At 64.8% G+C, this 111698-nt stretch carries 109 protein-coding genes, 1 tRNA gene, 2 pseudogenes and 1 riboswitch (2 of these 113 cut by a window edge); of the genes and pseudogenes, 64 read left to right on the top strand and 48 right to left on the bottom strand.

All coding sequences use genetic code 11. The features are described 5' to 3' along the window. Positions 1 to 457: the end of a sulfite oxidase gene (locus FG93_RS08260; RefSeq protein ID WP_052513497.1), read on the top strand. It extends 650 nt beyond the left edge of the window; only the last 457 of its 1107 coding nucleotides appear in the window; its start codon lies off the left edge, out of view; it ends in the stop codon at positions 455 to 457. A 24-nt stretch (positions 458 to 481) separates the two neighbouring features. Here FG93_RS08260 and mtaB read toward each other — a convergent pair whose 3' ends face one another. Next, a complete protein-coding gene (gene mtaB, locus FG93_RS08255) occupies positions 482 to 1756 on the bottom strand; it encodes a tRNA (N(6)-L-threonylcarbamoyladenosine(37)-C(2))-methylthiotransferase MtaB (RefSeq protein ID WP_043233554.1) in 1275 nt (424 codons plus the stop codon). After that, complete coding sequence (gene dapF / locus FG93_RS08250) at positions 1756 to 2640, bottom strand: diaminopimelate epimerase (RefSeq protein ID WP_043233553.1); 885 nt, start codon at positions 2638 to 2640, stop codon at positions 1756 to 1758. Before dapF ends, mtaB begins: the two co-directional genes overlap by 1 nt. Positions 2641 to 2971: 331 nt before the next feature. Here dapF and FG93_RS08245 point away from each other — a divergent pair, with 331 nt between their 5' ends. Then, complete coding sequence (locus FG93_RS08245; RefSeq protein ID WP_152579355.1) at positions 2972 to 3733, top strand: GyrI-like domain-containing protein; 762 nt, start codon at positions 2972 to 2974, stop codon at positions 3731 to 3733. A 166-nt stretch (positions 3734 to 3899) separates the two neighbouring features. Here FG93_RS08245 and FG93_RS08240 read toward each other — a convergent pair whose 3' ends face one another. The 5 genes from FG93_RS08240 to FG93_RS08220 all read right to left on the bottom strand — a co-directional run bounded on the left by FG93_RS08240 (position 3900) and on the right by FG93_RS08220 (position 7464). Further along, positions 3900 to 4958, bottom strand: a complete 1059-nt coding sequence (locus FG93_RS08240) for an MBL fold metallo-hydrolase (RefSeq protein ID WP_043233552.1) — start codon at positions 4956 to 4958, stop codon at positions 3900 to 3902. 87 nt (positions 4959 to 5045) lie between these two features. Then, on the bottom strand, positions 5046 to 5648 hold the full coding sequence (locus FG93_RS08235; RefSeq protein ID WP_043233551.1) for a bifunctional 2-polyprenyl-6-hydroxyphenol methylase/3-demethylubiquinol 3-O-methyltransferase UbiG: 603 nt from the start codon (positions 5646 to 5648) through the stop codon (positions 5046 to 5048). Between the two features lie 20 nt (positions 5649 to 5668). Continuing rightward, positions 5669 to 6295, bottom strand: a complete 627-nt coding sequence (locus tag FG93_RS08230) for a LysE family translocator (RefSeq protein ID WP_043233550.1) — start codon at positions 6293 to 6295, stop codon at positions 5669 to 5671. Between the two features lie 106 nt (positions 6296 to 6401). After that, positions 6402 to 6830: a hypothetical protein gene (locus FG93_RS08225; protein WP_244448530.1), complete on the bottom strand. Its 429-nt coding sequence runs from the start codon at positions 6828 to 6830 to the stop codon at positions 6402 to 6404. A 34-nt stretch (positions 6831 to 6864) separates the two neighbouring features. Beyond that, the gene (locus FG93_RS08220; RefSeq protein WP_052513495.1) at positions 6865 to 7464 is read right to left on the bottom strand and encodes a CAP domain-containing protein; all 600 of its coding nucleotides are present in this window, start codon (positions 7462 to 7464) and stop codon (positions 6865 to 6867) included. Between the two features lie 294 nt (positions 7465 to 7758). Between FG93_RS08220 and ffh the strand changes: the two genes are divergently transcribed. From ffh to trmD, 6 genes are all read left to right on the top strand, one after another. Then, complete coding sequence (gene ffh / locus FG93_RS08215) at positions 7759 to 9333, top strand: signal recognition particle protein (protein WP_043233548.1); 1575 nt, start codon at positions 7759 to 7761, stop codon at positions 9331 to 9333. Then, on the top strand, positions 9330 to 9863 hold the full coding sequence (locus tag FG93_RS08210) for a GNAT family N-acetyltransferase (RefSeq protein ID WP_043233547.1): 534 nt from the start codon (positions 9330 to 9332) through the stop codon (positions 9861 to 9863). Before ffh ends, FG93_RS08210 begins: the two co-directional genes overlap by 4 nt. 12 nt (positions 9864 to 9875) lie before the next feature. Next, positions 9876 to 10235: a 30S ribosomal protein S16 gene (gene rpsP / locus FG93_RS08205; RefSeq protein WP_043233545.1), complete on the top strand. Its 360-nt coding sequence runs from the start codon at positions 9876 to 9878 to the stop codon at positions 10233 to 10235. Between the two features lie 113 nt (positions 10236 to 10348). Further along, the gene (gene rimM / locus FG93_RS08200) at positions 10349 to 10873 is read left to right on the top strand and encodes a ribosome maturation factor RimM (RefSeq protein WP_043233543.1); all 525 of its coding nucleotides are present in this window, start codon (positions 10349 to 10351) and stop codon (positions 10871 to 10873) included. Continuing rightward, positions 10863 to 11540, top strand: a complete 678-nt coding sequence (locus FG93_RS08195) for an HAD family phosphatase (protein WP_043233646.1) — start codon at positions 10863 to 10865, stop codon at positions 11538 to 11540. Before rimM ends, FG93_RS08195 begins: the two co-directional genes overlap by 11 nt. Continuing rightward, positions 11537 to 12235 carry a tRNA (guanosine(37)-N1)-methyltransferase TrmD gene (gene trmD / locus FG93_RS08190; protein WP_043233541.1) on the top strand — a complete coding sequence of 233 codons (699 nt, stop codon included), beginning with the start codon at positions 11537 to 11539 and terminating at the stop codon, positions 12233 to 12235. Before FG93_RS08195 ends, trmD begins: the two co-directional genes overlap by 4 nt. Here trmD and FG93_RS08185 read toward each other — a convergent pair. Then, on the bottom strand, positions 12226 to 12648 hold the full coding sequence (locus tag FG93_RS08185; protein ID WP_043233539.1) for a rhodanese-like domain-containing protein: 423 nt from the start codon (positions 12646 to 12648) through the stop codon (positions 12226 to 12228). The two genes, trmD and FG93_RS08185, sit on opposite strands and share 10 nt — an antisense overlap. Before the next feature lie 51 nt (positions 12649 to 12699). Continuing rightward, on the bottom strand, positions 12700 to 13902 hold the full coding sequence (locus FG93_RS08180; protein WP_043233536.1) for a pyridoxal phosphate-dependent aminotransferase: 1203 nt from the start codon (positions 13900 to 13902) through the stop codon (positions 12700 to 12702). A 248-nt stretch (positions 13903 to 14150) separates the two neighbouring features. Between FG93_RS08180 and FG93_RS08175 the strand changes: the two genes are divergently transcribed. Next, positions 14151 to 14963, top strand: coding sequence for a transglutaminase family protein (locus FG93_RS08175; protein WP_043233534.1), 813 nt, complete (start codon positions 14151 to 14153; stop codon positions 14961 to 14963). Between the two features lie 17 nt (positions 14964 to 14980). Here FG93_RS08175 and FG93_RS08170 read toward each other — a convergent pair whose 3' ends face one another. From FG93_RS08170 to FG93_RS08155, 5 genes are all read right to left on the bottom strand, one after another. Further along, positions 14981 to 15184, bottom strand: a complete 204-nt coding sequence (locus tag FG93_RS08170) for a hypothetical protein (RefSeq protein WP_043233532.1) — start codon at positions 15182 to 15184, stop codon at positions 14981 to 14983. A gap of 72 nt (positions 15185 to 15256) precedes the next feature. Then, complete coding sequence (locus tag FG93_RS33825) at positions 15257 to 15391, bottom strand: hypothetical protein (protein WP_280114129.1); 135 nt, start codon at positions 15389 to 15391, stop codon at positions 15257 to 15259. Positions 15392 to 15586: 195 nt separating this feature from the next. After that, positions 15587 to 16039 carry a hypothetical protein gene (locus FG93_RS08165; RefSeq protein WP_043233531.1) on the bottom strand — a complete coding sequence of 151 codons (453 nt, stop codon included), beginning with the start codon at positions 16037 to 16039 and terminating at the stop codon, positions 15587 to 15589. After that, complete coding sequence (locus FG93_RS08160; RefSeq protein ID WP_043233530.1) at positions 16036 to 16266, bottom strand: hypothetical protein; 231 nt, start codon at positions 16264 to 16266, stop codon at positions 16036 to 16038. Before FG93_RS08160 ends, FG93_RS08165 begins: the two co-directional genes overlap by 4 nt. 10 nt (positions 16267 to 16276) lie before the next feature. Next, positions 16277 to 16462 carry a hypothetical protein gene (locus tag FG93_RS08155; protein WP_152579354.1) on the bottom strand — a complete coding sequence of 62 codons (186 nt, stop codon included), beginning with the start codon at positions 16460 to 16462 and terminating at the stop codon, positions 16277 to 16279. 133 nt (positions 16463 to 16595) lie between these two features. Between FG93_RS08155 and FG93_RS08150 the strand changes: the two genes are divergently transcribed. Then, positions 16596 to 17075 (top strand): YaiI/YqxD family protein, encoded by a 480-nt coding sequence (locus tag FG93_RS08150; RefSeq protein WP_043233526.1) that lies wholly within the window; start codon positions 16596 to 16598, stop codon positions 17073 to 17075. Positions 17076 to 17135: 60 nt separating this feature from the next. Here FG93_RS08150 and FG93_RS08145 read toward each other — a convergent pair whose 3' ends face one another. Then, the gene (locus tag FG93_RS08145; RefSeq protein ID WP_043233524.1) at positions 17136 to 17948 is read right to left on the bottom strand and encodes a crotonase/enoyl-CoA hydratase family protein; all 813 of its coding nucleotides are present in this window, start codon (positions 17946 to 17948) and stop codon (positions 17136 to 17138) included. 141 nt (positions 17949 to 18089) lie between these two features. On the opposite strand from FG93_RS08145, the gene FG93_RS08140 reads away from it, so the two are divergent. The 3 genes from FG93_RS08140 to FG93_RS08130 all read left to right on the top strand — a co-directional run bounded on the left by FG93_RS08140 (position 18090) and on the right by FG93_RS08130 (position 21716). Then, on the top strand, positions 18090 to 19064 hold the full coding sequence (locus tag FG93_RS08140; protein ID WP_043233523.1) for a tripartite tricarboxylate transporter substrate binding protein: 975 nt from the start codon (positions 18090 to 18092) through the stop codon (positions 19062 to 19064). A 164-nt stretch (positions 19065 to 19228) separates the two neighbouring features. Further along, positions 19229 to 20533, top strand: a complete 1305-nt coding sequence (locus tag FG93_RS08135) for an NAD(P)H-dependent oxidoreductase (protein ID WP_043233521.1) — start codon at positions 19229 to 19231, stop codon at positions 20531 to 20533. A 49-nt stretch (positions 20534 to 20582) separates the two neighbouring features. Then, positions 20583 to 21716: a PQQ-dependent sugar dehydrogenase gene (locus tag FG93_RS08130; RefSeq protein ID WP_043233520.1), complete on the top strand. Its 1134-nt coding sequence runs from the start codon at positions 20583 to 20585 to the stop codon at positions 21714 to 21716. 18 nt (positions 21717 to 21734) lie between these two features. On the opposite strand, the gene FG93_RS08125 is transcribed toward FG93_RS08130, so the two are convergent. From FG93_RS08125 to FG93_RS33520, 4 genes and pseudogenes are all read right to left on the bottom strand, one after another. After that, entirely contained in the window at positions 21735 to 22037 is a 303-nt protein-coding gene (locus FG93_RS08125; protein WP_043233518.1) for a hypothetical protein, read from the bottom strand. Between the two features lie 158 nt (positions 22038 to 22195). After that, the gene (locus FG93_RS08120; RefSeq protein ID WP_043233517.1) at positions 22196 to 22966 is read right to left on the bottom strand and encodes a class I SAM-dependent methyltransferase; all 771 of its coding nucleotides are present in this window, start codon (positions 22964 to 22966) and stop codon (positions 22196 to 22198) included. Then, on the bottom strand, positions 22963 to 23319 hold the full coding sequence (locus FG93_RS08115; protein ID WP_043233516.1) for a DMT family protein: 357 nt from the start codon (positions 23317 to 23319) through the stop codon (positions 22963 to 22965). The genes FG93_RS08120 and FG93_RS08115 overlap by 4 nt, the downstream gene beginning before the upstream one ends. 228 nt (positions 23320 to 23547) lie before the next feature. Then, positions 23548 to 23649: pseudogene (locus FG93_RS33520) on the bottom strand (hypothetical protein); the annotation flags it as partial. A gap of 137 nt (positions 23650 to 23786) precedes the next feature. On the opposite strand from FG93_RS33520, the gene FG93_RS08105 reads away from it, so the two are divergent. Then, positions 23787 to 24965 carry a lytic murein transglycosylase gene (locus FG93_RS08105; protein ID WP_043233644.1) on the top strand — a complete coding sequence of 393 codons (1179 nt, stop codon included), beginning with the start codon at positions 23787 to 23789 and terminating at the stop codon, positions 24963 to 24965. Next, positions 24962 to 25372 carry a RidA family protein gene (locus FG93_RS08100; protein WP_043233514.1) on the top strand — a complete coding sequence of 137 codons (411 nt, stop codon included), beginning with the start codon at positions 24962 to 24964 and terminating at the stop codon, positions 25370 to 25372. The genes FG93_RS08105 and FG93_RS08100 overlap by 4 nt, the downstream gene beginning before the upstream one ends. A gap of 83 nt (positions 25373 to 25455) precedes the next feature. Here the strand turns inward: FG93_RS08100 and FG93_RS08095 are convergent, their stop codons facing one another. Genes FG93_RS08095 through thiB form a run of 3 tightly spaced genes read right to left on the bottom strand, consistent with a single transcriptional unit; the run spans position 25456 to position 28712 of the window. Further along, positions 25456 to 26154: an ATP-binding cassette domain-containing protein gene (locus FG93_RS08095; protein WP_043233643.1), complete on the bottom strand. Its 699-nt coding sequence runs from the start codon at positions 26152 to 26154 to the stop codon at positions 25456 to 25458. Then, on the bottom strand, positions 26147 to 27688 hold the full coding sequence (locus FG93_RS08090; RefSeq protein WP_052513493.1) for an ABC transporter permease subunit: 1542 nt from the start codon (positions 27686 to 27688) through the stop codon (positions 26147 to 26149). Before FG93_RS08090 ends, FG93_RS08095 begins: the two co-directional genes overlap by 8 nt. Before the next feature lie 4 nt (positions 27689 to 27692). Further along, positions 27693 to 28712 carry a thiamine ABC transporter substrate binding subunit gene (thiB, locus tag FG93_RS08085; protein WP_043233511.1) on the bottom strand — a complete coding sequence of 340 codons (1020 nt, stop codon included), beginning with the start codon at positions 28710 to 28712 and terminating at the stop codon, positions 27693 to 27695. A 67-nt stretch (positions 28713 to 28779) separates the two neighbouring features. Beyond that, positions 28780 to 28891, bottom strand: a riboswitch (TPP riboswitch). 156 nt (positions 28892 to 29047) lie between these two features. Between thiB and FG93_RS08080 the strand changes: the two genes are divergently transcribed. The 4 genes from FG93_RS08080 (at position 29048) to FG93_RS08065 (ending at position 33753) form a co-directional block, all read left to right on the top strand. Continuing rightward, complete coding sequence (locus FG93_RS08080; RefSeq protein WP_043233510.1) at positions 29048 to 30637, top strand: ABC transporter substrate-binding protein; 1590 nt, start codon at positions 29048 to 29050, stop codon at positions 30635 to 30637. Between the two features lie 289 nt (positions 30638 to 30926). Beyond that, positions 30927 to 32036, top strand: a complete 1110-nt coding sequence (gene leuB / locus FG93_RS08075) for a 3-isopropylmalate dehydrogenase (RefSeq protein WP_043233509.1) — start codon at positions 30927 to 30929, stop codon at positions 32034 to 32036. Between the two features lie 166 nt (positions 32037 to 32202). Next, positions 32203 to 33159, top strand: a complete 957-nt coding sequence (gene msrP / locus FG93_RS08070) for a protein-methionine-sulfoxide reductase catalytic subunit MsrP (RefSeq protein ID WP_043233507.1) — start codon at positions 32203 to 32205, stop codon at positions 33157 to 33159. 27 nt (positions 33160 to 33186) lie between these two features. After that, the gene (locus tag FG93_RS08065) at positions 33187 to 33753 is read left to right on the top strand and encodes a methylated-DNA--[protein]-cysteine S-methyltransferase (protein ID WP_043233505.1); all 567 of its coding nucleotides are present in this window, start codon (positions 33187 to 33189) and stop codon (positions 33751 to 33753) included. A 482-nt stretch (positions 33754 to 34235) separates the two neighbouring features. Here the strand turns inward: FG93_RS08065 and FG93_RS08060 are convergent, their stop codons facing one another. From FG93_RS08060 to FG93_RS08050, 3 genes are all read right to left on the bottom strand, one after another. Beyond that, positions 34236 to 35126, bottom strand: coding sequence for a LysR family transcriptional regulator (locus FG93_RS08060; RefSeq protein ID WP_043233503.1), 891 nt, complete (start codon positions 35124 to 35126; stop codon positions 34236 to 34238). Between the two features lie 143 nt (positions 35127 to 35269). Next, positions 35270 to 36235 (bottom strand): thioredoxin-disulfide reductase, encoded by a 966-nt coding sequence (gene trxB, locus FG93_RS08055; RefSeq protein WP_043233501.1) that lies wholly within the window; start codon positions 36233 to 36235, stop codon positions 35270 to 35272. Between the two features lie 92 nt (positions 36236 to 36327). Next, positions 36328 to 37311: a mitochondrial fission ELM1 family protein gene (locus FG93_RS08050; RefSeq protein ID WP_052513492.1), complete on the bottom strand. Its 984-nt coding sequence runs from the start codon at positions 37309 to 37311 to the stop codon at positions 36328 to 36330. An 86-nt stretch (positions 37312 to 37397) separates the two neighbouring features. On the opposite strand from FG93_RS08050, the gene FG93_RS08045 reads away from it, so the two are divergent. Continuing rightward, on the top strand, positions 37398 to 37862 hold the full coding sequence (locus FG93_RS08045; protein ID WP_043233499.1) for an Lrp/AsnC family transcriptional regulator: 465 nt from the start codon (positions 37398 to 37400) through the stop codon (positions 37860 to 37862). 11 nt (positions 37863 to 37873) lie between these two features. Next, positions 37874 to 38332, top strand: a complete 459-nt coding sequence (locus tag FG93_RS08040) for a GNAT family N-acetyltransferase (protein ID WP_043233497.1) — start codon at positions 37874 to 37876, stop codon at positions 38330 to 38332. Here the strand turns inward: FG93_RS08040 and FG93_RS31110 are convergent. From FG93_RS31110 to FG93_RS08015, 5 genes are all read right to left on the bottom strand, one after another. Then, positions 38317 to 38778, bottom strand: a complete 462-nt coding sequence (locus tag FG93_RS31110) for a hypothetical protein (protein ID WP_152579352.1) — start codon at positions 38776 to 38778, stop codon at positions 38317 to 38319. The genes FG93_RS08040 and FG93_RS31110 overlap by 16 nt on opposite strands. 127 nt (positions 38779 to 38905) lie before the next feature. Continuing rightward, a complete protein-coding gene (locus FG93_RS08030; protein ID WP_052513490.1) occupies positions 38906 to 39421 on the bottom strand; it encodes a hypothetical protein in 516 nt (171 codons plus the stop codon). Between the two features lie 76 nt (positions 39422 to 39497). Next, on the bottom strand, positions 39498 to 39971 hold the full coding sequence (gene greA, locus FG93_RS08025) for a transcription elongation factor GreA (protein WP_043233496.1): 474 nt from the start codon (positions 39969 to 39971) through the stop codon (positions 39498 to 39500). A gap of 102 nt (positions 39972 to 40073) precedes the next feature. Further along, positions 40074 to 43406 (bottom strand): carbamoyl-phosphate synthase large subunit, encoded by a 3333-nt coding sequence (gene carB, locus FG93_RS08020; protein WP_043233495.1) that lies wholly within the window; start codon positions 43404 to 43406, stop codon positions 40074 to 40076. A 147-nt stretch (positions 43407 to 43553) separates the two neighbouring features. Further along, positions 43554 to 44765 carry an MFS transporter gene (locus FG93_RS08015; RefSeq protein WP_043233494.1) on the bottom strand — a complete coding sequence of 404 codons (1212 nt, stop codon included), beginning with the start codon at positions 44763 to 44765 and terminating at the stop codon, positions 43554 to 43556. A gap of 121 nt (positions 44766 to 44886) precedes the next feature. On the opposite strand from FG93_RS08015, the gene FG93_RS08010 reads away from it, so the two are divergent. The 4 genes from FG93_RS08010 to FG93_RS07995 all read left to right on the top strand — a co-directional run bounded on the left by FG93_RS08010 (position 44887) and on the right by FG93_RS07995 (position 48498). After that, positions 44887 to 45243: a helix-turn-helix transcriptional regulator gene (locus tag FG93_RS08010; protein WP_043233493.1), complete on the top strand. Its 357-nt coding sequence runs from the start codon at positions 44887 to 44889 to the stop codon at positions 45241 to 45243. Positions 45244 to 45333: 90 nt separating this feature from the next. After that, a complete protein-coding gene (gene zigA, locus FG93_RS08005) occupies positions 45334 to 46548 on the top strand; it encodes a zinc metallochaperone GTPase ZigA (protein ID WP_043233491.1) in 1215 nt (404 codons plus the stop codon). A gap of 54 nt (positions 46549 to 46602) precedes the next feature. After that, positions 46603 to 47901, top strand: coding sequence for a hypothetical protein (locus tag FG93_RS08000; RefSeq protein WP_043233490.1), 1299 nt, complete (start codon positions 46603 to 46605; stop codon positions 47899 to 47901). A gap of 189 nt (positions 47902 to 48090) precedes the next feature. After that, positions 48091 to 48498 carry a GtrA family protein gene (locus tag FG93_RS07995; RefSeq protein WP_043233489.1) on the top strand — a complete coding sequence of 136 codons (408 nt, stop codon included), beginning with the start codon at positions 48091 to 48093 and terminating at the stop codon, positions 48496 to 48498. A 9-nt stretch (positions 48499 to 48507) separates the two neighbouring features. On the opposite strand, the gene FG93_RS07990 is transcribed toward FG93_RS07995, so the two are convergent. Continuing rightward, on the bottom strand, positions 48508 to 49200 hold the full coding sequence (locus tag FG93_RS07990) for a methyltransferase domain-containing protein (RefSeq protein WP_043233488.1): 693 nt from the start codon (positions 49198 to 49200) through the stop codon (positions 48508 to 48510). Positions 49201 to 49397: 197 nt separating this feature from the next. Between FG93_RS07990 and FG93_RS07985 the strand changes: the two genes are divergently transcribed. Then, complete coding sequence (locus FG93_RS07985) at positions 49398 to 50654, top strand: cyclopropane-fatty-acyl-phospholipid synthase family protein (protein ID WP_043233487.1); 1257 nt, start codon at positions 49398 to 49400, stop codon at positions 50652 to 50654. Between the two features lie 147 nt (positions 50655 to 50801). Here FG93_RS07985 and FG93_RS07980 read toward each other — a convergent pair whose 3' ends face one another. Further along, positions 50802 to 51368 (bottom strand): GNAT family N-acetyltransferase, encoded by a 567-nt coding sequence (locus FG93_RS07980; RefSeq protein WP_161783793.1) that lies wholly within the window; start codon positions 51366 to 51368, stop codon positions 50802 to 50804. 68 nt (positions 51369 to 51436) lie between these two features. Beyond that, positions 51437 to 52330 carry a DMT family transporter gene (locus FG93_RS07975; RefSeq protein WP_043233484.1) on the bottom strand — a complete coding sequence of 298 codons (894 nt, stop codon included), beginning with the start codon at positions 52328 to 52330 and terminating at the stop codon, positions 51437 to 51439. An 88-nt stretch (positions 52331 to 52418) separates the two neighbouring features. Between FG93_RS07975 and FG93_RS07970 the strand changes: the two genes are divergently transcribed. After that, positions 52419 to 53351 (top strand): LysR substrate-binding domain-containing protein, encoded by a 933-nt coding sequence (locus FG93_RS07970; protein ID WP_043233482.1) that lies wholly within the window; start codon positions 52419 to 52421, stop codon positions 53349 to 53351. A gap of 109 nt (positions 53352 to 53460) precedes the next feature. On the opposite strand, the gene FG93_RS07965 is transcribed toward FG93_RS07970, so the two are convergent. From FG93_RS07965 to carA, 5 genes are all read right to left on the bottom strand, one after another. Continuing rightward, positions 53461 to 53778, bottom strand: coding sequence for a hypothetical protein (locus tag FG93_RS07965; protein ID WP_152579351.1), 318 nt, complete (start codon positions 53776 to 53778; stop codon positions 53461 to 53463). Between the two features lie 213 nt (positions 53779 to 53991). Then, the gene (locus FG93_RS07960; protein WP_043233479.1) at positions 53992 to 54417 is read right to left on the bottom strand and encodes a group III truncated hemoglobin; all 426 of its coding nucleotides are present in this window, start codon (positions 54415 to 54417) and stop codon (positions 53992 to 53994) included. A gap of 92 nt (positions 54418 to 54509) precedes the next feature. Beyond that, positions 54510 to 55331, bottom strand: coding sequence for a prephenate dehydrogenase (locus tag FG93_RS07955; protein ID WP_043233478.1), 822 nt, complete (start codon positions 55329 to 55331; stop codon positions 54510 to 54512). A 174-nt stretch (positions 55332 to 55505) separates the two neighbouring features. Further along, positions 55506 to 55832 (bottom strand): NIPSNAP family protein, encoded by a 327-nt coding sequence (locus FG93_RS07950; RefSeq protein WP_043233476.1) that lies wholly within the window; start codon positions 55830 to 55832, stop codon positions 55506 to 55508. A 9-nt stretch (positions 55833 to 55841) separates the two neighbouring features. Continuing rightward, a complete protein-coding gene (gene carA, locus FG93_RS07945; protein WP_043233475.1) occupies positions 55842 to 57050 on the bottom strand; it encodes a glutamine-hydrolyzing carbamoyl-phosphate synthase small subunit in 1209 nt (402 codons plus the stop codon). A 147-nt stretch (positions 57051 to 57197) separates the two neighbouring features. Here carA and FG93_RS07940 point away from each other — a divergent pair, with 147 nt between their 5' ends. From FG93_RS07940 to rpoD, 3 genes are all read left to right on the top strand, one after another. Next, a complete protein-coding gene (locus FG93_RS07940; RefSeq protein ID WP_244448529.1) occupies positions 57198 to 57668 on the top strand; it encodes a GatB/YqeY domain-containing protein in 471 nt (156 codons plus the stop codon). Positions 57669 to 57775: 107 nt separating this feature from the next. Then, positions 57776 to 59668 carry a DNA primase gene (gene dnaG, locus FG93_RS07935; RefSeq protein ID WP_043233472.1) on the top strand — a complete coding sequence of 631 codons (1893 nt, stop codon included), beginning with the start codon at positions 57776 to 57778 and terminating at the stop codon, positions 59666 to 59668. 199 nt (positions 59669 to 59867) lie between these two features. Then, complete coding sequence (gene rpoD, locus FG93_RS07930) at positions 59868 to 61901, top strand: RNA polymerase sigma factor RpoD (RefSeq protein ID WP_043233470.1); 2034 nt, start codon at positions 59868 to 59870, stop codon at positions 61899 to 61901. Positions 61902 to 62064: 163 nt separating this feature from the next. Here the strand turns inward: rpoD and FG93_RS07925 are convergent, their stop codons facing one another. The 4 genes from FG93_RS07925 to FG93_RS31105 form a co-directional block, all read right to left on the bottom strand. Beyond that, a complete protein-coding gene (locus FG93_RS07925) occupies positions 62065 to 62334 on the bottom strand; it encodes a DUF2798 domain-containing protein (protein WP_043233469.1) in 270 nt (89 codons plus the stop codon). A gap of 178 nt (positions 62335 to 62512) precedes the next feature. Next, positions 62513 to 62830, bottom strand: coding sequence for a hypothetical protein (locus tag FG93_RS07920; RefSeq protein ID WP_152579350.1), 318 nt, complete (start codon positions 62828 to 62830; stop codon positions 62513 to 62515). A gap of 178 nt (positions 62831 to 63008) precedes the next feature. Then, positions 63009 to 63554, bottom strand: a complete 546-nt coding sequence (locus FG93_RS07915) for a TetR/AcrR family transcriptional regulator (protein ID WP_161783792.1) — start codon at positions 63552 to 63554, stop codon at positions 63009 to 63011. A 2-nt stretch (positions 63555 to 63556) separates the two neighbouring features. After that, positions 63557 to 63928: a hypothetical protein gene (locus tag FG93_RS31105; protein WP_052513487.1), complete on the bottom strand. Its 372-nt coding sequence runs from the start codon at positions 63926 to 63928 to the stop codon at positions 63557 to 63559. Between the two features lie 204 nt (positions 63929 to 64132). On the opposite strand from FG93_RS31105, the gene FG93_RS07905 reads away from it, so the two are divergent. From FG93_RS07905 to FG93_RS07885, 5 genes are all read left to right on the top strand, one after another. Then, positions 64133 to 64420: an HlyU family transcriptional regulator gene (locus FG93_RS07905; RefSeq protein WP_043233467.1), complete on the top strand. Its 288-nt coding sequence runs from the start codon at positions 64133 to 64135 to the stop codon at positions 64418 to 64420. Between the two features lie 393 nt (positions 64421 to 64813). After that, positions 64814 to 66496 carry a bifunctional diguanylate cyclase/phosphodiesterase gene (locus FG93_RS07900; protein WP_052513486.1) on the top strand — a complete coding sequence of 561 codons (1683 nt, stop codon included), beginning with the start codon at positions 64814 to 64816 and terminating at the stop codon, positions 66494 to 66496. A gap of 186 nt (positions 66497 to 66682) precedes the next feature. Next, complete coding sequence (locus FG93_RS07895) at positions 66683 to 68338, top strand: acetolactate synthase large subunit (protein WP_043233466.1); 1656 nt, start codon at positions 66683 to 66685, stop codon at positions 68336 to 68338. A gap of 14 nt (positions 68339 to 68352) precedes the next feature. Continuing rightward, the gene (locus FG93_RS07890; RefSeq protein ID WP_043233464.1) at positions 68353 to 69735 is read left to right on the top strand and encodes an aldehyde dehydrogenase family protein; all 1383 of its coding nucleotides are present in this window, start codon (positions 68353 to 68355) and stop codon (positions 69733 to 69735) included. A 204-nt stretch (positions 69736 to 69939) separates the two neighbouring features. Beyond that, on the top strand, positions 69940 to 71163 hold the full coding sequence (locus tag FG93_RS07885) for an MFS transporter (RefSeq protein WP_043233462.1): 1224 nt from the start codon (positions 69940 to 69942) through the stop codon (positions 71161 to 71163). Here the strand turns inward: FG93_RS07885 and FG93_RS07880 are convergent, their stop codons facing one another. Next, positions 71164 to 71586, bottom strand: a complete 423-nt coding sequence (locus FG93_RS07880) for a VOC family protein (protein WP_043233461.1) — start codon at positions 71584 to 71586, stop codon at positions 71164 to 71166. A 255-nt stretch (positions 71587 to 71841) separates the two neighbouring features. On the opposite strand from FG93_RS07880, the gene FG93_RS07875 reads away from it, so the two are divergent. The 18 genes and pseudogenes from FG93_RS07875 to FG93_RS07790 all read left to right on the top strand — a co-directional run bounded on the left by FG93_RS07875 (position 71842) and on the right by FG93_RS07790 (position 93037). Next, positions 71842 to 72252 carry an acyl-CoA thioesterase gene (locus tag FG93_RS07875; protein WP_043233628.1) on the top strand — a complete coding sequence of 137 codons (411 nt, stop codon included), beginning with the start codon at positions 71842 to 71844 and terminating at the stop codon, positions 72250 to 72252. Between the two features lie 222 nt (positions 72253 to 72474). After that, positions 72475 to 73614 (top strand): Tad domain-containing protein, encoded by a 1140-nt coding sequence (locus tag FG93_RS31100; RefSeq protein ID WP_161783791.1) that lies wholly within the window; start codon positions 72475 to 72477, stop codon positions 73612 to 73614. Between the two features lie 277 nt (positions 73615 to 73891). Further along, the gene (locus FG93_RS07865; RefSeq protein ID WP_043233459.1) at positions 73892 to 76297 is read left to right on the top strand and encodes a methyl-accepting chemotaxis protein; all 2406 of its coding nucleotides are present in this window, start codon (positions 73892 to 73894) and stop codon (positions 76295 to 76297) included. A 120-nt stretch (positions 76298 to 76417) separates the two neighbouring features. Next, positions 76418 to 76493: transfer RNA gene (locus FG93_RS07860), tRNA-Ile, on the top strand. A gap of 950 nt (positions 76494 to 77443) precedes the next feature. Beyond that, the gene (locus FG93_RS07855; RefSeq protein WP_043233458.1) at positions 77444 to 79012 is read left to right on the top strand and encodes an ABC transporter substrate-binding protein; all 1569 of its coding nucleotides are present in this window, start codon (positions 77444 to 77446) and stop codon (positions 79010 to 79012) included. Between the two features lie 11 nt (positions 79013 to 79023). Continuing rightward, positions 79024 to 79959 (top strand): ABC transporter permease, encoded by a 936-nt coding sequence (locus tag FG93_RS07850; RefSeq protein ID WP_043233457.1) that lies wholly within the window; start codon positions 79024 to 79026, stop codon positions 79957 to 79959. A 28-nt stretch (positions 79960 to 79987) separates the two neighbouring features. Next, a complete protein-coding gene (locus FG93_RS07845; protein ID WP_161783790.1) occupies positions 79988 to 80917 on the top strand; it encodes an ABC transporter permease in 930 nt (309 codons plus the stop codon). Next, positions 80914 to 81864 (top strand): ABC transporter ATP-binding protein, encoded by a 951-nt coding sequence (locus tag FG93_RS07840; protein ID WP_043233454.1) that lies wholly within the window; start codon positions 80914 to 80916, stop codon positions 81862 to 81864. The genes FG93_RS07845 and FG93_RS07840 overlap by 4 nt, the downstream gene beginning before the upstream one ends. A gap of 1 nt (position 81865) precedes the next feature. Further along, on the top strand, positions 81866 to 82861 hold the full coding sequence (locus FG93_RS07835) for an ABC transporter ATP-binding protein (protein WP_043233453.1): 996 nt from the start codon (positions 81866 to 81868) through the stop codon (positions 82859 to 82861). Further along, entirely contained in the window at positions 82858 to 84963 is a 2106-nt protein-coding gene (locus tag FG93_RS07830; RefSeq protein WP_043233452.1) for a hydantoinase/oxoprolinase family protein, read from the top strand. The genes FG93_RS07835 and FG93_RS07830 overlap by 4 nt, the downstream gene beginning before the upstream one ends. A gap of 4 nt (positions 84964 to 84967) precedes the next feature. Continuing rightward, the gene (locus FG93_RS07825) at positions 84968 to 86827 is read left to right on the top strand and encodes a hydantoinase B/oxoprolinase family protein (protein WP_052513483.1); all 1860 of its coding nucleotides are present in this window, start codon (positions 84968 to 84970) and stop codon (positions 86825 to 86827) included. After that, the gene (gene alr, locus FG93_RS07820) at positions 86824 to 88035 is read left to right on the top strand and encodes an alanine racemase (protein ID WP_081881376.1); all 1212 of its coding nucleotides are present in this window, start codon (positions 86824 to 86826) and stop codon (positions 88033 to 88035) included. Before FG93_RS07825 ends, alr begins: the two co-directional genes overlap by 4 nt. Continuing rightward, positions 88028 to 89086: a substrate-binding domain-containing protein gene (locus FG93_RS07815; protein ID WP_161783789.1), complete on the top strand. Its 1059-nt coding sequence runs from the start codon at positions 88028 to 88030 to the stop codon at positions 89084 to 89086. Before alr ends, FG93_RS07815 begins: the two co-directional genes overlap by 8 nt. Before the next feature lie 168 nt (positions 89087 to 89254). After that, positions 89255 to 90190 carry a pyridoxal-phosphate dependent enzyme gene (locus FG93_RS07810; RefSeq protein WP_348270471.1) on the top strand — a complete coding sequence of 312 codons (936 nt, stop codon included), beginning with the start codon at positions 89255 to 89257 and terminating at the stop codon, positions 90188 to 90190. Between the two features lie 66 nt (positions 90191 to 90256). Next, complete coding sequence (locus FG93_RS07805) at positions 90257 to 90808, top strand: cysteine hydrolase family protein (RefSeq protein WP_081881391.1); 552 nt, start codon at positions 90257 to 90259, stop codon at positions 90806 to 90808. Positions 90809 to 90978: 170 nt separating this feature from the next. Beyond that, positions 90979 to 91197, top strand: a pseudogene (gene glnQ / locus FG93_RS33820) (glutamine ABC transporter ATP-binding protein GlnQ); the annotation flags it as partial. A gap of 169 nt (positions 91198 to 91366) precedes the next feature. After that, positions 91367 to 92011 (top strand): DUF47 domain-containing protein, encoded by a 645-nt coding sequence (locus FG93_RS07795; RefSeq protein ID WP_043233450.1) that lies wholly within the window; start codon positions 91367 to 91369, stop codon positions 92009 to 92011. Between the two features lie 12 nt (positions 92012 to 92023). After that, positions 92024 to 93037 (top strand): inorganic phosphate transporter, encoded by a 1014-nt coding sequence (locus tag FG93_RS07790; protein WP_043233449.1) that lies wholly within the window; start codon positions 92024 to 92026, stop codon positions 93035 to 93037. Between the two features lie 61 nt (positions 93038 to 93098). Here the strand turns inward: FG93_RS07790 and FG93_RS07785 are convergent, their stop codons facing one another. Both FG93_RS07785 and FG93_RS07780 read right to left on the bottom strand, forming a co-directional pair. Beyond that, entirely contained in the window at positions 93099 to 93533 is a 435-nt protein-coding gene (locus FG93_RS07785; protein WP_043233448.1) for an NUDIX hydrolase, read from the bottom strand. A 281-nt stretch (positions 93534 to 93814) separates the two neighbouring features. Next, the gene (locus FG93_RS07780; RefSeq protein WP_043233446.1) at positions 93815 to 94618 is read right to left on the bottom strand and encodes an IclR family transcriptional regulator; all 804 of its coding nucleotides are present in this window, start codon (positions 94616 to 94618) and stop codon (positions 93815 to 93817) included. Positions 94619 to 94845: 227 nt separating this feature from the next. Between FG93_RS07780 and FG93_RS07775 the strand changes: the two genes are divergently transcribed. The 6 genes from FG93_RS07775 to FG93_RS07750 all read left to right on the top strand — a co-directional run bounded on the left by FG93_RS07775 (position 94846) and on the right by FG93_RS07750 (position 102420). Beyond that, a complete protein-coding gene (locus FG93_RS07775) occupies positions 94846 to 96402 on the top strand; it encodes an ABC transporter substrate-binding protein (RefSeq protein WP_043233444.1) in 1557 nt (518 codons plus the stop codon). A 163-nt stretch (positions 96403 to 96565) separates the two neighbouring features. Continuing rightward, positions 96566 to 97543, top strand: coding sequence for an ABC transporter permease (locus FG93_RS07770; RefSeq protein ID WP_043233443.1), 978 nt, complete (start codon positions 96566 to 96568; stop codon positions 97541 to 97543). Beyond that, positions 97540 to 98376, top strand: a complete 837-nt coding sequence (locus FG93_RS07765) for an ABC transporter permease (RefSeq protein ID WP_043233441.1) — start codon at positions 97540 to 97542, stop codon at positions 98374 to 98376. The genes FG93_RS07770 and FG93_RS07765 overlap by 4 nt, the downstream gene beginning before the upstream one ends. Further along, entirely contained in the window at positions 98376 to 99983 is a 1608-nt protein-coding gene (locus FG93_RS07760) for an ABC transporter ATP-binding protein (RefSeq protein ID WP_043233440.1), read from the top strand. The genes FG93_RS07765 and FG93_RS07760 overlap by 1 nt, the downstream gene beginning before the upstream one ends. 158 nt (positions 99984 to 100141) lie before the next feature. Further along, a complete protein-coding gene (locus FG93_RS07755; protein WP_043233439.1) occupies positions 100142 to 101431 on the top strand; it encodes an ArgE/DapE family deacylase in 1290 nt (429 codons plus the stop codon). Positions 101432 to 101520: 89 nt separating this feature from the next. After that, a complete protein-coding gene (locus tag FG93_RS07750) occupies positions 101521 to 102420 on the top strand; it encodes a DMT family transporter (RefSeq protein WP_043233438.1) in 900 nt (299 codons plus the stop codon). Here the strand turns inward: FG93_RS07750 and FG93_RS07745 are convergent. The 3 genes from FG93_RS07745 to FG93_RS07735 form a co-directional block, all read right to left on the bottom strand. Beyond that, complete coding sequence (locus FG93_RS07745) at positions 102412 to 104190, bottom strand: SLC13 family permease (protein ID WP_043233435.1); 1779 nt, start codon at positions 104188 to 104190, stop codon at positions 102412 to 102414. The two genes, FG93_RS07750 and FG93_RS07745, sit on opposite strands and share 9 nt — an antisense overlap. 84 nt (positions 104191 to 104274) lie before the next feature. Next, entirely contained in the window at positions 104275 to 104982 is a 708-nt protein-coding gene (locus FG93_RS07740) for a flavin reductase family protein (RefSeq protein ID WP_200878087.1), read from the bottom strand. Beyond that, complete coding sequence (locus FG93_RS07735; protein WP_052513480.1) at positions 104979 to 105689, bottom strand: GntR family transcriptional regulator; 711 nt, start codon at positions 105687 to 105689, stop codon at positions 104979 to 104981. The genes FG93_RS07740 and FG93_RS07735 overlap by 4 nt, the downstream gene beginning before the upstream one ends. 252 nt (positions 105690 to 105941) lie before the next feature. On the opposite strand from FG93_RS07735, the gene FG93_RS07730 reads away from it, so the two are divergent. The 5 genes from FG93_RS07730 to FG93_RS07710 all read left to right on the top strand — a co-directional run. Beyond that, a complete protein-coding gene (locus FG93_RS07730) occupies positions 105942 to 107510 on the top strand; it encodes an ABC transporter substrate-binding protein (protein WP_043233432.1) in 1569 nt (522 codons plus the stop codon). Positions 107511 to 107575: 65 nt separating this feature from the next. After that, on the top strand, positions 107576 to 108568 hold the full coding sequence (locus tag FG93_RS07725; RefSeq protein WP_043233429.1) for an ABC transporter permease: 993 nt from the start codon (positions 107576 to 107578) through the stop codon (positions 108566 to 108568). Next, positions 108558 to 109493 carry an ABC transporter permease gene (locus tag FG93_RS07720; RefSeq protein ID WP_043233428.1) on the top strand — a complete coding sequence of 312 codons (936 nt, stop codon included), beginning with the start codon at positions 108558 to 108560 and terminating at the stop codon, positions 109491 to 109493. The genes FG93_RS07725 and FG93_RS07720 overlap by 11 nt, the downstream gene beginning before the upstream one ends. A gap of 21 nt (positions 109494 to 109514) precedes the next feature. Continuing rightward, complete coding sequence (locus FG93_RS07715) at positions 109515 to 110714, top strand: amidohydrolase family protein (protein ID WP_043233426.1); 1200 nt, start codon at positions 109515 to 109517, stop codon at positions 110712 to 110714. Further along, positions 110714 to 111698: the 5' portion of an amidohydrolase family protein gene (locus tag FG93_RS07710; RefSeq protein WP_052513479.1), read on the top strand. It continues 518 nt past the right edge of the window; the window shows 985 of its 1503 coding nt (coding positions 1-985); the start codon lies at positions 110714 to 110716; its stop codon lies off the right edge, out of view. Before FG93_RS07715 ends, FG93_RS07710 begins: the two co-directional genes overlap by 1 nt.

The raw sequence follows: 111698 nt of genomic DNA, 5'->3' as shown, positions 1-111698 counted from the left end.
TTGCGAACATGATGGCGAGAAGATGCGAGGCACCGATTATCGCATGCCGGTCGTGCCGATGCGCCCGGGTGAACCGATCGACGAAAGCCGGTTCGCCGTGCTCACCGACATGCCGGTGAAGTCGCTGGTGACGGCGCCCCTCGATGGCTTCACGGCCGCGGCCGGAACGCCATTCGAGGTTCGCGGCTTCGCCTGGAGCGGCGCGGTTCCGGTCGCCGCCATGGAACTATCGTCCGATGGCGGCGAAACCTGGCGCGAGGTCGCGCTCGAACCGGCGGAGGGCGCGTTCGGCTGGCGCCGTTTCTGCAAGATGCTGACCATCGCCAGGACGGGACCGGTGACGATCATGGCTCGTGCGCGGGATGTCGAAGGCGGCGTTCAGCCGCTCGAGCCGCCCTGGAATCCGCGCGGTTACTGCAACAATCAGGTGCAGCGCGTGGCTGGAACGGTGCGCTGACGGCGCAATGCCGCGCTTTCGCCTTCAGGCTGCCAGCAGAGCGCTGTCGTTGGCGCCTGTGGCCCACGCTTCGACGATCTCTCCGGCGACCACGTCCCGCGCGAAGCGGAGCAGCGTGAAATCCTCGGCGCGGCCGGTATTGCCGCGTTCCGTCAGCACGCTGAGCGGCCGGCCGATCCGGGCCTGCAGATGGCGCGCATGGGCGGCCTTCGCCGCGGCACGCAAGCGCGCGGCTCGTTCACTGACGATCTCGCCGGGCAGTTGCGGCATGCGGGCGGCTGGAGTGCCGGGCCGGGCCGAATAGGGGAAGGCATGAACATAGCTCAGGCCGCACTCGTCGATCAGCGAGAGCGAGCGGGTAAACATCGCCTCATCCTCGGTCGGAAAACCGGCAATGAGATCGGCGCCGAAGACGATGTCGGGTCGCAGTGCCCGCATCTCCGCGCAAAAGCGGACTGCGTCTTCGCGGCTATGCCGTCGCTTCATCCGCTTCAGGATGAGGTCGTCGCCGGCCTGGAGCGAGAGATGCAGGTGCGGCATCAGCCGTGGCTCGGTCGCGATGGCCTCGCGCAACGCGTCGTCGACCTCGACCGCGTCGATCGAGGAGAGGCGCAGGCGCGGCAGGGCGGGCAGGGCGCGCAGGAGGGTTTGCACGAGTTCGCCGAGCGCTGGGACGTCCGGCAGATCCCGGCCATAGCTCGTCAGGTCGACGCCGGTGAGCACGATTTCGCGGGTGCCATTCTCGACGAGTTTGCGGCACTGGCCGAGAACCGCCGCGACGTCGAGCGAGCGTGAATTGCCCCGGCCATAAGGAATGACACAGAAGGTGCAGCGATGGTCGCAGCCGTTCTGGACCTGAACGAAGCCGCGGGTATGGGCGGCAAAGGCGTTGGGCGATAGCGTCTGCAGCGTGGTCTCGCGCATGATGTCGGAGACGGCCGTCTTGTCATCGAGATTGGCCTGCGCGTTGGAGGCCAGACTGTTCGAACGGGCGAGCGATATCCAGGTCTCGGCCCGCATCTTCTCGGCATTGCCCAGGACGCGCGCAGTCTCCGGCATTGCCGCGAAGACGGCGGCTTCGATCTGCGCGCCGCATCCGGTCACGATGACGGGCCTGTCAGGCTGCTCGCGCTTGAGGCGCCGAATGGCTTGGCGTGCCTGCCGCACGGCCTCCGTCGTCACGGCGCAGCTGTTGACGATCGCGACGTTCCCGAGGCCTGCAGCCTCGGCCTGCGTCTTGATTGCCTCGCTCTCGACGATGTTGAGGCGGCAGCCGAAGGTGACGACCTCGAGCGCCATCAGGCCGCACTTTCAAACAGCGCCGGCTCGAGCACGCCCTCCCACTCGAACGCGACTGGGCCGGTCATCAGGACATGGTCGTCGCTCGCGCGCCATTCGATGACGAGATCGCCGCCCGGCAGGCTGACCACCGCCTTGCGCGCGGACAATTCGCGCCGCACCGCGGCGACGAGCGCTGCGCATGCGCCTGAGCCGCAAGCCTGGGTGATGCCGGCCCCGCGTTCCCAGACGCGCAGCACGATGTGGTCGGGAGCCTTCACCGCGGCGAGCTCGATATTGGCCCGATCAGGAAAGATCGGGTGGTTTTCGAGCAAGGGGCCGATCTGCTCCAGGTTGAAGGCGTAGGGATCGTCCACGAAGAAGACGGCATGGGGGTTGCCCATGTTGACCGCGCAAGGCGTATGCAGGATCGGCTCGTCGATCGGCCCGATCTGGAGCTCGAAGCGGCTGGTGTCGTGGAAAGGGTCCGCCAGCGGGATCTCGTCCCAGGCCAGCTTCGGCCGGCCCATGTCGACGGTGAAAACGAGATCGTCGATGCGCGAGGCAGGGAGGAGTCCCGACTTGGTTTCCAGCAGCAGGCCGTCCCGGCTGCTGTCGCCCATCTGGGGATCGGCCAGCATGGCCCAGGCGACGCAGCGCGTGCCGTTGCCGCAGGCGCCGGCTTCCGAGCCGTCCGTGTTGTAGATGCGTATGAACGCATCCGTGCCGGGCGTGCGGGCATCGTGCAGCACCATCAGCTGGTCGAAGCGCGCGCGCGGCTCCGCGGCGATGGCGCGCGCCTCGGCTTCGCCGACTTTCAACCTGGTGCCGCGCAGGTCGAGCACGGTGATCTGGTTGCCGAGCCCGTTCATTTTCAGGAACCGGCGATGCGCCAATGCGTTCATTTGGTCACAGGTCCAACAAAGAGCGGCTATATGAGGGAGCTGACGCGAAAAAGCCACCCTTGCAGTCGTTCCTGCGCGCTGAAGGACATTCTATGTTGCAGCGCAAGGGCGCGAATCGCTCCTCTCTGTCAGGGCTAAGATGATGCGGCATTTCCGGGTTGGAATTCTGGCTGTCGCAGGCGTGCTCGCCGCCGACTCTCTCGCAATCGCGCAAACCCGGGTGGCTCCGCCCACTCCGGTGGAGGCTGCCCCCCTTGCGCCGCCGCCGGGCGCTGCATCTCCGAGCCCTGTTCCGGCCCCGCTGGCTACACCTCCGGCACAGGCTGTGCCCGTGCAAGTGCCGGGCGGGCAGGCGCCGGCAGACAGCCTGACCCCACCGCCGGTGCCGCTGCCGGCGCCGCCCGTGACGCCGCCGCCAGCGGCGGGGCAACCGGCGCCGAGCGCACCGGGGCCGCAGGGCGCTGTGCCGCCACCTCCCGCGCCGCCTCCGGCTCCGGTGCCTGCCCCGGCAACGCCGGAAGCGCCGCCTGCTCCGCCGCTGCCTGCTCCTCCGGTGACGCCGCAGCAGCGGCAGTCGACCGTAGCGCCTGACCCGAACGCGACGCTTGCGGGCAAGCCGGGCGATCCGAGCGATGTCGACGAGGTGCAACTGGTCCCGAAGCCGGTGCTCGCGATCTCCGGCCAATCGAGCTGGGATCAGGGCTTCCAGCGCTTGTCCGAGAGTTTCCGTATCCTGCGGGAGCAGGCGTCACGATCGGCGCTTGCGGTCGCGGGCCGGCCACTGACCCTCTTCATCGAGACGGACGACAACGGCTTCCGCTTCGAGGCAATGCTGCCTGTGGATCGGGCGCCCGATGGCGCGGTGCCGCTCGCCAATGGTGTGCGGCCGAGCACGAGCCCGGCCGGGCCCTCGCTGCGTTTCGTGCATACAGCGCCCTATGACGACATCGATTCCACCTATGAGACGATCACGGCCTATCTCGAGGCCAAGAACATCAAGGTGAAGGACGCTTTCCTCGAGGAATATGTCACCGACCTCAAGGACCCGAGCGATCCGAACCTCGAGATCAACGTCTATGTGCAACCGCAATAGGCTTGGGCCGTAGAGCATGCTGCGAAAAAGTGGCAACGGTTTTTCGCACTAAGCATGCTCTAAACTATGAGAGTCGATCACGTTTTCTGCGTTTGGACGATTTTGTCCAAACGCAGCGTGATCTAGCGAGACGCTTTGCTTCGGTGCAGAGTCCAGCAGGCCGTCCTCAGGCGTTCCAGCTCAGTCCCGGGCGCATTGGCTGGAAGCGCTCCTCTGGCAGGTTTGCTTGCGCGAGGGCGAGCTTCAGCGCTTCCGGTGGCCGCTCGATGCCTTCGTCGGTCAGCTGGAACGTGCCCCAATGGTGGCCGAGCGCCTGCTCGGCACGGAGCGAGAGCATGACCCTGACGGCTTCTTCCGGATTCATGTGGTTGTCGCCCATGAACCAGCGCGGTTCATAGGCGCCGATCGGCAGCACGGCCAGGCGGAACGGTCCATGCTCGGCGCCGAGCAGCTGGTAGAGCGAGCCGTCGTGGTAGCCGGTGTCGCCGATATGGAAAACCTTGCCCGCTGGCGTTTCGATAACGAAGGAGCACCAGAGCGCCATGCGGCGGTCGAGCGCGCCGCGCGCCGACCAGTGATAAGTCGGAACCAATGTCGCGGAGACGGCGTCGGACAGCGCGACCTTCGCTTTCCAGTCATAGGCCTCGGTGTGAATGGCGGGATTGCGGGCGCGAATGATCGTGTCGTTGCCGAGCGGCATGATCATGCGCGGCTTGTCGCGCCGGTGGAGCGCATCGAGCGCTGCGAGGTCGAGATGGTCGTAGTGATTATGCGTGATCAGCACGACATCGATCTTCGGCAGATCGTCGAAGGCGACGCCTGGAGCGTTCACGCGTCGTGGCCCGGCGAAGGAGAAGGGGCTGGCGCGCTCGGAATAGACCGGGTCGATCAGGATATTGAGCCCGGCGATCTGGTAAAGGAACGAGGCGTGGCCGAGATGGACGACGCGCAGGCCCTCGACGCGTGCAGGTGGCTTGTCCCGCGTTGGGGCCGGGTAATGCGCCGGAAAGGCTTCGCGCTCGCGCTTCGAGGTCTGCCATCTCAGCACATCGAGCAGGCCTTTGTTGACCGGCCGGCCGTCTGTGAAGCGCAGCCCATCGAAATTCTCGCTGATCGGCCCCTGGTAATAGGGGTTGCGCGAGCGTGAGAACGCGGCCCAGGCCATACCGGTCGAGCCGAGCAGGGCGGAGATACCGAGGAGCGAGAGGAGTTTGCGGCGATTCATGGCGGGAGAAGTGGGGCCTGTTGCGGCAGGGTCAAGCCCTGTGATCCTGCTCCGGAAAAATGACCCAGCCCACAGGAAACCGCTTCGTCACGGCATCTTGAACGCCGTCGCATGCAGCCACTCGGTCGGCTTGCGGTCATAACCGCTCCCCGTTTCCTCGTCGATGTCGAGCCTGGACCAGCGTCCGGTGCCGTAGGCGCCGCGCAGCCATTCGGGCGAAGGATAGTTGAAATAGCGGCCGAAACGGTCGCGGCCGTCCTCCTCTCCAGCCTTGAAGCTGGCATAGAAGACGCCGCCAGGTTTCAGCGCGGCGTGCACGCGCGCGATCATGGCAGGTAGTGCCGCGCGGGGCACATGGAGCAGACAGGCATTGGCCCAGACGCCATCAAAGGCCTTATGCTCGGCAAGGTCCTCGAACAGGAGGACAGCGACCGGACGACCGAGGCGGCGCTCCGCCTGTGCCGCGAGTTCTGGCGAGCCATCGGTCGGCATGACGTCGAAGCCCTGGGCCAGCAGCGCCTCGCTGTCCTGTCCGGCACCGCACCCGAGTTCGAGCACACGCCCGCCCGGCGGCAGCACCGACATGAAGCCCTGAAGCCGCGCGCGGCTCGCCTCCTGCCCACGCGACGCATAGGCTTCGGCTTCGCTCGCGTAGAAATCGAGCGTGTTCGAGTCCTTGCCGTCGCGCATGCCGGTTGCTCCGCCCGTTGTCAGTGGCTGCTCGAGCGCATCGCCACCGTCGCGATGCCGGCGCCGATCAGGAGCGTTCCTCCGGCCTTGTTGAACAGGCCGATCGCGCGCGGATTGCTGACCACCGAACGGGCTCGCGAGGCGATCAGCGCGTAGCCGAGCGCATTGGCGAAGGCGAGCGTGATGAAGGTCGCTTCGAAGATCAGCATCTGCGTCCAGAAATCGGCCTTGGCGTCGAGGAACTGCGGCAGGAAGGCGACGAAGAAGGTGATCCCCTTCGGGTTGAGGGCCGTCACCAGCCAGGCATGGCCGAGCATTTTCAACGCCGAGGTGGCATCCTTGCGCGGTTCGGCATTCAGGCTGCCACCGGCCCGGAAAAGCTTCACGCCGAGATAGACGAGATAGGCTGCGCCGGCCCATTTCAGCGCGGTGAACACGGTGGCCGATGTCGCCAGCAGGGCACCGACGCCGAGCATGGAAAGCGTCATCGCCGTGAAATCGCCGAGCGCGACGCCCACCGCCATCGGGAAGGCGGTGCGCCAGCCCTGGCCGAGGGCATAGGATATCACGAGCAGGATCGTGGGGCCCGGGATGACGAGCAGGACGGCGGTTGCGGCTGCGAAGGCGGCCCAGGTTTCGAAGGTCATGGCGAGGTTCCGGAGATGAGAGGCCGAGCAATCCCGAGGCGCGCGGCTTTGTAAAGAGCCGGCCGCAGCCTCAGCCGCCGCGGCCGTTGTCAGGCGCGGTGCGGCCTCAACGACGGGCGCTTGAGATGATCTTGCACATGGCCGAGCGGGTGCCACTTTCCTCCGCGATCTGCCCCGGCTGCACGGTGAAGACGATGTCGACGCGCGTGCCCTTGCCGCTCGGACGCGCCGTAACGCGAAGCGTTTGCGGCCGGCCGGATCCGGTCACCTCCTGGAGGGCGGAGATCTGACCGAGCGACTTGTCGACCTGGATGCCGCCGAAGCCGTCGGCCGCCACGGCCTTGGCAAGCGCAGGCAGCACCGCTGCCGGCGGCCGGTCGGGGATGAGATCCCAGGTCCGATAGGTGAGGGCGGAGATCATCGGAACGCCGGCCGACTTGAAGTTGCTGGCGCAGGGCTGGGCCTGAGCCTGGGACAGGCCGACAAACAGAGTGACTGCCGCAAGGGCGATCGACTTCGGCGCAGCGTAAGGCATATCGCAATCCGTATCCAACAAGGGAATGCGACAACTACCGTCCTGCTACCAGCCTGTCACCTTCAGCGCGAACCCTGCGTAAGCTCTCCACCGGAACGAGCGGTCCGGCATCCATCGTCCTGCGGGGGTGCGGATCCGCTGCGACAACCAGGGCCCAATAGGCGCGGTACTGGGTGCGCGGGTTCTTTGCCAGCGCAATGCCAAAGCGCGTCGCCTCGGGCATCCGCAGATTCGCGTCATGTCCCGACGATTGGCGCCAGCCCGCAAAGGCCTCCTCGGTGGAATAGTAGCCGCCGCCCAGGTTCTCGGCTGCGCGGCCCGTATTGAGGCCGGCCGCATGCACGCGGGCCGTGAAGTTGCCGCCGACATCATGCGAGAGCGCGTTGCCCGCGACCATCGCATCGGCCTGGCGTTGGGCCATCGCCGTCAGCGCAGGGTCGACCCGCATGGGGCCAAGCCCGAGGCTGGCGCGGTAGTTGTTCAGGATTCGCGTTGCCGCAGCGCGGTCGACCTGCACTGCGGCGAGTTTCTCAACGGATTTTGGATTGAGAGGCCCCGTGTGCAGCGGTTGGGTGGCGCATCCGGCGGCCAGGAGGGCGATGGCGAGAAGGGCGGCAGCGGCAGTTCTTGTCATGCGATCAGGGTAATTCCGTTGTTGATCGGGTAAGGTGAGCTAGCGGCCAATCGCGGCGAGATTGCCACCATGCGTCCGCAATCTTGACTTTCGCCACATTCTGACGCTTTAACCCCCATATTCGTTTCGCCGACATCGACGAGACCGCATCCGCCGACCGGGCCGCTCGCATGAGCCATGAGAGCCCGGAGGTCAACGCCCGATAGCGCGTCTGCGCCCTCGGGCGCGAAATCGTTTGGGGATGATGTCCGTTCTGCCGGGTGAAAGAGCCGTATAAAACCGACAAGGGGCCGCATGTTCGGCACATTGAGCGACAGACTCTCCGGCATCCTCTCGGGCCTGACCCGCAGGGGCTCGCTGACCGAGGACGACGTCAACGCAGCCCTGCGCGAGGTTCGCCGCGCGCTGCTGGAGGCGGATGTCGCGCTCGAGGTCGTGCGCAGCTTCACCGACAAGGTGCGTGAACGCGCGGTCGGCGCCGAGGTCCTGAAATCGGTCACGCCCGGTCAGCAGGTCATCAAGATCGTCAATGACGTCCTGATCGACACCCTCGGCGGCGAGGGTGAGGGCATCACGCTCGATTCGGTGCCGCCGGTGCCGATCCTGATGGTTGGCCTGCAGGGCTCGGGCAAGACCACCTCGACCGCCAAGATCGCCAAACGCCTCAGCGACCGTCACAAGAAGCGGGTGCTGATGGCCTCGCTCGACACGCGCCGCCCCGCCGCCATGGAGCAGCTAGCCATTCTCGGCCAGCAGGTCGGCGTCGATACGCTGCCGATCGTCGCCGGTCAGTCGGCCGTGCAGATCGCGCGCCGCGCGATCGAGGCTGGCAAACTCGGCGGCTTCGATGTCGTGATGCTCGACACTGCCGGTCGCGTCACGCTCGACGAGGCGCTGATGGCGGAAGTCGCCGATGTGAAGGCTGCGACGAACCCGCATGAGGTACTGCTCGTCGCCGACGCGCTGACCGGCCAGGACGCGGTCAATACGGCGCGCGCATTCGATGCCCGTGTCGGGCTCACCGGCATCGTGCTGACCCGCATGGATGGCGATTCGCGCGGTGGCGCAGCGCTTTCGATGCGCGCCGTCACCGGCAAGCCGATCAAGCTGGTCGGTACTGGCGAAAAGACCGATGCGCTCGAGGATTTCCATCCCTCCCGTGTCGCCAATCGCATCCTCGGCATGGGCGACATCGTTTCGCTCGTCGAGAAGGCGGCCGAGACGGTCGACGCCGACAAGGCGCAGGCGCTGGCTCAGCGTCTGGCCAAGGGCAATTTCGATCTCGGCGACCTGCGTACGCAGTTGCAGCAGATGGAGAAGATGGGTGGCTTCGGCGGAGTCATGGGCATGCTGCCCGGCATGGGGCAGATGAAGAACCAGCTCGCCAATGCCAAGGTCGACGACAAGATGATCGCTCGCCAGATCGCGATCATCAATTCGATGACGGCGGCCGAGCGCAAGAACCCGGACCTGCTCAAGAACAGCCGCAAGAAACGTATCGCCGCCGGCTCCGGCACCTCGCCGGAAGCGATCAACAAGCTGCTCAAGATGCACCGCGGCATGGCGGACATGATGAAGCAGATGGCCCGCCAGAAGGGCGGCATGCTCGGCAAGCTCGGCCAGATGTTCGGTATCGGCGGCGGCGGATTGCCGCCGGGCATGCCTGACCCGTCCAAGATGGACCCGGCCCAGCTCGCGGATCTGCAGAAACAGCTCGGGGCAGGCGGCGGGCTGCCTTCGCTGCCGCCGGGCGGTTTCCCCGGCCTGCCCAAGGGCGTGACGCCGCCTGCTGGCATGATGCCGAAACTGCCCGGATTGGGCGGCCTGCCCGGCCTCGGCGGCAATCCGTTCGGCGGGAAGAAGAAGTGATCCCCGTCCTGGAAACCGAACGCCTGGTGATGCGCGGCTGGGCCAAGGGCGATTTCGATCGCGTGGCCGCGTTCCTGGGCGACGAGCAACTGACCCGTTTCGTCGGTGGCGCCAGCGGGCGGGACGATGCGTGGCGCCGCTTTTCCAGCATGGCCGGCCATTGGTCCTTGCTGGGTTTCGGTCTCTGGGCCCTGGAGGCCAAGGAGGACAGCCGCCTTGTCGGCTGGTGCGGGCTGCTCTCGCCGGAAGGCTGGCCCGAACCGGAGATCGGCTGGAGCCTTTTCGCAGGTGAGCATGGGCGCGGTTACGCGACCGAAGCAGCCTTGCGCGCCCGTGACTACGCCTATCGTGACTTGGGGTGGACGACGCTGATGAGTTTCATCCACCCCGACAATCGACCCTCGATCCGGGTCGCCGAGCGTCTCGGCGCCAGATTCGAGAAACCCTTCGTGATCCGTGGCTGGGAGGTCGGCATCTACCGGCACCCGGCCGCCGAGCCTGCGAAACAGAAGCCTGCAAACCTGAACTGACTGGAGATTATCATGTCCCTGAAGATCCGCCTCACCCGCGGCGGCGCCAAGAAGCGCCCCTATTACCGCATCGTCGTTGCCGACGCCCGTTCGCCGCGCGATGGCCGCTTCATCGAGAAGATCGGCGCCTATGATCCGATGAAGGCGAAGGATTCGCCGGAGCGCGTCGTGCTCGACCTCGAGAAGGCCAAGGCCTGGCTCGCCAAGGGTGCTCAGCCGACCGATCGCGTCCTGCGTTTTCTCGACGCTGCCGGCCTGCTGAAGCGTCCGGCCCGCAACAACCCGGCGAAGGCCGTTCCCGGCGAGAAGGCCAAGGAGCGCGCTGAGAAGAAGGCCGAGAAGGCCGCTGCTCCGGCTGAAGCTGCTGAGTGAACCTTCTGAGGCGCGGCCGCTCTTTCGGGGCGGCCGCGCCGATTTCTACCTTTGCCCCTTGCTGAATATGGGTTCCGGGCTGCTCGCTTCGCGGTGCCCCGGAATGGCGTTTGATGGCTGATAACGAACTCGTCCTGCTCGGCATCGTCGGGGCGCCGCATGGCGTCAAAGGCGAGGTGCGGATCAAGGCCTTCACGGCTGATCCGCTCGATATCGCGGCCTATGGCGCGCTGATCGACGATCACGGCCGCCGTTTCGAGATCGCAGAGATCAGACCCGCCAAGGAAGTGGTCATCGCCCGCCTGAAGGGTGTGACCAGCCGCGAGGCAGCCGAGACATTGAACGGGCTCAAGCTTCATACCGAGCGAGCAAACCTGCCGCCTGCCGATGATGAGGACGAATTCCTCCAGGCAGACCTCGTCGGCTGCGCCGTGGTGGGGCCGCAAGACGAGCCTCTCGGCGAGGTCACTGCCGTCGACAATTATGGCGCCGGCGACCTGCTTGATATTCGCACTCCTGACGGTCGCTCGGTGCTGATGCCGTTCACCAAGGCATTCACTCCCCGTATCGATATTGCAGCGCGACGAATCGAGGCCGATCCTCCGGCCGGATTGTTTGGGGATGTCGATGACAAGTGAGACGTCGATTCGCGCCCTGATCTTCGACATGGATGGCACCATCGTCGACAACATGCGCTTCCACGATGATGCCTGGGAGGCGTGGCACAAGACCGAGAACCTCGCCTTCGACAGGGCGAGCTTCTTCAGTCGCACCGCCGGCAAGGCCAATCTCGAAATCCTCTCGGCCTATTTCCCGGACGCCGCGGACGCTGAGCTCGAAGCGCGCGGCTTGCGCAAGGAAGAGCTCTATCGCGCGGCCTATCGGCCCCATGTCGCGGCGCTCTCTGGTCTGCTTGATCTGATGGCGCGCGCCGAGGCTGCCGGGGTTCCGATGGCGGTCGCTTCCGCTGCGCCGCCGGCCAATATCGACCTCGTGCTCGATACGCTCGGCCTGCGCTCGCGCTTCGCCACGATCGTGTCGCCATCGCAGGGGTTTCGTGGCAAGCCGCATCCCGACATGTTCCTGGCAGCGGCCGAGCGCATGGGTGTGGCTCCCGAAAGCTGCCTGGTCTTCGAGGACGCGCCGCTCGGCGTCGAGGCCGCGAAACGTGCCGGCATGCGGGCCGTCGCGATCCTGACGATGCTCGAGGCGGAGGCCTTCTCCGGCTTCGACAATGTCATCGCCAGTGCCAGGGATTTCGCAGCGCTGGACGGGCATTCGTCGCTGCGCTTTGCTTCGGCATGAGCTTTCGCGCCTCGATCCTCACGCTCTATCCCGAGATGTTCCCGGGTCCGCTCGGTGCCTCCCTGGCTGGGGAGGGGTTGCGCAAGGGATTGTGGCAGCTCGACACCCATCAGATCCGCGACCACGGCATCGGCCGTCATCGCAATGTCGACGACAATCCGGCTGGCGGCGGCGCCGGGATGGTGCTGCGCTGCGACGTGCTGGCGGCCGCGATCGATGCGGCGGTTCCGGTCGACGATCCAAGGCCGCGGCTGCTGATGTCCCCGCGCGGACGCAGGCTGGATCAGCGTCAGGTCCGCGATTGGGTGGCCGGCGAGGGCATCGTCATCGTCTGCGGGCGCTTCGAGGGCGTGGATGAACGGGTGATCGAGGGCCGCGGCCTGACCGAGGTCTCGATCGGCGACTACATCCTGTCCGGCGGCGAGATGGCGGCGATGGTACTGCTCGATGCCTGCGTGCGCCTGATTCCTGGCGTGATGGGCAAGGAAGCCTCCGGTTCGGAGGAGAGTTTCGAGAACGGCCTGCTCGAATATCCGCACTATACGCGCCCGCGCGAATGGGAGGGCAGGGGGCTGCCCGAGGCGCTGCTGTCGGGAGATCACGCACGCATCGCCCGCTGGCGGCGCGAGCAGGCCGAAGCGATCACGCGCGAAAGGCGGCCGGATCTGCTCTTGGGCCGTAAATCTCAGGGATAGGCCGTCACCGGCAGTTGCTCGGCCAGCCAGCCCTTGTCGCCGGGATTGCCGAGCAGGCCGCCGCGGACATCGACAACGTCACGCCAGCCGCGGCCGGCGAGCTTGCGCTGCAGCGAACTGCTGCGGTTTGCGGTCCGACAAATCAGCGCGATGGTCTTGCCGGGATTTTCGAGCCGCAGGGCGGCAAGCCGCGCCTCGAAGGCACTTGCCTCCATGTCCAGCCTGATTGCGCCTACCGGCACACCGGTATCGGCCCATTCTTCTGGTGTCCGGATATCGACGAGGATGAGTGTGCCGGCTTTCGCTCCGTCATAGGCCTGCCGGACGGAGAGCGATGGAGGGCTTGATTGCGCAACGGCCGCCCCGGCGAGGAGCTGGGCGGCCGTCAGGATCAGAAAGGAGCGGCGCTTCATGCCGCAAGCGCTAGCCGAGCGGCGCGCCCGCGGCAATTCACGATCGCCGTCTCAGCGCAGCTCGGCGCAGAAGCGCTGGATGCGGCGGCAGGCTTCTTCCAGCTTCTCGTCCGAGGTGGCGTAGGAGATGCGGAAGTTGGGCCCAAGGCCGAAGGAGGAGCCGTGGACGGCTGCGACGGCTTCGGTCTCGAGCAGTCCCATGACGAGGTCCTCGTCGGTCTCGATCACCTTGCCGTTCGGCAGCTTCTTGCCGATCAGCGCCGAGCAGTCGGGATAGACATAGAAAGCGCCTTCCGGCGTCGGGCACTTGAGGCCGCGCGTCTGGTTCAGCATCGAGACCACGAGATCACGGCGCCGCTCGAAGGCCTTCCGGAAAACCGGAATGTGCTCCTGCGTGCCGTCGAGCGCCTCGACCGCCGCCCATTGCGAAATCGCCGAGGTGCCTGAGGTCTGCTGACCCTGGACGAGGTCCATGGCGTTCATCAGGTGCTGCGGGCCGGCCGCGTAACCGATGCGCCAGCCGGTCATGGCGTAGGACTTCGAGACGCCGTTCATGGTCAGCGTGCGCTCGTAGAGACCGGGCTCGATCTGGGCGGGCGTGACGAACTGGAAGTCGCCATAGACCAGATGCTCGTACATGTCGTCGGTCAATACCCAGACATGCGGATGGCGCATCAGCACATCCGTGAGCTTTTTCATCTCGGCGTGGCTGTAGGCGGCGCCCGATGGATTGGAGGGCGAATTCAGGATGACCCACTTGGTCTTCGGGGTGATCGCCTTCTCGAGATCTTCCGGCTGGAGCTTGAACTCGTTCTCGATGCGGGTCTCGGCAAAGGTCGGCGTGCCGCCGCAGAGCGCCACCATCTCGGGATAGCTGACCCAATAGGGCGAGATGCAGACCACCTCGTCGCCCGGATTCAGCGTGGCGAGAAGAGCATTGTAAATGACATGCTTGCCGCCGGTGGAGACGATCGTCTGGCTCGGCTTGTAATCGAGGCCGTTTTCGCGCTTGAGCTTGCGGGTGATGGCCTCGCGCAGCTGCGGGATGCCGGAGACCGGCGTGTACTTCGTCTCGCCGCGCCTGATGGCGGCGATGGCGGCTTCCTTGATATTATCCGGCGTGTCGAAGTCCGGCTCGCCGACCGAGAGCGAGATCACATCCTTGCCCTGGGCTTTCAGATCGCGCGCCTTCTGCGTGATGGTGATGGTCGCGGACGGCTTCACGCGCTTCAGGGCATCGGCAAGAAAGGCCATGATCGATCTCCGGCGGAGCTTTCGGATAGCGCCACATGGCGCGCGCGTGGTTTAGGGCGCGCGGGCCGGCACCGCAAGCAAGAGTGCGTCATGGCTGGCAACAGCAATGTGAATGATGCACCTCGCATGAGCTGGCGAGGGAGGAGCGAAGCCCATCAGTGCGATCCCGGCCCGAAAGGTGCATGGTGCCGGGATGCCCCTCGGGGCCAACCAATGACCAGCGCGGAGCGTCGCGCAGAAGGCAGCACGTGAAACTCAGGATCGGCTACGAGCTCGATTACGACTTTCCGCAGCCGACCCCCATGATCCTGATGCTGCATGTGCATTTCAGCCGGGTGTCCGAGCTGGACGAGCCGGACCACATGCGCCTCGATCCACCGGTTCGCGTCAGCGCCTATCGTGACGGTTTCGGCAACTGGTGCAGCCGGCTGGTGGCCCCGCAAGGGCGCGTGCGAATCTCTGCCGATGCCGTGATCAACGATAGCGGGCTGCCCGAAACGGTCCGTCACGACGCAGGGCAGGTCCCGGTCGAGCTGTTGCCCGAGGAGTGCCTGGTCTTCCTGCTCGCCAGTCGATTCTGCGACAGCGACCGCCTGCTCGACCTGGCCTGGCAGCTCTTCGGCCATACGGTGCCGGGCGCGCCGCGCGTGCAGGCGATCTGTGACTTCGTGCACCAGCGCATCGCTTTCAACTATAATGATGCGAGCGTGACGCGAACGGCGTCGGAGGCCTATCGCGAGGGGCGTGGCGTCTGCCGCGACTATGCCCATCTCGCGATCGCGTTGTGCCGGGCGATGAACATCCCGGCACGCTATTGCACGTGCTATCTCGGCGACGTCGGCACGCCTCCGCCGTTTCCGCCGGGCGATTTCGCGGCGTCCTTCGAGGCTTACCTGAGCAGCGGCTGGGAGATGTTCGATCCGCGCAACAATGTGCCGCGGATCGGCCGAGTGCTGATCGCGCGCGGCCGCGACGCGGCTGACGTCGCCATCGCGACCACCTTCGGGCCGAACACGCTGGTCGGTTTCAAGGTCTGGACCGACGAAGTCATCGAGACCTGACGAGCAGGTCCCTGGGGCTACTCGTCGAAGAGCCGGGCGGCCGCGCCCTGCTTCTTCCCCCGGGCGGGCTTCTGCTGTGGCAGTCCCTGCGCTGTTACCTCACAGGCGTCGAGGCTAGCTATCGGTGCCCCCGACTTCGCCGGTGCGGGGTGAGGGGCTGCTGCCGACGGCACGGCGAGCTTCGTCGCCGCCTCCGGCTCGATCGTCCTGAAGCGTATCATCTGTGTCCTGTCGGCGGTGCGATGCGGTCGGGAAAGCCGGCCCAGAGAGGCAGGGTAGCGACTGCCAGGGCCTCACTTCTTCTTCTGCGGAGCGGCTGCTTTCGCAACCACGGCAGCAAAGGTCGAAGGGGCTGCGGCCGAGACTTTCGGCTTGTCCTTCTTCGGTTTCTTGGCTTCACGGTTGCCGCGTTGTTCACCTTTTGCCATCGTCTCATTCCTCGCTTCGAGGGCCGCGGGCTGCGTCCCTTCTCAGGTCGCGCGGGCAGATCGGCAGTCCTACTTGGACACCGACATACTCGTGGTGGTTGCGCGAAAGCGGCGCTGTGCTGTGAAACTCATGCTGTCTTCGGTCATTGCGGCCGGCTTTCGGCTGCCGCGGTCGGCCCGGGAAGCCGGACCCTGTCACATCGAAGCAGAGTTCGAGCCTAGGCCAGAGCCGGTCGAAGTGCACGCGGTTTCTCGGGATATCTTGCGCCGGCCGGTTGATGCCTCAGCGACGTCATCACGAGCCTCAGCCATGCGCCGGCGCCGCGTGATCGTTGCTACGCTTCCCATGCTCCAGCGCGGACGACCCCAGCAGGGAAAGCCGCGGCGGTTCAGCCGACGAGCGATATCGCCGGGATCGTCGATGCCGACCTCGACCAGCTGATCAATCAGCGCCCCGGCCGCTGCAAGGAAGATGGCGTAAAGCTCCTTTTCAAGCCGTCGGTCCATCGGCAGCGGCCGAACATATCCGTCAGCCGCTTTGATGGTGGAGATGTGGTCCCCAAGGGAGTGGCCGGTGTCATGAAGCAAACGGCCGGGCTTGCGCCCAGCCGCGGCAGACACGGCATCGTCAGACTGGATCAGGATCAACTCACTCCCATACCGAAGGTGGGCTCGACCGCGTTGGGCGAGAGCATCACGGCGTTGGGATGACCGCCCTCGAACATCGCGAAGCGGACCGCGTCCTTCTTCTCGCGAAAAATGCCCTCAGATTGGCCTTCGAGGTCGCGGGCGACCCAAAAGCCGTGCTTCGACTGGCCGACGAGGAAGAGATGGCTCGTTCCATCGTGCGGTTGAATCTGCGTGGACTGTCCCATGTCGCAGAGCTCAATTCGGCAGGAACAGCCAGGCGCGCAAGCTGATGAAGCCAGCGGCCGCGAGCGCAAAGCAAGCCAGCGCGGCAAGCTCCGCCGCGAGCAGGCCGGTTACCGGCCGCTTCTTCGCTACGGTGCGATAGACCGTGCGGGCACGGCGCTGGTGAGAGGTATGGGCGTAAGCGGTATCAGTCGTCATCTCGACCTCCATCGATGGTCGAGATGTAGGTCTGCTCCCGCTAAGCGTGCGATGTGGAAGGCGCGCTGCCGCATAAGGCCGGCATAAAGCCGCCCTTGCATGCCTTGCTGTTCCCTGCGATGCGCTGACGTCCATGGAACCGAGCCCCAGCACCATCGCGATCTATGTCGACGCCGACGCCTGTCCGGTGAAGCCGGAGGTGTATCGCGTGGCCGAGAGGCATCGGCTCAAGGTCTTCGTCGTCGCCAACAGCTTCATGATGGTGCCGCGCGAGAGCTGGATCGAACGGGTGATCGTGTCCGACGGTTTCGACGCCGCCGACAACTGGATCGCCGAGCGGGTCGCGCGCGGTGCGATCGTCATCACCTCCGACATCCCCCTTGCCGATCGCTGCATCAAGGCCGGCGCCGACGTCATCGGGCCGACAGGCAAGCCCTTCACCGAAGCCTCGATCGGCATGGCGCTGGCGACGCGCGACATGATGGAGGATCTGCGTGCCGCCGGGGCCGTGACCGGCGGGCCGAAACCCTTCTCGCAGAAGGACCGCTCGGCCTTCCTGCAGGCACTCGACGTCGCGGTGCAGCGGCTGAAGCGGGCAGGCTTCGGCGGGTAGGGCTTGCTGGCCGAGCTTAAACCGCGAGCCATTCCCGTGTGGTCGAGAAGAAAACGGCCTTCAGATGCTCTCGAAGTCGCCGCCACGCCCCTTGCCGCCGGCGAAGCGTCCGGCCCCGGCCGCACCTTCCTGGGCGATGGTCTCGACGGCGCCGGCCCATTCCCTGGCCAGGGCCTCGCGGATGCCGAGGCCGTGCCCGGCAATTGCGTTGCGGCGGTCAGCCAGCACGGCGCCCTGCGGGAAGCGGACGATCTGCTGCGCCATTGCCTCGGCGGCGGCGCGCGCTTCTCCGCGCGGTACCACAGACTCGCAGAGCCCGATCCGCAGAGCCTCGTCGGCGGCGACCTTGCGCCCCGTCATGATGATTTCGAGCGCACGGCCCTGGCCGACGAGGCGGGGCAGCCGCACGGTGCCTCCGTCGATCAACGGAATGCCCCAGCGTCGGCAATAGACGCCGAAATATGCATCCTGCGCCATGATCCGGACATCGCACCAGAGAGCGAGCTCCATCCCACCAGCGACTGCCGGGCCCTCGACGGCGGCAAGCACGGGCTTGCTCATCTCCAGCCGTGAGGGGCCCATCGGGCCGCGTGGAGCCGGGCCATTGCCATCAGGAAAGGCCAGTCCCTCGACGATCTCCGAGCGGAAGCGCTCCGCATCGGTGAAGGCCTGCGCATATTTCAGGTCCCAGCCGGCGCAGAAGGCGCCGCCTTCGCCCCAGAACACGATGGCGCCGGTTTCAGGATCGGCGTCGAGTTCGCGGAAGGCGGCCGTCAGCGCTTCGGCGCTGTCCGGATCCATGGCGTTGCGTGCCTCGATGCGGCTGTGGATGACGGTCGCGACCTTGCCGTCGCGTTCGATGCGGATGGTCATGGGCGGCTCGCTCCCCGTTGCTCGCTGAGCACAGGCTACAGGCTCCCGCGGCGCCGGTACCTGCCGCTGGACGCATGGCGCCTTTGCCCGTAATTCTCGCGGCAAGCCCAGTCTCCAAATCGGGCACCCCGGAGGACCTTCATGTCGCTTACCCGCCGTACCACGCTCGGCATCTTTGCCGGCGCGGCCTTTGCTCCGGCCATCGTCCGCGCGCAGACGTTCCCGTCGAAGCCGATCACGCTGGTCGTTCCCTATCCGGCGGGCGGACCGACCGACGCCATCGCCCGCTTCGTTGCGCAGGATCTCTCGACCTCGATCGGCCAGAACGTTCTGGTCGACAACCGTGCCGGTGCATCAGGGGCAGTTGGCACACGCGCCGTGGCGAAGGCGGAGCCGGACGGCTACACCTTCATCTTCGGCAACAACCAGACGCACGGGAACAACATGTTCCTGCTGAAGGAGCCCGGCTACGATGCGGTGAAGGATTTTGCACCGCTCTGTGGCGTCGGCGCCTTCGAGCACGCCTTCGTCGTCCGCAACGACCTGCCGGCCAAGACCATTGCCGAGTTGATCGCGCTGGCCAAGGCGGATCCCGGCAAGCTGAACTATGGCTCCACCGGTGTCGGCTCCGGCTCGCATCTGGCGATGGAGTTGTTCATGCAGCGCACGGGCATCAAGATGACGCATGTGCCGTTCCGCGGCGCCGCGCCGCTGGTGCAGGAGATCATCGGCGGGCGCATCGACATCGCCAATTCGACCCTGCCGAGCGTGCTGGAGCAGATCAATGCCGGCAGCATGCGCGCGCTGGCCCTGGCGAGCCCGGAGCGCAATCCGCGCGCCAAGGATATCCCGACCCTGCGCGAGCAGGGCGTCAGCAATGCCGACGCCGATTCCTGGGCGGCCTTCTTCGCTCCTGCCGCGGTTCCGCAGCCGATCCTGGACACGCTCTCGAAGGCCGTCATGGCATCGATCGCCAAGCCGGCCGTGACCGAGGCGATCCTCAAGCTCGGCTTTACGCTGAAGGTGCGTGATCCCGTCGCGTTCAAGCCCTATCACCTCCAGGAGATCGCGACCTGGAAGCAGATCATCGCCGATGCCGGTGTGAAGCCGGAATAACCGGCGCGATCGCTTCAGTCCCCCTCCGTCATTCCGTGCATGCGACTTAGTCGCGCCGGCCCGGCGTCGTGCATCCCACATGACCGATTCCGGCGGGCGGCTTCGTTGTCGCGGGAGAGGCGTGCGCTACCCTGCCCGAGATCATTGAAGACCGGAGCGTCGTCATGAACCTGATGCCACTTCTCGCCGCCCGCCGCGATGCAGGAAAGCCCGTACGCGTCGCACTGATCGGGGCCGGAAAGTTCGGTTCGATGTTCCTGTCGCAGGTCCCCCATATTGCGGGGCTGGAGGTCGCGGTCATCGCCGACCTCGATCCCGAGCGGGCGAAGCAGGCCTGCCGGCAGGTCGGCTGGGACGAGGCCCGCATCGAGGCGACCCGCTACGTCGCGGACGGCGCCGAGGCGGCCGCGATGGACGGTATCGAGGTCGTCATCGAGGCAACCGGCCATCCGGCCGCCGGTGCACGCCATGCGCTGGCGGCGATCACCGCCGGCAAGCATGTCGTGATGGTCAATGTGGAGGCTGACGTGCTGGTCGGCCCGGTGCTCGCGACCCGGGCTCAGGCTGCGGGCGTGGTCTATTCGATGGCCTATGGCGACCAGCCGGCGCTCGTCTCGGAGATGGTCGACTGGGCGCGCGCGACCGGATTCACGGTTGCCGCAGCCGGCAAGGGCACGAAATACCTGCCGGCCTATCATCAGGTCACGCCGGACGATGTCTGGACCCATTACGGGCTGACGCCCGAGGCGGCCAAGGCGGCGGGCATGAACCCGCAAATGTTCAATTCCTTCCTCGATGGCACCAAGTCGGCGATCGAGATGGCGGCGATCGCCAATGCCTGCGGGCTCGACGTACCGGAGGCCGGCCTCGCATTCCCGCCGGTCGGCGTTGACGACCTTGCCCATGTGCTGCGGCCGAAGGCGGTCGGTGGGCAGCTCGATCGCGACGGCATGGTCGAAGTGGTGTCGTCGCTCGAGCGTGACGGGCGGCCTGTGTTCCGCGACCTGCGCTGGGGCGTCTATGTCGTGCTGAAGGCGCCGAATGACTACGCCGCGGCCTGCTTCAAGCAATATGGCCTGCCGACCGATTCCACCGGCCAATATGCGGCGATGTACAAGCCGTTCCACCTGATCGGGTTGGAGCTTTCGATGTCGGTCCTCAACGCCGCCTTGCGCAGCGAGCCGACCGGCAGCACCCGCGAGTGGCGCGGGGACGCTGCCGCTGTGGCCAAGCGCGACCTCAAGGCCGGAGAGATGCTGGACAGGGAGGGCGGTTACACGGTGTACGGCCGCCTGATGCCGGCCCGAGCGAGCCGCGAGGTCCGCGCCCTGCCAATCGGGCTCGCGCATGGCGTCAAGCTCGAGCGGGACGTCGCGGCCGGACAGGTCGTCACCAGCGACGATGTCGCCCTCGACGAAACCCAGGCGATCGTTTCACTTCGGCGTGAGCTCGAAGCAACCGAGTGGTGATTCCCCGCGTTTTGCCTCACTGACGTTCCGCAACGACAGGGAGAGTTCCATGCGTCACACTGTTCTTGCCGCCTGCTTCAGCGCCACGCTTTCAGTCCTGGCGCTGCCGTCGGCGGCCGATGCCCAGCAGCGCTTTCCGTCGAGCGCGGGCGAGCTGGTCGTCGAGACTGTGGCGAGCGGTCTGGAGCATCCCTGGGGCCTCGCCTTCCTGCCTGACGGGCGCATGCTCGTGACCGAGCGGCCGGGGCGGTTGCGGCTGGTTTCCGCCGCGGGCGAGGTTTCGCGGCCGATCGCGGGCGTGCCGAATGTCGTGGCGCGCGGTCAAGGTGGGCTGCTCGATGTCGCTCCCGATCCGCAGTTCGCCCAGAGCCGTCTGATCTATCTCTCCTTCGCGGAGCCGCGTGCCAATGGAAGCGGTACCAGCATCGCGCGCGGGCGCCTCAATGCAGGCGGCACCGCGCTCGAGGGGATGAGCGTGATTTTCCGACAGATGCCGACGATCAACAGCAACATGCATTTCGGCTCGCGATTGGTCTTCGACCGGACAGGCGCGCTGTTCGTCACGGTGGGCGATCGCTTCAGCCAGCGGGATCAGGCGCAGAACCCGGGCAATCATCTCGGCAAGGTCCTACGGATCAGCCCGGAGGGCAAAGCGGCGGCGGGCAATCCGAAGAAGGAGGGCTGGCAGCCGGAAATCTGGTCGATCGGCCATCGCAATGTGCAGGGCGCGGCGTTGCATCCGGAGACTGGGCAGCTCTGGACGGCCGAGCACGGCGCGCGCGGTGGCGACGAGGTCAACACGCCGAAGGCAGGGCTCAACTATGGCTGGCCGGCGATCACCTACGGAATCGACTATTCCGGCGCGAAGATCGGCGAGGGCACATCCAAACCCGGTATGGAGCAGCCGCTTTTCTACTGGGACCCGTCGATCGCACCGGCCGGCGCGACTTTCTACACGGGACAAATCTGGCCGGCCTGGAAGAACTCGCTCTTCGTTGGCGCCCTTGCCGGGCAGATGCTGATCCGCCTCTCGACGCAGGGTGAGACGGTCACCGGCGAGGAGAAACTGCTGACCACGCTGCGCGAACGCATTCGTGACGTCAGGCAGGGCCCGGACGGCTATCTCTACCTGCTGAGCGATGATGCCAACGGCAAGATCCTTCGGGTCAGGCCGGCGCGGTGAGCGCCGGCACGGGGCGCGTCAGGGACCGCAATCCCATTCATTCTCGATGACGAACGCATTGCGCGTCGAGAGCTGGCCGCGCGTGTCATAGAGATCGCCGACATAATAGGACGTACCGGCGTCGTCGCGGGCGTTGCGCTTGACCTGCAGGGACCAGCCGTAACCGACATGCTTTCCGCCGCGCCAGGTTGGGTGGACATCGCCGGTGCTGGCGGAGGCGAGGATCTTGGCGCGGTCGTCGCTGGGACTGCAGGTCGGGCCGGCGAGCGCCGGCGTCGAGAGGCTCAAGATGGATACGGCGACGAGGATCGCTTTCTTCACGGCAGTCTTCCTGGGTAGGTAGGAGTGATACGGTCATTCCGGCCGCAGCGAAGCTGGGCGCCGGAAACCATCTTGGAGCGCGGCGCCCTGCGCTTCCGGGATCGCGTCGCTATCGCGGAGTGTCCGGAATGATGCGTAGCAGGCAGTGCGCCGGCAGTTCAGGTGATGTCCGCCAGCCGGGTGTCGAGCGATAGCACCAGGCACCAATGCGGTTCGAAGTCGGCGCCCAGCGGCCAGATCTGCTCCTTGAAGATATCGAGCATCCGAGTCTGGTAGCGCTCGAACCAGTGCTGCTCGCAGAGCACGAATTTGGTCGCGCCGACAATCGTCTCACGGTCGATGATGCAGAGCGGCACAATCTGGGGGTGTGTATCGAGATAGGCCTGCACCGTGACCATCAGCGTCGGGTAGCCGGGATGCAGCATGTCATCGAGAACAATCAGCCCGCCATCGGCCAGACAGGCAGAGGCAAGTGCGAGATCCCTGGCCAGCGCCGCGCGGGAGTGCTCGCCGTCGATATGGATGAGACGCAGCTTGGCGCCGCCGGTGTGCTTCAGCAGGTCGGTCGGAGCCATCGCTCCCGCATCGCCCTTGATGGTGACGCGCCGCTCCGGGCCGATGCCGTGCTTCAGGCAATTCGCCTCGAAGCGTTGCTCAACCTCCGGATTCGGCCACTCGAAGATATCGATGCCGAGAGCGATCTCACCCGGTTCGAGTGCATGCGCGAGCGCGATGAAGAAGCGCCCCTCGAAGGCTCCGATCTCGGCAATCGATCCACGCAGTCCTTCCTCGGTTTGCAGTCGCAGAAGCCGTGCGCAAATCGCTGCGGCGAAGCGCGACGACATGCCGACGACCGCGTCATAGCCATTGGCGAGATAGGCTGCAACCGTGGGATGTCCGGGCGAGGGGATATTGGCCATCCTGCTCATGCCTTGCCCTGGAAGATGAAGAAGGCGCCGGCCGCAATCAGCGCGAAACCGATGGCATGGTTCCAGCCGAGCGGCTCCTTGAGCCAGAGCACGGAAAAGCCGGCGAAGACGGTGAGGGTGATGACCTCCTGCATCGTCTTCAGCTCGGCGGTGGAATAGACTGCATTGCCGATGCGGTTGGCAGGGACGGCGAGCATGTATTCCGGCAGGGCGATCATCCAGCTCGCGAGGATGGCGAGCCAGATCGCGGTGCTCTTGTAGCTGAGATGGCCATACCAGGCGAAAGTCATGAAGACGTTCGAGCCGATCAGCGAGGCAATCGGCAGGAGATGAGCGGTGGAGATGGCTTGCATGAAGGGGGCGGTCCGGGGGGCTGTATCTACAGAAAGCCTAATCAGCGCGCAGGGTTCCCGATAGGGCCGGCTCAGCCGTAGCGCAGCTTCATGGTCAGGATGACGAGGACCAGCACCAGAGTCACGGCATTGGCGCCGATCAGCGGCCAGGACATCAGCAGAAGTCCGTAGACCCCAGAGAATGATGCCGAGCGCGAAGAATACCTGCGTCCAGAGCGAGATCGCGCGCGTGTCCCGAGTCCGGATCGTGTGCCAGGCCTGGGGCAGCCAGCATAAGGTCGTCAGCGTGGCTGCGGTGAAGCCGAGGAACTCGGTTGTGGCGACAGACATCGGCGGGAGCGCCTCGAATCAGATCAGGCCCTTGCCATAGCCGTCTTTTGCGACTTTTGCGCGCAGTTCGCGCATGGTTAATCTCCTTTAACCATTCGGCCCTAGTTTTGCGTCATTCCTTGGATTTCGGTGGGTTCATGCGCGCACTCAAACTGGCATTTCCGCTCATCCTCTTCGCGTCCGGCGCCCAGGCGGACTTCCAGTCCTGCCTTGCGGGGCTGCGCTCGGAGGCTGCAGCGAAAGGCGTGTCCGGCGCCACCTTCGACCGGGCCATGGCAGGCGTCACGCCCGACATGAAGGTGATCGAGGCGATGAACAACCAGCCGGAGTTCAAAACACCGATCTGGGATTATCTCGGCACGCTGGTCGATGAGGAGAAGGTGGCGGAGGGGCGCAACATGCTGCGCCAGCACGCCTCGACCCTCGCTGCGGCCGAACAGCGCTTTGGCGTCGACCGCCATACCATCGTGGCGGTCTGGGGCGTCGAGAGTGATTTCGGCAAGGCGCGCGGCAAGATGCCTCTCGTCCAGGCGCTCTCGACCGGCGCCTGTCTCGCGCCGCGCCGCAATGCCTTTTTCAAGGGCGAGCTGATCGCCACGCTTCAGATCATCCAGCGCGGCGATGTCCGGGCCGACCGCCTGATGGGCTCCTGGGCGGGCGCCTTCGGCCACACCCAGTTCATCCCCTCGACCTATATGCGTCTCGCCGTCGACGGCGATGGCGATGGACGGCGCGATCTGGTCGACTCGGTTCCCGACGCACTGCATTCGACCGCTAATTTCATGGCCAAGGCCGGCTGGGTGACCGGCGCGCCCTGGGGCTACGAGGTCCGCGTCCCGAACGGCTATTCCGGTTCGACCGGGCGCAATCCGAAGCAACCGGTCTCATCCTGGGCTGGGCGCGGGATCGTCAAATATGACGGCTCGGCACTGTCCGGCTCGGGCAATGCCGGACTGCTGATGCCAGCCGGCCGCGATGGCCCGGCCTTCCTCGTCTTCAAGAACTATGACGCGGCCTACAGCTATAACGGCGCGGATTCCTACGCGCTCGCCATCTCGCTGCTCTCGGACCGTATTCGCGGCCGGCCGGGCGTCCAGGCCGACTGGCCGACCGATGACCCGCCGCTGTCGCGCGAGCAGCGCCGCGAATTGCAGCGCCTGCTGATCGCACGTGGCTACAATGTCGGCGAGCCCGACGGAGCCGTCGGTTCGCTGACCAGGACCGCGATCAAGGAGATCGAATCACAGATCGGCATGCCACAGACCGGGCGGCCGGGTGCCAAGGTGCTGCGCGCGCTCAAGGGTGGACGGGTATGACTGCGCTGGATCAGAAGCGACGCCTGATATCCACCGGTTCGCCGTTCGAGCTCGCCTTCGGCTATTCGCGGGCGGTGGTCGATGGCGATCTCGTCTTCGTCTCGGGCACGACGGGTTATGACTATGTCACCATGACGATACCCGAGGATGCGGCGGAGCAGGCGCGCAATATCTTCCGGACGCTGGACGCGGTCCTCATCGAAGCGGGCTCTGCGCTCGCCAACGTGGTGCGCGCCCAGTACTTCGTCACGGATCGCAGCTATTGCGAGCCGGTTCTTGCGGTGTGCGGCGAAGTCTTCGGGCAGATCCGCCCGGCGGCGGGCATGTATGTCGTGGCCGGTCTGCTCAAGCCCGAGATGAAGATCGAGATCGAGATTACGGCCCGGATATCGTACCCGGCCCGATGATCCAGCCTTTTTATGTTTGCATCGGCCTTCCCGAAAACCGCAATCCACTTTTCGGGCCGATGCTTTAGCCGGAACGGCAGGCTTCAGATGCCCAGGAAGCGCCTGACAGGGGCCGATCCGTTCGGCGCCGTCAGGCGGGGCCAGGGGCCGGACGCTTCGACGCGGCCATTGGCCACGAAGGCAAAGAGGTCGGCATGGTTGGCCGCCTCCTCTGGCGTGTGCAGTGTCATCAGCACGGTGAGGCCGTGTTCGCGACGCAGGGCATCGATACGCGCTATCATCTCGCGGCGCAGGCCGGGATCGAGTGCGCCGAACGGTTCGTCGAGCAGCATCAGCGGCTTGCCTCGCAGGAGGGCGCGGGCGAGGGCGACGCGCTGACGCTGACCTCCCGAGAGTTCTGCCGGTCGGCGGGCAGCAAGGCCCGCGAGATCGACCTCGGCCAGCGCAGTTGCCACGCGCTCGCGCTCGGAGGCGTCGAGTCGCAGTGACGGTTTCAGTCCAAGCGCGACGTTTTCGGCTGCCGTCAGATGCGGGAAGAGATTGTGATCCTGGAACAGGATCGAGACTGGTCGTCTGGCTGGTGCGAGCGGCAGCAGATCTGCGCCGGCGAAGCGAAGGGTTCCGGCCGTCGGCTGTTCGAAGCCGGCAATGGCGTGGAGCAGGGTGGTCTTGCCGCCACCTGACGGGCCGATGACGGCGCAGAGCGCGCCCGCTGGAATGACGAGGTCGTAGTGGGCTGGGAAGCCGGGATAGGCGAGGGACAGGCCCGCCAACTCAAGCAAGACGCGCACTCCAGCGCTCGGTCACATAGGCGAGGCCACCGGCCGAAAGCACCAGCACGAGCGCGAGCGCTCCCGCTTCATTCATGCGGTAGGCGCCGAGGCGGTTCGCCAGCAGATAGGGCAAGGTGGTGAGCTCGCCGCCGCCGAACAGAGCAATGACGCCGAAATCGCCGAGCGAAAGCGCCGTGGCAAAGGCAAAGGCGGCCGCCAGCGGTGCACGCAGGGCTGGCCATTCGACGAGGCGCAGCCGGGTCCAGCCGGCAATGCCGAGACTCTCGGCCAGCCTTCCGTGACGTTCGGCGCCGATCGCGAGTGGCGGGGCCAGCAGCCGATAGGCATAGGGCAGAGCCATCAGGGCGTTGACGAGCGGGACGAGCAACAGCCCGAGTGTTGGGGGATCGGCGAGGCTGCGCACCAGGACGTAGAGCCCTGCCACGAAGGCGAAGGGCGGCAGGCCAAGCATGGTGAAGGCGGCGAGATCGGGCAGTCCCGCGCGTTTCCAGCGTCCGCGTTCGGCACTGGCGAGCAGCACGGCAAACAGGCAGGCGAGGAGGCCTGCGCCAAGCGCGATCGCGACACTTGTCGCGGCAGCCCATGCGAATTCAGCTGTCGCGAGCATCGTCAAGGCTGCGACACCGCTTGCGATGCTGAGGAGAGGCGGTGCGATCCAGGCTGCCGCCAGAATGAGAACAAGACGGTCGAACCGCAGCAGCCGAGGGGCGAGGATGTCGGGTCGTGGTGCATGACGCTCGGCGCTTGCCTCGTCGCGAGCTGCCGGTGCGAGTGTGGCGAGCGCGGTCGCAAGCCCGAGGCAAAGCACAAGCTGGAGGCCGGCGAGAGCGGCAGCGCGGGCGAAATCGGCCTCGAAGCGGACCGCTTCGTAGATTGCAACTTCCAGTGTCGCATTGGCGGGCCCGCCACCAAGCGAGAGCACGACGGCGAAGCTCGTGAAGCAGAGCAGGAAGACGAAGGTGGCAAGCGCCGGGGCTTCGCGCCGGATCACCGGCCAGTCGAGATGCCGGAAACAGTCGGCGGCGGAGAAGCCGAGCGCCGAGGCCAGGCGCCTCCGCTCGCCGGGTTCGCGCCCGAAGGCCTGAAGCAGAGTGCGTGTCACCAACGGCGTATTCATCAGCACATGCGCGATCAGGATACCCTGGAGCCCGTAGATCGCCGGCGGTTCGGCGCCGACGGCACGCGCCAGGCTGCCGAGCAGACCGGAACGGCCATAGATGGCGATGACGCCGAAGACGATCACGATCGTCGGTGCGACGGCTGCGGCGGTCAGCACCGCGAGCAGGAGGTCGCGCCCGGGAAAGCGGCGGCGCAGCAAGGCAAGCGCGAGAGCCGCGCCGAGCAGGAGCGAGAGCAGCATCGACAGGCCCGCCTGCACGGTCGCTCCTGCGACGAGGCGCGCGAGATAGGGGCCGAGCGACGACAGGGCCGCAACGTCGCCGCCGGCACGCGCCAGCCCGGTGAGCGAGGCGCCGGCGAGCGCGAGGATTGCAAGCGCTGTGAGCGTGGCCGGGCGGAACAAGGCCTCACCGGCTCGCTGCGGCGAGCCAGGCGTCGATGAAGGTTCGTCGCTGCGTGCGCACCTCGTCCGGCGTGAACAGCAGGGTCCTTTCCGGCTTGATGACATCGGCGAACGAGGCCGGCAGGCCGCCTGCAGGCTGCCTTGCCGGCATCATCCAGTTGCCTTCCGGGATCAGCGATTGGAACGCGCCTGAAAGCATGAAGGCGAGGAAGCGTTTGGCCAGCTCGGGCTGTCGGGTCGTGCGCGTCATGCCGGCGAGTTCGACATGGAGATAGTGACCTTCGCTGAAGGGCGCGGCCTTGTACTGCGTCTTCTTCTCCGCGCCGATGTGATAGGCCGGCGATGTCGCGTAGGAGAGCACCATGTCGGCCTCGCCCTTGAGAAAGAGCCCGTAGGCCTCCGACCAGCCCTTGGTGAAGGTGACGATGCGCGGCTTGAGCCTGGTCCAGGCGGCGTCAGCCCCGTCGCCATAGACGGCGCGCATCCAGAGCAGGAAACCAAGGCCGGGCGCGCTGGTGCGCGGATCCTGCAGCACCAGCTTCGGTCCATTCGGATCGTCGACGAGCTGCTTCAGGCTGCTGGGCGGCGTGGCAAGTCTGGTTGAATCATAGACGAAGGCGAGGTGCCCCCAGTCGAAGGGCAGGAAGGTATCGTCGGTCCAGGCGATCGGCAAAGTGAGCGCTGCACTCTCCTGGCCGTGCGGCCGGAACAGGCCCGTCGCCTTGGCTTCAGCCGCAAGGTTCATGTCCAGGCCGAGCACGGCATCGGCCTTCGTCGCCTCGCCCTCCAGCTTCAGCCGCGCGACGAGGGAGCCGGCATCGTCACTTGCCACCCAGTTCAATGTGCAGCTGCATTCCGCCTCGAAGGCCGCCTTCACCTTGGCGCCAGGGCCGTATTTCCCGGTGAAAGAGGAATAGGTGTAGACGGTCAGCGCCGGCTTCTCTTGAGCCATGGACGGCGTCGCAAGCAGCAGCGCTGCGAGCGCCGTGGCGATCCGGGTCATCCGGCTGTTCAGAAAGGTCATGGCGTCACCCCCGCATGCATTCGATGGCGGGCCTTGACGGTCGAGAGGGGAGAGCGTCTCCGGTTGCGAGACGCCAGTGCTCAATCCCTCCGCCGGCACGATCCGGATCAGGTTCGACGGGTTGGAAGCCCTGCGCTCCCCTCTCAGCCTGAGACCATCGGGCACCCCGTTGAGACGGTCAAGGGAATAGCGAGCGGGCGGCGGCGAGTCCAGTTGGCGCCGCCTATCCGTCGCAATGGGCATTGCATCTGGCCGCATGATCATGCTGGTATATCTCTTGCTTGACAGAAGGCAGGCGCGCTTAGCGCAAAAGCTCAAGAGCAAGGGGATGTCGAATGCGACTCAATCGTCGTCAGATGCTGGCCGGGAGTTCCGCTCTAACTGTTTCCAGTCTCATTGGATTTCCGTCACGTGCGCAGTCGCGCGCCAATACGCTCCGCTTCATTCCGTCGACACCGTTGCCCTCGCTCGATCCGATCGTCGCCACGAGCTATGTCATCCGCAATCATGGCTATCTGATATATGATACCCTGTTTGCGACGGACGCGCAGTTCCGGATCCAGCCGCAGATGGTCCAGAGCTGGGAGGCCGCGCCGGACGGGCTGCGCTGGACCTTCCATCTGCGCGACGGATTGATGTTCCATGACGAACAGCCGGTCAGGGCGCAGGACTGCATTGCCTCGATCAAGCGCTGGTCCGCGCGCGATGCCTTCGGACAGACTTTCGCGACATTCGTCGAGGGCTACGACGTCGTCGATCAGCGAACCTTCGCCATCCGCCTGAAGAAGCCCTTCCCGATGCTGCCGGACGCGCTCGGCAAGCTCTCCTCGAACGTGCCCTTCATCATGCCCGAGCGCGTGGCGCTGATGGAGCCGACGAAGAACATCACGGAGGCGATCGGTTCCGGCCCCTGGCGCTTCATGGACAAGCAGTGGGTGCCGGGCCAGAACGCGATCTATGAGCGCTTCGCCAAATACAAGCCGCGAGAGGAGGCGCCATCCTGGGCCGCAGGCGGCAAGGTCGCCAAGATCGACCGCATCGAATGGTTGCCGCTGACGGAGGTTTCGGCCGCAGTCGGCGCGCTGATGCAGGGCGAGGTCGATTGGTACGAACAGCCGCCGGTCGATCTCCTGCCCCTGCTCAAGAGCAATCCCGAGATCGCGATCGAGAACGTGCCGCTCGGGCTGATCCTGCTGATGCGCTTCAACCATCTGCAGCCGCCCTTCAACAATCCCGGCATCCGCCGGGCGGTGATGATGGCAATCGACCAGACCGACTACATGGAGGCGGTCGTCGGCAGCAAGGACTACTATAAGGAGTGCAAGACCTTCTTCACGCCGGGCTCGCCGATGTCGACCGGGGCGGGCGGGCAGGCGGCCCTCGGCAACAATCTGGAGCGGGCCAAGGCCATGCTGCAGGAGGCCGGCTACAAGAACGAGAAGGTGCTGCTGCTGGCGCCCGCTGACCAGCCGATCGCCTATAACCAGTGCCTGGTGACGCAGGAACTGCTGAAGAAACTCGGCATGAATGTCGATCTGGTCGCGACCGATTGGGCAAGCTTCATCGGCCGACGTTCGAACCGCGGGTTGCCGGACCAGGGCGGCTGGTCGGTGTTCCATACGCTCTGGTCCGGCGCCGACGTGCTCAATCCCGCGTTGCATCCGCTGCTGCGCAGCAATGGCTCTGCCGCCTGGTTCGGCTGGCCGGAGGATCCCACGCTGGAAGGCCTGCGCGATCAGTGGATCGCAACTCCGGATGCGGCCAAGCAGAAGGAACTGGCCGCATCGATCGAGAAACGCGCCTTCGAGACGGTGCCCTATGCGCCGGCCGGGCTCGTGCAGCAGCCAATGGCCTATCGCAAGAGCCTGACCGGCATGGTGCTCTCGCCGGTCCAGTTCTTCTGGAATATGGAGAAGAAGGCCTGAGGGCGGCGCAGCCATTGCTTGTCCGGACGTGTGGTCATTCCGGACAGGCCTCATTAGCGGTGCCGATCTGGAAACCATCGTCAGGCTCCCGCTCTGCGACGGATTCCGGTTCTCCACGTCGCTCCGGCCGGAATGATACGGTTTGGTGTCGGCGCCGATCGCACCAGCTTCTGCTTGTCGCGCAGGCGCGCTGCCCGGCGGCTGCGCTTGCGTCACTCCCGTTCCCCGCCTAATCAGCCCGGCAAGGCCGTTCCGGCCCAGCGACATCCGATAAACGCGTGAGGCGATCATGGCGACCCACAAGCTCCTCCTCCTGCCGGGCGACGGCATTGGCCCCGAAGTGACCGGCCAGGTCGAGAAGATCGTTGGCTGGTTCGAGCAGCAGGGTCTCGCCTCCTTTGCCATCGAGCGCGGGCTTGTCGGCGGCGCCGCCTATGACGCGCACAAGGCCGCGATCTCGGAAGGCGACATGAAGCTCGCCCAGGACGCCGATGCGGTGCTGTTCGGCGCTGTCGGCGGCCCGAAATGGGCGGATGTGGCCTATCAGCATCGCCCCGAAGCCGGCCTGCTGCGGTTGCGCAAGGACCTTGGCCTGTTTGCGAATCTGCGTCCTGCGATCTGCTATCCGGCGCTGGCGTCCGCCTCCTCGCTCAAGCCCGAGGTCGTCGAAGGGCTCGACATCCTGATCGTGCGGGAACTCACCGGCGGCGTCTATTTCGGCGAGCCGAAGGAGATCGTCACGTTGGAGGACGGCTCCAAGCGCGGCGTCGACACCCAGCTCTACACCACGCCCGAGATCGAACGCATCGCGCGCGTCGCCTTCGAGCTGGCGCGCACCCGCCGCAACAAGGTCTCTTCGGCTGAGAAGCACAATGTCATGAAGACCGGCGTGCTCTGGAAGCAGACGGTCACGGCGCTGCACGCCAAGGACTACGGGGATGTCGAGCTCGAGCATGTTCTCGCCGACAATTGCGCCATGCAACTCGTGCGCTGGCCGAAGCAGTACGATGTCATCGTTTGCGACAACCTGTTCGGCGATATTCTCTCCGACGTCGCGGCGATGCTGACCGGCTCGCTCGGCATGCTGCCCTCTGCCTCGCTCGGTGCTGAAGACCCGGCCACCGGCAAGCGCAAGGCGCTTTACGAGCCCGTGCACGGCTCCGCTCCCGACATCGCCGGCAAGGGCCTGGCGAACCCGATCGCGATGATCGGCTCCTTTGCAATGGCGCTGCGTTATTCCTTCGGTGCGATCGAGGCGGCTGACCGGCTCGAAGGCGCGATCGCCGATGTGCTTGGCGCCGGGACCCGCACCAAGGACATCGCCGCGCCGGGTGCCAATGCCGTCTCGACCGCCGAGATGGGCGATGCGATCGTCAAGGCGCTGGAAGCGCGCGGCTGACGCGTCCACCCCCGACACTCCGACGTCATCCCGGTCCTTCGCTTCGGCCGGGATGACGTGCTTGGAGCCATGCGGTGAGGAGCCCCCTGCCTCTCCCCCTCGTGAATTGCACTTGATGCCTATCTGTGGACTAAGCTTCGCTCTCTGAAACGGGGCATGTCCGTCGATGCTGATCAAACGCCGATTTGGCTGGGAATTGCCCGAGAGCCAGGTCACTCCCGAACATATCGCCATGAACCGCCGGGCCTTTCTCGGCGGGAGTGCGGGGCTGATCGCTGGGAGCGCGCTGCCGCAGATCGCCGCGGCGCAAGGCGCGGATCCGACGCTCGATCTCTATCCTGCGAAGCGCAATGCCAGCTACACGCTCGACCGGCCGGTGACCGACGAGGAACTGGCCGCGAACTACAATAATTTCTACGAATTCGGCATGTCCAAGGACATCGTCGCTGCGGCGAAGAAGCTGCCGACGCGGCCCTGGAACATCGCGATCGACGGTATGGTCGAGAAGCCGTTCGAGATCGGCTTCGACGATCTCATCCGCAAGATGCCGCTCGAGGAGCGGCTCTATCGCTTCCGCTGCGTCGAGAGTTGGGCAATGGCCGTGCCCTGGACCGGTTTTCCGCTGAAGGCGCTGGTGGCGCTGGCGAAACCGCTGTCGAGTGCCAAATACGTCAAGTTCGAAACCTTCCTGAACCCGCGCGTCGCGTCCGGGCAGACGCAGCGCTGGTATCCCTGGCCCTATACCGAGGGGCTGACCATGGCGGAGGCGAATAACGACCTGACGCTGATGGTGACGGGGATCTACGGCAAGCCGCTGCCGAATCAGCATGGTGCGCCGGTCCGCCTGATCACGCCGTGGAAATACGGCTTCAAATCGGTGAAGTCGATTGCGCGGATCAGCTTCGTCGCCGAGCGGCCCAAGACCTTCTGGGAGGCGCTGCAGTCGTCGGAATACGGCTTCTGGGCCAATGTGAACCCGGAGGTGCCGCATCCGCGCTGGAGCCAGGCGAGCGAGCAGGTTCTGGGCTCGCGCGAGCGTCGGCCGACGCTGCTGTTCAACGGCTATGGCGAGCAGGTTGCGGCGATGTACAAGGGACTTGAAGGCGAGCGGCTCTACGTCTGAGGGCCGCCGCTTCCGTCAGGAGGCGCGATGAGCCAGGGTTTCTGCCTGTTCGATACGGCGATCGGCGCCTGTGCGCTGGTCTGGAAAGCCGAACGCCTGATCGGTGCACAATTGCCGGAGCAGGATGAGGCGCGAGCTCGCCAGCGGCTGGGCCGGCGCTATCCGGAGGCTGTCGAAAGTGCTCCTCCGCCGTTCGCGCAGGATGCGATCGGCGCGATCATGGCACTGCTGCGGGGCGAGAAGAGGGATCTTGCTCACCTGCCGCTCGAGATGGACGGTCTCTCGGCCTTCAATCGAAAGGTCTATGCCGTTGCCCTGAGCATCCCGCCAGGTGAAACCATGACCTATGGTGAAGTCGCGGCGCGGATCGGCGAGCCGGGCGCGGCGCGTGCCGTCGGCGTCGCCCTGGGGGAGAATCCCTTTCCCATCATCGTGCCCTGCCACCGCGTGCTGGCTGCCAATGGCAAGACCGGCGGCTTCTCGGCCGATGGCGGGGTGGAGACCAAGCTCCGGATGCTGACGATCGAAAAGGCTCGCACCAGCGATGTGCCGAGCCTGTTCGATGCTCTGCCGCTGGCAGCCCGGCCGCGCTGACATCCTGCTGCTGCCAATGTGCCGTGTCATCCCAGGCGGGCGGTCACCGGGAGATCCGGGCCGTGTGCCGGAGCGCTCAGGATCGATGCTCCGGCATGGCCAATGGCCCTGCGCTGCACCTTGACCGGGATGGGCGCGCGTTCGCGGATCAATAGGCGGCAAGACGAAAAAAAGGCCAGCGTCCCGAGGGAGCTGGCCTTTGAAGTTTGAAACATCCGGCGTTACCGCCAAACATCTCAGAGGGGAACGGCTGGAACGAACTCAACGCCGGGAGGAGAATGCGGAGCCCGTTCCGAACAACCGTGATTGCTATATCGGGCAGCACGTGCCGTTTTGCAATGCAGCATAGCTTGGGTCCGCTATGCGGAAACTGCATGACCTATCATCAAGTGCAACAAATTTTAGCCTAAATGCCTGAAAAGCATGCGTTCGCCGCAGCGCGGGGTACCCGCGCTGCGCGCATAACCGGGCCTTTCGGCCGTTTAGTAGGTCCAGCGCTGGGCCTTCTGGATCAGGAAGTCGCGGAATGCCTGCACTCTGGCCACCGACTTCATCTCTTCTGGATAGACCAGATAGCTCTCGAGCTGCGGCATCTCCGTCTCGCGCATGAGCTGGACGAGAGGCGAGCCGGTCTCGATCAGGTAGTCCGGCAGCACCGCGATGCCTGCGCCGCTGTCGACCGCCCGCTTCATCGCCGTGATGTTGTTCACGGTGAGATGGATCGGGCGGGGGTTGCGCTGCTCGCGGCCCAGGGTTCCGAGCCAATGCACGGCCGTCAGATAGGACGGCGAGGTGCTGCCGAAGGACAAGAGGCGGTGATTATCGAGATCCTCATAGCTCTTCGGTTCGCCGAAGCGCTTGATATAGGCTGGCGAGCCATAGACGTGGAAATGCACGGTGAAGAGCTTGCGCTGGATCAGGTCCGGCTGCTGCGGCTGGCGCAGGCGGATCGCGATATCGGCCTCGCGCATCGAGAGGTCGAGTTCCTCATCGGTGAGGATGAGATCGACTTTGATGTCCGGATAGAGGTCGAGGAACTCCGCCAGCCTTGGCGTAAGCCAATGGCCGCCGAGGCCACGTGTCGCGGTGACCTTGAGCTCGCCCGACGGATGCTCGCGCGTCTCCGAGAGCTGTGCGCGGGTACGCTCAAGGCGCTGCGTCATTTCGCGTGCCGCACGCCAGAGCAATTCGCCCTGCTCTGTGAGAATGAGCCCGCGCGTATGGCGGTGAAACAGCGGTGCACGCAGCTCACGCTCAAGCGCGCCAATCTGCCGACTAACGGCGGATTGACTCAAACCAAGTACGTCGCCAGCCTTGGTAAAGCTGCCGGATTCTGCGACGGTATAAAAAATCCTGATGCGGTCCCAATCCACCGCGTTTCCCCCGTTATGCGTTTCGTGCATGTTGGGGGGTAAAACGCAGGAACGTCAACGATTGCTTTGCCGACAAGGCCTCTTTTCACACTGAATCTCGTGAGACAACCCATCAACAATCGTGATGGGTGGTCTTTTTCGGCCTATTCGGCCGCTTCACGCTGTTCCGTGACGTTGGCGGCAAGCCATCTTTCGGCATCGAGCGCGGCCATGCAGCCCAGGCCCGCGGCGGTCACAGCCTGACGGTAATGCTCGTCGGTGACGTCACCTGCGGCAAAAACGCCGGGGATGTTGGTTTGCGTCGTGCCGGGCGTCACGTCGAGATACCCCGATTCACGCATGGCGAGCTGTCCGGTGAAGAGCTCCGTCGCTGGCTTGTGGCCGATTGCGATGAAGACGCCATCGGTCTTGAGTTCGCTCTCGGCGCCCGTCTTCAGGTTGCGGAGCTGCAGATGCGTGACTGACGGCGGCTGCGTCCCGCCGCAGATCTCCGCGATCTCGCTGTTCCAGACGATCTCGACCTTGGGATGCTTGAACAGACGATCCTGCAACACCTTCTCGGCCCGCAGCGAATCGCGCCGGTGCACCAGGGTGACCTTCGCAGCGAGATTGGCGAGATAGAGCGCTTCCTCGACCGCGGTGTTGCCGCCACCGACGACCACCACTTCCTTGCCGCGGAAGAAGAAGCCGTCGCAGGTGGCGCAGGCCGAGACGCCAAAGCCCTGGAAGGTCTGCTCCGAGGGAATGCCGAGCCATTTCGCCTGGGCGCCGGTGGCCACGATCAGGGCATCGCAGCTATAGTTCGCGCCACCATCGCCCCAAAGACGGAACGGGCGCTGTGAAAGATCGACCTTCGAGATGTGGTCGGAGACCATCCTGGTGCCCATGTGCTCGGCCTGGGCGCGCATCTGGTCCATCAGCCACGGCCCCTGAACCACGTCGGCGAAGCCCGGATAGTTCTCGACATCCGTGGTGATCATCAGCTGTCCGCCGGGCTGGAAGCCCGAGATCATCACCGGTTCGAGCAGCGCGCGAGCCGCATAGATCGCGGCGGTATAGCCGGCCGGGCCCGAGCCGATGATCATTACGCGGGCATGGGTATGAGCCATGGTTTCGGTCCTTTTCGCGCAGCGTGGCGCTGCGTCCTGGTTCCGTCAGATACGGTCTCGTGCGCCGGGCGCAAGCCCAGGCCCGCTCACGCTCAGGCGAGGCCGAGTTCGGCGCGGTGCCGCAACCAGCCCTGGCGCACCGCTTCCGCGATGACGCCGGTGGAGTCTAGGGGGTCATAGCGGGTGCCATCAAGCCGTCCCTCGAAATGATGCACAACGCCTTGCCGCTTCAGCGCCTCGAGGAAGCGGGCGATCTTGCCGTGGCCGCCATGCGGCTCGAAAACGAGGAGGGGGGCGCCGGTCGCGGCAGCCTCGCCGACAATATTGGTCGAGTCGGCGGTCACGACGACCGTATCGGCATTCGCGAGCAGCGGCACATAGGGGTTGGCGTCCGTGCCATCCCACCACCAGCCCCCATGGCGTGCGAAGACCTCGGCAATGGCCTTGTCGAGCGCAGGCGGCGTACGCCGCGAGCGCGAGCCCATCAGCGCCACGCCCGAGCCCGCGAGCATGTCGAGCAGGTTCGCGAAACGGGCAATGTCATCGGGGCGGAAGGTATGATGCCGGCTGTCGCCGCCGACCATGACCGCAGCGCGCGGGCGGGGCAGGGCTGCGATGGCGGGCGGTGGGCTCTGCCTGGCCTGAGCGAGTTGGCCAGGGGAGAGCCGGTGCGGCGATGTCACGGTGACGAGCACGTTTGGGCCACGCAGGCGATCATGCTCGGACACCCAGATCAGGTCGGCTGCGCCAGTCCCGATTCTCGGATCCTTGAGAAAAACGGTGAAGGTCCTGCCATTCGAGGCCTTCTTTACCGCGCGCAAATAGGCGGCGGCCCGCCGGCCCGAAGCGATGACGATATCGGAGAAGGGAGGGCGGATCGGGCTTTGAGGCCTGTGGGGGGCCTCGCGTGGATCGATCGGCCCGCGCGGCATCAGCCAGCTCCAGGGCCGACCAGGGGCGATGTGCCGGATCTCGGGAGTTATGCCGAGCCGTTCGGCGACGCCAAGGCATTGAATCTCGTCGCCAGCCTTGCCGTCGGTGAGGACCCAGATCGTCGGGATCGGTTCGACTGGCAAGTGCAGGCTCCGCGGCTGTGGGTGGGATGCCTTGTATCGCGTGGGAGCTGCGTCTACACCAGCGCGACTTTGCCCTGGGGATCTTTGTGCGTTCCAAACTCGACGAAATCGATCTGCGTATCCTGCGCGAATTACAGGCCGACGGGCGCATGACCAATGTCGAGTTGGCGAGCCGGGTCGGCATCTCGCCGCCGCCCTGTCTTCGGCGCGTCCGGGCTCTCGAGGAAGCGGGTTTGATCACCGGCTATCGGGCGCAGCTCGATGAGCGCAAGCTCGGGATCGAGGTCGTCTGCTTTGCCTTCGTGCATCTCGCCAGCCAGGCCGAGGCCGATCTCGCGACATTCCAGCAGCGCATCCGAAATTGGGGTGCCGTGCGCGAGTGCTGGACGCTCTCGGGCGACATCGACTTCATCCTGAAATGCGTGGCGCCTGACCTGAAGGCCTTTCAGGACTTCGTCGGAGAGCTGACTGCGCTGCCTAATGTCCGCAATGTGCGCACGGCCCTGGCTCTTGATCGCGTCAAGGACGAGCCGATCGTACCGTTTGGCTAGTGAGTGTCAGGATGCAGATCGCGATCCGCAAGGCCGGCATCGAGCATCTGCCTTCCATTCTCGCGCTCTATGCGCAGTTGAATCCTGATGACCCACGCTCGAATGCCGAAATGGCAGCCGAGACCTGGCACAGGATGCTGGGCAGCGACCTGATCACGGTTCACATCGCGGAGTGGGGCGGAGCCGCCATCGCGAGTTGCGTGGTCGTGATCGTGCCCAATCTCACCCGGAATCTCAGGCCGTTTGCACTGATCGAAAACGTCGTCGCGGACGCGCGATTTCGAGGCCAGGGGCTTGGAAAGCGGGTCCTCCACGCAGCTGTCGAACAGGCCTGGTCGGCAGGATGCTACAAGGTCATGCTCCAGACGGGCCGCAAGGACGAAGCGGTGCTCGGCTTCTACGGATCTTGCGGTTTCTCGCGCGGCAAGACCGCCTTCGAGATCAGGCGGCCGGCTCATTCCCCGACATAGCGTCTGATCCACGCGGCGTTGGTCCGGACCACGGCGGCGAGCCGGCGGGCATCGAAGCCCGGTGCGAACCAGGCGCCGCCAGATGAGGCGGGCGAAGACGAAACGATCGGGTAGCTCGCCAGGACCCGGCCGTCGGCAGCAATCAACCGGGCTTCCGATTCCATCCCGTCCGTGGTGCCGCCGGTTTCTTCTGCGTCGCCGCCTGAATAGCTCGGCATGTTGATGCGAAGCACCGAGACGACAAGGGTCGAGCCTGCGCGGCCGCTGCCGGCGAGTGCGCGCTCCAACTCTGTCTTCACAAGGGTAGCGTTGGGACCCCAGCCCTGTTGAACGAGACGGGAAACATCGACGCGCACGCTGCCCGTGGCGGCCTGGGTCGGGACATCAATCAAGATTGCGGCAGTCCCGCCGAGCGCGGCGGCCAATACGGCGCGACGATTCAGCATGGCTCTCTCCTGTCAGACAGGGGCACTGCGCTGCGTTCCGCAGCGATGCAGCCGAAGCTCTCGACCTACGCCGCCGCAGGGCTCGGCGCCAGATGCGGCAACGGCAATGCCGACCTTGTGAACGGGATCAGCCGGCGATGTAACGCCGGATCCAGGCGACGTTGTTCTGGATCAGGCTGACGATGCGGCGCTGATCGATGTCCGGCAGGTACCAGGGGCCGGAATAGCTCGCGGAAATCGTCGAGAGCACCGGATAGGATGCAAGCACGCGATTGCCAGTGCCGACCAGGACAGCCTCGCTGTCGAGATTGTCATTATTCTGGCCACCGCCACCGCCCCAGCGGCCGCTGCCGCTGCCGCCGCCGGCGTAACTCGTCAGGTGAATGCCGCGAACCTTGACGACGAGAACCGGGCCGCCGCGCTGGATGGCGCCGGCAAAGGCGGTCCGAAGTTCCCGTTCCATTCCGGCCTTGATCGCGTCGGCATTGGGGCCCCAGCCTTGGGCGACGAGGCGGGAGACATCGACGTGGATGCTGCCGATCGGCCCTTGCGACTGGGCAAGCGCGGATGCGGCTCCGAGCGGCGACGACGCGAGCGCCGTAGCCGCCAATGATGACATGAGAAAAGCGCGACGGCTGGTCATGACAGTATCTCCCGATGCCAATGCATCACCGACGAGATAATCGTCCGGGGGCGTCAACTCTATGCCCCCGGAGGCCTCAGCGGAAGCTGACGCTCACGACTTCGTAGGACTTGCCGCCGCCGGGGGTATTGACCTGCACGGAATCGCCGACCTTCTTGCCGATCAGGGCACGCGCGATCGGCGAACCGACCGAGACCTTGCCGGAACGGACGTCGGACTCCGGCTCGCCGACGATCTGATAGATCTTGGCTTCCTCGGTGTCGTCGTCGATCAGATGGACGGTCGCGCCGAATTTGATCGTGTCGCCGCCGAGCTTGGTGACATCGATGATGTCCGCCCGCCCGATCAGCGATTCGAGCTCCAGGATTCGGCCTTCATTGAGGGACTGTGCCTCCTTGGCCGCATGATACTCGGCATTCTCGGAGAGATCGCCGAGTGCGCGCGCTTCCGAGATCGCAGCGATGATGCGTTGACGTTCGACCTGCTGGCGGTGTCTCAGCTCGACCTCGAGGGCGGCAAATCCGCCCACCGTCATAGGAACCTTATCCATCTTCTCGTCCCAATTCCGAAAGCCAGAACCCGCCGGCCGCGTCCCCCGCGGCCTGCGTTCAGCTTCCGATCGTTTTCAGAACTGCTTCGACCGCGCGGCCGTTCAGGCGGCGCGGACGAAGTAGGATTGCAGCGATCGTACTTCGAGATCGCCGCTGCAATAGGCCTTGATGCCCTCGGCAGCCGCGATCGCTCCGGCCAAGGTGGTATAATAGGGCACCTTGTGCAAGAGGGCCGTGCGGCGCAGCGAGCGCGAATCCGCGAGCGCCTGTGGGCCGTCCGTCGTGTTGAAGACGAGCTGGATCTCGCCGTTCTTGATCGCGTCGACGACGTGCGGCCGGCCTTCCAGAACCTTGTTGATCTTGGCGGCCGGAATGCCTTCCTCCTGCAGCAGGCGCAGCGTTCCGCCGGTGGCAAGGATGCGGAACCCGAGATCGGACAGGATGCGCATGGAGGGCACGATGCGCGGCTTGTCCGCGTCGCGCACCGAGACGAAGACAGTCCCCTTGATCGGCACCTTGGAGCCTGCGCCGAGCTGGCTCTTGGCGAAGGCGATGTCGAAGGAACGGTCGAGGCCGATGACCTCGCCGGTCGAGCGCATCTCCGGACCGAGCAGCACGTCGACGCCGGGGAAGCGCGCGAAGGGGAAAACCGCTTCCTTGACGCCGACATGGGTCAGAGCAGCGGGCTTGAGTCCGAAGCTCGCGAGGCTCTCGCCAGCCATGATGCGCGCTGCGATCTTGGCGATCGGCTCGCCGATGACCTTGGCGACGAAGGGCACCGTGCGCGAGGCGCGCGGATTGACCTCGAGGACATAGATGACGCCGTCCTTGATGGCGTATTGCACGTTCATCAGCCCACCGACATCGAGCGCCAGCGCCATGGCCTTGGTCTGGCGCTCGAGCTCCGCGATGGTCGCCAGCGAGAGCGAACGGGGCGGCAGCGAGCAGGCCGAATCGCCAGAGTGGATTCCGGCCTCCTCGATATGCTCCATGATGCCGGCGATAAAGGCGTCCTTGCCGTCGCTGAGGCAGTCGACATCGACCTCGATCGCGTCCGAGAGGTAGCGGTCGAACAGCAGCGGGTTCTTGCCGAGCACCGTGTTGATCTGGCCGGTCTTGTCGTTCGGGTATTTCGCCTTCACCTCGGACGGGATCAGGCTCGGAAGCGTGCCGAGCAGATAGTCCTCGAACTGCGGCTCGTCGCGGATGATCGCCATGGCACGACCGCCGAGCACATAGGACGGACGCACGACGAAGGGCAGGCCGAGCTCGCCCGCGATCATGCGCGCCTGTTCGACCGAATAGGCGATGCCGTTCTTGGGCTGCTTCAGATGCAGCTTGTCGAGCAGGCGCTTGAAGCGGTCACGGTCCTCGGCGAGGTCGATCATGTCGGGCGAGGTGCCCAGGATCGGGATGCCTGCCTCTTCCAGGGCATTGGCCAGTTTCAACGGGGTCTGGCCGCCGAACTGGACGATGACGCCATGAAGCGTGCCGCTGCGCTTCTCGGTCTCGAGGATCTCGAGCACGTCCTCGGCGGTCAACGGTTCGAAATAGAGCCGGTCGGAAGTGTCGTAGTCGGTCGACACCGTCTCCGGGTTGCAGTTGATCATGATGGTCTCATAGCCGGCATCGCGCAGCGCGTAGCAGGCATGGCAGCAGCAATAGTCGAACTCGATGCCCTGGCCGATGCGGTTCGGGCCGCCGCCGAGGATGACCACCTTCTTGCGGTCTGACGGGTTGGCCTCGTCTGCCGGCGTGCCGGCGAAGGGCATGGCATAGGTCGAGTACATATAGGCGGTCGGCGAGGCGAACTCGGCGGCGCAGGTGTCGATGCGCTTGAAAACCGGGCGCACCTCGAGCGCATGCCGGCGCTGGGTCACCTCGGCCTCGGTCAGGTTCGCCAGCGCGGCGAGGCGCTTGTCCGAGAAGCCCATCGCCTTGATCTGGCGGAAAGCGCCGGGCGTCGTCGGCAGGCCGTGCTTGCGCACCTTGTCCTCGGTCTCGACCAGTCCACGCATCTGCGCGAGGAACCAGGGATCGATCTTGCAGCTTTCGTGGATCTGCTCGTCGGTGAAGCCGAAGCGCATCGCCTGCGCCACCTGCAACAGGCGGTCGGGTGTCGGCGAGGAGAGTGCAGCCTTGATCGCGTTCTTGTCGTCGCCCTGGCCCAGACCCTCGATCTCGATCTCGTCGAGGCCGTCGAGCCCGGTCTCCAGCGAGCGCAGCGCCTTCTGCAGCGATTCCTGGAACGTGCGGCCGATCGCCATGGCCTCGCCGACCGACTTCATCGCGGTCGTCAGGGTTGGCTCGGCGCCGGGGAATTTCTCGAAGGCGAAACGCGGGATCTTGGTGACGACATAGTCGATCGTCGGTTCGAACGAGGCCGGGGTCGCGCCGCCGGTAATGTCGTTCTCGATCTCGTCGAGCGTGTAGCCGACGGCAAGGCGCGCGGCGACCTTGGCGATCGGGAAGCCGGTCGCCTTGGAGGCCAGCGCCGAGGAACGCGAGACGCGCGGATTCATCTCGATGACGATCATCCGACCGGTGGCAGGATCGACCGCGAACTGCACGTTCGAGCCGCCGGTCTCCACGCCGATCTCGCGCAGCACCGCCAGCGAGGCGTCGCGCATGATCTGGTATTCCTTGTCGGTCAGCGTGAGCGCCGGGGCGATGGTGATCGAATCGCCGGTATGGACGCCCATCGGATCGATGTTCTCGATCGAGCAGACGATGATGCAGTTGTCCGCCTTGTCGCGGACGACCTCCATCTCGTACTCCTTCCAGCCGAGCACGCTCTCTTCGATCAGCACTTCGCTGGTCGGCGAGGCGTCCATGCCGCGCTCGCAGATCTCGATGAATTCGCCCTTGTTGTAGGCGATGCCGCCGCCTGTTCCGCCCATGGTGAAGGAGGGGCGGATGATTGCCGGCAGACCGATATCTTCAAGCGCCTCGAGTGCCTGGCCGAGCGTCCTGACATGGTGCGAGCGCGGCGTGTCGAGGCCGATCTTGGTCATCGCCTCGCGGAACAGTTCGCGGTCCTCGGCTTTGTCGATGGCTTCGGCGGTGGCGCCGATCATCTCGACGTCGAATTTCTCGAGCACGCCCATCTTCTTCAGCGAAAGAGCGCAGTTCAGCGCCGTCTGTCCGCCCATGGTCGGGAGCAGCGCGAAGCCGCCGGACAGGACGTTGCGCTCCTTCTCGATGATCTTGGCGACGATCTCGGGCGTGATCGGCTCGACATAGGTCGCATCCGCGAGATCCGGATCCGTCATGATCGTGGCCGGATTGGAATTGACCAGGACGATACGGTAGCCCTCGGCCTTCAGCGTCTTGCAGGCCTGTGTGCCGGAATAGTCGAATTCGCAGGCCTGACCGATGATGATCGGGCCGGCGCCGATGATGAGGATCGTCTTGATGTCTGTGCGCTTGGGCATGGGTCCGGCCAGTGCTTGTGCGGGCGCGCGCCAGACGGGTCCCCGTCCGCGAGGAAAGGGGAGTCAGCGAGCGCCTGAATGAATGCTAGGCGCTCGCTATAGAGGGAGGTTGCCGCGGAAGGAAGGGAAAAGCGCGGCCACCCCTCTTCAACGCACAGACGTCGCCACCGGTGCCCTGCCGATTTCCAGTTCGCGGCGCACTGTCCGGCGGCGCCGGACGGCGATCCAGAGCAGGGTGAGGGCACCGATCTCGCAAATCGCGCCGACGAAGCCGAGTTGCCATGAGGCGCCGTGGCGCAGGGTCTGCTGGCCCAGTGCCGAGCCGGCGGCGATGCCGATATAGAGCGCGGATGCATTGAGCGAGAGCGCGACGACGGTCGCGTCAGGCGCCATCGCCGCGAGGCGAGACATCTGCGAGGGGTGGCCGGCCCAGCCTGCCATGCTCCAGACGAAAAGGATCGCCGGAGCGACGAAGACGGCTGCCGCAGGTGTCAGCGTGATCGCCATGAGCGAAGCGGACGCGAGCGCGAGTGCGAGCACAGTGAGGATGATGGTCAGGGTGCGCTCCGGGCCGAAGCGGTCGCTCGCCATGCCGCCAGCCTGGTTGCCGATGGCCGAACCAATACCGGAGACGATCAGGGCGGCGCTGAGCCATGGCCCACTGATGCCGGCATGGGTGGCGAGGAAAGGCGCGACATAGGTGTAGAGGGTGAAGGCGCCGGTGGTCCAAAGCGCGGTGGTGCCGAGCGCCAGCAGCACATCGGCGCGGCGTGCGACCTGCAGGCGCTCGCTGAGCGAATTGGCGCCGCGCGGCAGGTCGTCTGGCAGGTTCAGGAGCAGCCCGGCGACGGCGAACGCGCCAATGAATGCGACCAGCAGGAAGGCGAGATGCCAGCCGCCATAGGAGGTGACGGCGGTGCCGAGCGGGACACCGAGAATCAGCGAAACCGTCATGCCGCCGGTGACCAGCGCGATAGCCCGGCCGCGCCGCTCCGGCGAGACCAGCGCAACCGCCACCGCGTTGGCCGACGGCATGAAGACGCCGGCCGCGAGCGCCATGGCGATGCGCGCGGCCATCAGCCAGGTGAAGCCCGTCGCGAAGGCGGCAAGCAGATTGGCAAGGGCGAAGACGCTGAGCGAGCCGGCGAGGACCATCCGGCGGTCGACGTCGCCCAGCAGGGTGGAAAGGATCGGTGAGCCCAGCGCATAAGCGACCGCAAAGATCGAGATCAGCAAGCCGGCAGTGTCGATTGAGGTGCCGAAGGCGGCAGCCAGATTCGGCAGGATGCCGGTGATCATCAGGCTTCCCGTGCCGATGACGAAGGCGCCGCCGGCGAGCCAGACGAGACGCGTGTCCATTGGACGTTCCTTCAAATTTCAATGATCGTTGAATTTAAGATCGTCTTCGACCTGCCGTCAATGCTAATTTCAATGAGCGTTGAATATTGTCAGGAGTGCCGCAATCTCCTATGTCCGGGGGATGAAGCCGATCTTTCATCCCGACATGGACGGCATTGACGCGGCAACGGTTTTTGGCGCGCTTGCCGATCCGACGCGGCTTGCGATCGTCCTAGCGCTGGCCGATGCCGAGGAGTTCGAGGCGCGCTGCGGAAGCTTCACGGATTTCGCCTCGCCCTCGCTGCTGGCCTATCATTTCGCCAAGCTGCGCGAGGCGGGCATCACCCGGGCGAGGGCGGAGGGCACGTCCCGCTTCATCAGCCTGCGGCGCGAGGAACTCGACGGTCGCTTCCCTGGGCTGCTCGACAGCATCATTGCGACGGCGCGGCGCGATCCGTCGCTCCCCCGAATTTCCGAAGACAAGCTGCTCGCTCCGTAAGGGACATCTGCCCGTCCGGCTCGAAACCGGCTTGCCAACGCTTTGCGTCGCTGTTTATGTTATGTTGTAACATAACATAATGGATGCCGAATGGATTCCCGCCTTCCCGTCACCGTGCTCTCCGGCTTCCTCGGGGCCGGCAAGACCACACTCCTCAATCACGTCCTCAGCAATCGCGAAGGCCGCAAGGTTGCTGTCATCGTCAATGACATGAGCGAGGTGAACATCGACGCCGATCTGGTGCGGAAAGGCGGGGGCAAGCTCTCGCGCACCGACGAGAAGCTGGTCGAGATGAGCAATGGCTGCATCTGCTGCACCTTGCGCGATGATCTGCTCGCCGAAGTACGTCGCCTCGCCGGGGAAGGGCGCTTCGACTACCTGCTGATCGAGGGCACCGGCATTGCTGAGCCATTGCCGATTGCCGCGACCTTCGCGTTTCGCGACGAGAAAGGGACAAGCCTCTCCGATATCGCGCGGCTCGACACGATGGTGACCGTGGTCGATGCCATCAACCTGATGAAGGACTATGGCTCGCGCGATTTCCTGCGCGAGCGCGGCGAGACGGCGGGCGAGGGCGACGAGCGCACGCTGGTCGATCTCCTGGTCGAGCAGATCGAGTTCGCCGATGTCGTCGTCCTGAACAAGGTGTCGGACGTTGCGCCGGAAGAGCGCGATCTGGTGCGCAGGATCATCAGGGCGCTCAATCCCGATGCAAAGCTGGTCGAAACCGATTTCGGCTGTGCTCCGCTCGGAGCGATCCTTGATACGGGGCTGTTCGATCATCAGAAGTCAGAGCAACATCCGCTCTGGTACAAGGAGCTCTATGGCCACCGGGATCACGTTCCGGAAATCGAGGCGTATGGCATCTCCTCCTTCGTCTACCGCGCCCGGCGACCATTCCATCCGGAGCGGTTCAATGCCTTCCTGGCGCGCGACTGGGGCGGCCTGATTCGTGCGAAGGGCCATTTCTGGCTGGCGACCCGGCCGGAATGGGCTGGCGAGATGAGCCTTGCTGGCAGCGTCTGCCGAACCGATGCAATGGGCTTCTGGTGGGTGTCGGTGCCGCGCAGCCGCTGGCCCGATCATCCCGAATGGAAAACAATCCTGAACCGCCACTGGCACTCGGTCTGGGGCGACCGGCGGCAGGAGCTGGTCTTCATCGGCTCTGGCATGGACCAGCAGGCCATCGCCAGCGCGCTCGATGCCTGCCTGCTCGGCGAGACGCCGATCATCAGCTTCAAACCGGAACGCTACCGCGACCTGCCCGACCCATTTCCGGTCTGGCGCCGGGCCGAAGCGGCCTGAGAAATCCAGTCCGCGCACCGGCGGGCCTTTACCCTTCGATCACAGGAAACAACGATGCGCTTTGAGTTCGCAGCGGGAGCTGCTCTTACCCTGGTCCTCGCCACGGCCGCGGCCTCTGCCCATGATCACGCCGCCCTGCGTGGCCGGCTCGTCTTTGCCGATCATGAGAAGCCGGTCGTGCGCGTGCTCGATCTCGACTCCGGCGAGGTGACGCATAGCTTCGATGTGCCGAAGCCCAATCCGTCCTTTGCCAGTGCCGAAGGTGGCCGTTTCATCGTCATCAAGACAGGCGACGAGGCTGGCACCGTCCGTTTCCTCGATAGCGGATTGCGCTACGAGTCCCATGGCGACCATGTCGATGTCGACAAGGGGCCGGTCAGGCTGCTCGATTTCGCCGTGAAGGGCGACCGCCCGGCCCATGTCGTTTCCAGGCACGGGCAGATTGCGCTGTTCTTCGACGGAGACAGGCCCTGGGAGCGCAAGAGCGAACCAAGGGCGGTGCTGATCGATATCAAGAGCCTGGATGGCACTCCCGCCAGCGAGACATGGCCGAGTCCGGCTCCGCAACACGGCATTGCTATTCCGCTCGGGCGCCGGCAGTGGCTGATGTCGGTGCCGAACGCGGCCTATGCCAAGGGCGAGGACCGCAGCGCCTCGTCTCGGCCGGATGGCTTTGAAATCCTCGAGCGCAGCAAGGGCTGGAAGCGGCTTGCAAGCTTCAACGACCCGGCACGCACTGACGCCTCCTGCAAGCTCTTCCACGGTTATGCCGAAAGCAACGGGCGCCACGTCTTCGGCTGCAATGACGGGGCGGATGGCGGCGTTCTCGTCCTGGCCCGGGGAGTTTCCGGCCGCTGGAACGCGCGCAAGATCGCTTATCCCGACGAGCGGCGTGTCAGTGCCATCAAGGCGCGAACTGGCGCGCGCTATGCCGTCGCCAATTACGGGCTGAAGGGGCCGTACAATGCGCTTCTGCGGATCGACCCTGCCGCAGCCTTGCTCTCGGCTTCGGATATCCTGCCGGTGCCGGGCGGCCAGCCGGCCTGCCAGTTCGATCTCGACGCCGGTGGCAACCGCCTGGCGAACCTCACCCCGGACGGCAAGCTCCGCGTCTATGAGATCGCGCCAGCCTGGCGGGAACTCGCCGCCTTCGACGCGGTGCCAACCTTCGATTGCCAATACGGTGCCAAGTCGGCGACGCCGAGCCTGGGCATCATCGGGAACAGCGCCTTCGTCAGCGATCCCGCCAACGGTCGCATCCGGGAGTTTCATCTGGATACGCTGAAACAGGGGCTCGACATGCCGGTCGGCGGCATGCCCGCCAATCTCGCCGGCGGGGGAGATGCCGGCTGAGGAACGGCGCGACGTCACTCCGGACGGATTTCCGGAAGCCATCACGGCAGACCGCACTCTGATGGTTTCCGAATCTGCGCCGCCTTGGGCCTTGTCCGAAGTGCGTTGATCTGGTGTGCCATGCGGGGCTTGTGCAGACCTTCAGGCGAGCCGGTACTGGCCAACACGAAAATGCTGTAGAGGGCGGAGATGCCTCTCTCCCGCCTTCCCCGCCAGTCGCGCCAGATCGTGGCCTATGTCTTCTCCGGTGGCGTGACGGCGGTGGCGCATTACGCGCTGCTGATCGGCCTGGTCGAGCTTGGCGGGGTCGCCCCGGTGCCGGCTACGCTTGCCGGATTCACGCTCGGCGCGGTCGTATCCTATGCGCTGAACCGCTGGCTGACCTTTGACGCCACGCACAGTCATGCCCAGGCGACCTGGCGCTTTGCGCTGATTGCGGCAGGCGGCTTCGTGCTGACCGGCATCCTGATGCATCTTTTCGTGGCGCGGGCCGGTCTACCCTATCTGCCGATGCAGATCGTCACCACGCTGATCGTGATGGTGTTCTCCTTCCTCGGCCACAAATTCTTCTCCTTCGCGGATCGCGAAGGCGTCTAGATTGGCGGCTCAGCCCGGATTGCGGGCGCGGAAGGTCATGCGGTGCGGGTTGTGGCCGAAGTTCGGCTGGCGCTCGATCTCGTCGAACCCGCCCTCTCGGATCAGAGTGACGATGGCGGCATCGCTATAGGTCGAGAGCCCGTACTCGGCGCGCAGCTTCCGATAGTCGGAGAAAGCGGTGCGCACGAGCCCGCCGAGCGCTGCGATCAGGAAGCCGCCGCGCCAGGCGAAGGAGAGCAGTTGCGTGGCGTCGGTCAGCGCACTGACATCGGGGGGAATCACGTCGGCGATGACGAGTTGCCCGCCGGGCTTCAGCTTGCGCCGCCAGAGCAGGAGCAACTGCGCCAGTTCCTCGCGGCTGAGATACTGGATCAGCGAGTTGGCGACGACGAGATCGAGCGTGCCGTCGTCAAGCGCCTCGACCTCCTCCGGCGAGACGACGGTGATCGCCCGGATCGCGCCGAACGTCGTGCGCAGCTTTTCGCGCACGCTCGGGGCCGCCTCGCAGAGATAGAGCCTGGTGCAGGCTGCGGCGACGCGATCGGCGGCCAGGGCTTCGCCACAACCGTGATCCAGCACAACCGCCTCGGGCGAGGGGATATGGCGAATCAGATCGGTCGCGATCTGGCGATAATGCAGCAGCTTGTGGCGGGGGGGGACATAGATCGCGTGCTCGCTGTTCCAGAAATCGCGCCAGGACATCGTCTCGCCGTCATCCGCTCAGTGACGGACACCCGCGTGCCCGTTTCGGCCTCAGGACTACGCTGTCGCCGCGGGTATCGGCAACCGCCGATATGGAGTTTGCGCAACACCTCGCCAGTTCCGCGTTCTTCTGCCGGCTCGGCATTTCCCTCCGCCGACGGCTCGACCTAAGGTCGCGACAAGGCTGGGAGGCTTGCATGCTGCTGTTGCCGCGACTTCTGAAACGCTTCGTCAGGCAAGGACGCCTGACGGTGATCACCCCGGACAACAAGCGCCATGTCTTCGGACCGGGCTCTGGGCCGATCCTGTTCGCCGGTCAGAACAAGACGGCGCCGGCTGTCACCGTGCGGTTCTCGGACGACAAGATCGAGCGCGAGATCTTTCTGAATCCCGAACTGGCCCTGGCCGAAGGCTACATGGACGGGCGGGTGAATTTCGAGGACGGCTCGACCATCCACGACCTGCTCAGCCTGTTCTGGCTGCAGCGCAAGGAAATGCGCAAGCATCCGTTGCAAAGGGCGATCCGCAACATCCGCTTCCGCATCCGGCGCTTCCGGATGCACAATCCGCTCGGCGTGGCCGGCAAGAAGGTCAAGCACCACTACGATATCCCGACCGATTTCTACCGGCTCTGGCTCGACGAGACGATGACCTATTCCTGTGCCTATTGGCACAGTCCAGAGGTCGGGCTCGAAGCCGCGCAGAAGGCAAAGCTCCGCCATATCGCAGCCAAGCTGAAGATCGAACCCGGCATGACGGTTCTTGATATCGGCTCGGGCTGGGGCGAGCTCGCGATCTATCTCGCCCAGGCCTGTGGCGCCAAGGTGACCGGGCTGAATGTCTCGCCGGACCAGATGGCGGCGGCGCAGAAGCGGGCGGAAGCGGCGGGGGTCGGCGGCAGCGTCACCTTCGTCAACAAGGATTATCGCGAACTGACGGGCAGCTTCGATCGCGTCGTCTCGGTCGGCATGATGGAGCATGTCGGCGTTGCGCATTACCTCGAATATTTCGAGAAGATCCGCGATCTGCTGACGCCTGACGGGATTGCGCTGGTGCACTGCATCGGCCGGGTCGGCCCTCCGGGCTTCACGGGACCGTTCTTCGACAAGTACATCTTCCCCGGCGGATATGCCCCGGCGATGTCGGAGGTGTTCGCTGCGGTCGAGCAGACGGGTCTGTGGTCGTCGGATTGCGAGTTCTGGCGCCGGCATTACCACTGGACACTGGCTGCCTGGCGCGAGCGGTTCCTTGCCAAGCGCGAGGAGGTTGTCGGCATGATGGGCGAGCGTTTCGCGCGGATGTGGGAGTTTTACCTCTCTGCCTGCGAGATTTCGTTCGATATCGGGGGGGACATGGTCTTCCAGCTCCTGCTCGGCCCGCACAAAAGCGCCGTGCCGGTGATCCGCGACTACATCACCGAGAATGAGAGGGCTCTGGAGGCGCAAGGCTTCTGAGGTGGGCAAAATCCCATCCCACGGGCCCCCTGGGTGCAGGCCGGACCATCTCGTGCCCGCACTCAGGCGTGGATCCCGGCTTTTCGCCGGGCTCTGGCCGGGGTGAACGCGTATCGGGCCTGGGCTGGCGCTTGTTGGACTGTCGCCTCAGGCGTCGGTCGCTTGCGTGAAATCCAGCGCCAGAAGGGCTTCGTCATAGAACTGGCCGTTGACGTAGAGCGCCTTGGACTCGATGCCATAAGGGGCGAAGCCGAACCGGGCGTAGAGCGAGTGTGCGGCGCGGTTCGTCGTCACGACGCGGGCCTGAAGCACCAGGACGTGCCGGGCGGCATGCGCGATGACAGCTCCGACGAGGGCGCGCCCGACGCCGTCCCCGCGCCAGCCGGCCACGACATAAACGCCCCAGAGCACACCCTTGTGGCGCGACTTGGCGGAGAACGTCGCGCGGAAGCCTGCGATCCCGACGAGATCACCGCTATCGGAGAAGGCTCCGAAGACCCTGTTGGGCTCCTCGGCCGAGAGGCTTGAGCGGAAGAATGTGTCCGGCTGGGCGGCCTCTTCGGCGTGGCTCGCGCCGAAGGCTTCCGGTGTGTCGGAAAGCGCAACCAAGCGCAGTGCGCGGAACGCGACCCAGTCTTCCTCCACCAATGGTCGTACGCGAACTCCAGCGGCCGGCGGAGATGATTGAACGACACCGGGCTGATCGCTGGTCATACGCATCCTCGCTGGTCAGGCGAGGAGCAGTATTGCAGCGAGGGGCTGGAAGGGAAAGCAGGCGGCTCTCAGCGCTTCAGATTGACGATCACGACACCGCCCAGCGCCATGACCCCACCGAGGATGCCGAGCGCGGTCGGAGCCTCGCCGAGCCAGAGAAAGCCCATCAAAGTCGCGACCGGTGGCACGCAATACATGAAGTTCGAGGCGCGGCCCGCAGGCAGTCGCGCGAGCATCATCGTCCAGGTCGCATAGGCGAGCAGGCTTGGCACGATCCCGAGATAGATGACCGCGAAGAGAGCCTCGCTCGACGCAGAGGCCGATTGGATGACGGCGTTGAGGAGGAAGGGGGAAAGGGCCAGCGCGCCCACGACCATGTTCCAGGCCGAGACGGTGAGCGCCTTGTGGCGGGCGAAGAGCGGCTTCTGAACGATGGCGGTGACCGATTGGCAGAGCGCCGCACCAAGGATGAAGAGGACGCCGGTGCTGAGCTCGATGCCCTGGCCTTCGCCCAATGCGATCAGGCCAATGCCGGCGAAGGAGATCGCGGTGCCGAGCCAGGCGAGGGGTCCGAAGCGTTCGCCGAGGATCATCATCGCCAACCCGGCCGTGATGATCGGATTGACGTTGATGATGAAGCTCGCGGCGCCGGCCGAGACGGTCTTCTCGCCGAAGTTCAGCAGGGTCGTGTAGAGCGCGACATGGACCAAGCCGCCAATGAGGAAGCGCCAGCCATCGGACCAACCGGGCAGGGCCGGGCGCATGATGGCGAGGAAGATCGCGCTTGGGACGGCCGCGATGGCGAAGCGAGCGGCGCCGAGCTCGATCGGCCCTAGTGCCGTGAGCCCGGCCCTGATTGCAGGGAAGGCGGAGGCCCAGGCGATAACGGTAAAGGCGACGACGGCGACGGTGGCCGGATCGAGGCTGCGTGGCGTGGAGACGGCAGGATTGAGCGAGTTCATGTCGAGCCTCGGCGGTCAGGGGTCGACAGGTGATAGATACCCGTGCGAGCTGATTGACAAACGAGTAATTCGAGCATGATCTGTGAGTATGGATCACAGCTCCGGATTGCCCCCGCTCGACACCCTGCGCGCCTTCGAGGCCGCGGCCCGCTCGGGGAGCTTCTCGGCCGCTGCCGACACGCTGAACCTGACCCATGGCGCGATCAGCCGGCAGGTGGCCAAGCTTGAGCATTGGCTCGGCACCCGGCTCTTCGCCCGGCAGGCGCGCGGTGTCGCGCTGACGCCCGAGGGCCAGCGGCTGATGCAGCGCACGCAGGAGGCTTTCGCGCTGATCGCGGACACATCGGATCGCTGGACAGAGCCTCGCGGCGCAGCGGTCGTACGCTTCAGCGCGATTCCGTCGGTGTGCAGCCTGTGGCTGATGCCCCGCATGAAACGGCTCGAGAGCGGCGAGCCGGATTTGCGCATCGTGCTTCAGATCGACCATCGCCGGGTTGATCTGGAGAGTGAGGGCATCGACCTCGCCATTCGCTGTGGGCGCGGCGGGGCGCCGGGGCGGATTTCGGTCCAGCTTTTCGAGGAATGGTGTTTTCCGATCGCTTCACCAGAGCTTGCGCAGAATATAGGGGCCGGTAAGCCCGCACGGCTGCTTGACCAGCCGCTGATCCATGATTCCGACGCGTCCGGCTGGCGGGCCTGGTTCGCGGCACAGGGGCTGGACTACCGGCCCCGTCCACAGGATCGACGTTTCGAGGACTACAATCTCGTGCTTGATGCCGCTGCGTGTGGGCTCGGCGTGGCGCTCGCCCGTCCACCACTGGCGCAAGTGCAGATCGAGGCGGGACGCATCGCGGTCGTTGATCCGCGCACCGCGCTCAATCCGGTCTCCTACTGGCTCGACCGTCCCATCGGCCAGCCACGCCCCGCAGCCGCCGCGCTGGCGACGCGGATCGCACAAGAGGCGAGCTTGCCTGCGGCAAGGCTGGCTGCCTTCCTGAAAACGGAAGCGAAAGCAGCCTAGCGCGCTCGGGCGTCCATTCCGCTCAAAGATCGCAGTTGCAGATCCAGTCTCGACCTACACCTGCTTTGGCACATCCCACCCTTGATGCGGGCTCGAATCCAGGCTCGGTTCAGTTGGCTATCCTGCGTTCGACCAGCTGATAAAAATCATCCTTTGCGGGATCTGCGGCCAGTTCCGTGGCCAAAGCGTCGGAAGGGACGCGCAGCCCGCCCAGATTGACATGAAAAGCGCGAGCGAATCGCTCGTCGGCAAAACAGATCCGGATCGCCCCGTTGTCACGCGGCACGGATACGGCACGATAGGGAATTTCCCACTGGCTAAGCCACGCATCCATGGCGTGAAGCCTGGACAGGAAATCATCGCCTTCAACAGCGATCAGCACTTGATGTGCCCATGATCGCGTGCGTTCGTTTCCTCTACGTTCCATCGCAATGCTCCGGATCGTTCTCTCACGACAGCAACCGCTAGCGTTTCAGCCGTGAGTTGTATTGGATAGTAGGATATTGAGATGGGAGCAATGCAAAAAGAGCGGGTTGCTATTTGGGCTGGGCGCATTTCCGCGGCAGACCGCAAAAGAGCCGCCGCACAGACGGAGAGCGCATCGGCGGATCCGCTGGCAAAGCCTCTCCGCCAGCTGTGATCACCTCACGCTATGGCGCGGCACTGCGATTTCGCCGCGCTGCGACGCCCGCGCCATCTCGAAGCTATCGGCGATCCGCCGCGCCCGTGTGATGAAGGCCTGGGCGATGGCAGGCGGGCAGAGTTCGCGGGCTGTCGCCTCGAAGAGTTCGAGCCAGCGGTCGAAATGCTTGCCCTCCAGCGGCAGGACGAGGTGCGGCCGCATCGGCCGGCCGCCATAGCGGCCGGTGCGTAGCATCACGCTGCTCCAGAAGTCGCTGATCTTGCCGATATGGTCATCCCAATTATCAACGGCAGCCTCGAAGACCGGTCCGATCACGTCATCCAGTCGCGCCCGACTGTAGAATGCGCGGACGAGAAGCCCGATCGTTGCTTCGTCAAGGTCGGAATGGGCGATGCCTGGATTGGCAAGCGGGTTGTCGGTCATCGTTTTCCTGCGGTCCTGCCGCCGCTCCACTTCAGAATGTGCTGGCGGCATGCGGCGACATCTATGGGGCGCAACTGATTGTTCAAGCTCACCTACAAAGCCTGGGCACTGGCCACGGCTGCGGATTTCCGAGACAGGGCAGGTGCGGGCTGGGCGATGTAATCGTCTTCCAACAACTGCCGCATCTCCTCGGCGAGAGCAAAGAACCTGTCCCGGACAGCCCTGGCATGTGGATTGGCGCGCTCGATTGCCATGAAGACGTTCGGCGCATCGTGCCGGACCATATCGGTCGCCTGCATCAGAAGATCGAAGCTGGCTGTCGTCATGCGGTGAGGCAGCGGCTCCATCCGCACCAGTATCTTGGCAATCAGATGCGTCAGGCCCTGAACCATGGCTGTTTCGCGATCATGCGCGTCGGGCGTGGTCATGATCACCTTCAAGCCGAGCACCTTGCGCAGGAAGGCGGCGATGCGCGGGCCGTTGCGCCCGCGGACCGGGCAAAGCGCGATCTTCAACCCCTTGAGGCCGTGACGTGCGCTTTGCGGGCCAAACAGCGGGTGAGTGCCGAGAATCTCGACGTCTTCTGGCAACTCGGCTTGCATGGCGCGTACCGGGCCAATCTTGACCGAACCGACATCGAGCACCAGCGTGCCCGCCCGCAGATGCGGCCGCAGTGCCCCGATCGCGGTCGAGATCCGATCGACCGGCACGGCGAGGATGACGACATCGCAGGCGCCGACAGACTTCACATCCGATGGCACGAGACCCTTGCCCGACCTGTCGGCGGCGGGCGGGCGGCCCGGATCGCAGACGACGAGCGGAAAATGTGGCTGGAGATGACGCGCCATGAGACGGCCAAAGGCGCCAAAGCCCATGATGCCGATCGAAGAGACGGTTTTGCGAGAGGGGTGCATCGCGTTTTTCCTGAGGAGGCCGCGATGCCGGGTGACTGCCTGAATTCAACCGCCAGCGCGGCGGTTGAACATGGGAATGCCACCGCCTTATGAGGACGGGGCGTAATAGTTCCGCGCGAGGAGGCAGGACTTGGTCATGGGCCGCTTAAACCGCGGGCCCGACGGTCTGTCAACTCAGAGCCTGGGTGAGTAGTCGGTCAGCACCATCAGCCGATCCTCGATGGCGCCGACGAGATCGCCGTGCTCGATCGCGGTGACGCGCTTGATCTCGGTCCATTCAGGGTCGGCCATGAAGCTCGCCCAGCGCGCCGCCTTGGTCTCGGCGTCGGGCCAGGCAAGGATATAGGCGAATTCCGTTCGCGTTGCGCTCCTGGTTTCCCACATCGCCACGATCTTGAAGCCGTGGCGCGCCATGATGCGCGCCGCGTGGTCGCGGAAGCGCGCATGGAAAGCCGCCTTGTTGCGTTCGAAGATCTCGTAGATGCGCAACTGGTGGAGCATCGCGTCACCTCAGGCTGCGGCCTTGGCCTTTTCCGCTTCCATCAGCTCCACGAAGCGGGTGAAGAGATAGTGGCTGTCCTGCGGCCCCGGGGAGGCTTCAGGATGATGCTGGACGCTGAAGGCCGGCCGGTCGTCGAGGGCGATGCCGCAGTTCGAGCCGTCGAAGAGCGAGACATGCGTCTCCTTCGCATGGGCTGGGAGCGTCGTCGGATCGACGGCAAAGCCGTGGTTCATCGAGACGATCTCGACCTTGCCGGTGGTCTTGTCCTGCACCGGGTGGTTGGCGCCGTGATGACCCTGCTTCATCTTCATCGTCTGTCCGCCAATGGCGAGTGCGAGCATCTGATGGCCGAGGCAGATGCCGAAAGTCGGAATCTTCCGGTCGAGAAGCTCGCGAATGACCGGCACGGCATATTCGCCGGTCGCGGCCGGGTCGCCCGGGCCGTTGGAGAGGAAGACACCGTCCGGGCTCAGCGCCAGGATGTCGGCGGCGCTGGCCGTCGAAGGCACGACGGTGACCTCACAGCCGGCCTTCGCGAGCAGGCGCAGGATGTTGCGCTTCACGCCATAGTCGATGGCGACGACCCGGTGTGCCGCGCTCTCGCGCTTGCCGTATCCGGCGGGCCATTGCCACGGCGTCTCGCTCCAGTCGTAACGCTGGGCGGCGGTGACCAGCGGCACGAGATCGAGCCCGGCCATGTCGGGCAAGGCGGCGGCCTGCTGCTTGAGACGGGGAAGATCGAATACGCCGTCGGGATTATGGGCGAGGATCGCGTTCGGCATGCCGTTGTCGCGGATCAAGGCGGTCAGGGCGCGTGTATCGACGCCGGCGATGCCGACGATGTTGCGGGCCTTCAGCCAGGCATCGAGATGCCGCGTGGCACGCCAGTTCGAGGGTTCGGTGATATCGGCATGGATCACGACGCCGCGCACGCCCGAGGACGCCGCGGCATTCACCGTCTCGGTATCCTCGTCATTGACACCGACATTGCCGATATGGGGGAAGGTGAAGGTGACGATCTGCCCGGCATAGGACGGGTCGGTCAGGATTTCCTGATAACCCGTCATCGCCGTGTTGAAGCAGACCTCGCCTGGCGCTTCTGCCACGGCGCCGAGGCCAAAGCCTTCCAGCACGGTGCCGTCGGCCAGCACGAGGAGAGCGGTCGCGCGCGGTTCTGTCCAGCCGCCGGTGGCGGGGTTTCCTTCGGGAGCGGTCATGTCTATGTCTCGTCCAGGCCGCGACGAGGCGGCAATGTGTGGGGCGGGGCAGCGGCTTCGCGCTCCGCCGATCTGGAACGCGAGCCTTAAAGACGCCGGTCCACGTCGTCAATCGAGGCCTGCGCCGGCCTGGTACAAGAAAAGGGAATGACGAACATGACGAGCCTGCGCGAGCGCTTCACCAGCGAGCTGAAGGAAGCGATGAAGGCCGGCGAGAAGGGCAAGGTCGGCGCCATCCGCCTGATCCAGGCTGCCTTGAAGGACAAGGACATCGAGGCGCGCGGCACCGGCAAGGGTGAGGCCTCTGCCGACGAAATCCTCGCCCTTCTGCAGAAGATGATCAAGCAGCGCCAGGAATCGATCGCGATCTACGACGCCAATGGCCGTCCGGAGCTTGCTGCCGGCGAGCGCGCCGAGGTCGACGTGATCTCGTCCTATCTGCCGAAGCAGATGGATGAGGACGAGGTGAAGGCGGCGATTGCCGCTGCGGTGACCGAGAGCGGCGCGGCCTCCGTCAAGGACATGGGCAAGGTCATTGCGATCCTGCGCGCGAGCTACGCGGGCCAGATGGACTTCGCCAAGGCGAGCGGCCTGGTGAAGGCGGCGCTCGGCGGTTGATCGCACGCAAGCGCCGGGGTCGCCGGCGCTGTGGATATAGCCGATAAGCCGGTCCGCAAGCGGATCGGCGATTGGCTTCCTGTGCGCCAGGCCCCACATAGGAAGCCATGAAGTTCCCCCCATCCGTCCTTGAGGAGATCAAGGCGCGGCTGCCAGTCTCGGCGGTCGTGGGCAAACGCGTGCGCCTCGCCAAGGCCGGGCGGGAATGGAAGGGGCTTTCGCCGTTCAATGCCGAGAAGACACCGTCCTTCTTCGTCAACGACCAGAAGGGCTCCTTCTTCGATTTCTCCTCCGGCAAGAACGGCGACATCTTCAAGTTCGTGATGGAGACCGAAGGGCTCTCCTTCCCTGAAGCGGTCGAGAAGCTGGCCTCCCAGGCCGGCGTGATCCTGCCGACGGTGACGCATGAGGCGCAGGTCCAGGAGGAAAGGCGCAAGGGGCTCCATGAGGTTGTGGAGCTCGCTGCATGCTTCTTCGAAGCCGAGTTGGCGGCCGAGCGTGGCGCCGCGGCGCGGCGCTATCTGTCGGGGCGCGGCCTCGAGGGCGAGCCAAGGCGGCAGTTTCGCATCGGCTATGCGCCGCCCGATCGCTTCGCTTTGCGCGACCATCTCGCCGGCAAAGGGGTCGATGCCGCCTTGATGATGGAAGCGGGGCTGCTGATCCATGGCGATGAGATCGCCGTGCCCTATGACCGCTTCCGCGACCGGATCATGTTCCCGATCCACGATGCGCGCGGGCGGGTGATCGCCTTCGGCGGCCGGGCGATGAGTGCCGAGGTTTCCGCCAAATATCTGAACTCGCCGGAGACGCCGCTCTTCCACAAGGGCCGGCTGCTGTTCAACCACCACAATGCCCGCAAGGCCGCTCATGATCTCGGGCAGGTCATCGTGGTCGAAGGCTATGTCGACGTCATCGCCATGACGATGGCGGGCTTCCCGCAGGTCGTTGCCCCGCTTGGCACTGCGCTGACCGAAGACCAGATCGGCCTGCTCTGGCGCATGGCGGACGAGCCGGTGATCTGCCTGGATGGCGACAAGGCCGGGCGCAAGGCCGCGAGCCGGGCGATGGATATCGGCTTGCCGCTGCTGGAGCCCGGGAAGTCGCTTGCCTTCGCGCTGTTGCCGGACGGGCAGGACCCGGATGACCTGGCACGCTCCGGCGGCAAGGTTGCGATTGCCGAGGTGCTCAAGGCGGCGCGGCCGCTCGTCGACATGCTCTGGAACCGCGAGGTCGAGGCCGGATCGCTCGATACGCCCGAGCGCCGGGCGGCCTTCGAACGCCGCCTGAAGGAGGCGCTCGGACACATCCGCGACGAGGTGACGCGGCGGCATTATCGCATCGAGATGGAGGAGCGGTTGTCGCAGCTCTTCACCAGCGCTGCTCCTGCTCGTGCCGAAAGGAGCTTTGGTGGGGGCGGGCAGCAGCGTGGGCGGGGCGGTGCACGCGGTCAGGGAGGTGCTGGCGCGAACCGCCAGGCCTTGCCGCTGAGGGCAAGCTCGCAGCTTTCGCGCTCGCGTATCGTGTCGCAAGGGCGGGGCGAGGATAAGCGCGAGGCCTTTATCCTGCTGGCATTGGCGAGCCATTCCGGATTGATCCTGCGCTGCGCCGACGAATTGGCGGAGCTATCGCTCGATGGCATGGCGGCCGAGCGTTTCAGGCAGGTGCTGCTCGATGCCGCCTTCGACGACGGGCTCGATCAGGATGCCCTGGCGAATCGGCTCGACCAGCCGAGGGTCCAGGACGCGAAGGCCGCGCTGATGGCGGTCACCGGCCCGGCTGAGCGGCTGAAACTCGCCCAAGCGGCTGATCCGGAATCAGTTTTTGAATCGATTCGTCAGGCAATCGTCTTGCATCATCGGGCACGAACGTTACATAGCGAGTTGAAGGCAGCCGAGCGCGCACTGGCTGACGAAGCGACTGAAGCAAATTTCGCCTGGATCAAGGACGTCAAGGCCCGGCTCGAGAATCTCGAGGGCACCGAGGCCATGGCAGGTGATTGATCGGAACATAGCTTTCGCTGTCGTCGTCACTGTCGCACGGGGCATGGATGGTTCACGATTCCTAAGGAGGATCGGGTCCATCTGGATGAGATGATTTGGGTGGGGTGAGCGCGCCGGACCAGCGGCCGCGCCGCCCTTTTATGCGTCGACATGGGGCACTTCGCGCCTCCTGCCACGCGAGAGTGCGGAGCGCTGATTGATGGCGACTAAAGCGAGCGAACGGGAAAAGACCGATCAGGTCGCGCCGGAAGCCCCCCCGACCACTGATGGGCCGTTGCTGGACCTGACGGATCAGGCCGTACGCCGGATGATCAAGCTCGCCAAGAAGCGCGGCTATGTCACCTATGACGAACTGAACGAAGTGCTGCCTTCCGAGGAGTTTTCCTCGGAGCAGATCGAGGACGTGCTCGGCCAGCTGAGCGAGCAGGGCATCAACGTCGTCGACAACGAAGATCCCGAGGCCGCCGGCGAGGAACGCGCCCAGCGCGGCAAGGATGGCGGCGGCGACGACGAGGAAGCCGAGGGCGATCTCGTCGAGACCTCCCGCTCGGCGCTCCCGGTCGAGGTCAAGCGCAATCTCGAGCCGACCGAGCGCACCGACGATCCGGTCCGCATGTATCTGCGCGAGATGGGCTCGGTCGAGCTCCTGTCGCGCGAAGGCGAAATCGCGATCGCCAAGCGCATCGAGGCCGGCCGTGAGGCGATGATCGCCGGGCTCTGCGAAAGCCCGCTGACCTTCCAGGCCATCATCATCTGGCGGGACGAACTCGTCGACGGCAAGGTTCTGCTGCGCGACATCATCGATCTCGAAGCCACCTATGCCGGTCCCGACGGCAAGAATCCGGTGCAGTTGCCGGGTGAAGAGGGCGAAGAAGCCGAAGGCCAGCCGGCAGGCGGCCCGCCGGCCTTCGGTGGCGAGGGTGGCGAACAGCCGCCCGAGATGGATGACGACGACATCGAGAACAACGTCTCGCTCTCGGCGATGGAAGCCGAGCTGAAGCCGCGTGTGCTCGAGACCTTCGATTCGATTGCCGACAACTACAAGAAGCTGCGGCGCCTGCAGGACCAGGATATCGCCAACCGGCTGGAGAACACCAAGCTCTCCCCGTCGCAGGATCGCAAATACAAGAAGCTGAAGGACGACATCATCACCGCGGTGAAGTCGCTTTCGCTCAACAACAACCGCATCGAAGCGCTTGTCGAGCAGCTCTACGACATCAACAAGCGCCTGATCTCGCATGAGACGCGCCTGCTCCGCCTGGCCGAGACCTATGGCGTCGCGCGCGACGATTTCCTCAAGCAGCATGTCGGCGGCGAACTCGACCCCAAATGGGTCTTGCGCGTCTCCAAGCTCGGCTCACGCGGCTGGCGCGAATTCGTCGGTTCCGAGAAGGACCGGATCAAGGAGCTGCGCGAGGACATCCACACGCTTGCCTCCGAGACCGGCCTGGAGATCCAGGAATTCCGCAAGATCGTGCTGATGGTCCAGAAGGGCGAGCGCGAAGCCCGGCAGGCGAAGAAGGAGATGATCGAGGCCAATCTGCGCCTCGTGATCTCGATCGCCAAGAAGTACACGAACCGCGGCCTGCAATTCCTCGACCTGATCCAGGAGGGGAATATCGGCCTGATGAAGGCGGTTGACAAGTTCGAGTATCGTCGCGGCTACAAGTTCTCGACCTACGCGACCTGGTGGATCCGGCAGGCGATCACCCGCTCGATCGCCGATCAGGCCCGCACCATCCGCATCCCGGTGCACATGATCGAGACGATCAACAAGATCGTCCGAACCTCGCGCCAGATGCTGCATGAGATCGGCCGCGAGCCGACGCCTGAGGAACTGGCTGAGAAGCTCGCCATGCCGCTCGAAAAAGTGCGCAAGGTGCTGAAGATCGCCAAGGAGCCGATCTCGCTGGAAACGCCGATCGGCGACGAGGAAGATTCGCATCTCGGCGACTTCATCGAAGACAAGAACGCGATCCTGCCGATCGACGCGGCGATCCAGTCCAACCTGCGCGAGACGACGACGCGGGTGCTGGCCTCGCTGACCCCACGCGAGGAGCGCGTGCTGCGCATGCGCTTCGGCATCGGCATGAACACCGACCACACCCTCGAAGAGGTCGGGCAGCAGTTCTCGGTGACGCGCGAGCGCATCCGTCAGATCGAGGCCAAGGCACTGCGCAAGCTCAAGCACCCGAGCCGGTCGCGGAAGCTGCGCAGCTTCCTCGACAACTGAGCTCAGCACTCTGGTTCGGCGAAGGGCGGCGCAAGCCGCCCTTTCCGTTTGAGGGGAACGTTTAGATCATCGGACCGGATATCGTATCCGGTCCGATGATCTAACCTTTTTGTGTTTGCATCGGCTTTTCCGAAAACCGCAATCCACTTTTCGGGCCGATGCTTTAGCCTCGGTTGGGCGTGGCGACGACGAGTGCCACGAGCCGTCGCACGAGGGGCAGCACGACAAGCAAGGTCGGGAAGGCGACCAGCCAGGACAGGGCCCAGGAAACGGGCCAGGTCTGCAGCGCGGTCATGGAAGGACCGAGCGCCTTCAGCGTCGCGATGCCCGAGACGACGAAGGTCATCACGATCGACAGGATGAAGGGCATGACGATCCCGGCATAGCGCGCTGGCAGCTTGCGGCGCAGGCGTGAGAATTCAGTCGATGACATGGAAAACAAGCTCTCAGGACAGGCGGTGTCGCTTGGGGAGGCACTGCTGGCATCCATCGGCGCAACGCTGCGTTGGACGCGTTGCCTGACGTGAGACGCTTACGACCACTCCCAGGAGTGATGCGGCCTTCTACCCGCGGCCTGGCCTTCTGCCAAGAGCTGCGTTCATTCTCCCGATTCAGCGCCCGGCGAAGATGTCGGGCGTTGGCCGCGGCTCCCATGAACCGCCTGCCGAAATCAGGCAGCTCATGCCCTGGGGCGTGGTCGCAAAAACGGTCCAGGTGCCGGCCGGACCGGTAAAGAGCTCAAGTACATAACCGCCCTCGGCGAGACCGTTGCCGGCAAGGCGTTCATCGTAGATGTCGCGCAAATGCGCGACGACTTCGGTCCGCGGCGCACAAGGCGGGCCTCGCGGTGCCTGCGCCTGCGTGAATCCAGCCCAGGCCAGCGTGGTGAGCCCGAACATCAGGGGTGACAGCGTCTTGATCCGTCTCATGACCGCCTCCCTATTCAGGGGCGCCCGCGAGAGAAGATCCTGGCGTCAAGGGGCACTCCGGTCGTCCTGAACCCTTAAAACGTGGGATCCGGGCTGCCTGCTTTCAAGAATCACTGAAAGTCGATGGCGGTATCACTGAAGGTGGGAGGTCAGAGACGAGTGCTTCGCCATGAGGTGGTCAGGTCCTGCCGGTCAGCTTGAGGAACAGCTGGTAACTCTCGGCCGCACCCGCGCTGCCGGCGCCGGTGTCGATCTGCTGGAAGCCGATGAAGGTTGCGTATTCGAGACGGGCGAGAGCGAGGGCATTCCTGTCGTCGAACCGCCCGGATGCCCGATGCAACCCGGCGAGATAGGCAATCCGCTCGCGGTCCACCTCGGTACAGATGCGCATCACACGGGCATCGTTGGTAGCAAGCCGGCGCATGCCTTGCTCGACACGGCTGTCGAGGCGCAGCGCCATCTGGTCGAGAAGGAAAAGCCTGGCGTCTGGTTGCTCGCCGGTATCGGCGGCTTCGACAAGCCTGCGGGTGTAAGTCTCGCGCCAATGCTCCGCGAGTGCGGTGAGATAGGCCTCGCTCGTCACGAAATGCGCGTAGAATGAGCCCTTGGTCTTGCCCGCACGTTGGCAGAGCGCTTCGATGGTCAGGCCGGCAGGGCCGGCTTCTGCAAGTGCCTCGAGGCCGAGATCAAGCCAATCCGTCAGCGAGAAGCGACGGGCGACCACCTTCACCACCACAGACCCAGTGCGCCGCAGGCGGCCATGGGAATGAACAGGGCCCATTGCGGGAAATGCGTGACTCTGAGTCGGAAGCGGCGGATCATGGCTAGATTCCAGAGGGCAAAGAGCCCGGCGCAGCCTGTCGCAAACGCCCCAAGGTCGCGGCTGCCTGCATGCCAGGCAACCAGGCCGAAGGCGAGCGCAAGGCCCGCGAGCACGATCGTTACCAGGTGCCAGCAGTAGTAGTTGGTGAATTTCGGCACTTTGCCCAAACCGCTGGAGGCAAGGAGTGGATGGGCAACTTCGCGCCCACCGAGCCAGACATGGATCATGCAGGTCAAAGCTGCGATCGTCGCAGCAGCCAGGAACCAACCATTCATGCGAGTGCTCCCGATCTCTAATAATACCATACTGTATGGTATTGAAAACCGCTCATGGCAAGTCCGATAGACGGCCCTGCCCCGGGGGCGATTGCCGCCGAGGACTGAGGGTCCGCACCGCTCAATATATGTGAAGATGCACGAAGCCGGCTCCCTTTCGGGCTGTTTCTGCCCTATAGAGATCGAGATCGCGATGGAGGCCCCATGTCATTCCTGAAGTCCCTGTTCGGCCTTGGTGACAAGGTTGAGAAACCGGCAGCTGGGCCGCTCAAGACGCTGGAGCACCGAGGCTTCACGATTCACGCCACGCCTTACCAGGAGGGTGGGCAGTATCAGCTCTGCGGCGTCATCGAGAAGGAGATCGATGGTGAGCTGAAGACGCATCGCTTCGTACGGGCCGATCGCTTTCCTGGCGTGGCCGAAGCCGCCGACTTTACCTTGCTGAAGGGGCAGCAGCTCATTGATGAGCAGGGGGACATGATTTTCAAATAGAGCCGCGTCTATTCAGAATTTTTCGATGTATTACTTTGCGTAATTTTTCATTTAATCTCTATTCGCTCTTGATAGTTTATGTATATAAACGAATATATTCTGTTTATATTTTCAATTTAAGCTTATGTTTTTCGAATTTTCTCTTCGTAATAATTCGGGGTTGGAGATTATCCCTCGCTTCATTAGGTTGGGGGGGCTTAATCTTTTATTGGCATCTCCGTGCTGTCATCGCTCAGGGACCACAGAATGAGGCGACACGGAATCCTTGATGCATCGAGCTGCTGCCAACTCAGAAGCTCTTGACCACGTCTCGCAAACGCAGCGAGCGCCGTGATATCCGGGCTTGCGACTTTGGCCCGGAGCGATGTGGATCTCGCGTCTCTTGTTGCTGCAATGCCGCTACTGGGCTCTCGTGCCGCGGACAACGACTGGCTTGCGAGCGTCCTCGACCAGCTTCCCGCTGCCGTCTATGTCACGGATGCGGAAGGGCGCCTGACCTACTTCAATCGCGCCGCCGCCGAGTTCGCCGGCCGGGAACCACGAATTGGCGCAGATTTCTGGTGCATCTCGCACCGCTTGCTGACCAGGGACGGTGAGCATCTGCCGCATGATCAATGCCCGATGGCGGTTGCGCTGCGCGAGGCGCGGCCCATCCGGGGCATCGAGGCGCAGGCCGAGCGGCCGGATGGGAGTTGCATCCCTTTCATGCCATTCCCGACGCCGCTCTTCGATGGCGGCGGCAGGCTCGTCGGGGGATTCAATCTGCTGGTCGACATCAGCGAGCGAAAGCAGGCCGAGAAGCGGATCGCCGACCTTTCCTGCAACGATGCGTTGACTGGGCTTCCGAACCGTTTCGCTCTTCGTTCGTATCTGGCTGAGCGAATTGAACGCGCCAAGCGTGAAGGCGAGAGCCTCCTTGTGATGCGGATCGATCCTGATCGCTTCAAATGTTTCAATGACGAGTATGGCCAGACGATCGGAGACGGACTCCTGATCGAACTCGCCAAGCGTCTGGGATCTATCGAGGGCACCTTCGCGGCGCGAATGGGCGCTGACGAATTCGTGCTGGTGTCGCGACACTCCCTCGGTGGCGAGCATGGTGTGTTGCAGGCGGAACAGGTGCGCTCTGCACTGCAAGCGGATTTCATCAACGGAACGGCGCGTCATGCGGTGAGCGTCAGCATGGGCTGCGCCCGGTATCCACAGGACAGCGACAGCGAAACCGGATTGCTCGACGCTGCCAATGCGGCCTTGCGGCTCGCCAAGACCGAAGGGCGCAGCCGCATCCGGATGTTTGACTTTGCCGAGCAGGAGCGCGAGCGCGAACGTCTCGATTTGCGCGCGCATTTGCGCCAGGCCATCGAAACCGGGGCGATCCTGCTGCATTATCAGCCGCAGTTTCGGGCGGATGGCAGCGTCGTCGGATTCGAGGCATTGGCACGCTGGCGCCACCCTACGCGTGGCGTCGTCTCGCCCTCACTGTTCATCCCTGCAGCGGAGGAAGGCGGGCTTATCGCCGCGCTCGGGGCTCACGTCCTTCGCGCGGCCTGTCGCGAAGCGGTGCGCTGGAAAGAGCCACTCAGGGTCTCCGTCAACATCTCGCCGCTCGAATTCGCGGCTGACGCGTTGCCGGGCCTCGTGGAGGAGGTGCTGATCGAGACCGGCCTCGATCCGGAGCGACTGGAACTCGAGATCACCGAGGGGGTGATGGTCACCGATTCCGATCGAGCCATGGCAACTCTGTCGCGCCTGCGTGCACTCGGCGTGCGGATCGCGCTCGATGACTTCGGGACCGGCTATTCGTCGCTGTCCTATCTTCACCGCTTTCCTCTGACGACGCTGAAGATCGATCGCAGCTTCGTTGCAACGCTCGGCGTGACGCTCGAAGCCGTTGCGATCACCCGCGCCATCATCCAGCTTGGACATGCGCTCGGCATTGAGGTGGTGGCGGAAGGTGTCGAGACACCCGAACAGCTCGACTTCCTGATTTGCGAGGGCTGTGACTCGACGCAGGGTTATCTGCTCGGCCGGCCCCTGGATGCCGCGGCCTATGCCCCGTTGACCGGTAGCGCCTGAGCGGCTTCGCATGCTCTTTCGAGGCGGCTATGGCCGCACGACCTGCTGCTTGCACGCGCCTGCCGCCTGCAGCAGTTCCGCAAGGTGAGCCCTACAGAACGGCCATCATTGATGACGCTTTCCCTTCGAGCTGCGGCGCTCTAGCCTCTGCTCTCGGGGCAGTGCTCTTGTGAAAGGCAGCGAGTGATGATGAAGGGGTCCGACCTCCTGGTAGCGGCGCTCGAGAATGAGGGCGTTGACTGCATCTTCGGCGTGCCCGGCGAGGAGAATCTCGATGTCGTCGAGTCCCTCCGCAATTCCGGCATCAAGCTCGTCCTGACGCGGCATGAGCAGGCTGCAGCCTTCATGGCGGCGACGCATGGCCGGCTGACGGGCCGACCGGGCGTCTGCATCGCGACCCTCGGACCGGGCGCCCTGAACTTTTCGACCGGCGCGGCCTATGCCCATCTCGGCGCCATGCCGATGATCCTGATCACCGGCCAGAAGGCGATCATGACCGCCAAGCAGGCGCGCTTCCAGATCGTCGATGTCGTCGCCTCGATGAAGCCGTTGACCAAGATGACACGGCAGATCGTCAGCGCCGCCAGCATTCCGGCTGCCGTGCGCGACGCCTTCCGTGTTGCGATGGAAGAACGGCCGGGGCCGGTGCATCTCGAGCTGCCTGAGGATGTCGCCGCCGAGGAGATCGACGACATTCCCGTCATCCCGGTTCATCCGCTCGAGCGGCCGGTTGCACAGACCGCGGCGCTCGATCGCGCGGCGGAAATGATCCTGGCGGCAAGGAGGCCGCTGGTCATGATCGGTGCTGCCGGCAATCGCCCGCGTCTCGTCGAGGCGCTCTCGGCCTTCGTGCGGCGCACCAGGCTGCCCTTCTTCAACACCCAGATGGGCAAGGGCGCCGTCACCGGCGGCTCGAACCTCTATATGGGGACCGCGGCCCTCTCCGAACGCGACTATGTCCATGAAGCCGTGAACCGGGCTGATCTGATCATTTCGATCGGCCACGACACGGTCGAGAAGCCGCCCTTCCTGATGCAGAGTGCCGGCGGCCCGAAGGTGATCCATATCGGCTATCAGTCCGCCAATGTGGAGCAGGTCTACCACCCTGACGCCGAGGTGATCGGGGATATCGGCGCGACCGTGACGCAGCTCGCCGAGCGGCTCGGCGGCAAGCTCGATCCCGATGTGTCGCTGCTCGACCTGCGCCAAAGGATCCTGGCGCGGATCAATGACCGTGCCGACGAAGACCGTTTTCCGATCACGCCGCAGCGCATCGTCCATGACGTGCGCCAGGTGATGCCGGAGGATGGCATCGTCTGCCTCGACAACGGCATGTACAAGATCTGGTTCGCCCGGAATTACCGCACCCATGTCGCCAACACGCTGCTGCTCGACAATGCGCTCGCAACGATGGGGGCAGGGCTGCCCTCGGCGATGATGGCGGCGATGCTGTATCCCGAACGCCGCGTCATGGCCGTCTGTGGCGATGGCGGTTTCATGATGAACTCGCAGGAGATGGAGACCGCCGTCCGGCTCGGCCTCAATCTCGTCGTCGTCATCCTGAACGACAATGCCTATGGCATGATCCGGTGGAAGCAGGCGGTCGATAATTTCCCGGATTTCGGCCTGACCTTCGGCAATCCGGATTTCGTCCGTTATGCCGAGGCCTATGGCGCCAAGGGGGCGCGCGTGACCGCGGCGGAGGAACTCGCTCCAACGCTGGAAGCTGCGTTCGCAGGCGGCGGCGTTCATCTCGTCGAGGTGCCGATCGACTATTCCGAGAATACGCGTGTTCTTGTGGACGAACTGCGCAACCGCACGCCTGATATCGAGCTGGCCTGAACGGGAGAGCGACGATGCTGCAGGTTGTTCAAGCCTTTGATCGTGCTCCGATCGCCGAGATCGAGACCGATGACGCTGCTGCGCTTGAAGCCAAGCTGCAGGCGGCCGAACGCGTGTTCCGGGATCGGGATGGCTGGCTGAAGCCCTATGAGCGCATCGCGATTCTGCGGCGATTGGCCGGACTGATCGAAGCCCGGCGCGATCATTTTGCCAGGCAGATCGCACGCGAAGGCGGCAAGCCCCTGCCGGACGCGATCGTCGAAACTAATCGTGCAATCGACGGCGTGCACAATGCTGCCGACGAGCTGCGGAATTTTGCCGGGCGCGAGATTCCGATGGGCCTCTCGGCGGCGGGAGCGGGCCGCTGGGCTTTTACGACCAAGGAACCGATCGGGATCGTCGCTGCGATCTCTGCCTTCAACCATCCGCTTAACCTGATCGTGCATCAGGTCGCTCCGGCGATCGCCGTCGGCTGCCCGGTGATCATCAAGCCGGCCGGCCCGACGCCGCTTTCCTGCCGCGACTTCGTCGCCCTCGTTCACGAGGCTGGCCTGCCTGAGGCCTGGTGCCAGAGCTTCATTCCGGAGAGCAACACCCTCGCCGAGAAATTGGCGACCGACCGGCGCATCGGCTTCCTGAGCTTCATAGGCTCGGCAAAGGTCGGCTGGTATCTGCACAGCAATCTTGCCCATGGCGCACGCTCGGCGCTGGAGCATGGTGGGGCGGCACCTGCGATCGTCGATCGTAGCGCCGATCTCGACCGGATCATCGAGCCGATGGTCAAGGGCGGCTACTATCATGCGGGGCAGGTCTGCGTGTCGACGCAGCGTATCTTCGTGCATGAGGACATCGCTGCGACCTTCACCGAACGCCTTGTCGCGCGGGTGACGACGCTGCGTGTCGGAGATCCGACGCTTGCCGATACCGAGGTCGGGCCGCTGATTCATCCACGCGAGGCCGACCGGATCGCCTCATGGGTCGAGGAGGCTGTCAGCGGTGGGGCGAAGCTGGCGGTCGGCGGCGGCCGGATTTCGGAGACGACCTTGCAACCGACGGTGCTGCTTGACCCGTCGGCCGAGGCAAGGGTCTCGCGCGAAGAGGTCTTCGGGCCCGTGACCTGTGTCTATCGCTACCGGCGGCTCGATGACGCGATCGCACAGGCGAACTCGCTCCCGGTCGCGTTCCAGGCCAGCGTCTTCGCGCAGGATATCGATGTCGCGATGCGGGCCGCGGACCGTCTCGACGCCTCCGCCGTGATGATCAACGACCCCACGGCTTTCCGGACGGACTGGATGCCGTTCGCGGGCCGGCGCGAGTCCGGCTACGGCATTGGCGGCATTCCCTTCACCATGCGCGAAATGGCGCAGGAGAAGATGATCATGATGCGGCGTCCCTAGACTGAACCGCGGGCGAACCGAAGTCTCGCGGGCTGAGGATTTGGCACCCCGCCCGTGTTCCGCTCGTGGAATGCCGGGACCGCCGTGTCGCGCTGCGGACGCCGTGGCCCACTGCAGCCGGCGCGCTTGCCGCGTTGGTTCGCCGCGCCTAATCATCGCCGCGTCATAAGAGAGCCGTTCTCCGAAACCGGCCGGCGAGGAAACATGTCTTCCCAGCACGAGCGCTACGCGCCTGATTCCTCCTATGCCTGGCTGCGGCTGGCGATGGCGCTGCTCGTCGGCACTGTCGCCTGCGTCGGCACGTGGTCGGTGGTCGTCGTGCTTCCCTCCGTTCAAGCCGAATTCGGCACAGCGCGAGCGGGTGCTTCGCTGCCCTATACCGCCGTCATGCTCGGTTTCGGCTTCGGCAATATCCTGATGGGCCGGATCGCCGATCGTTACGGCATCGTCGTTCCGATCGTGATGGGTGGGCTCTTTCTCGGTGCGGGCTATATGCTTGCGGGGCTTGCCGGCACGCTCTGGCAGTTTGCGCTCGCTCACGGACTGCTGATCGGGATCGGTGGTGCGGCGGGGTTCTCGCCTCTGATCGCCGATCTCTCGCACTGGTTCCGCAAGCATCGTGGGCTCGCTGTGGTCTTCGGTGCATCCGGCAGCTATCTCGCGGGCGTGATCTGGCCGCAGGTGATTACCTGGGGACTGCAGAACCATGGCTGGCGCGCCACGCATTTCGCCATCGGCCTGACGGCGCTGGTTGTGCTTGTGCCGCTTTCCCTGTTCTTCCGCAGGCGCCCGGCTGCCGAAACGCTGGCGGCGGCCGAGGCCTCGAGCGCCGGCGCACGCGGCGATCTCGGCCTTTCGGCGAACCAACTGCAACTGCTGCTTTCGGTCGCCGGCTTCGCCTGCTGCGTCGCGATGTCGATGCCGCAGGTGCATATCGTCGCTTATTGCGGCGACCTTGGTTACGGCGTCGCCCGTGGCGCCGAGATGCTTTCGCTGATGCTGCTGCTCGGCATCATCAGTCGCATCGGTTCCGGCTTCGTCTCCGACCGGATCGGCGGAGCGGCAACCCTGGCGCTTGGCTCGGTGATGCAGGGGGTTGCGCTCTTCCTCTATCTCTTCTTCGACGGGCTGACCTCGCTCTACATCGTCACCGGTATCTTTGGCCTGTTCCAAGGCGGCATCGTGCCGATGTACGCGGTGATCATCCGCGAGTACCTGCCGGCGAAGGAGGCGGGGGTGCGGATCGGTATCGTGATGTCGGCGACGATTCTCGGCATGGCCTTTGGCGGCTATATCTCCGGGCTGATCTACGACCTCTTTGCCTCCTACAGGGTGGCCTTCCTCAATGGACTTGCCTGGAACCTGATCAATCTTGCCGTGGTCTCCTGGCTGATGCTGCGGGCAAGGCCGCGGCTGCAAGCAGCCTGATCATCCCGCCGTCGGCCCCGGCCGATAGGTGCCGAAACACCAGACGTGGCCTTCCGGATCCTTGCAAATGAAGTCACGGCTGCCATAGGGCTGGTCGGTCGGCTCCAGGCAGATTTCCGCGCCGGCCTTGCGGGCGCGCTCGCAGCGGGCATCGATATCGTTCGTTGCGATATAGGGCGAGGCTGTGGTGCCGCCGAGCTCAGCCGGGCGTGAGACCAGCTTGCCGAAGGGATTGTTGTCAGCCGAGCCGAGCATCACGAAGCTCTCGCCCATGCGAAGCTCGCCATGGAGCAGGGTTTTGCCGTCGTCAGAGTAATAGGCCGCGTGCTTCTCGAAGCCGAAGGCCTCGATCAGCCAGTCAAACATGCGCGGAGCATCGGCATAGCGCAGCGAGATGCAAATCATGGCCGGCGGTCTTGTCATGGCGTCCTCCTGAATAGCTGATCATAGCGCAGGAGCGAGGATCGGTGCCTCTGCGATCAATGGCCAGTCAACGCCGCGAGGATCCTCTCCGGCATGGGGCAGGTCGATCCACTCAAGAGCGATGTCGGAAAGATCCTTGCCGGCTCCTGCGCGATTGTCTCGGGGCAGTTCGTGGTGATCGCCACAGGCTTCGTGCTGGCGCCGATGCTGCATCGTGTGCTCCATTCCTTCCATGTCGAAGAGGAAGGAGCAGAGATGATTGAGCCAGGCCTAAAGCCGGAAGAGGAGCCGCTGGGCAATTTGACGGTTCGCACCATCGCAATGCCGGCCGATACCAATGCCAATGGCGACATCTTCGGCGGCTGGGTGATGTCTCGGATGGATTCGGCCGGCGGAATCGCCGGTGTCGATCGGGCACAGGGCAGGGTGGTGACGATTGCGGTCGAAGCCATGACCTTTATCCGGCCGGTCAAGGTCGGTGATGTGCTGAGCGTCTACACCCACGTCGAATCCGTCGGCCGGACCTCGATGAAGATCCATGTCGAGGCCTGGGCGAAGCGCTTCCGGACCACCCTGCACGAGAAGGTCACGGATGCGACCTTTACGTTCGTCGCGATCGACGAGGAGGGCCGCCCCCGCCCGGTGCCGCCCCTTCCCGGCACATGAGTGCGAGATCGCTGTTGAGTTCCTGCGATCTCGCTAAAGGATTCTTCACTGCGCCGAGAGGTTGAAGAAACGCATTAACGATTGTGACAGGGGCAGATGGTTCTTCCATGGGGCAAATTCCATTGGACAACCATCGCCATGCATCGCTCGGTCGTTCTTCGTCTCCGCAAACTGAGCCTTTTGTCGTCGCAACTGCGCGGTGACGAACGCGGTGCCGTTGCCATGATCTTCGCGATCATGCTGGTGCCGCTGATCGCACTCATCGGCATTCTGGTCGATACGTCGCAGGCTCAGAATGCCCGCGTCGACCTGCAAAGCGCGCTCGACTCGGCCGTTCTGGCCGCAGCCAAATTGAATGAAAGCGACAGCGAGCGGATTGCCGCCGCGAACCGCTACCTTGCAGCGGCCCTGCCGCCGGGCTTTCCCGGAACGGCCGTCATCTCGAGCTTTGCCATCGTCGACGGCGCTGCATCGGTGAAAGGGGATGCCAGCGCGGACGTCAAGACGATGTTCGGCAACTTTATCGGAGGATCCTCGACCAGGATCGCGAGCACGGCGAAGGCACTCATTGCAAGGCCGCAGGTGCGTCACCTCGATCTGGTGATGTGCATCGACGCGACCGGGTCCATGCAGTACACACTCAATGCAGTGAAGAACGCTGCCCTGTACTTCGAGAAGAACCTCAACGATGAGTTGAAGGCGAAGCAGATCGATCCCTTCGAGTCGATGCGGGTGAAGCCCATTTTCTACCGTGATTTTGGGGGCAATAGCGGCTGGAAGAGCGACCCGCGAGATTATGGCGACCGGCCTCCCATGAAAGTGGGCGAATTCTGGAGGCTGCCCGATCAAGCGACGCTCTTCTCGACCTTCGTCTCGCCTGAAAGGGCTACCGGCGGTGGCGACTTGCCGGAATCGGGCCTTGAATGCGTCAATGAGGGCATGAACTCCAGCTGGATCAAGGCGGGTGCGACCGTGGTCGGCGGAGCGAGCGCGGGCCAGGTGATCACGGCGTCATTCAACGTCATTGCTGTCTGGACCGATGCTGATGCGCATCCTCCGTCCCACAGCCAATCCCTGAAGAATCCCGATTACCCAGCCGCTGATATCATGCCGCGGACCTGGACCGGCACGCCGCCGTCCGCGCCTGGCCTCACTTACAAATGGAATTCCAGCGTCAAGATGGATCAGGAAAACAAGCTGCTGGTCTTCTTCGGCAATTCCGGCACGCCGAACTGGTTGCCGGTGAAGAATTGGGCCGGTTTCTTTCAGGGAGGCACGCTGACCGAAGGCAATACGCAACTCGTCAAGAAGCTTGCCCTCGCAATCGCAACCAAGACAAAGACGCCGACCCTGACGCACTAGGCCGGCTCAATGCAAACCATCCTCCGGCAAAGGTTAACGCAATCTGAAGCGGCCGCTCCGTCGGGCGATTCAGAACAGGGCGCTCACTTAAGCGTTTTTTAAGCGCATGTCCCCGATCTTAGGGCTCAAGAAGCCTAACTCTAAGGGCTGACCTAAAGAGAGCTGGGGAACTGTTCATGCCTGACCGACGAGGCTCCTGCCGGGCCCCGCTGTCTGCGTCGCGGTTTCCTTCCTGAGGCCCCGCCGTCGCGCGCTGCATGCATTCCGGAGAACGACTATGAAGAAGGTCAAGAAGCCCACGCGGCAGCGCACGCCGCTGCGCGTCGGCATTGCCGCGCGCATCTATGCGGCGCTCGGCATTCTGACCGTATTGACGATCGTGGCATCTTCGGTCGCCTGGTTTTCCTATGGCCGGGTGAACCAGACGGTCAACGACATGATCGAGAACAAGATGCCGGTGGTCGAACTGGCACTCGAACTCTCGCAAGCGGCGACGAAATCCACCGCGCTCGCCGCGCGCTTCAGTGAAGTCCAGAATGCCAAGGAACGGTCCGAGCTTACGGGAGAGCTCGATCTGATCGAAGCCAGGCAGTTTGACCTGCTGCGCAAGATCTCCGATCGCGGGCAGGACAAGGCGAAGGCCCAGAAGGCGATCGATGAGCTCTCGCGGCAGATCAACGATCTCAACGACCTGACGGGGCAGAGGCTGCGCAATGGCAGCGAGGCGCAGGTCGCGGTCGAGACTCTGGGCAAGGCCCGGGAGGATTTCGTCAGGGCTGTCGGAACCGAGGCGGAGGAGGCGAAGTTCAATCTCGCCTATGGCATCGAGAATGCGGCCACTCTATCGGGCGATGAGCTGACTTCGGCGCTGAAATCCCTTGCCGGCCGCGACTTTACGGCCTTCGACCTGGCCCGGAGCCTGCAGGCCGATGTCAGCGAACTCGGCGGCATCCTGCGCGAGATCGCCCAGATCAGCGACAGCTCGCAGCTCGGAACCGCACGCGAACGCTTCCAGGCCATTGCCAAGCTCGTCCGCAGCGGCCTCGCCGAAGCTGAGAAGATCGTGCCGAACCAAGGGCGCGTGCGCTCGGTCAATGCGATCCTGAACGTTGCCGAAGGCAGCAGCGGGCTGTTCGATGTGCGCGACCGCGACATCGTGACTCAGGGCGCTATCCGCGCTGGCCTGTCCGATCTCAATCGAGCGGCTGAAGTGGTGCGCCGCGAGGTGGACACTCTGGTCAAGGCTGCCCGCGACGAGGCTCATTCGGCGGGCACGTCGACCGGTAACCTGATCGAGGACAGCAAGTGGTGGCTCGGCGCAATCGGCCTTGGCTCGCTGCTCATCGCGCTCGCGCTCTCGCTCTTCTATGTCCGCCCGATGATCGTCGGACGTCTCAACAAACTGTGGACGGCGACCCGGGCCATTGCCGACGGACAACTGGACGCGACCGTCGAGACCAGAGGCAATGACGAGATCTCGGACATTGCGCGCAGCGTGCTGCTGTTCCGCGACAACGCCCTGGCGCTGCGAGCTGCCGAAGCCGCGAAGATCGAGGACGAGGCCTTGGCGCAGCAGCGCCGTCGCGAGATGATGCAGGAACTTGGCGAAGCCTTCGGCCAGGTGGTCGAGGCCGCGGCCGCCGGCGATTTCAGCCGGCGCGTCCCGGCAAGCTTCGCCGATGCCGAGCTCAATGCGCTTGCCGGTTCGGTGAACGCCCTGCTCGAAACCGTGCAGGCTGGGCTCTCGGAAACCTGCGAAGTGCTGGCCGAGCTGTCGGCCGGCCAGCTCTCGACCCGTGTCGAAGGCAGCTATCACGGCGCTTTCGCCGAGCTCAAGGACGGCGCCAACGGCCTCGCCGAAGAGTTCGAGAGCACGCTGGCGCGTCTCTCGGATACGGTTTCGGCCGTGCGCAGCGCGACGAGCGAGATTCTCGACGGTGTCACCGACCTCGCCGAGCGGACGACGGAAGAAAGCAATGCGGTCTCGATGGCGACCAATCAGCTCGGCGCCTTCGCGGGCACCGTGAAGAAGACGGCTGACGAAGCCTCGCAGGCCATGGGCATGGCCGAGAGCGCCGAGCAGCGCGCCCAGCAGGGCGAAAAGGTCGTCGCCTCGGCATTGGACGCGATGCGTCGCATCCGCGCGTCGTCCGACAAGATCTCGGAAGTCATCTCGATGATCGATGAGATCGCCTTCCAGACCAACCTGCTGGCGCTCAACGCAGCCGTGGAAGCGGCGCGGGCCGGCGATAGCGGCCGCGGTTTCGCGGTGGTCGCGGCTGAGGTGCGCAGTCTCGCCAAGCGTTCGGCGGATGCCTCGAACGACGTCAAGCGCCTGGTCGAAGCCGCGCATGGCGACGTCGCGGTCGGTGTCGGGCTCGTCGAGGAGACCTCGGCGATGTTTGGAAGCATCGTGTCCTCGGTCAACGATCTCTCCGGGTTGATGAACGGCATCTCGCAGACCGCGCGGAGCCAGGCGAGCGACGTGTCCGCCATCAACAACGAGATCGACGGCATCGGCACGATGGCGCACCAGAACGCTGCGCTGGTCGAGGAGACCAATGCCGCGCTCGCGCTGACGGATGAACAGACCCGTGCGCTGACCGAGCATATCGGGCGCTTCCAGTTTCGCGAGGGCCACGTCGCCGGGCATCCCGGGGCGTCTGTGGCCCGGGCGGCCTGAGCGACCCACTTCATCCACCATGGCAACGGCCCCGTTTGCGAGACGCAGCGGGGCCGTTTCTGTTTGCGCGCCGTGTCTGGGGTCTTGCGGGACAGAAGGGGAGGGTGTTAGGCGAAGGGCGGGCCGGTAGCTCAACGGTTAGAGCTCGCTGCTCATAACAGCGCCGGTGCCGGTTCGAATCCGGCCCGGCCCACCAAATTTCCCGGGCCGCCGCGTAGCGACCCCAAGACCTTGAAAGGCATCGTCGTTTCGGCGGTTTGGAGCCCCACATCAAGGTCGATCGCAGATGCTCGGCGAACACGCGTTTCAGCACGGCACGGCGATCTTCGAGCTTTCAGTTCCCCATGTTTTCCAAGGATTTGCGAGAACGCCGAGAGCGGCTCGTAATGTCTGGTCGAAACGGGCAGTGTGTCTCCAGCCTGACTTGCCTCTTCGGAAGGGACGGCAATGCTGCGTTGATGCTCGACGAGCCGGGATTCATGGGCTTCTATGAGCCTCTAATCCGACGTTGCAGTGGTGCGAGGATCTGGTTGATCGTACGACTGATGCTTTGAACGCGTCCAGCGGGCTCGATACATCACGCTGGAGAGCATCGCGCCCATGAGCGATGATCCCCTCGTCAGCCTGCCAGCCGTGGCGGCCTGACCAGCCCGGCCAGCGCCGGCGCTCGACGGTCCCTACCGTCAGCTACACCACGAGTTGGGACACGACCCAGCCTTCGAAATGGACTTTCTGTAAAGCTCGCAACCTTTTCCGATGCAAAAGTAATAAGCGTACTCGCTTGATCTCCCTTTAAATTAAGCTCCGCTAAGCGCGCCTCCGCACCTTGTACAGGCGCAGGACCGTCCGTCAGTCCTTACCGAGCATGGTTTGGAAATATTCACGACGATCCTGCGACGAGCGAGAGGCAAAGCAAAAGCATCTCGCGGCTATGTCTGCTCCTCCGGTCATTCGCGCCGTTTCGACGGGCCTGCGTCCCTTCCACGCCAATTCGGATGGTCGTTTTGCGGCGTCCGATCGACGGCAATGGGCGTCGAACAGCGTGAACCGCGGCGGATTGAGGCTGAGGGGCCGGCCGCTTGACAAAGATGATTCTTGGTGAAACGTTTCCACTAACGATGGAAACGTTTCCACGAGGGGATTGCCATGATTTATGACTCTCTCAATCGCCGTACATTCCTCCAGGGCGGCGCGGCAGCCGTCGCGGGGCTTGGACGGCCATTCCCGGCGCAGGCGGCGGATGAGCGATCCCTGGTCGTGGCGATCCCTTCGAGCCCATCGACCTTCGATCCGATCAACCAGGGCAACCACGATGCCATGGTGGTCAATCAGCTCATTTTCGAAAACCTGATCGAGATCGACGGGGAGGGGCGGCGACGGCCGCTGCTTGCAAAGTCGTTGCCCGCGATCTCCGAAGACCGCACCGAATATACGTTCGAGCTTCGGGACGATGTCGCGTTCCAGAACGGGCAGCCCTTCACGGCCGAGGATGTGAAGTACAGCTACGACTATATTCTCGACCCGGCCAACAAGGCGCTGAGGCGCTCGGTCTGGACGAACATCGAATCCGTCGAGATCCTGGCGCGTCATAAGGTGCGCTTCAAGATGAAAGCGCCGTTCCGGCCCTTCCTCGACTACATGACCAAGTACATGGGCATTTTCCCGGCCGGGAGCCGCGAGAAATACGGAAACGAGATCTTCCAGCAGAGGCCTGAGGGCCTTGGCACGGGGCCCGGTATCTTCGTCTCCGCGCGCTCCAACGATGTCGTCGAGTTCCGCCGCAACCCGAATTACTGGCGCAAGGATCTCCCGGGATGGGACCGGCTGCGCGTGCGGATCGTCTCCGAGGAGGCGGCTCGCATCGCGTCGCTCATGTCCAAATCGGTGCACATCATCGGCGCGCCCCCAGTCCGCGACTATCTGCGTCTGCGGCAGGCCAAGGCGCAGGGCATCGCCGGGGCGAGCCGTCCTGCGCTCGGCAGCATGATGCTGATGATTCACAACACCCGTAAGCCACCGTTCGACGATCCCGATTTCCGCAAGGCCGTTTCGCTGGCGACCGATCGCAAGACCATTGCCGAGAAGATCTTCAACGGTCTGGTCGAGCCCTCTGCGGTGCCGGCTCCGGCGTCGGCCTGGTGGTACAACGCCAAGGTGGCCGAAGGCCTGGCTTTCAACCTGGAAAAAGCGAAGGCCCATCTCGCCAGGTCCCGCTACGCCTCCGGGGCCGAATTCGAGTTGCTGTATTCGTCGCAGGGTTACCTTCTGGACGTCGCGGACGCGGCCCTCTTCATCCAGGCCTCGCTGGCCCGGCTCGGCGTCAAGGTCAAACTCCAGCCGCTCGAGACCGGCCAGCTCATCGAACAGGTCTTCGCCGGCAACCAGACATCCGCGCTCATGGCGGTGATCGGTCCGTCCGATCCAACCTTCATCATTCAGGGCATCTATACGCCGAACCAGGTCATGACCCGCAGCTCCGGCTACAGCAACGATCGGCTCAATACGCTTCTGGCTGACAGCTTCCGTGTCGACGACGAGACGTCGCTGGGACCGATCCTCGCCGATATGCAGGCGATTTTGGCGGCAGACTCTCCCTCCACCTGGATCGGCGCGGTCCACAGCTTCAACCTCTGGCGCTCCAATGTGCAGGGCTTCGAGCCGAATACCGGGATCACGCTGCGCCTGACCGACGCGGCCGTCGCCGACCTGCGCTGAGGCGTGAAACCATGTGGTTTGCCAGTCGCATACTCAGCAGTCTTGCTGTTCTCGTCGTGGTCAGCGCGCTCCTCTTCGCGCTCACGCGCCTGACGCCGCTTTCGCCCGCGCGGATCGTGCTCGGCACTGACGCAACCGTCGAGCAGATCCATGAGTTCGAGCGCGATCGCGGCCTCGACCGCTCTCTGCCCGCCCAATACGCGGCATGGGTTGCACAGCTTCCCCGGTCGGGGTTCGGCACCTCCTACATCACCGGCCGTTCGATCGATGTCGAGCTGCGCGAGAGCCTTCCTGTGACCGTCGAGCTGGTGCTGGTGACCTTTCTCCTGACGCTGGCCGGCGCGATTCCGCTCGGCCTGATCGCTGGGCTGACGGAAGATCGCTGGCCGGACCACCTGATCCGGGTGCTGTCTTTGATGGCGGTGTCGGTCCCGGGATTCTGGCTCGCCCTGATCCTGATCCGTGTCTTTGCCGTCAGGCTCGGCTGGGTGCCGCCGATCGGGATCACGCCGCTCGCAGAAGGCTGGCACGCCCATCTTGCGTCCCTGGTGCTGCCGGCCCTGTCGATCGCGCTCTACTATATCGGCGCGCTCAGCCGCCTGATGCGCGCCTCCGTCATCGAGATCCTGGGCCAGGACTACGTCCGCACCGCGCATTCGCTCGGCTTGAGACGAAGTCTGGTCGCTCGCTACGTGGTGAAGAACGCACTTCCACCCTTCGTCAGCGTCGCCGGCATGTCCTTCGGTTATATGTTCGGCTGGGCGATCATCATTGAACTGGTCTTCAACATACCAGGTCTTTCGCGTGCGCTGCTGACCGCCATCACTCAACGCGACTATCCGATGATCCAGGCGACCGTCCTGGTCGTTACGGCAATGTTCATCCTGTCGAACCTCGCTGCGGATCTCATCCAGCAGCTGATCAACCCCAGGTTGAGACATGCTTGACGCTGCGCGTTCAACAGGGTCTCCGCCAGTGACAGCGGGCGCCGGCATCCGTGCTGTGCACCGACTGTCCGGGCTTGCCGGCCCCATGGGCCGCCTTGCGCAGACGCGCATCGGCCTGGTGGGGTTGGTCATCGTCGGCTTCGTCGTTCTGGCTGCGCTTCTCGCTCCCTGGCTCCCTCTGCACGATCCCCTCGATCTGATGATGGAGCATCGGCTGGAGCCTCCGGGACTGTCATTCCTCCTGGGCACGGACGAGGTCGGCCGAGACGTCCTCGCCCGGCTGGTCTGGGGCGCTCGCGGATCCCTGATGATCGGCGTGCTGACAGTCGCGATCGGGCTCTGCGGCGGGCTCTTCATCGGTATCCTGTCCGGGTACTACAGCGGAACGCTCGTCGAAACCGTCCTGCTCGGCCTGATGGATATCTTCGCGGCGATTCCGCTGCTCGTCTGGGCTATCGCGATCGTTGGAATTTTCGGCACCGGTTCGGTGCAGCTGGGGCCGCTCGTGCTCCCCAACGAAGCCAAGATCATTCTCCTCGTCGGCCTGCTGTTCATCCCCGGGCTGGCGCGTGTCGCCCATGGTCTGGCGCTGGCCGAGGCCAGGGCCGATTACGTGGCGGCGCGGCGCCTGCAGGGCGCAGGTTCCTGGTCCATCATGGCCAGCGACATCCTGCCCAACATCCTCTCGCCGATCTTCGTCCAGGCGAGCGTGCTGATCGGCATCGGCATCATCATCGAAGCATCGCTGAGCTTCATCGGCCTCGGCGTGCAGCCGCCGACCCCGAGCTGGGGCGGAATGCTGGCCGATGCGCGCTCGCTCGCCTTCTCCGACGAATGGTGGGTCGCGACCTGGCCGGGCCTTGCCATCTTTCTCACCGTGATCGGCTTCAATCTGGTCGGCGACGCACTCCGGACGGTGCTCGATCCCCGGCGGCGCGATGGGGGACCGGCACTATGACCGCGCCCGTGCTTTCCCTGAACGACCTGTCCGTTGCCTTTGGTCAGGGCACCGCGGCCCGGACGGTGGTTCACGGCGTGACCCTCCAGGTGCGGGCCGGCGAAAAACTGGCGATTGTGGGCGAGTCGGGCTCGGGCAAGAGCGTCACCGCGCTTGCGATCATGCACCTGCTTGGACGCTCGGGCCGGGTCGTGGGTGGCTCGATGTGCCTCGAAGGCGAGGACATCACGACCATTCCCGAGAGCGCCTGTCGCGACCTGCGTGGCCGCAGGGTGGCGATGATCTTCCAGGATCCGATGACCGCCCTCAATCCCGCCTTCACGATCGGCCGGCAGCTCGTCGACGCCATCCGCAGCCATGACGATCCGGGCTCCAGGGCGGCCTGGTCGGAGGCCGAACAGCTCCTCGGCAAGGTCGGTATCGACGACCCGGGCCGCCGGAGCGCTCAATATCCCCATGAGCTCAGCGGCGGCATGCGCCAGCGTGTGTTGATCGCGATGGCGATTGCCTGCCGGCCGCGCCTGCTGATCGCAGACGAGCCGACGACCGCGCTCGACGTCACCGTTCAGGCCCAGGTGGTTGCGCTGCTGCGGGACATCAGCGCGACGTTCGGGATCGCCCTGCTGTTCATCTCGCATAATCTCGATCTGGTCGCGGAGTTCTGCGACCAGATCGCGGTGATGTATCGCGGCCGGATCGTCGAATCCGGCAGCACGGAGGCGATCTTCACGTCTCCGCGTCACCCCTACACACGCCTCCTGCTGGACTCCGTGCCGCGGCCGGGCCGTCCGCTGCGCGCGGCAGCGCCTGGCCGCCTGACCGGGAACCGCAGTGAGGGCGTCTGCGATTTTCTTTCCCGCTGCCCTTTGGCGGACACGGACTGCACCCTGCGGCCGACCCTGCGGGGTGTGGGCGCGCATTTGAGCGCCTGCTGGCGGAGCGCCTGAAATGAGCCGAGCCGAAGAATTCCCCCCTTCGCCGCTTCTTGCCGCCACAGGCGCCAGCCGGCGCTACCGCGTGGCGCGGTCGGCGCTGGCGCGCCTGCTCGACCGGCGCACGATGTCTGCTCTCCTTGGGGCGAGCTTCGAGGTGAGGCCCGGCGACGTCCTGGGCATCGTTGGCGAAAGCGGCAGCGGCAAGTCGACGCTCGCGCGGCTTCTGGTCGGGCTCGATCGCCCGAGCAGCGGTCAGGTCTCGTTCGAAGGGCGCGATCTCTCCAGCTTTTCGGCCGTCGACTGGCAACGGTTCCGAAACCGCGTCCAGTTCGTCTTCCAGGGCGCGCACACCGCCTTGAACCCCCGCAAGACCGTTGCGCGCAGCCTGAGCGAAGCCTTCGCGGGCTCGCTCAATCCGGGGGCGCTCGAGGCATTGCTGGCACAGGTCAGCCTCGGGCCGGAACTGCTCGATCGGCTGCCGCATCAGCTTTCGGGCGGGCAGAAGCAGCGGATCGGGATCGCCCGCGCGCTCGCCCGGCAGCCGGAGGTGTTGATCGCCGACGAGCCGACATCGGCTCTCGACGTCTCCGTGCAGAACGAGATCATCGCGCTGCTTCAGCAACTGCATCGCGACAGGCACCTGACACTGGTGATCATCAGCCACGATCTCGGGCTGGTCGGGGCGTTCTGCGACCGCGTGCTGGTGATGTATGCGGGCCGGATCGTCGAGATGGGGCCTGCCGCAGAGATTCTGGCGGAGCCGGCGCATCCCTATACGCAGCGCCTGGTGGCCGCCATTCCGCGCGGGCTCGCCGGGCGCAATCGCCCAGCCGAACCGCCCCTGCCCGAAGCGGCCCGCCATGGCGGCTGCCCCTTCGAACCCCGTTGCAGCAACCGGATTCCGATCTGTGCGCAAAGCGAGCCACCCGAGGTTCACCTCGGCGATCGGCTCGTCCGGTGCCACGTGGCGCAGAGCTCGGTCCAAAACCTAGCGGAGACCAACCTATGACAGCGCGCTCGTTTCGCGTGGGTGCCGATATCGGCGGCACCTTCACGGATATCACCTTCCTGGAAAACGGTCAGACGGTCCATTCCTTCAAGCGCCCGTCGACGCCGGACGACTATAGCCGCGGCATCGTCGAAGGCGTGCTGGCGTTGCTTGACCGCATTGGCGGCAAGCCCACCGAGATCGAGGAGGTCGTCCACGCCACGACCGTGGCAACCAACGCCATCCTGGAGGGCAAGGGCGCCACGACGGCGCTGCTGACGACGCATGGATTCCGCGACGTCCTCGAGCTCGGCCGGCTGCGCATGCCCGAGCTCTACAATCTGAATTACGAGAAGCCGACACCGCTGGTGCCGCGCCATCGTCGCTACGAGATTGCCGAGCGCATGGGAGCCCATGGCGACATCGTCCTGCCCCTGGACGAGGACAGCGTCGTCGAGGCGGCGCGCAGCATCGCAGCCAGCGACACGCGCGCGGTCGCGGTCAGTTTCCTGCACGCGTATGCCAACCCGCAGCACGAGCGCCGGGCCTGCGAGATTCTCACGGGGATGCTCGGCCCCGAGATCTTCGTCAGCTGCTCCAGCGACGTCCTGCCGGAGATCCGCGAATACGAGCGGACGAGCACGGTGGTGGTCAACGCCTATCTCGGGCCAGTCGTGCGCTCCTATCTGCGTGCCTTGTCGACGCGGTTGCGGGATGCGGGCATTCACGCACCGCTGCAGGTCATGCAGTCGAGCGGAGGCGTGATGAGCGCCTTGTCCGCAAGCGAGAAGCCGGCCTGCATCATCGAGTCCGGTCCCGCAGCCGGCGTCATCGCGGCGGCCCGCATCGGCGCGGCAGGAAGCGCCAATGATATCATCACGATCGACATGGGCGGGACGACCGCCAAGGCCGCGATCATCGAGCAGGGCCAGCCCGCCCGCACGACGGAGTACGAGGTCGGGGCCGGGATCAACATATCGAGCAAGCTGATCAAGGGCGGCGGGCACGCGGTGAAGCTGCCCTTCATCGACGTGTCGGAGATCGGCGCCGGCGGCGGCAGCATCATCCGGGTCGATGCCGGCGGCCTCATCCAGGTCGGTCCCGACAGTGCCGGCGCCGTACCGGGCCCGGCCTGCTATGGCACGGGCGGCACCCGTCCGACGCTGACCGACGCGCTCGTCGTGCTCGGCTACATCAATCCGGACCATATCGCCGGCGGCGCCGTGCGTCTGGAGGCGGAGCGCTCCCGGCGCGCGCTCCGCGAGCAGGTCTGCGCCCCCACGGGGCTCGACCTCGAGACCGCGGCCCATGGCGTCTACGCCATTGCGGCCTCGACGATGATGCGGGCCGTCAAGGCCGTCTCGACCTATCGCGGCCGCGATCCGCGCGACTTCACCCTGTTCGCCTTCGGCGGCAACGGTCCGGCGGTGGCAGCCGAGATCGCGCGCCTCCTCGACATGAAGCGTGTCGTCGTCCCCTCGCATCCCGGCGTCTTCAGCGCGCTCGGCCTGCTCTACTCGACGACCGAACACGACCTGATGCAGACCTATTTCTGCGCCCTCGACGCCGTCGATTCCGACACGCTCGACAGGGCCTACCGCAAGCTCGAGACCAGCATGTTCGCCGGCCTCGAGGCCGATGGTTTCACGAGAGCGGACATCGAAATCGACCGGCTTGCGGACCTGCGCTACGCCGGGCAGGCCTATGAGCTGACGATCGGGCTCACAGACCGCCCCGGCGACCCCATCGACATCGCTGCCATGGGCGAGGCCTTCCACCGCGAGCACAAGCTGACCTACGGCCATGCATCGACGAGCGATCCGCTGGAGATCGTCAACATCCGTGTGACCGGCCGTCCCCGCAACGATGGGACCACCTACCGGCCCTCAGCCCCGGCAGCGCGAACGGCGACACCGGGATCTCCAACGGAGCGGACCTGCTGGTTCGGACCGGAATGGGGGCATCTGAGGACGCCGATCATCACGCGCCTCGATCTCGCGGCCGGCGACCGGGAAAGCCCGCTGATCGTCGAGGAATACGACGCCACATGCGTGGTTCCGCCTGGCTGGACGGCCGGTCTCGACGAATTGGGCAATCTCGTACTCACAGCCTCGGAAAGGTGAAGTCATGCTTGTCGCCCATTCTGCTCCCCAATCTGGCCCCGAATTGTCGTGCTCCGATCCGGTGACCCTGGAGATCGTCAAGAACGCGCTCGCCTCCATCGCCGATGAGATGGCGCTGGTCATCCTGCGCAGCGCCTATTCGCCGATCGTCCGGGATTCGATGGACTACTCGACGGCGCTTTGCGATCGAAACGGCCTGATCATCGCCCAGGGGCTGACCAATCCGGTGCATCTCGGCTCGTTCCCGAGCGTGATGGTCAACATCCTGAAGCGGTTCGGCGGGAGGATGCAGCCGGGCGACGGCTACATCACCAACGACCCCTACGGCGCCGGCGGCATGCATTTGCCGGACGTCTACCTGGTCAAGCCCGTCTTCCACGCCGGCACTCTCGAAGGTTTCGTTGCGAGCCTGGTCCACCACACCGACCTCGGCGGCATGGCGCCCGGCAGCATGGCGCTGCATGCAACCGAGATCTTCCAGGAAGGATTGCGGATCCCGCTCATCAAGGTCATGCACGAAGACCGGATGGACGAGAACCTCCTGGCTTTCCTGGAGGTCAATTCCCGCGTTCCGGATCAGGTGCTGGGCGATCTGCGTGCCCAGATCGCCGCCTGCGCCGCTGCCGAACGTGGCTTCGGCAAGGTGCTCGAAAAATATGGCGCGCTGGCCATGCGCGGGATGCTGGCGGAGCTGCACGACTATGCGGAAAAGCTCGTCCGCGACGAGATCCGCGCGATGCCAGACGGCGTCTATGAGGCCGAGGATTTCATCGACGGCCTCGGCGAGGGCGGCGGGCCGATCCGCTTCAAGGTCACGGTCACGGTGGCAGGCGACGAACTGGAAATCGACTGGACGGGGACGAGCGGAGAGGTGCCGGGCGCCATCAACGGACCCGTGGCGATCACCTACTCGGTCGCCTATGCCGCCTTGCGCTGCGCGGTCCAGGCGGCGGTTCCAAACTGCGAGGGCTATACGCGGCCGGTTCGGGTCGTGGCTCCGCTCGGCACCATCGTCAACCCGCGTCCACCCGCGGCCTGCGCGGCCCGCGGCGTCATGGCCTATCGCATGCTCGATGTGCTGTTCAACGCCTTTGCCCAGATCGTGCCGGACCGGATGCCGGCCGCTGGCGAAGGCGGACCCTCCGCCGTGTCGCTCAGCGGCATTCACGAGGGCAAGACCTGGCTGATCACCGATGGAATTCTCGGAAGCTGGGGGGGGCGGGCCGGAAAGGATGGGGTCGACGGGATCGCCAACCCCGGCGCGAACCTCTCGAACATGCCGATCGAACTGATCGAGGCGCGCTATCCCTTGAGGATCGAGACCTATGGTCTCGTCGCCAATTCGGGCGGTGCCGGCCGTCGCCGTGGCGGCATGGCGATCACGCGGTCGTACCGTATCCTCGGCGATGACGCGCAGCTGACGATCCGTTCCGACCGGCGCGCGCATCTGCCGCCCGGCCTCTTCGGCGGATGTCCCGGCTCTCCGTCCCTCAATATCCTCGATCGGAACGGCAAGGCCGATCTCCTCCCGGTGATGCCGATGCGAACGCTCGCCCTGAGCAAGGGTGATCTCTTCACCCATGTCGCGCCCGGCGGGGCAGGCAATGGCGATCCGCTCGAGCGCGACCTGGACCATGTCGCCGACGATGTCCGCGACGGCCGCTTCACCAGGGAGTTCGCGCGCGACGTCTATGGCGTCGTCACAGGAGCGAACGGTCGCGCAGACCCGCTCGCGACGGAGGCTCGTCGCGATGGCCTCGCAGCCGATTTGCCCAGGCTGGCCGAAGCGCAGCTCCGGCTCTTCATGGCAGGGGACCAAGGCCGGGCGGCGCTGAGCCGGGACCATGAGGGAGAAGCGGCATGACTGCGCAAACCGCATTCTCGGCAATCGACCCTGGCCACAACCGGACCGATTGCCATCGGCACGATCTCGCCCGACTCTTGCGGCCAAGCTGGGCGGAGCTCGATTTCGACGCGCTCGGTCGGAATGTCGCGGCAACGCGCAGTCTGGTCGGCCCGGATGTCCGCATCTACTTCGTCTGCAAGGGCGATGGATTTGGCTTTGGCGCCGCTGCGGTCGCCAAGGCCGCGGAACGCGCCGGTGTCGACGGCTTCTGCGCCGGCAGCCCCGATGAGGTCGTTTCGATCCGCAGCACCGGCACCTCGCTTCCCGTCCTGTTGTTCGCGTCGACCACGCCAGACGATTTGCCGGCCGCCGCCCGGCTCGGCGCCACGGTCACGGTCCAGAGCCTGGCCGATATGGACGCCGTGCTCGCGGCGGGCGATCGGATCGAGGTCTTTGTCGAGGTCGATTGCGGGCTTGGCCGCTACGGCCTGCGCCCGCAGCAATGGCAAGGCGTGTTGCAACGTCTTCGCACGGCCGATCATGTCAGGGTGCGAGGCCTGTACTCGCATCTCAGCACGCCCGATGACCCCGATATCAGCAGGCAGCAGGCCGAGCTTTTCCGGCAGGCAGCAGCCGATGCCGCGGCTGCCGGCCATGACGATCTCATCCTCATGCTGGCCTCGAGCCGCGTCGTGCTCGCCTATCCCGACATGCTCTTCAATGCGGTCGACCCCGGGCGATTGATCTATGGCGGGGGGCTTGATGAGAACTGGATGGAGATTGGCGGCCTCTCGCCTTTGCTCACGGCCGTGAAGTCGCGGATCATCCAGGTCCAGGAGCATCCTCCGGGAACAGTGCTGGGGATCGGCTATGGCGCGCCGATCGCCATCGAACGCGGCATGCGGACCGCGGTCGCTCCCATCGGCTTCTGGGATGGGCTGAACCATATTCCGCCGCTCGGTGAGGTTCTGATCCGCGGCCGGAGATGCCCCGTGCTCGGGCGCCGGACCTTTCAGCATTCGGTCATCGACGTGACCGCCCTTGCCGAGGCCGCGCCCGGCGATGAGGTCGTGGTCCTGGGGCGGCAGGGCACCGAAGAGATCTCGATCCATGATCTCGCCAGGGCGATCGGCATCACGGTCATCGAACTGGTCCCGCGGCTCGCGCGCTCATTGCCGCACGTGTATGTCGGCCTGGGGCAGGAGAGGGACGGTTGGCGTGGCTAAAGGGGGGACGAGGCAGTCGGCGGCCGAGCCCAGGCCGATCACGATCAAGGATGTCGCGAGCCGAGCCGGTGTCGGGCTCGGTACCGCTTCACGTGTTCTCAACGGAAACGAGAATGTCGCGCCTCATTTGCGCGAACAGGTTTTCAAAGCCGTCCAGGATCTGGGCTATCACCCCAATTCCGTCGCGCGCTCGATGCGGCTCGGAAAGAGCTACGCCGTCGGCTGCCTCGTCACGGATATCCGCCAGCCTATAGCGGCTGAAATGATCGCAGCCGCGGAAAACACCCTGCGTCGGGCCGGGTACACGCTGATTGTCGCCAGTACGCATTTCGACGACAGCCGCGAGGCCGAGATTCTGTCCTTGCTGCAGAACCGCGTCGTCGATGGCATGCTCCTGGCGGTCAATCGTGATAACGACCCGGAGACGGCGCGGCGGCTCGCCGCCATCAATATTCCCATGGTGCTCTGGGAGCGCAGCCCCGATGGCGGTTTCGATACCGTCCTGACGGAGCATCGTGTCGGCGCCCGCAGGGCAACCGAGCATCTCCTGGAGTTGGGGCACCGCGAGATCGCGCTCGTTGCCGGCCATCTCGACACCTGGGTTGGTCGGGAGCAGCGGGCCGGTTTCGATGCGGCGTTCACGGCCCGGAGGCTGGAACCGCCAGCAGGCCGTATCTTCGAGGTGGGCGCATTCGGCGCCCGCAAGCTGGAGGCCCTGTGCCGTGTAGAGCGGCCGATCACGGCGATCATCGCCAATATCGACGAGATCCCCGGCATCCTGCATTTCTGCGCGAAACGCGGCCTCGTGCTGCCGCGCGACATGTCGATCGTGTCGATCGGTGACGCCAGTATCCTGGAGGTCATGACGCCATCGATCACGGCCGTGCGCGGCAATGGCACCAAAGTAGCCCAGCTCGCAGCCACTCTGCTGCTGAAGAAGATGGCCGACAAGCAACCGGAAACGGCGTCGGAGCGCTTATCCGTCGGCATGCAACTCAAGATCCGGCATTCCACGGCGCCCTTGAACGATGGTGGCGGTGGGCATGTCTAGAGCATTTCCGTGTTTCTCCGAACCGCGGAAATGCTCTAGCTCTTTGTTTTATCGCATTTTCTTCACGCGAACCGGTGTCCACTTCGCTCGAAAATGCTGTAGCCAGCGCATCATCGTTGCTGATCGCTGATCGATCGTCAGGGCTCCACGGTGGTGGAGAGGAAGGTCATGATGTCCCTCCATGTCAGAACGCCGACTTACCACTCGTCTTCTCTCTCCCGGGCGAGCGGGCGAACGGTGTGGCTGAAGCTTGAATCCCTTCAACCGTCGGGGTCCTTCAAGCTCCGCGGCATTGGGCTTGCGTGTCAGGAACATGCAAAGCGCGGGGTCAAGCGTTTCGTCAGCTCGTCTGGCGGCAACGCCGGGATCGCCGTCGCCTATGCCGGGCGTGAACTCGACATCCCGGTCACGGTTGTCGTTCCCGAGACGACATCGCCAAGGGCCTGTCGCCTGATCTCGGACATGAATGCCGATGTCCTGATTCATGGCGCGTCCTGGCAGGCGGCAAACGAGCGCGCGCTTTCGATGCTGGGTGACAACGATGCGTTCATCCACCCCTTCGACGACCCGGTGGTGTGGCGAGGGCACTCGACGATCATCGATGAGGTGGTCGAAGACGGAGTGCAGCCTGACCTCGTCGTCCTCTCGGTCGGCGGCGGGGGATTGCTGAGCGGCGTCGTCGAAGGCTTGCAGCGCCACAAGCTGAATATTCCCGTTCTTGCGGTGGAGACGACCGGCGCGTCCGCCTTTGCCCAGTCGGTTGCCCGGGGCGAGCGCATCGTTCTACCGGCGATCGAGAGTATCGCCACCTCGCTCGGTGCGCGCCAGGTCTCGGAGCATGCTTTCGCTCTCGCTGCCGACCATCGCATCGACTGCGCCGTGGTCTCGGACCTTCAGGCAGTGGACGCCTGCCTGCGGTTCCTGGACGACCATCGCGTCGTGGTCGAACCGGCATGCGGGGCGAGTATCGCCACGATCTACGAGAACGTAAAGGAACTCGCCGATTATCAGAACATATTGGTCATCGTTTGCGGTGGGGCGACGTCGACGGTGGAGCAATTGAATACATGGCGCCACAGTCTCTCGTCAGCGAGTGATCCATAGGATCAAGTCTATGATTGCGCTGACAAGTATCGATATCTGGTTCAAGTTCAACTTTGGATGATTGTGATGTCAGTCGATTTTCAGGCCAGCTACATCGACAGGGCGGCCCTCGTCATCATGCACTATCAAGTTGACGTGTTCGAGATCCTGTTCGGGGAGCAGCCATCGCCCTTGCTGGATCGGTGCAACGCACTGATCCGGAGCTGGCGCGCCACTGGCCGACCGGTGCTGTTCCCGAATTTTTCGCTGGGCGAAGAGTATGAACATGCGCCGCCGGCGAATAACCGCCAGATCACCCCCTATCTGCCCAGCGGGCGATTTAAGACCGGTCTGCCCGTCGCAGGGCTCGCGATCGAACGAGGTGACCTTGTCTATGCCTGTCCGCGAGCCAGCGTCTTTTATGGCACGTCACTCGACACCGACCTTCGGACGCGCGGTGTCAGCACGCTTGTGATGGCGGGGATCAGCACCACCGGCGTGGTTCTTTCAAGCGTCGCCTGGGCCAGTGATGCGGATTACGATCTGCGCCTGGTTCAGGACTGCTGCTATGACCCGGATCAGGATGCACACGAAGCTCTGTTTCGTTCCGGGTTCGGCGGACGCGTACAGGTCGTGTGAGGCACGAATACCAACGCCGTCGAGAGCTTCTTCAGCAGCATCCAGCGGGCCTATGTCGGCTCCTGGAACGCCGGCCAGGCCCATCCCGGCGCCGATGGATTGGCGCGTCGCCTCGGGCGTGCTGGCCGAGGCGACGGCAAGACGGCTTCTCGCCCGATCGAAGATCCTTAGACGAGCCAACCTCCATCCTCGACCCGGAAAAGATCAAGGAGCTGCTCGACACGATGATCTCGTTGGCCGAGGAGGGGATAACGATGATCTGCGTCACCCATGACCGCGTGATTTTCATGGCTAGTGACGAGATAACTGAAGTGGCGCCACCGGCCGAAGTCTTCGTGGCCCCTCTGCATGAGAGTACGAGGATATTCCTAGGCGGCATCGCACCGCGGCATGAGTCGAAGCTGCGCCGCTTTGCCATTGACGTTTACCCACAAGATTGCGGATCCTGGGCGCCGGTAACGCAGCCGCGACGCCGTATAAGGCCGGGCACCTCGCTTTACAGCGATATACCAACCGCTTATCGCGATTGTGACGGATCGATGACATAACGAGGCGCCGATGCTCGGCTGGTTTCAGAAGCTCCTGCCCAAGGAGCCCAAGTTCTTCGACCTGTTCGAGAGCCACTCCAGGACATTGGTGGCGGGCGCCGTGGCCCTGAACGGCCTGCTCAGCGGCGAGATCCCGGTGGCGGCAGGTTGCGCCGAGGTCCTCACCCAGGAAAACCGCGCTGACGAGATCGCCGCGGAGGTGATGCTGGAAGTCGGTCGCACCTTCATCACGCCTTTCGACCGTGGCGATATCGAGGAACTGATCGGCTCGATGGATGACGCCATCGACCAGATGCAGAAGACAGCGAAGGCGATCACGCTGTTCGAGGTCGCGAGCTTCGAGCCCTGCATGAAGGAACTCGGGGCTGTCATCGTCCAGGCATCCGAGCGCGTCGTCGTGCTGCTGCCGCTGCTGCGCGATATCAAGAAGCATGCGATGTCGATCGGTGCGCTCGCCAAGGACATCCGGTCCATCGAGGAACGGTCCGACGAGCTTTACGACCAGGGCCTGAAAGAGCTGTTCAAGGCACACCAGACCTCGGACACCATGGCCTTCATCGTTGGCGCTGAAATCTACGATCATCTCGAAAAGGTGGTGGACCGCTTCGAGGATGTCGCCAAGCGCGTCAGCCGTATCGTCCTCGAACATCTTTGAGTGGTTCGCCCGGTGGATTTCTCAAGCGTCGCTTTTGCCCTGGTCTTCCTGATCGCGGTCGCGCTTCTGTTCGATTTCCTGAACGGACTTCACGATGCGGCCAATTCCATCGCGACCATCGTCTCGACCAGGGTTCTGGCGCCGCGCTGGGCGGTGTTCTGGGCTGCCTTCTTCAACTTCATCGCGTTCCTGTTCTTCGGCCTGCATGTCGCCCAGACCGTCGGGTCCGGCATCGTCCAGACCGCGATCGTCGATGACCGCGTCATCTTCGGCGCCTTGACGGGCGCCATCGTCTGGAACGTCGTCACCTGGATCGCAGGTATTCCGTCGAGTTCGTCGCATGCGCTGATCGGCGGGCTGGTCGGGGCCGGGCTGAGCAAGGCCGGCTTCTCGTCGATCGTCTGGTGGGGGCTCGGCAAGACCTTCGTCGCGATCTTCATGTCTCCCGCCATTGGCTTCGCACTCGCGCTGCTCCTGGTCCTGGTCGTCTCCTGGGTGTTCCTGCGCGTGGCGCCAATCAAGGTCGACAGCACCTTCCGTGTATTGCAGTTCGTTTCGGCTTCGCTCTACTCGCTCGGGCACGGGGCCAATGATGCGCAGAAGACGATGGGCATCATCGCGGTGCTGCTGTTCTCGCACGGCATGATGGGCGAGACATTCTCGGTGCCGTTCTGGGTTGTCATCTCCTGCCAGGCGGCCATGGCATTCGGCACGCTCTGTGGCGGCTGGCGGATCGTCCATACCATGGGCTCGAAGATCACCCGGCTTTCGCCCCAGCAGGGTTTCTGCGCGGAGACCGGCGGCGCGATCACGCTGTTCATGGCGACCTATCTCGGCATCCCGGTCTCGACGACGCATACGATCACGGGCGCGATCATCGGTGTTGGTGCGGCGCGGCGCGTGACAGCCGTGCGTTGGGGGGTCGCTCGCGGAATCATCTTCGCCTGGATCGTGACGATGCCGATGTCCGGGCTGATCTCGGCTATCGCCTATTTTGTCTCCGGCCTGTTCCTGACTGGCCGGTGAACCGGATGAGGAAACGCTGTCGAGCGTATGGCGCCGAGCCTGCGCGCGCGCGCCAAGCCGGTCAGTTCAGCTCCAGCGAACGGATGGCAGCCTTCAGGCCGGGTTCGTCGACAATCTCGGCTGCATCTTCAAGCGTGAACCAGTGGGAAAGCCGCTGATTGTGCTCGGCCCATTTTTCAAGCCGCCGCTCGACGTCAAGAATATAGAGCGCCACCTTGCAGAGCACGAAGTGGTCGTTCATCCGCTTCCAATAGATGTAGCGCCCCGCGGGCTTCTTGTGGGCTTTGCCGATCACGCCGGCCTCTTCGCGCGCTTCGATCGCCGCCGCCTCGTGGTTCTTCTTGCCCTTGATGGGCCAGCCCTTGGGAACGATCCATCGCCGGGTCGTGCGTGTCGTGACCAGGAGGAGTTCCGGTTCCCCTGTCGGCGATCGGCGGATGGGGAGCGCGGCGATCTGCGAGCGCGGCTTCCCCGATCCTGACTTCGCCTTCTTCATCGAAACGTGAGCCCTCCCCGTGCGCAAACAGAATCTATGTTAGCGAGCCGGCAAATCAATGGAATAACTGTTCAATGCCTTTCAGGCGGTAGGTTGACCGATTCAGCGGCGATGGCCATGTGCTTCATGGCAGCGGCATCAACGCGCGAAGCCCTTGAGAGGCCGACCTCCGGCTTCATGTCCGCAGGCTGGCGTTCACCGATCGGCGGATTCTTCACGCACCTACGTCCAATACCGGAACCTGCTGCTTTTCCCCAATTGGTTGCGCGCGCGGGTGTCGATCAGGTGGGGAGGAGGCGCGCCCCGATGCGCATGGCAGCATCCTGCAAGGCAGTGAGATGCACCGGGCGTCCTTCAGGCGCGACGATCGAGGTCAGCGACGAGATGCTGAGTGCGCCGGCGAGCGCGCCGCTGCGGTCGAAGATCGGTACGCCGACGCCGGTCAAGCCAATGAAGAAGTCGTCGGCCGCCAGTTCCCAGCCTTGCGCGCGAATGCGGTCGGCCTCGCGCCAGAGCCGTTCGGGGTCCGTTTGGCTTGCTGGCGCGCGCTTTGGCAGTTCCAGGGCCAGTGCTTGCCGTCGCTGCACCTCGTCGAGATAGGCCAGGATCACGCGTGGGCCACCGCCGCAGTTCAGCGGCGCCTGGGCGCCAACCGCGAACCATGTCGCGTCGACATGCGGCAGCGAGGCGCGGACCCGGTCCACGCACAGTGCCCGGCCCGATATATGGACCCACAGGAACGAGGTCGCGCCGGTCTTCTCGGCGATCTCGGTCAGATAGGGGCCGGCCACGTCCCGGAGCTCGCGCCCGGTCGTCACGGCGCTGCCGAGTTCGATCAGCCCGACCGCCAATGCGTAGGTCTGCGAGCGTTCGTCATGCTCGACCAGTTCGTTGAGCTGCAATGTCTGCAGCAGCCGCCGCGTCGTGCCCTTGTCGAGGCCGACCTGGCGCGCAAGTTCGCTCAGACCCAGACGTGGCTGTTCGGGGCGGAAAGCGCGGAGCAGGGCGATGGCACGGTCGAGCGCCCTAACGATCGGGACGCCCGGCGGAAGTTTTGCGGTCCGGCTGTCGCCTGCACTGTTCATAGCCCTCTCGCAGCGCCAATCGCCTGAACTTTCATCGTGTCGTCTAATAACACGGCATGTCAACCATTGACACGAATTTTGACTTTGGCTTTCAATGGCGTGGAGCTTGCTAATCGGCACATATTCGGGTGCGATCCCGTTAGGCCGCGATGCCAGTTGAAAGAGAGGCCGTGTCCGGTGCGCTCACGCAGCTGCCGGAACCGGCACAGGGGAACGGGAGAACAACGATGACCGGATTGAGACTTGGCTTGGCGCTTGCCGCTTCAGTGCTCGCGCTCGGGGCCGCGACCGCGCAGGAGCCGAAGAAGGGTGGCACAGTGCATGTCGTGGTGCAGCCCGAGCCTCCGATGCTGATGCAGGGGCTGAACCAGAACGGCCCGACCAATATGGTCGCCGGCAATATCTACGAGTCGCTGCTGCGTTACGATGAGAAGCTCAACCCGCAGCCTTCGCTCGCCAAGAGCTGGGAGATTTCTCCAGACGCGAAGGTCTACACCTTCAAGCTCCAGGAGGGCGTGACCTGGCATGACGGCAAGCCTTTCACGGCTGATGACGTCGTGTTCACGCTCGACAAGTTCCTGCGCGAGGTTCATCCGCGCTGGCGGCCGATCGTCAATGCCCAGGTCGAGAAGATCGAGAAGGTCGACGATCTCACCGTCAAGATCACTCTGAAGCAGCCCTTCGGCCCGCTGATCATGACACAGGAAGTCGCTTCGGCCCCGATGATCCCGAAGCACATCTATGATGGCACCGATTACCGCGCGAATCCGGCGAACAACACGCCAATCGGCACCGGTCCGTTCAAGCTGAAGGAGTGGAAGAAGGGCTCCTATATCCACCTCGTCAAGAACGAGAACTACTGGCTGAAGGGCAAGCCGAACCTCGACGAGATCTACTGGCAGATCATCCCGGATGCGGCGGCGCGCGCGGTCGCCTACGAGACCGGCAAGGTCGATGTGCTGACCGGCGGCTCAGTCGATGTCTATGACGTGGCGCGGCTCTCGAAGCTGCCCAACACCTGCGTGACGACCAAAGGCTGGGAAATGTTCGCCCCGCATGCCTGGCTGACGCCGAACGTGCGCAACGGCATCCTCGGCAACAAGCAGTTCCGCCAGGGCCTGATGTACGCGATCGACCGCGAATTCGGGAAGGACGTGGTCTGGGGCGGGCTCGGCAAGCTGCCGACGGGGCCGATCTCGTCGAAGACGCGCTTCTACTCGTCCGACGTGCCGAAATACGCCTTCGATCCGGCCAAGGCGAAGGAGCTGATCAAGGCATCCGGCTATAAGGGCGAGACGATCAAGCTGCTCAACCTGCCCTATGGTGAGACCTGGAGCCGCTGGTCCGAGGCGATCAAGCAGAATCTCGAGGATGTCGGGGTCAAGGTTCAGATCGAGAATACCGACGTCCCTGGCTGGACCCAGAAGGCCAGCAACTGGGACTTCGACCTGAATTTCAACTTCCTCTACCAGCTCGGCGATCCTGCGATGGGGGTGGCGCGAAGCTACATCTCGAGCAACATCGCCAAGGGCAATCCCTTCGCCAATGTCGGCGGCTATTCTAACCCTGAGGTCGACAAGCTCTTCGCCGAGGCCGCCATCGCCCCGACCGATGCGCAGCGCCAGGAGCTCTACACCAAGGTACAGAAACTGCTTGCAGACGAATTGCCGGTGCTCTGGCTACTCGAGATGGATTTCCCGACGATCTATCGCTGCAACGTCAAGAACCTCGTCACCACCGGCATCGGCGTCGATGACGGCTTCCGCGATGCCTGGAAGGAGTGAGGCCTTTGCCGTCCCGGATGCCGCGCGGCGGCGGTCCGGGACGGCATGACGCCAGGACTTTGTGACGCGCCTCTTCCTGACGACGATTCCGGGTTTGAGTCGTGCTCCGTTTGGGGTGACGCGGACCGGTCATCTTGCCTGTCCGTAGCGCTGAAGGATTTTGATGAACCTTGCTCAATTCCTCGCGGGCCGACTGGCGAAGGGGATCGTCGTCCTCTTCGCCATCGCGATCCTGAATTTCTTCCTGATCCGCGCCGCGCCCGGCGATCCCGCGCAGGTTCTGGCGGGAGAGGCGGGCGCGGCCGATGCGGTGCTGCTCGAGCAATTGCGGATGCGCTTCGGCCTAGACCAGCCGCTGATCCAGCAGCTCTGGATCTATCTCAAAGGCTATGCCTCGCTCGATCTCGGTTTCAGCTATCGCCAGCAGAGGCCCGTGCTCGACCTGATCCTCGACCGGCTGCCTGCGACCCTGCTGCTGACCGGCGCGGCCTTTCTCGTCTCGCTGGGTCTGGGCGTTCTGATGGGCGCCCTTGCCGCGCGGCGGGCCGGGCGCTGGCAGGACAGCGTCATCACCACGCTTGCGCTCGTTTTCTACGCGACGCCGCTCTTCTGGATCGCGCTGATGAGCCAGATCGTGTTCTCGCTGAAGCTCGGCCTCGTGCCGAATGTCGGGTTCGAGACGATCGGCGCGAACTATACCGGCTTCGCCCGTGCGCTCGATATCGCGCAGCATCTCTTCCTGCCGGCGCTGACGCTCGGATTGTTCTTCACGGCGCTCTACGCGCGGATGATGCGGGCCTCGATGCTGGAGATTGCCGGTGCCGATTTCGTCAAGACGGCGCGCGCGAAGGGGCTTTCACCCGGGGTCGTCTCGCGCCGGCATGTGGCGCGGAACGCGATCCTGCCAGTCGTGACCCTGGCGGGCCTGCAGGCGGGCCAGCTCGTCGGCGGCGCAGTTCTGACCGAGACGGTCTTTGCCTGGCCCGGCATCGGCCGCTTGATGTTCGATGCCCTGGTGCAGCGCGATTACTCGGTGCTGCTCGGCGTCTTCTTCGTCTCGTCGGCCATGGTCGTCGGCTTCAATATCCTCACGGACCTGGTCTACCGGCTGGCCGATCCGCGCATCGAGGCGACATCATGAGCTTCCTCAAGCGTTTCGCGCGCAATCGCGGCGCGGTGGTCGGGTTGATCATCCTGCTCGTCGTCATCGTCTTCGCGCTGCTGGCACCGTCCCTCTTTCCGCAATCGCCATGGCGCACGGTTGGCCGGCCGTTCCTCGCGCCCTTCGTCATGGAGCGCTTCCCGCTCGGTACTGATACGCTCGGACGCAACATCGCTGCGGGGCTGGTGCATGGCGCGCGGGTCTCGCTGATGATCGGTGTGGTCTCGACACTGGTCGCACTGCTGATTGGCGTGCCGCTCGGCGCGGTTGCGGGTTATGCGGGCGGCTTCGTCGACGATGCGCTGATGCGCTTCACCGAGTTCTTCCAGACGATTCCGAGCTTCGCGCTCGCCATCGTCCTGGTCGCGATCCTGCAACCGCAACTCGGCTCGATCGTGCTCGCGATCGGGGTGGTCAGCTGGCCGCCCGTGGCGCGGCTGGTGCGTGGCGAGGTCCTGTCGCTGAAGACGCGCGAATATGTGCAGGCGGCCGTGACGATCGGCCAGTCGACGCCGCGCATCATCTTCAGCCAGGTGCTGCCCAACACCATCGCGCCGATCATCGTGATGGGCTCGCTGATGATCGGCTCGGCGATCCTGCTCGAATCCTCGCTCTCCTTCCTCGGGCTGGGCGACCCCAATCTGATGAGCTGGGGCTATATGGTCGGCGCCGGGCGTACACGCCTGATCGATGCCTGGTGGATCAGCTTCTTCCCCGGCCTTGCCATCTTCCTCACGGTTCTTGCGCTCAATCTTGCGGGCGAGGGGCTGAATGACGCGCTGAATCCGCGTCTGGCGCGGGGGAGGGAGTGATGACGACGCCCGTTCTCGCCATCGAGGGGCTGAAGCTCGCCCTGCCGGCACTCGCCGACCGCGCCTTCGCGGTCGAGGATGTCTCTTTGACCATCGCTCCCGGTGAAACGCTCTGCGTCGTCGGCGAATCCGGCTCCGGCAAGTCGATGATCGCGCATGCGGTGATGGGGCTCCTGCCGAAGGCGGTGAAGCCCGCTGCAGGCGCGATCCGCCTCGCGGGGCGTGATCTGCTGGCGCTCGACGAGGCTGCGATGCAGGATGTGCGCGGCCGTGAGGTCGGCATGATCTTCCAGGAGCCGATGACCTCGCTCAACCCCGTGATGCGGGTGGCCGATCAGATCGTCGAGACGTTCGAAGCGCATGGCCTGCACAGCAATGCCGAGCGCCGCGCCCGTGCGGTCGCGTTGCTGACGGAGGTCGGCTTGCCCGACCCCGAGCGCCTGGCCAAGGCCTATCCACATGAGCTCTCCGGCGGCCAGCGTCAGCGCGTGATGATTGCGATGGCGCTCGCGCTCGAACCCAAGCTGCTGATCGCCGATGAACCCACCACGGCGCTCGACGTGACCACGCAGGCGCAGATCCTGAAGCTGATCGACAATCTGCGCCGCAAGCACGGAACGGCGGTGCTCTTCATCACCCATGATTTCGGTGTCGTTGCCGAGATCGCCGATCGTATTGCCGTGCTGCAGCAGGGCAAGCTGGTCGAGGAGGGCACGGCCGATGCGGTGCTGTCCCAGCCGAAGCACGACTACACCAAGCGCTTGCTCGCGGCTGTGCCGTCGATGACGCCGCCCGAGCGTCCGCCGATCACTGAGACCGTGCCTGTGCTGAGCGTCGAGAAGCTCGGCAAGGTGTATCGCAAGCGCAGCTTCTTCCGGCCCGGGCGCGAGGTGAAGGCCGCCGACGATATCAGCTTCACCTTGGCCCGTGGCGAGACGCTTGGGCTGGTCGGCGAATCGGGATCGGGCAAATCGACGGTCGGGCGCTGCTGCCTCAGGCTGATCGAGCCCGATGGCGGGCGGATCGCACTGGGAGATCTCGTCCTCAGCGATCTCGGTCCGGCCGCGCTGCGCGAGCATCGCAAGCGCATCCAGATGGTCTTCCAGGACCCGTTCGCCTCGCTCAACCCGCGCCAGACGGTCGGGCGGATCATCTCGGACGGGCCGGTGGCCCATGGCACGCCGCGCGCGCAGGCGCTCGGGCGGGCAAGGGAGCTGCTCGAACTCGTCGGTCTCTCGGCCAATGCAATCGACCGCTATCCGCATGAATTCTCAGGCGGGCAGCGCCAGCGCATCGGCATCGCCCGCGCTCTGGCACTCGAGCCCGACGTGCTGGTCGCGGACGAGGCCGTCTCGGCGCTCGATGTCTCGGTTCAGGCGCAGATCCTGACGCTGATCAAGGATATCCAGCAGCGGCTCGGCCTTGCCATCCTGTTCGTCACGCACGACCTGCGTGTGGCTGCGCAGATCTGCGACCGCATCGCAGTGATGCAGCGCGGGCGCATTGTCGAGACCGGCCCGACCGCTGCGCTCTTCGCCAATCCGCAGCATGCTTACACGCGCCAGCTGCTCGCCGCCGTGCCTGGCGGCGGCCGCTTCGCGCTGTGAAGCAGCCTGGCCGGCCATTGCCTCCCCGTCATGGTCGGGCCTGCCCCGACCATCCATCTCCTCACCTGCCATCCGCGTCGCGAGGCGCGGATGCTCGGCACAAGGCCGAGCATGACGGCGAGCACCAGCTTGCCGCGTAACCGATCGGAGACCTGCCCATGCCTCTCGACCCTGCGCTTCGCGACCGCATCCTTGCTTCAGTGGAGGCGGGCTTTGCCGATCAGATCGCCTTCACCCAGGAGATGATCCGTTTCGGCTCGCTGCGCGGGCAGGAACATGCGGTGCAGGATTTCGTCTTCCGGGCACTGAAGGGGCGCGGCTTCATGATGGACCGCTTCGCAATGGATCGCGAGGCGATTGCGGCCCATCCCGGCGGTGCGCCGTTCTCCGAAGAACATTCGGACGCGCCGATCGTCGTCGGCATCCATCATCCGCGCGAGGAGAAGGGGCGCTCCCTGATCCTGCAGGCGCATGTCGATGTCGTGCCGGCCGGGCCGGACAAGCTCTGGACGCATCGGCCCTTCGACCCAGTGATCGAGGGGGACTGGCTCTATGGCCGCGGCGGCGCGGACATGAAGGCTGGTCATGCCGCCAACCTGTTCTGCCTCGACGCGCTCCGGCGCATCGGCCTGCAGCCGGCGGCGACGGTCTACGTGCAGTCGGTGGTCGAGGAGGAATCGACCGGCAATGGCGCGCTGATGACGCATCTGCGCGGCTACAAGGCCGACGCGGTGCTGATCCCCGAGCCGGAGGAGGAGATGTTGGTGCGCGCCAATACCGGTGTGCTCTGGTTCCAGATCGAGGTGCGCGGCGTGCCGATGCATGTGCGCGAGATGGGCGCGGGCGCGAACGCGATCGACGGAGCCTACCGCGTCATCGGGGCGCTGCGGAAGCTGGAGGAGCAACTCAACGCGGAGAAGACTGGCCGCGAGCATTTCGAGGACATCGCCCATCCGATCAACCTGAACATCGGCAAGATCGAGGGCGGCGACTGGGCCTCCTCCGTGCCGTGCTGGTGCAGGATCGACTGCCGCATCGGACTCTATCCCGGTGTCAGCGCCGAGGAATTGGCGAAGCGGATCGAGGCGTGCGTGCTGACGCATGCGCGCGGCGATTCGTTCCTCGCCAACAACCCGCCGAGCGTGACCTTCAACGGTTTCTATTCGGAAGGCTATGTGCTCGAGCCCGGCAGCGAGGCGGAAGCCGTGCTCGGCCGGGCGCATCAGGGCTCGACCGGCAAGCCCTTGAAGAGCTTCATGACTGCGGGCTATCTCGATACCCGCGTCTATGCGCTCTACGACAAGATTCCGGCGCTGTGCTACGGCCCTATCTCGGAGAATATCCACGCCTTCGACGAGCGGGTCAGCCTCGCCTCACTGAAGCGCATCACCGGGACCATGGCACTGTTCGTCGCTGAATGGTGCGGCGTCGAGAGTGTCCCGGAGTGACGCCGCGCGGGAGCGGAGCGACATGCGTGCATCGGCCCCTCGGCGATTTGGCATGACGATGGCACCGCCGGTTCGGCCATAGTCACGTCATGTCGCACGCCCCTGGCCGTTCGCTTCTGCTCGTTCCGCTGCTCGGCCTGCTCTGGGGCTTCAACTGGCCAGCTGTTCGCATCTCGCTGACCGAGATCGCACCCTGGACGCTTCGGGCCGGCGGCATGACCTTTGCGGGGCTGGCTCTGGTCGCCATCGGGCTCGCGCGCGGGCAGTCTCTGGCGGTGCCGAGGGGCCAGTGGCTGAGGCTGGCGATCGCCGGTTTCCTTTCGATTGCCGCCTTCAACGTCTTGCTTGCCTTCGCACAGCTTGCTGCGCCCACCTCGCGCGCGGCGATTCTGACCTTCACCATGCCGATCTGGGCGACGCTGCTCGCGCGTTTGGTCCTTGCCGAGCCCTTTGACAGCAGACGCCTCCTCGGACTCGGCCTGGGCGCTGCAGGATTGCTTTGCCTGGGCCTGCCGTTGCTCGCCAGCGGCACATTTTCCATCGGGCTGCTCTACGCCCTGATCGCCAGCGTCAGCTGGGCCCTGGGCACTATCGTCACCAAGCGCTGGCCGGTTTCGGCTCCGGCGCTGACCATCGCCGCCTGGCAGTTGCTGATCGGCGGCGCTGTCGCCGGCATCGGCATGCTGGTCTTCGAGGGGGCGCCCGTTCCCAAGATGCTGGAGGCACAGACCTTCGCCGCGCTGACCTTCCATATCCTGGGAGCACAGGCGCTGGCCTATTTCCTGTGGTTCACGGTGATCGCGCGGCTGCCCGCGGGCATCGCCAGTCTTGGCACGCTGATGGTGCCGGCGGTCGGCGTGCTGGGGTCCGTGCTGCTGCTCGGCGAGCGGCCGACGCCGAGCGACTGGCTCGGCCTCGTGCTGGTGGTCGCCGCATCCGGGACGATCATGCTGCCGCAACGGCTGCGCCAGGCCAAGGCCTTATCGTAGCGGCCAGACCAGCATGATCAGCGGCACGCCGAGCAGGATCACCAGCAGCGACAGCGGCGCGCCGAGCCGCGCGTAGTCGCCGAAACGATACCCGCCCGGGCCCATCACCAGCGTGTTGCACTGGTGGCCGATCGGCGTGAGGAAGTCGCAGGCCGCGCCGATTGCGACCGCCATCAGGAAGGCATCGGGGCTGTAGCCGAGGCTCTTCGCAAAGCTGGCGCCGATCGGCGCCACGACCAGCACTGTCGCGGCGTTGTTCAGGAAGGGCGTCACCGCCATGGCAGAGACGAGAATCAGCGCCAGCGCGCCCCAGCCGGGCAGAAGCATGCCGATACTCGCGAGCCAGCCGGCGAGCAGATCCGTGGTTCCGGTCGAGCGCAAGGTATCGCTGACCGGGATCAGGGCCGCCAGCATGACGAGAATGGGCCATTCGATCGAATCATAGGCGTCGCGCGGCGAGATCGCCCGGAAGGTGACGAGCAGCGCGGCCGCCCCGAAGAACGCGACCGAAACCGGGACGAGGTTGAGGGCGATCGCGACCACGGTCGCAAGCAGGATCGCGCCGGTGATCCAGCCCTTGCGGGCACTGCCGAGCGTCAGCGCACGTCCGACGAGCGGCATCAGGCCGAGTTCGCGCATTCGCTCCGGCAGGATTTTCTCGTCGCCCTGGAGGACGACAACATCGCCGGTGCGCAGGGTGATATTGCGCAGACGTTCCCGGAAGCGCTCGCCGGACCGGCTCACCGCGAGCAGATTGACGCGATAGCGCTCGTGCAGCTCGATCTCGCCAACTGAACGTCCTGTCAGCAGCGAGACGGGGCCGACGATCGCCTCGCTCACCGTGATCTGATCGAGCGTGCCTCTGCTATGGGTGGGGCGCTGGTCGGCATCGAGTTGGAGGCCTCCCTGTGCCACGACGCGCTCGAGCGCCTTGGGCTCGCCGCGCAGCAGCAGGATATCGCCCGGACGGAGGCCGGCATCGGGGAACGGGGCGGACACGCGCGTCTTGGAGCGCAGGATGGCGACGACATCGACCTCGCCCTCCGCAAGGGCCTTGAGCTCCGAGATGGTTTTGCCGGCGAGCGCCGAGCGTTGGGGGACTTGAACCTCGGTGACATAGTCGGAGATGTCGAGCGCCTGTTCGAGCGAGGCCGCGCCTTGCCGGTCGCGCGGCAGCAGCCGGTAGCCCACGCATAGAAACAGGCAGCCGGCGAGCGCGAGACCGAGGCCGACCGGTGCAAAGTCGAACATCTCGAAGGGGCGGCCGGTCAGTTCTTCGCGGACGCGGGCGACGATGATGTTCGGCGAGGTGCCGACCAACGTGACGATGCCGCCGAGCAGTGAAGCGAAGGCCATCGGCATCAGGAAGATGGACGGGGAATTCCCACTCCTCCGCGCGAGCTGGTAGGCGATCGGCAGCATCATCGCGAGCGCACCGATATTCTTGATGATCGCCGACATCACCGCGACCGAGAACACGAGCAGCGTGATCTGCATCTGTGTCGAGCGGACATAGGGAGCGACATGGCTGAGCGCGCGTTCGATGATGCCGGAGCGCGCGACAGCCGCGCTGACGACGAGCGCGCTGCCGACAATGATGACGATATCGTCGGAAAAGCCCTTGAAGGCGTCCTTGGTCGGTACGAGGCCGAGAGCCAGCGCGGCGAGAAGTGCCAGCGCCGCGACGACATCATAGCGGAGTCGGCCCCAGACGAAGAGCACCATCATCATGCCGATGACGGCGATGGAGAAGGATTGATCGAGCGTCATGCAAACCCTGGAGGCCGCGCCTGGGCTGGCGCCTTGATCAACCTTCACATCAGCGGATCGTTCCGCAAGCCTGCAGCGGGATAATCAGTCCTTCAGCGGCGTACGCCGGTTCGCCTCTTCCGGGCGTTCGGTCCAGGTGTCGACCGACATCGTGGGCAGGTCGAAATAGTCGCGTGTCGTGGCATAGCCGTGACCGCCCATGCGGCCGATGGCGTCGAGCCCGACGGGGTCGACATGGAGACGTTCGTCGACGATGTCGGCCCGAAAATGGGCGTAGACGACTTCGCCCAGGATGATCTCGCGCGAGTTGCCGATGCCGAGCGTGGTGTGATGCCGACATTCGAAGGCGGCAGGTGCCTGGCCGATCCAGGGACAGGGCACCTTGACGCCGGGCAAGGCGTCGAGCCCCGCTTCGCGCAATTCGTCGATGCCGGGCGCGAAGGGCACTGCGCAGACATTCATGCCGGCGATGAGCGCGTCAGAGACGATGTTCACGGTGAAGGCGAGGGTATCGCGGACATTGCGACCGGTATCCTTCTGACCGCCGGTCGGGCGATACTCGACGCCGAGCGCCAGGATCGCCGGATCGGCCGAAAGGCAGTTGAAGAAGCTGAACGGAGCGGCGTTGACGATGCCCTGCGCATTGACCGTCGTCACCAGCGCGATCGGGCGTGGCACGACCGCGCCGATCAGGAGCTTGTAGCGCTCGCGCGGCGTGAGTGCCGCGAAATCGAAGGTGACGATCGAGGGCTGGGTGTCGGACCTGGGCTGGACGCGCGGCTGAGCGGTCATGGTGGAGTCAGTCCTTCGCTCAATGCGTAGGGGGCGAGCAGGTCGCGGATATCGCGCTCCGCCCGGGGAGTGAGCAGGGCACGCGTGACGACGGCCTGCAGGTGATGATCCATCAGTTCGGCGGCTTGCTTCGCATCGCCGCGCTTCAGCGCCTCGATCAGCTGCCGGTGCTCGGAGACGGCGCATTCAGAAGAGTGCGGACGGCCGTAGATCGCCAGAACCAGCGAGCAGCGCGAGCTCAGCTCCTGAATATAGCGCAGCAGCAGGACGTTGCCTGTCATCTCGGCGAGCCGGATGTGGAAATCGCCGGAGAGCCGGATCGATTCCGGCCCGTCCTGGCCGTGGGCGGCTTCCTCCTGCCGGACATGGTGCTCGAGCTCGGTGATCTGTGCCGGGGTCAGCCGGCCGGCCAGGGTCTCTGCGACCAGCCGTTCGAGGCTGCGGCGCACGTCGAAGACGTCCCGGGCTTCTTCCAGGGTGGGATAGGCGACCGAGGCGCCACGATTGGGCTTGAGCTCGACCAGGCCCTCGACAGCCAGCCGCCCGAAGGCCTCGCGCACCAGAGTGCGGCTGACGCCGAGCTGTTCGCCGATCGAGTCCTCGGGAAGCTTCATGCCAGGCCGCAGGGCCTGCTCGATGATCGCGCGTCGTAGCGCCTTGTACACGGATTGCGCACGCAATCCATGAGGGCGGGGTTCCGTCGGCATGGTGCGTCTCCGCTCTGGCTCGGCCGTCTCAGCCTCACTCCATGTCACGGGATTCCGCTCCACTCCAGTTTTCCCCTTGTCTGCGATAATCGTATACAATACGATATCTCTATCGTATGCAATATTGATTGTTGATTGCGCACGAGATGCCGCACAATGTGCCAGGGTGGCGCGGGATTGGGCATTCACGAGGGGCAGCGAGCCTGATCGAGCGCCAAAGATGCGCCGCAGGTTCATCGAGAGGAGAGATCGATGAAGAAGCACTGGTTGTTGGCGGCCGTCGCGGTTCTGGCGCTGAACGGCGCGGCTGAGGCGAAGACCCTGAAATGGGGCGCGTCGCGCGAGATCGCCTCGCTCGACCCCTATTCCTATGGCGAGACGTTCACGCTCTCCGTGCTCAATCATGTCTATGAGGGGCTGGTGCGCTACACCGGCGATCTCAAGATCGAGCCGGCCCTGGCGGAATCGTGGGAGACGGTCTCCCCCACGGTCTGGCGCTTCAAGCTGCGTCAGGGCGTGAAGTTCCACAATGGCAACCCCTTCACCGCCGATGACGTGATCGCCTCGCTCGACCGCGTCACGCATGACACCTCGCCGCTCAAGGGCAATTTGCCGGCCTACAAGAGCGCCAAGAAGATCGACGACTACACCGTCGAGCTCGAGGTCAACGGCCCGTACCCGCTGCTGCTGAACGACCTCACCAACATCTTCATCTTCGACAAGGAGTGGATGGAGGCGAACAACACCTCGCTCCCGACCGATTCCGCCAAGGGCGTCAAGGGCTACGCCACCGATAACACCAACGGCACCGGCCCGTTCAAGGTCGAGAGCCGCCGCGCCGACGCCAAGACGGTCTTCATCAAGAACCCGACCTGGTGGGACAAGCCGAAGCACAATATCGACGTTATCGAGTTCACGCCGATCACCTCGGCCTCGACCCGCGTCGCCGCGCTGCTCTCCGGCGAGATCGACTTCACCAATGTCGCGCCCCTGCAGGATCTGCCGCGGCTCGCGGCTTCGCCCGACGTCAAGGTTCTGCAGACCAACGAGCTGCGCTCGGTCTTCTTCGCCTTCAATCTGAAGGATGCGCTGTTCGAGAGCGATGTGAAGGACAAGAACCCCCTCAAGGATATCCGGGTCCGTGAGGCGCTCTATCGCGCGATCGACATCGATGCCGTCCAGAAGCGGGCCATGCGCGGCCTCTCGCGCAATACCGGCGCGCTAGTCGCTCCGGCGATCCCCGGCTACGAGCCGTCCCAGGATGTGCGCCTGCCCTTCGATCTCGAGGGAGCCAAGAAGCTGCTGGCGGCCGCCGGTTATCCCAACGGCTTCTCCTTCCAGTTCAATTGTCAGGCCGACAGCCTGGTCAACGAGGAGGAGTTCTGCCAGGCGGTCGCTTCGATGTGGTCGCGCGCCGGCCTGAAGCCCAATCTCAGCCTCGCCCCGCGCAGCCAGCAGACACCGAAACGCGTCAAGGGCGATTTCGACGTGATCTCCTTTGGCTGGGCCAATGAGCCGATGATCGACGCCTACTCGCTGCTGGTGCAGGTGTTGCGCTCGAAGAGCGGCACGGGCGGCGTGTTCAACTGGGGCAACTGGGGCGATTCGCGCATCGATGCGCTGATCGACAAGGCCGGCGTCGAACTCGACAACGGCAAGCGCGTCCCGATGATGATGGAAGCGCTCAAGATCGCCAAGGCGGAGCATCTCTTCATTCCGCTGCATCAGCAGCCGATGGCCTGGGCGATGCGCAACACGGTGGCCTCGACCGTGCAGGCCTCCGACAACAAGCCGCGCCTGTGGCTGACCGCGCTGAAGTGAGCTGAACCGCATCGACCGGCCGGGAGCGTTCAAGCGCTCCCGGTCCAATACGACCGGAGGGGACGATGCCGGCTTTCCTGCTGAAACGACTGCTGAATGCGGCCGGCGTGATGCTCGCCGTCGCCTTCCTGGCCTTCCTGATCTTCCGCTTCGTCGGCGACCCCGTCGAACTGATGCTGAACGAGCAGGCGAGCCAGGCGCAGCGCGACGAGTTGCGTGTGCGCCTCGGTCTCGATCGCGGTTTCGTCCTGCAATTTGCGACCTTCGTCGGCAACGCAGTGCGCGGCGATTTCGGCATCTCGTATCGCAATCAGCAGGATGTCTTCACGCTGATCATGGAGCGCTTCCCGGCCACCTTCGAACTGGTGCTGGTCGCGACCTTCCTGTCGCTGGCAGTCGGGATTCCACTTGGCGTCTATACGGCGATCAGACGTGACAGCCTGCTGGCCAAGTCGCTGCAATTCGTCTCGGTGCTCGGGGTCTCACTGCCAAGCTTCGCGCTCGGCATCCTGTTCATCCTGCTCTTCTCGGTGACGCTGCAATGGCTGCCGGCCTTCGGCCGCGGCGAGGTGGTGCAGATCGGCTGGTGGAGCACCGGTTTGCTGACGCCGTCCGGCCGGCGCGCCCTGATCCTGCCGGGCATCACGCTCTCACTCTTCCAGATCACCCTGGTGATGCGGCTGGTGCGGGCCGAGATGCTTGAGACGCTGCGCACGGACTTCATCCGTTTCGCCCGGGCGCGGGGGCTGCCGGCTCGTGCGGTGAATTTCCGCCATGCGCTGCGCAACTGCCTGATGCCGGTGATCACGGTAACCGGGCTGCAGATCGGCAACCTGATCGCCTTCGCGCTGGTGACCGAAACCGTCTTCCAATGGCCGGGCATGGGCATGCTCTTCGTCCAGGCCGTGACCTTCGTCGATATCCCGGTGATGGCGGCCTATCTGATCGTCGTCTCCTTCATCTTCGTGTCACTGAACACGCTGGTCGACCTGCTCTACGCCTATGTCGATCCAAGGCTGCGCGAAGATGCGATTTCGGGAGCCGCCAATGCCCGCTAATGTCACTGCCAAGCCCGGCCGCCTGCGCCGCTTTCTCGACAGCGATATCGGCTGGAGCTTCTGCCGCACTCCCGCGGCCTGGCTCTCGACGCTGGTGCTGGTGCTGCTGATCGCGACCGCGTTCCTCGCGCCCCTGATCGCGCCGCAGAACCCGCATGATCTTGCTCAGGTCTTCATCGACAAGGCCGAGATCCCGCCGATCTGGCAGGCAAGCGGGGAGTGGCCGTTCCTGCTCGGCACGGACCCGCAGGGACGCGACGTGCTGTCCGCCATTCTGTACGGCACGCGCGTCTCGCTGCTGATCGGCATCGCAGCGGTGATCGTCTCGATGGGGCTCGGCGTCACGGTCGGGCTGGTCTCGGGCTTCTATGGCGGACGCATCGACAACCTCTTGATGCGGCTCGGCGACACCGTTCTCTCGATCCCGACGCTGCTGATGGCGATCCTGGTCAGCGCGATCTTCCGCGAGTTGCTGCCGCCCGGCCTGCGTGAGCCTTTCGCTGCGGCGGTGCTGGTGGTCTCGATCTCGCTGACCAACTGGGTGCAATATGCGCGCACCGTGCGCGCCTCCACCATGGTCGAACGGCGCAAGGAATACGTGCTCGCCGCGCGCATCATCAAAGTCGCTCCGGCGCGCATCATGCGCCGGCACATCCTGCCGAACACGCTGACGCCGGTGATGGTCGCCGCGACGCTCAATCTCGGTCTGGCGATCCTGTCCGAAGCGACCCTGTCCTTCCTGGGCGTCGGGATGCCGATCACCCAGCCTTCGCTCGGCACGCTGATCCGCATCGGCAACCAGTACCTGTTCTCCGGCTCCTGGTGGCTGGTCGTCTTCCCGTCACTGCAGCTCGGGTTGATCGTGCTCTCGGTCAACCTGCTCGGCGACTGGCTGCGCGACGCGCTGAATCCGAAACTCCGCTGACAAGAAACCGACGAGGAAACGATGGCTGCCGATCTCCTGCTGCGCAATGTCCGCCCGCTTGGCGGCGAAGCGACCGATATCCTGATCGAGAAGGGGCGGATTGTCCGCCTCGGGACCGACCTTGCCGCGCCGGCTGGCGTCGCGGTCGAGGATGGCCGCAATGAGATCCTGCTGCCCGGCCTGGTCGAGGCTCACACCCATCTCGACAAGAGCCTGTGGGGCCTGCCCTGGTACAAGAACGAGGTCGGCCCGAAGCTTCTCGACAAGATCGACAATGAGCGGCTGAACAAGCGTCGGCTCGGCATCGACCCCTATCAGCAATCGGCCCGCCAGAGCATCCAGTCCTCGCTGAAGGGTTCGACCCATATCCGCAGCCATATCGACATCGATACCGACCACGGCATGTGGGGCGTCGAGGGCGTGATGAAGATGCGCGACGATTATCGCGACATCATCGACGTCGAGATCGTCGCCTTCCCGCAGTCCGGCATGCTGCGCCGGCCGGGCACGCTGGAGTTGATGGACGAGGCGATGAAGCTCGGCGCGGAGGTGGTCGGCGGCCTCGATCCCTGCACGATCGACCGTGATCCCAAGGGGCATCTCGACGCCGTGTTCGCGCTCTGCCAGCGCTATGGCAAGCCTCTCGACATCCACCTGCATGAGCCGGGTGAGGTCGGCGCCTTCTCGATGGACATGATCATCGAGCGTACACGGGCGCTCGGCATGAAGGGCAAGGTCACGATCAGCCATGCCTTCTGCCTCGGCACGCCGGACCCCGCGCTGATCGATCCGCTGATCGCCCAGCTCGCCGAACTCGACATCGCGATCATGACGACGGCGCCGGCGAGCCGGCCGGCCCCTCCGGTGAAGCGGCTGATCGAGGCCGGCATCCGGGTCTGCTCCGGCTCCGACGGCATCCGCGACACCTGGGGCCCATACGGCAATGCCGACATGCTGGAGCGCGCCATGTTCGTCGGCCTGCGCAACAACTTCCGGCGCGATGACGAACTCCGGATCGCCCTCGACGTCTGCACCATCGAGGGGGCCAAGGTGATGGAGCTCGACGGCTATGGGGTGAACCAGGGCTGCCGGGCCGATCTCGTGCTCGTGCCCGGCGAGACGCTGGCCGAGGCGATCGTGACCCGCTCGCCGAAGCGCCGCGTCGTCAAGGGCGGCAAGGTCGTCGCGCGCGACGGCGTCTCGATCAAGAGCGCACCCTGATGCTGCAAGCTGCGCCGCACCCCAAGGGCAAGATCCTGCTGACCGCGCGCTGGCTCGTCGGCCACCGCGACGGCCGCCACCGGCTCATCGAGAATGGCGAGATCGTCTTCGAGAATGGCGAGGTGGTCTTCATTGGCCACCGCTTCCCCGGCGAGGTCGTGCGCCGGATCGATTACGGCAACGCGCTGATCGGACCCGGTTTCGTCGATCTCGACGCGCTCTCCGATCTCGACACCACCATCCTCGCCTATGACAACCAACCAGCCTGGAAAAAGGGGCGTGTCTGGCCGCGTTCCTATATCGAGGCCGGCCCGGTCGAGATGTATTCGCGGGAGCAGCTTGCCTTCCAGAAGTATCATGCCTTCGCGACGTTGATCCGCAACGGCATCACCACGGCGCTGCCGATCGCCTCGCTGTTCTACCGGCAATGGGGCGAGACGCCGGAGGAGTTCTCCGACGCGGCCGAAGCCGCGGCCAAACTCGGCCTGCGCGCCTATCTTGGCCCGGCTTATCGCACCGGGAACCAGGTGGTCGAGGCCGATGGCAGGATCACGACGGCTTATGACGAACCGCGCGGCCTTGCCGAGCTTGCAGCGGCGATCGCCTTCTGCGAGCGCTTCGAAGGCGCCGCCGGTGGACTTGTCCGTACCATGCTGGCGCCGGACCGGATCGAGACCTCGACCGCCGAACTGCTTCGGCGCACCGCGGAAGCCGGCCGCGCGCTCGGCGTGCCGGTGCGCTTGCATTGCTGCCAGTCGAAGATCGAATACGATCTCGTGCTGGCGCAGCACGGCATGAGCCCACCGGAATGGCTGGAGAAGCTCGGCTTTCTGACCGAGCGGACGCTGCTGCCTCACGGGACCTATGTCTCCGGCAGCAGGCTCATTACTCGGCCCGGCCGCGATCTCGAGATCATCCGCGATGCCGGTTCGACCATCGTGCATTGCCCGCTGGTCTCCGGACGCCATGGCAATACCATCGATC

Source organism: Allobosea sp. LC85 (assembly GCF_000735605.1).
GTDB lineage: Bacteria > Pseudomonadota > Alphaproteobacteria > Rhizobiales > Beijerinckiaceae > Allobosea.
Note: the sequence above shows the minus strand (reverse complement) of the source record. Positions and strands in the feature narration are given on the sequence as shown.

Bases quoted from the DNA above. Each gene is read 5' to 3' on its own strand.
- FG93_RS07750 (WP_043233438.1), top strand. From the start codon at position 101,521: ATGTCGCACGCCCCTGGCCGTTCGCTTCTGCTCGTTCCGCTGCTCGGC.
- FG93_RS08105 (WP_043233644.1), top strand. From the start codon at position 23,787: ATGCGCGCACTCAAACTGGCATTTCCGCTCATCCTCTTCGCGTCCGGC.
- FG93_RS07825 (WP_052513483.1), top strand. From the start codon at position 84,968: ATGCTTGTCGCCCATTCTGCTCCCCAATCTGGCCCCGAATTGTCGTGC.
- mtaB (WP_043233554.1), bottom strand. From the start codon at position 1,756: ATGGCGCTCGAGGTCGTCACCTTCGGCTGCCGCCTCAACATCGTCGAG.
- FG93_RS07835 (WP_043233453.1), top strand. From the start codon at position 81,866: ATGAGCCGAGCCGAAGAATTCCCCCCTTCGCCGCTTCTTGCCGCCACA.
- FG93_RS31105 (WP_052513487.1), bottom strand. From the start codon at position 63,928: ATGAATGGTTGGTTCCTGGCTGCTGCGACGATCGCAGCTTTGACCTGC.
- FG93_RS07775 (WP_043233444.1), top strand. From the start codon at position 94,846: ATGACCGGATTGAGACTTGGCTTGGCGCTTGCCGCTTCAGTGCTCGCG.
- FG93_RS08040 (WP_043233497.1), top strand. From the start codon at position 37,874: ATGCAGATCGCGATCCGCAAGGCCGGCATCGAGCATCTGCCTTCCATT.
- FG93_RS07995 (WP_043233489.1), top strand. From the start codon at position 48,091: ATGCCTCTCTCCCGCCTTCCCCGCCAGTCGCGCCAGATCGTGGCCTAT.
- FG93_RS07960 (WP_043233479.1), bottom strand. From the start codon at position 54,417: ATGACCGACAACCCGCTTGCCAATCCAGGCATCGCCCATTCCGACCTT.
- FG93_RS07975 (WP_043233484.1), bottom strand. From the start codon at position 52,330: ATGAACTCGCTCAATCCTGCCGTCTCCACGCCACGCAGCCTCGATCCG.
- FG93_RS08130 (WP_043233520.1), top strand. From the start codon at position 20,583: ATGCGTCACACTGTTCTTGCCGCCTGCTTCAGCGCCACGCTTTCAGTC.
- FG93_RS08235 (WP_043233551.1), bottom strand. From the start codon at position 5,648: ATGCGCGACGGCAAGGACTCGAACACGCTCGATTTCTACGCGAGCGAA.
- FG93_RS07765 (WP_043233441.1), top strand. From the start codon at position 97,540: ATGAGCTTCCTCAAGCGTTTCGCGCGCAATCGCGGCGCGGTGGTCGGG.
- rpoD (WP_043233470.1), top strand. From the start codon at position 59,868: ATGGCGACTAAAGCGAGCGAACGGGAAAAGACCGATCAGGTCGCGCCG.
- FG93_RS07885 (WP_043233462.1), top strand. From the start codon at position 69,940: ATGTCTTCCCAGCACGAGCGCTACGCGCCTGATTCCTCCTATGCCTGG.
- FG93_RS08100 (WP_043233514.1), top strand. From the start codon at position 24,962: ATGACTGCGCTGGATCAGAAGCGACGCCTGATATCCACCGGTTCGCCG.
- FG93_RS07760 (WP_043233440.1), top strand. From the start codon at position 98,376: ATGACGACGCCCGTTCTCGCCATCGAGGGGCTGAAGCTCGCCCTGCCG.
- FG93_RS07985 (WP_043233487.1), top strand. From the start codon at position 49,398: ATGCTGCTGTTGCCGCGACTTCTGAAACGCTTCGTCAGGCAAGGACGC.
- trmD (WP_043233541.1), top strand. From the start codon at position 11,537: ATGAGCTTTCGCGCCTCGATCCTCACGCTCTATCCCGAGATGTTCCCG.
- FG93_RS07805 (WP_081881391.1), top strand. From the start codon at position 90,257: ATGTCAGTCGATTTTCAGGCCAGCTACATCGACAGGGCGGCCCTCGTC.
- alr (WP_081881376.1), top strand. From the start codon at position 86,824: ATGACTGCGCAAACCGCATTCTCGGCAATCGACCCTGGCCACAACCGG.
- FG93_RS08140 (WP_043233523.1), top strand. From the start codon at position 18,090: ATGTCGCTTACCCGCCGTACCACGCTCGGCATCTTTGCCGGCGCGGCC.
- ffh (WP_043233548.1), top strand. From the start codon at position 7,759: ATGTTCGGCACATTGAGCGACAGACTCTCCGGCATCCTCTCGGGCCTG.
- FG93_RS08080 (WP_043233510.1), top strand. From the start codon at position 29,048: ATGCGACTCAATCGTCGTCAGATGCTGGCCGGGAGTTCCGCTCTAACT.
- FG93_RS08065 (WP_043233505.1), top strand. From the start codon at position 33,187: ATGAGCCAGGGTTTCTGCCTGTTCGATACGGCGATCGGCGCCTGTGCG.
- FG93_RS08180 (WP_043233536.1), bottom strand. From the start codon at position 13,902: ATGGCCTTTCTTGCCGATGCCCTGAAGCGCGTGAAGCCGTCCGCGACC.
- FG93_RS08145 (WP_043233524.1), bottom strand. From the start codon at position 17,948: ATGACCATCCGCATCGAACGCGACGGCAAGGTCGCGACCGTCATCCAC.
- FG93_RS07855 (WP_043233458.1), top strand. From the start codon at position 77,444: ATGATTTATGACTCTCTCAATCGCCGTACATTCCTCCAGGGCGGCGCG.
- FG93_RS08150 (WP_043233526.1), top strand. From the start codon at position 16,596: ATGGAACCGAGCCCCAGCACCATCGCGATCTATGTCGACGCCGACGCC.
- FG93_RS07770 (WP_043233443.1), top strand. From the start codon at position 96,566: ATGAACCTTGCTCAATTCCTCGCGGGCCGACTGGCGAAGGGGATCGTC.
- FG93_RS08120 (WP_043233517.1), bottom strand. From the start codon at position 22,966: ATGAGCAGGATGGCCAATATCCCCTCGCCCGGACATCCCACGGTTGCA.
- dnaG (WP_043233472.1), top strand. From the start codon at position 57,776: ATGAAGTTCCCCCCATCCGTCCTTGAGGAGATCAAGGCGCGGCTGCCA.
- FG93_RS07920 (WP_152579350.1), bottom strand. From the start codon at position 62,830: ATGAGACGGATCAAGACGCTGTCACCCCTGATGTTCGGGCTCACCACG.
- FG93_RS07980 (WP_161783793.1), bottom strand. From the start codon at position 51,368: ATGACCAGCGATCAGCCCGGTGTCGTTCAATCATCTCCGCCGGCCGCT.
- FG93_RS08030 (WP_052513490.1), bottom strand. From the start codon at position 39,421: ATGACCAGCCGTCGCGCTTTTCTCATGTCATCATTGGCGGCTACGGCG.
- FG93_RS07880 (WP_043233461.1), bottom strand. From the start codon at position 71,586: ATGACAAGACCGCCGGCCATGATTTGCATCTCGCTGCGCTATGCCGAT.
- FG93_RS08160 (WP_043233530.1), bottom strand. From the start codon at position 16,266: ATGGGACAGTCCACGCAGATTCAACCGCACGATGGAACGAGCCATCTC.
- FG93_RS07955 (WP_043233478.1), bottom strand. From the start codon at position 55,331: ATGCACCCCTCTCGCAAAACCGTCTCTTCGATCGGCATCATGGGCTTT.
- FG93_RS07745 (WP_043233435.1), bottom strand. From the start codon at position 104,190: ATGACGCTCGATCAATCCTTCTCCATCGCCGTCATCGGCATGATGATG.
- trxB (WP_043233501.1), bottom strand. From the start codon at position 36,235: ATGGCTCATACCCATGCCCGCGTAATGATCATCGGCTCGGGCCCGGCC.
- FG93_RS08220 (WP_052513495.1), bottom strand. From the start codon at position 7,464: ATGACAAGAACTGCCGCTGCCGCCCTTCTCGCCATCGCCCTCCTGGCC.
- FG93_RS07965 (WP_152579351.1), bottom strand. From the start codon at position 53,778: ATGGAACGTAGAGGAAACGAACGCACGCGATCATGGGCACATCAAGTG.
- FG93_RS07990 (WP_043233488.1), bottom strand. From the start codon at position 49,200: ATGTCCTGGCGCGATTTCTGGAACAGCGAGCACGCGATCTATGTCCCC.
- FG93_RS07875 (WP_043233628.1), top strand. From the start codon at position 71,842: ATGATTGAGCCAGGCCTAAAGCCGGAAGAGGAGCCGCTGGGCAATTTG.
- FG93_RS07735 (WP_052513480.1), bottom strand. From the start codon at position 105,689: ATGCCGACGGAACCCCGCCCTCATGGATTGCGTGCGCAATCCGTGTAC.
- FG93_RS07865 (WP_043233459.1), top strand. From the start codon at position 73,892: ATGAAGAAGGTCAAGAAGCCCACGCGGCAGCGCACGCCGCTGCGCGTC.
- rpsP (WP_043233545.1), top strand. From the start codon at position 9,876: ATGTCCCTGAAGATCCGCCTCACCCGCGGCGGCGCCAAGAAGCGCCCC.
- FG93_RS08015 (WP_043233494.1), bottom strand. From the start codon at position 44,765: ATGGACACGCGTCTCGTCTGGCTCGCCGGCGGCGCCTTCGTCATCGGC.
- FG93_RS08115 (WP_043233516.1), bottom strand. From the start codon at position 23,319: ATGCAAGCCATCTCCACCGCTCATCTCCTGCCGATTGCCTCGCTGATC.
- FG93_RS07925 (WP_043233469.1), bottom strand. From the start codon at position 62,334: ATGTCATCGACTGAATTCTCACGCCTGCGCCGCAAGCTGCCAGCGCGC.
- FG93_RS08135 (WP_043233521.1), top strand. From the start codon at position 19,229: ATGAACCTGATGCCACTTCTCGCCGCCCGCCGCGATGCAGGAAAGCCC.
- FG93_RS07900 (WP_052513486.1), top strand. From the start codon at position 64,814: ATGCCGCTACTGGGCTCTCGTGCCGCGGACAACGACTGGCTTGCGAGC.
- FG93_RS08155 (WP_152579354.1), bottom strand. From the start codon at position 16,462: ATGACGACTGATACCGCTTACGCCCATACCTCTCACCAGCGCCGTGCC.
- FG93_RS08170 (WP_043233532.1), bottom strand. From the start codon at position 15,184: ATGATACGCTTCAGGACGATCGAGCCGGAGGCGGCGACGAAGCTCGCC.
- dapF (WP_043233553.1), bottom strand. From the start codon at position 2,640: ATGAACGCATTGGCGCATCGCCGGTTCCTGAAAATGAACGGGCTCGGC.
- FG93_RS07950 (WP_043233476.1), bottom strand. From the start codon at position 55,832: ATGCTCCACCAGTTGCGCATCTACGAGATCTTCGAACGCAACAAGGCG.
- FG93_RS07895 (WP_043233466.1), top strand. From the start codon at position 66,683: ATGATGAAGGGGTCCGACCTCCTGGTAGCGGCGCTCGAGAATGAGGGC.
- leuB (WP_043233509.1), top strand. From the start codon at position 30,927: ATGGCGACCCACAAGCTCCTCCTCCTGCCGGGCGACGGCATTGGCCCC.
- carA (WP_043233475.1), bottom strand. From the start codon at position 57,050: ATGACCGCTCCCGAAGGAAACCCCGCCACCGGCGGCTGGACAGAACCG.
- FG93_RS08010 (WP_043233493.1), top strand. From the start codon at position 44,887: ATGAAGCCGATCTTTCATCCCGACATGGACGGCATTGACGCGGCAACG.
- FG93_RS31110 (WP_152579352.1), bottom strand. From the start codon at position 38,778: ATGCTGAATCGTCGCGCCGTATTGGCCGCCGCGCTCGGCGGGACTGCC.
- FG93_RS08195 (WP_043233646.1), top strand. From the start codon at position 10,863: ATGACAAGTGAGACGTCGATTCGCGCCCTGATCTTCGACATGGATGGC.
- FG93_RS08225 (WP_244448530.1), bottom strand. From the start codon at position 6,830: ATGCCTTACGCTGCGCCGAAGTCGATCGCCCTTGCGGCAGTCACTCTG.
- FG93_RS07755 (WP_043233439.1), top strand. From the start codon at position 100,142: ATGCCTCTCGACCCTGCGCTTCGCGACCGCATCCTTGCTTCAGTGGAG.
- carB (WP_043233495.1), bottom strand. From the start codon at position 43,406: ATGCCCAAGCGCACAGACATCAAGACGATCCTCATCATCGGCGCCGGC.
- FG93_RS08185 (WP_043233539.1), bottom strand. From the start codon at position 12,648: ATGAAGCGCCGCTCCTTTCTGATCCTGACGGCCGCCCAGCTCCTCGCC.
- FG93_RS07890 (WP_043233464.1), top strand. From the start codon at position 68,353: ATGCTGCAGGTTGTTCAAGCCTTTGATCGTGCTCCGATCGCCGAGATC.
- FG93_RS07905 (WP_043233467.1), top strand. From the start codon at position 64,133: ATGTCATTCCTGAAGTCCCTGTTCGGCCTTGGTGACAAGGTTGAGAAA.
- FG93_RS07780 (WP_043233446.1), bottom strand. From the start codon at position 94,618: ATGAACAGTGCAGGCGACAGCCGGACCGCAAAACTTCCGCCGGGCGTC.
- FG93_RS07785 (WP_043233448.1), bottom strand. From the start codon at position 93,533: ATGAAGAAGGCGAAGTCAGGATCGGGGAAGCCGCGCTCGCAGATCGCC.
- zigA (WP_043233491.1), top strand. From the start codon at position 45,334: ATGGATTCCCGCCTTCCCGTCACCGTGCTCTCCGGCTTCCTCGGGGCC.
- FG93_RS07725 (WP_043233429.1), top strand. From the start codon at position 107,576: ATGCCGGCTTTCCTGCTGAAACGACTGCTGAATGCGGCCGGCGTGATG.
- FG93_RS08000 (WP_043233490.1), top strand. From the start codon at position 46,603: ATGCGCTTTGAGTTCGCAGCGGGAGCTGCTCTTACCCTGGTCCTCGCC.
- greA (WP_043233496.1), bottom strand. From the start codon at position 39,971: ATGGATAAGGTTCCTATGACGGTGGGCGGATTTGCCGCCCTCGAGGTC.
- rimM (WP_043233543.1), top strand. From the start codon at position 10,349: ATGGCTGATAACGAACTCGTCCTGCTCGGCATCGTCGGGGCGCCGCAT.
- FG93_RS07940 (WP_244448529.1), top strand. From the start codon at position 57,198: ATGACGAACATGACGAGCCTGCGCGAGCGCTTCACCAGCGAGCTGAAG.
- FG93_RS07740 (WP_200878087.1), bottom strand. From the start codon at position 104,982: ATGACCGCTCAGCCGCGCGTCCAGCCCAGGTCCGACACCCAGCCCTCG.
- msrP (WP_043233507.1), top strand. From the start codon at position 32,203: ATGCTGATCAAACGCCGATTTGGCTGGGAATTGCCCGAGAGCCAGGTC.
- FG93_RS07970 (WP_043233482.1), top strand. From the start codon at position 52,419: ATGGATCACAGCTCCGGATTGCCCCCGCTCGACACCCTGCGCGCCTTC.
- FG93_RS07720 (WP_043233428.1), top strand. From the start codon at position 108,558: ATGCCCGCTAATGTCACTGCCAAGCCCGGCCGCCTGCGCCGCTTTCTC.
- FG93_RS07715 (WP_043233426.1), top strand. From the start codon at position 109,515: ATGGCTGCCGATCTCCTGCTGCGCAATGTCCGCCCGCTTGGCGGCGAA.
- FG93_RS33825 (WP_280114129.1), bottom strand. From the start codon at position 15,391: ATGGCAAAAGGTGAACAACGCGGCAACCGTGAAGCCAAGAAACCGAAG.
- FG93_RS07850 (WP_043233457.1), top strand. From the start codon at position 79,024: ATGTGGTTTGCCAGTCGCATACTCAGCAGTCTTGCTGTTCTCGTCGTG.
- FG93_RS08240 (WP_043233552.1), bottom strand. From the start codon at position 4,958: ATGAATCGCCGCAAACTCCTCTCGCTCCTCGGTATCTCCGCCCTGCTC.
- FG93_RS08230 (WP_043233550.1), bottom strand. From the start codon at position 6,295: ATGACCTTCGAAACCTGGGCCGCCTTCGCAGCCGCAACCGCCGTCCTG.
- FG93_RS07795 (WP_043233450.1), top strand. From the start codon at position 91,367: ATGCTCGGCTGGTTTCAGAAGCTCCTGCCCAAGGAGCCCAAGTTCTTC.
- FG93_RS07730 (WP_043233432.1), top strand. From the start codon at position 105,942: ATGAAGAAGCACTGGTTGTTGGCGGCCGTCGCGGTTCTGGCGCTGAAC.
- FG93_RS07810 (WP_348270471.1), top strand. From the start codon at position 89,255: ATGATGTCCCTCCATGTCAGAACGCCGACTTACCACTCGTCTTCTCTC.
- FG93_RS07830 (WP_043233452.1), top strand. From the start codon at position 82,858: ATGACAGCGCGCTCGTTTCGCGTGGGTGCCGATATCGGCGGCACCTTC.
- FG93_RS07840 (WP_043233454.1), top strand. From the start codon at position 80,914: ATGACCGCGCCCGTGCTTTCCCTGAACGACCTGTCCGTTGCCTTTGGT.
- FG93_RS31100 (WP_161783791.1), top strand. From the start codon at position 72,475: ATGATCTTCGCGATCATGCTGGTGCCGCTGATCGCACTCATCGGCATT.
- thiB (WP_043233511.1), bottom strand. From the start codon at position 28,712: ATGACCTTTCTGAACAGCCGGATGACCCGGATCGCCACGGCGCTCGCA.